Source organism: Comamonas sp. JUb58, assembly GCF_004364775.1.
Taxonomy (GTDB): Bacteria; Pseudomonadota; Gammaproteobacteria; order Burkholderiales; family Burkholderiaceae_C; genus Comamonas.
The window spans coordinates 57672-155973 of sequence record NZ_SOAL01000015.1; the positions used below are offsets into that span (position 1 = coordinate 57672).

Annotated in this window: 76 protein-coding genes and 3 tRNA genes (1 of these 79 running past the window's edge); 31 read left to right on the forward strand and 48 right to left on the reverse strand. The window is 63.7% G+C overall.

The window, feature by feature from the left end:
• Positions 1-162, reverse strand: partial view of a type II secretion system major pseudopilin GspG gene (gene gspG, locus EDF71_RS16770; protein WP_208301071.1) — the 5' end (the start) only. It extends 294 nt beyond the left edge of the window; only the first 162 of its 456 coding nucleotides appear in the window; it begins with the start codon at positions 160-162; the stop codon falls past the left edge of the window.
• A 65-nt stretch (positions 163-227) separates the two neighbouring features.
• Here gspG and EDF71_RS16775 point away from each other — a divergent pair, with 65 nt between their 5' ends.
• On the forward strand, positions 228-809 hold the full coding sequence (locus tag EDF71_RS16775) for a type II secretion system protein N (protein WP_133857704.1): 582 nt from the start codon (positions 228-230) through the stop codon (positions 807-809).
• A gap of 46 nt (positions 810-855) precedes the next feature.
• Here the strand turns inward: EDF71_RS16775 and EDF71_RS16780 are convergent, their stop codons facing one another.
• The 3 genes from EDF71_RS16780 to ilvA are packed head-to-tail and all read right to left on the reverse strand — an operon-like array spanning position 856 to position 3865.
• A complete protein-coding gene (locus EDF71_RS16780) occupies positions 856-1440 on the reverse strand; it encodes a histidine phosphatase family protein (RefSeq protein WP_133857705.1) in 585 nt (194 codons plus the stop codon).
• Complete coding sequence (gene cobS, locus EDF71_RS16785; protein ID WP_133857706.1) at positions 1437-2273, reverse strand: adenosylcobinamide-GDP ribazoletransferase; 837 nt, start codon at positions 2271-2273, stop codon at positions 1437-1439. Before cobS ends, EDF71_RS16780 begins: the two co-directional genes overlap by 4 nt.
• A gap of 23 nt (positions 2274-2296) precedes the next feature.
• Positions 2297-3865 (reverse strand): threonine ammonia-lyase, biosynthetic, encoded by a 1569-nt coding sequence (ilvA, locus tag EDF71_RS16790; protein WP_133857707.1) that lies wholly within the window; start codon positions 3863-3865, stop codon positions 2297-2299.
• Positions 3866-3907: 42 nt separating this feature from the next.
• On the opposite strand from ilvA, the gene EDF71_RS16795 reads away from it, so the two are divergent.
• Positions 3908-4348 (forward strand): hypothetical protein, encoded by a 441-nt coding sequence (locus EDF71_RS16795; protein WP_133857708.1) that lies wholly within the window; start codon positions 3908-3910, stop codon positions 4346-4348.
• Positions 4333-4782 carry an OsmC family protein gene (locus EDF71_RS16800; RefSeq protein ID WP_133857709.1) on the forward strand — a complete coding sequence of 150 codons (450 nt, stop codon included), beginning with the start codon at positions 4333-4335 and terminating at the stop codon, positions 4780-4782. The genes EDF71_RS16795 and EDF71_RS16800 overlap by 16 nt, the downstream gene beginning before the upstream one ends.
• A 98-nt stretch (positions 4783-4880) precedes the next feature.
• On the opposite strand, the gene coq7 is transcribed toward EDF71_RS16800, so the two are convergent.
• Complete coding sequence (gene coq7 / locus EDF71_RS16805) at positions 4881-5501, reverse strand: 2-polyprenyl-3-methyl-6-methoxy-1,4-benzoquinone monooxygenase (protein ID WP_133857710.1); 621 nt, start codon at positions 5499-5501, stop codon at positions 4881-4883.
• A 323-nt stretch (positions 5502-5824) separates the two neighbouring features.
• Here coq7 and EDF71_RS16810 point away from each other — a divergent pair, with 323 nt between their 5' ends.
• From EDF71_RS16810 to EDF71_RS16850, 9 genes are all read left to right on the forward strand, one after another.
• The gene (locus tag EDF71_RS16810; protein WP_133857711.1) at positions 5825-6880 is read left to right on the forward strand and encodes a porin; all 1056 of its coding nucleotides are present in this window, start codon (positions 5825-5827) and stop codon (positions 6878-6880) included.
• A 542-nt stretch (positions 6881-7422) separates the two neighbouring features.
• On the forward strand, positions 7423-9003 hold the full coding sequence (locus EDF71_RS16815) for an ABC transporter substrate-binding protein (protein ID WP_133857712.1): 1581 nt from the start codon (positions 7423-7425) through the stop codon (positions 9001-9003).
• A gap of 225 nt (positions 9004-9228) precedes the next feature.
• Entirely contained in the window at positions 9229-10209 is a 981-nt protein-coding gene (locus EDF71_RS16820; RefSeq protein WP_133857713.1) for an ABC transporter permease, read from the forward strand.
• 1 nt (position 10210) lies between these two features.
• Entirely contained in the window at positions 10211-11428 is a 1218-nt protein-coding gene (locus EDF71_RS16825; RefSeq protein ID WP_133857714.1) for a M20 aminoacylase family protein, read from the forward strand.
• 51 nt (positions 11429-11479) lie between these two features.
• Complete coding sequence (locus tag EDF71_RS16830; protein ID WP_133857715.1) at positions 11480-13054, forward strand: ABC transporter substrate-binding protein; 1575 nt, start codon at positions 11480-11482, stop codon at positions 13052-13054.
• A gap of 53 nt (positions 13055-13107) precedes the next feature.
• Entirely contained in the window at positions 13108-14019 is a 912-nt protein-coding gene (locus tag EDF71_RS16835) for an ABC transporter permease (protein WP_133857716.1), read from the forward strand.
• A gap of 35 nt (positions 14020-14054) precedes the next feature.
• The gene (locus EDF71_RS16840) at positions 14055-15053 is read left to right on the forward strand and encodes an ABC transporter ATP-binding protein (protein ID WP_133857717.1); all 999 of its coding nucleotides are present in this window, start codon (positions 14055-14057) and stop codon (positions 15051-15053) included.
• 5 nt (positions 15054-15058) lie between these two features.
• Entirely contained in the window at positions 15059-16111 is a 1053-nt protein-coding gene (locus EDF71_RS16845) for a dipeptide ABC transporter ATP-binding protein (RefSeq protein ID WP_243854341.1), read from the forward strand.
• Positions 16112-16324: 213 nt separating this feature from the next.
• Entirely contained in the window at positions 16325-18205 is a 1881-nt protein-coding gene (locus EDF71_RS16850) for a 5'-nucleotidase C-terminal domain-containing protein (protein ID WP_243854342.1), read from the forward strand.
• Positions 18206-18276: 71 nt separating this feature from the next.
• Here the strand turns inward: EDF71_RS16850 and EDF71_RS16855 are convergent, their stop codons facing one another.
• Both EDF71_RS16855 and zwf read right to left on the reverse strand, forming a co-directional pair.
• On the reverse strand, positions 18277-19122 hold the full coding sequence (locus EDF71_RS16855; protein WP_133857719.1) for a MurR/RpiR family transcriptional regulator: 846 nt from the start codon (positions 19120-19122) through the stop codon (positions 18277-18279).
• A gap of 43 nt (positions 19123-19165) precedes the next feature.
• Positions 19166-20635 carry a glucose-6-phosphate dehydrogenase gene (zwf, locus tag EDF71_RS16860; protein ID WP_133857720.1) on the reverse strand — a complete coding sequence of 490 codons (1470 nt, stop codon included), beginning with the start codon at positions 20633-20635 and terminating at the stop codon, positions 19166-19168.
• 186 nt (positions 20636-20821) lie between these two features.
• Here zwf and tal point away from each other — a divergent pair, with 186 nt between their 5' ends.
• From tal to EDF71_RS16890, 6 genes are all read left to right on the forward strand, one after another.
• On the forward strand, positions 20822-21769 hold the full coding sequence (tal, locus tag EDF71_RS16865) for a transaldolase (protein WP_133857721.1): 948 nt from the start codon (positions 20822-20824) through the stop codon (positions 21767-21769).
• A gap of 53 nt (positions 21770-21822) precedes the next feature.
• Complete coding sequence (gene pgi, locus EDF71_RS16870) at positions 21823-23430, forward strand: glucose-6-phosphate isomerase (RefSeq protein WP_133857722.1); 1608 nt, start codon at positions 21823-21825, stop codon at positions 23428-23430.
• A 275-nt stretch (positions 23431-23705) separates the two neighbouring features.
• Positions 23706-24596: a transporter substrate-binding domain-containing protein gene (locus EDF71_RS16875; RefSeq protein WP_133857723.1), complete on the forward strand. Its 891-nt coding sequence runs from the start codon at positions 23706-23708 to the stop codon at positions 24594-24596.
• Positions 24597-24887: 291 nt separating this feature from the next.
• Positions 24888-26261 (forward strand): VOC family protein, encoded by a 1374-nt coding sequence (locus tag EDF71_RS16880; protein ID WP_133857724.1) that lies wholly within the window; start codon positions 24888-24890, stop codon positions 26259-26261.
• A 3-nt stretch (positions 26262-26264) separates the two neighbouring features.
• Positions 26265-27704, forward strand: coding sequence for an FAD-binding oxidoreductase (locus EDF71_RS16885; RefSeq protein ID WP_133857725.1), 1440 nt, complete (start codon positions 26265-26267; stop codon positions 27702-27704).
• Between the two features lie 72 nt (positions 27705-27776).
• Entirely contained in the window at positions 27777-28985 is a 1209-nt protein-coding gene (locus EDF71_RS16890; RefSeq protein ID WP_133857726.1) for a PLP-dependent aminotransferase family protein, read from the forward strand.
• 111 nt (positions 28986-29096) lie between these two features.
• On the opposite strand, the gene EDF71_RS16895 is transcribed toward EDF71_RS16890, so the two are convergent.
• The 3 genes from EDF71_RS16895 to EDF71_RS16905 form a co-directional block, all read right to left on the reverse strand.
• Positions 29097-31502 carry a TonB-dependent siderophore receptor gene (locus EDF71_RS16895; protein WP_133857727.1) on the reverse strand — a complete coding sequence of 802 codons (2406 nt, stop codon included), beginning with the start codon at positions 31500-31502 and terminating at the stop codon, positions 29097-29099.
• Positions 31503-31617: 115 nt separating this feature from the next.
• Complete coding sequence (locus tag EDF71_RS16900; RefSeq protein WP_133857728.1) at positions 31618-32730, reverse strand: FecR domain-containing protein; 1113 nt, start codon at positions 32728-32730, stop codon at positions 31618-31620.
• Between the two features lie 41 nt (positions 32731-32771).
• Positions 32772-33329 carry a sigma-70 family RNA polymerase sigma factor gene (locus tag EDF71_RS16905; protein WP_133857729.1) on the reverse strand — a complete coding sequence of 186 codons (558 nt, stop codon included), beginning with the start codon at positions 33327-33329 and terminating at the stop codon, positions 32772-32774.
• A 689-nt stretch (positions 33330-34018) separates the two neighbouring features.
• Between EDF71_RS16905 and EDF71_RS16910 the strand changes: the two genes are divergently transcribed.
• The 5 genes from EDF71_RS16910 to EDF71_RS16930 all read left to right on the forward strand — a co-directional run bounded on the left by EDF71_RS16910 (position 34019) and on the right by EDF71_RS16930 (position 41156).
• The gene (locus EDF71_RS16910) at positions 34019-35380 is read left to right on the forward strand and encodes an NAD(P)-dependent oxidoreductase (RefSeq protein WP_133857730.1); all 1362 of its coding nucleotides are present in this window, start codon (positions 34019-34021) and stop codon (positions 35378-35380) included.
• A 43-nt stretch (positions 35381-35423) separates the two neighbouring features.
• Entirely contained in the window at positions 35424-36746 is a 1323-nt protein-coding gene (preA, locus tag EDF71_RS16915) for an NAD-dependent dihydropyrimidine dehydrogenase subunit PreA (RefSeq protein WP_133857731.1), read from the forward strand.
• Positions 36747-36863: 117 nt separating this feature from the next.
• Positions 36864-38369, forward strand: a complete 1506-nt coding sequence (locus EDF71_RS16920) for an NCS1 family nucleobase:cation symporter-1 (protein WP_133857732.1) — start codon at positions 36864-36866, stop codon at positions 38367-38369.
• Between the two features lie 47 nt (positions 38370-38416).
• On the forward strand, positions 38417-39883 hold the full coding sequence (gene hydA / locus EDF71_RS16925) for a dihydropyrimidinase (RefSeq protein WP_133857733.1): 1467 nt from the start codon (positions 38417-38419) through the stop codon (positions 39881-39883).
• A 16-nt stretch (positions 39884-39899) separates the two neighbouring features.
• Entirely contained in the window at positions 39900-41156 is a 1257-nt protein-coding gene (locus EDF71_RS16930; RefSeq protein ID WP_133857734.1) for a Zn-dependent hydrolase, read from the forward strand.
• Between the two features lie 138 nt (positions 41157-41294).
• Here the strand turns inward: EDF71_RS16930 and groL are convergent, their stop codons facing one another.
• The 13 genes from groL to EDF71_RS16995 form a co-directional block, all read right to left on the reverse strand.
• Positions 41295-42938 carry a chaperonin GroEL gene (gene groL / locus EDF71_RS16935; RefSeq protein ID WP_133857735.1) on the reverse strand — a complete coding sequence of 548 codons (1644 nt, stop codon included), beginning with the start codon at positions 42936-42938 and terminating at the stop codon, positions 41295-41297.
• Between the two features lie 168 nt (positions 42939-43106).
• Entirely contained in the window at positions 43107-43397 is a 291-nt protein-coding gene (locus tag EDF71_RS16940) for a co-chaperone GroES (protein WP_021025779.1), read from the reverse strand.
• A gap of 346 nt (positions 43398-43743) precedes the next feature.
• Complete coding sequence (locus tag EDF71_RS16945) at positions 43744-44424, reverse strand: TetR family transcriptional regulator C-terminal domain-containing protein (protein ID WP_133857736.1); 681 nt, start codon at positions 44422-44424, stop codon at positions 43744-43746.
• Positions 44425-44572: 148 nt separating this feature from the next.
• Positions 44573-45505, reverse strand: a complete 933-nt coding sequence (locus tag EDF71_RS16950; protein WP_133857737.1) for a hypothetical protein — start codon at positions 45503-45505, stop codon at positions 44573-44575.
• Positions 45506-45700: 195 nt separating this feature from the next.
• Positions 45701-46828, reverse strand: coding sequence for a ribonucleotide-diphosphate reductase subunit beta (locus EDF71_RS16955; protein WP_133857738.1), 1128 nt, complete (start codon positions 46826-46828; stop codon positions 45701-45703).
• A gap of 58 nt (positions 46829-46886) precedes the next feature.
• Positions 46887-49790, reverse strand: coding sequence for a ribonucleoside-diphosphate reductase subunit alpha (locus EDF71_RS16960; protein WP_133857739.1), 2904 nt, complete (start codon positions 49788-49790; stop codon positions 46887-46889).
• 408 nt (positions 49791-50198) lie between these two features.
• Positions 50199-50822, reverse strand: coding sequence for a 1,6-anhydro-N-acetylmuramyl-L-alanine amidase AmpD (gene ampD, locus EDF71_RS16965; protein WP_133857740.1), 624 nt, complete (start codon positions 50820-50822; stop codon positions 50199-50201).
• Between the two features lie 11 nt (positions 50823-50833).
• Entirely contained in the window at positions 50834-52354 is a 1521-nt protein-coding gene (locus EDF71_RS16970) for a sigma-54 dependent transcriptional regulator (RefSeq protein WP_133857741.1), read from the reverse strand.
• Positions 52351-54015: a PAS domain-containing sensor histidine kinase gene (locus EDF71_RS16975; protein WP_166656567.1), complete on the reverse strand. Its 1665-nt coding sequence runs from the start codon at positions 54013-54015 to the stop codon at positions 52351-52353. Before EDF71_RS16975 ends, EDF71_RS16970 begins: the two co-directional genes overlap by 4 nt.
• A 35-nt stretch (positions 54016-54050) precedes the next feature.
• On the reverse strand, positions 54051-54287 hold the full coding sequence (locus EDF71_RS16980; protein WP_133857743.1) for a PP0621 family protein: 237 nt from the start codon (positions 54285-54287) through the stop codon (positions 54051-54053).
• A gap of 6 nt (positions 54288-54293) precedes the next feature.
• On the reverse strand, positions 54294-55100 hold the full coding sequence (gene ccsA, locus EDF71_RS16985) for a cytochrome c biogenesis protein CcsA (RefSeq protein ID WP_133857744.1): 807 nt from the start codon (positions 55098-55100) through the stop codon (positions 54294-54296).
• A 116-nt stretch (positions 55101-55216) separates the two neighbouring features.
• Entirely contained in the window at positions 55217-56143 is a 927-nt protein-coding gene (locus EDF71_RS16990; protein ID WP_133857745.1) for a diguanylate cyclase, read from the reverse strand.
• A gap of 42 nt (positions 56144-56185) precedes the next feature.
• Positions 56186-60058 carry a response regulator gene (locus EDF71_RS16995; protein WP_133857746.1) on the reverse strand — a complete coding sequence of 1291 codons (3873 nt, stop codon included), beginning with the start codon at positions 60056-60058 and terminating at the stop codon, positions 56186-56188.
• 409 nt (positions 60059-60467) lie between these two features.
• On the opposite strand from EDF71_RS16995, the gene ffh reads away from it, so the two are divergent.
• Positions 60468-61847, forward strand: a complete 1380-nt coding sequence (ffh, locus tag EDF71_RS17000) for a signal recognition particle protein (protein ID WP_133857747.1) — start codon at positions 60468-60470, stop codon at positions 61845-61847.
• An 82-nt stretch (positions 61848-61929) separates the two neighbouring features.
• Here ffh and EDF71_RS17005 read toward each other — a convergent pair whose 3' ends face one another.
• From EDF71_RS17005 to fdnG, 9 genes are all read right to left on the reverse strand, one after another.
• Positions 61930-63195, reverse strand: a complete 1266-nt coding sequence (locus EDF71_RS17005; protein ID WP_133857748.1) for a cyclopropane-fatty-acyl-phospholipid synthase family protein — start codon at positions 63193-63195, stop codon at positions 61930-61932.
• A 179-nt stretch (positions 63196-63374) separates the two neighbouring features.
• Positions 63375-64442, reverse strand: coding sequence for a selenide, water dikinase SelD (gene selD / locus EDF71_RS17010; protein WP_133857749.1), 1068 nt, complete (start codon positions 64440-64442; stop codon positions 63375-63377).
• A 119-nt stretch (positions 64443-64561) separates the two neighbouring features.
• Positions 64562-64657, reverse strand: a tRNA-Sec gene (locus tag EDF71_RS25080).
• A gap of 89 nt (positions 64658-64746) precedes the next feature.
• The gene (gene selB, locus EDF71_RS17015; protein ID WP_133857750.1) at positions 64747-66672 is read right to left on the reverse strand and encodes a selenocysteine-specific translation elongation factor; all 1926 of its coding nucleotides are present in this window, start codon (positions 66670-66672) and stop codon (positions 64747-64749) included.
• Positions 66669-68096, reverse strand: a complete 1428-nt coding sequence (gene selA, locus EDF71_RS17020) for an L-seryl-tRNA(Sec) selenium transferase (RefSeq protein ID WP_133857751.1) — start codon at positions 68094-68096, stop codon at positions 66669-66671. Before selA ends, selB begins: the two co-directional genes overlap by 4 nt.
• Positions 68097-68205: 109 nt before the next feature.
• Positions 68206-69171: a formate dehydrogenase accessory protein FdhE gene (gene fdhE, locus EDF71_RS17025; RefSeq protein WP_133857752.1), complete on the reverse strand. Its 966-nt coding sequence runs from the start codon at positions 69169-69171 to the stop codon at positions 68206-68208.
• A 116-nt stretch (positions 69172-69287) separates the two neighbouring features.
• Positions 69288-69950: a formate dehydrogenase subunit gamma gene (locus tag EDF71_RS17030; RefSeq protein ID WP_133857753.1), complete on the reverse strand. Its 663-nt coding sequence runs from the start codon at positions 69948-69950 to the stop codon at positions 69288-69290.
• Entirely contained in the window at positions 69947-70888 is a 942-nt protein-coding gene (fdxH, locus tag EDF71_RS17035; protein ID WP_133857754.1) for a formate dehydrogenase subunit beta, read from the reverse strand. Before fdxH ends, EDF71_RS17030 begins: the two co-directional genes overlap by 4 nt.
• Positions 70889-70897: 9 nt before the next feature.
• Complete coding sequence (fdnG, locus tag EDF71_RS17040; protein ID WP_166656568.1) at positions 70898-73960, reverse strand: formate dehydrogenase-N subunit alpha; 3063 nt, start codon at positions 73958-73960, stop codon at positions 70898-70900.
• Positions 73961-74197: 237 nt separating this feature from the next.
• Between fdnG and EDF71_RS17050 the strand changes: the two genes are divergently transcribed.
• Positions 74198-74773 (forward strand): C40 family peptidase, encoded by a 576-nt coding sequence (locus tag EDF71_RS17050; RefSeq protein ID WP_133857756.1) that lies wholly within the window; start codon positions 74198-74200, stop codon positions 74771-74773.
• Between the two features lie 43 nt (positions 74774-74816).
• On the opposite strand, the gene EDF71_RS17055 is transcribed toward EDF71_RS17050, so the two are convergent.
• From EDF71_RS17055 to EDF71_RS17075, 5 genes are all read right to left on the reverse strand, one after another.
• On the reverse strand, positions 74817-75482 hold the full coding sequence (locus EDF71_RS17055) for a DUF1266 domain-containing protein (RefSeq protein WP_133857757.1): 666 nt from the start codon (positions 75480-75482) through the stop codon (positions 74817-74819).
• Complete coding sequence (locus EDF71_RS17060) at positions 75479-76636, reverse strand: hypothetical protein (protein WP_133857758.1); 1158 nt, start codon at positions 76634-76636, stop codon at positions 75479-75481. The genes EDF71_RS17055 and EDF71_RS17060 overlap by 4 nt, the downstream gene beginning before the upstream one ends.
• Positions 76637-76644: 8 nt before the next feature.
• Positions 76645-78945: a hypothetical protein gene (locus EDF71_RS17065; protein ID WP_133857759.1), complete on the reverse strand. Its 2301-nt coding sequence runs from the start codon at positions 78943-78945 to the stop codon at positions 76645-76647.
• Positions 78946-79093: 148 nt separating this feature from the next.
• Positions 79094-80422: a tRNA (N6-isopentenyl adenosine(37)-C2)-methylthiotransferase MiaB gene (gene miaB / locus EDF71_RS17070; RefSeq protein ID WP_133857760.1), complete on the reverse strand. Its 1329-nt coding sequence runs from the start codon at positions 80420-80422 to the stop codon at positions 79094-79096.
• Between the two features lie 171 nt (positions 80423-80593).
• The gene (locus EDF71_RS17075; RefSeq protein ID WP_133857761.1) at positions 80594-81031 is read right to left on the reverse strand and encodes a hypothetical protein; all 438 of its coding nucleotides are present in this window, start codon (positions 81029-81031) and stop codon (positions 80594-80596) included.
• 192 nt (positions 81032-81223) lie between these two features.
• On the opposite strand from EDF71_RS17075, the gene EDF71_RS17080 reads away from it, so the two are divergent.
• Complete coding sequence (locus EDF71_RS17080; protein WP_133857762.1) at positions 81224-82099, forward strand: hypothetical protein; 876 nt, start codon at positions 81224-81226, stop codon at positions 82097-82099.
• A 5-nt stretch (positions 82100-82104) separates the two neighbouring features.
• On the opposite strand, the gene EDF71_RS17085 is transcribed toward EDF71_RS17080, so the two are convergent.
• Both EDF71_RS17085 and EDF71_RS17090 read right to left on the reverse strand, forming a co-directional pair.
• Positions 82105-83070 (reverse strand): bifunctional helix-turn-helix transcriptional regulator/GNAT family N-acetyltransferase, encoded by a 966-nt coding sequence (locus tag EDF71_RS17085; RefSeq protein ID WP_133857763.1) that lies wholly within the window; start codon positions 83068-83070, stop codon positions 82105-82107.
• 94 nt (positions 83071-83164) lie between these two features.
• Complete coding sequence (locus tag EDF71_RS17090) at positions 83165-84019, reverse strand: class III extradiol ring-cleavage dioxygenase (protein ID WP_133857764.1); 855 nt, start codon at positions 84017-84019, stop codon at positions 83165-83167.
• 88 nt (positions 84020-84107) lie between these two features.
• On the opposite strand from EDF71_RS17090, the gene EDF71_RS17095 reads away from it, so the two are divergent.
• Positions 84108-85022 (forward strand): LysR family transcriptional regulator, encoded by a 915-nt coding sequence (locus tag EDF71_RS17095; protein ID WP_133857765.1) that lies wholly within the window; start codon positions 84108-84110, stop codon positions 85020-85022.
• Between the two features lie 9 nt (positions 85023-85031).
• Here the strand turns inward: EDF71_RS17095 and uraD are convergent, their stop codons facing one another.
• Positions 85032-85574: a 2-oxo-4-hydroxy-4-carboxy-5-ureidoimidazoline decarboxylase gene (gene uraD / locus EDF71_RS17100; protein ID WP_133857766.1), complete on the reverse strand. Its 543-nt coding sequence runs from the start codon at positions 85572-85574 to the stop codon at positions 85032-85034.
• A 68-nt stretch (positions 85575-85642) separates the two neighbouring features.
• Entirely contained in the window at positions 85643-86575 is a 933-nt protein-coding gene (locus EDF71_RS17105) for a LysR family transcriptional regulator (RefSeq protein ID WP_133857767.1), read from the reverse strand.
• Positions 86576-86705: 130 nt separating this feature from the next.
• On the opposite strand from EDF71_RS17105, the gene EDF71_RS17110 reads away from it, so the two are divergent.
• A complete protein-coding gene (locus EDF71_RS17110) occupies positions 86706-88061 on the forward strand; it encodes an MFS transporter (protein ID WP_133857768.1) in 1356 nt (451 codons plus the stop codon).
• A gap of 62 nt (positions 88062-88123) precedes the next feature.
• Here the strand turns inward: EDF71_RS17110 and alkB are convergent, their stop codons facing one another.
• On the reverse strand, positions 88124-88789 hold the full coding sequence (gene alkB, locus EDF71_RS17115; protein ID WP_133857769.1) for a DNA oxidative demethylase AlkB: 666 nt from the start codon (positions 88787-88789) through the stop codon (positions 88124-88126).
• A gap of 94 nt (positions 88790-88883) precedes the next feature.
• Between alkB and EDF71_RS17120 the strand changes: the two genes are divergently transcribed.
• Positions 88884-90244 (forward strand): IS3 family transposase gene (locus EDF71_RS17120; protein WP_133857770.1). Its coding sequence is split into 2 segments (ribosomal slippage): positions 88884-89358 and positions 89358-90244, totalling 1362 coding nucleotides; the frame shifts between segments, so codons are not numbered across the junction.
• A gap of 58 nt (positions 90245-90302) precedes the next feature.
• Here the strand turns inward: EDF71_RS17120 and EDF71_RS17125 are convergent.
• The 6 genes from EDF71_RS17125 to EDF71_RS17150 all read right to left on the reverse strand — a co-directional run bounded on the left by EDF71_RS17125 (position 90303) and on the right by EDF71_RS17150 (position 95670).
• A tRNA-Met gene (locus EDF71_RS17125) sits at positions 90303-90379 on the reverse strand.
• A 138-nt stretch (positions 90380-90517) separates the two neighbouring features.
• Positions 90518-90594: transfer RNA gene (locus EDF71_RS17130), tRNA-Met, on the reverse strand.
• A 139-nt stretch (positions 90595-90733) separates the two neighbouring features.
• Entirely contained in the window at positions 90734-91513 is a 780-nt protein-coding gene (locus EDF71_RS17135; RefSeq protein ID WP_021025456.1) for an enoyl-CoA hydratase, read from the reverse strand.
• Between the two features lie 148 nt (positions 91514-91661).
• Positions 91662-93497 carry a M61 family metallopeptidase gene (locus EDF71_RS17140; RefSeq protein ID WP_133857771.1) on the reverse strand — a complete coding sequence of 612 codons (1836 nt, stop codon included), beginning with the start codon at positions 93495-93497 and terminating at the stop codon, positions 91662-91664.
• Between the two features lie 109 nt (positions 93498-93606).
• The gene (locus tag EDF71_RS17145) at positions 93607-94320 is read right to left on the reverse strand and encodes a DsbC family protein (RefSeq protein WP_133857772.1); all 714 of its coding nucleotides are present in this window, start codon (positions 94318-94320) and stop codon (positions 93607-93609) included.
• A gap of 192 nt (positions 94321-94512) precedes the next feature.
• Positions 94513-95670 (reverse strand): FAD-dependent monooxygenase, encoded by a 1158-nt coding sequence (locus EDF71_RS17150; RefSeq protein ID WP_133857773.1) that lies wholly within the window; start codon positions 95668-95670, stop codon positions 94513-94515.
• 247 nt (positions 95671-95917) lie between these two features.
• Between EDF71_RS17150 and EDF71_RS17155 the strand changes: the two genes are divergently transcribed.
• Positions 95918-96799 (forward strand): MOSC N-terminal beta barrel domain-containing protein, encoded by an 882-nt coding sequence (locus EDF71_RS17155; RefSeq protein WP_133857774.1) that lies wholly within the window; start codon positions 95918-95920, stop codon positions 96797-96799.
• A 91-nt stretch (positions 96800-96890) separates the two neighbouring features.
• Positions 96891-97985: a redox-regulated ATPase YchF gene (ychF, locus tag EDF71_RS17160; protein WP_133857775.1), complete on the forward strand. Its 1095-nt coding sequence runs from the start codon at positions 96891-96893 to the stop codon at positions 97983-97985.
• Positions 97986-98302 lie beyond the last annotated feature (317 nt).

Genomic DNA, 98302 nt, shown 5'->3' on the forward strand with positions numbered 1-98302 from the left:
GGTCACGCGTGCTTCGTCGGCAGCGCCAATCACATTGGGCACGATCAGCGCGGCCAGCACGCCGATGATGACCAGCACCACCATCAGCTCGATCAGGGTAAAGCCGCGCTGGATGTTGGCTTGGATGCGGCGTGCAGCCGACTGCGGGCGGAAGGAAAACATCATGCTCTCAGGTCAAAGGGGGTCAAAGTGATGAAACTGACATCTGGGTGCATCATAATCTGCGAATGGTGACACTATCACGCAACCCCTGGTCTCCTCGGCTGGCGGCCGGCCTTTTATGGGCTGGCGCTGCGGCATTGGCGGTGTTCTGGGGGCTCAAGCTGTCGGCGCCGCGCCAGGTGCTGTCGGCCCCCCAGGCCGGTGGCCCAGCCCAGGTGCAGGTTGATGGCGCCGCGATGGCGCGCCTCTTTGGTGTGCAGGATGGCGCGCCTGTTGCCGCTCCTGCTGCCCCCACCCGCTGGCGCCTGCTGGGCGTGATGGTGGGCAAGGACAGTGGCGGTGGCGCTGCCGTCATCGCCGTGGATGACCAGCCGGCCAAGGTGTTCCGCGTGGGCGCTACCGTCGCCGATGGCCTGGTGCTGCAGGCGCTGCGCAGCGATGCACCGCGCGCCGTGAGCCTGGGTGCTGGTGTCGATGGCCCGGCGGCTGTCACCATCAACCTGCCTGCCTTGCGTCCGGTGGATGTGGTGGCTGCACCGATTCCGGCCAATGCCGCGAATGCTGTACCTGCAGCCCCGCAAGCTGCTGCGCCAGTGCCTGCGGCTGCGGCCAATGTGGACCGCAGCACGGGTTCGCTGCGCGACTGATCGCCTAGGCTTTACGTAAAAGTTTGTTGGGCGCTTGCAGTAGCGCTCACAGATCGCCGAACAGCGGCAATCGGAGCCATTCCCCATAAGCGAGTTTGACCGAAGGCCAGTCCTTGGCCAGCGGCAGCCTTTGGCCCCTGGTCAGCAGCCAATGCGCGCATTGCGCGACGCCAGCGTGGCTGATCCAGAGAACGGGCTGGCCGGTTTCCAGCGCCTGCTGGCGTGCGGCATCCAGCGCACGCGTGACGCGCGCCATCATCGTGGCCAGTGATTCACCGCCGCCTGGCGCATAGGCCATAAAGTCAGCTGTCCAGGCCTGCATTTCTTCGCGCGCAATGCCGTCCCAGCGCTGGCCTTCCCAGGCTCCAAAGTCCATTTCTGCGAGATCGTTGCAGGCGCTTAGCTGGAATGCGGGTGCCTGTATCTGCAAGGCGGTGGCCAGTTGTGCGCAGCGCTGCAGCGGGGAGTGCCAGACGGTGCCGGCCGGCAGCGCTTCAGCCGCCCAGGCACTTTGCAGCGCTTGTGCGGCGGTGGCGGTGGCCTTGTCATCAGCGGCCATGTCAGTGCGGCCATAGCAGACGCCCGGCGCTACCAGCGGCTGGGCATGGCGCTGCAGCCACAGCGCCGTCATGCCAGCACCTTGGTCAGCCAACCGCCAGCAGGGCCCAGCGACAGCGCTGCACCCAGGTAGAACGCTATCTCGCTGACCTGCTCGGCAGCGCCCAGGCCATCCCCGGTAAAGCCTTGCAGGCGGCGCTGCAGCCATTGGCGCATCCACAGCGCAGCGGCGGCGCTGAGCACCAGGGCGAGCAGCAGGACCACCCAGCCCTGGGCCAGACCCAGCAGCAGGGCGGCGGGCAAGGACCAGGCCAGGCAGCAAGCCAGGCCTTTGCGGCTGATAAAGGCTGCCAGCGGCTTGCTTTTGGACGAGGCGCTGTCGCCCACATGGGGCAGGCTGCGCACCACAAACATGGGCCAGAGGCGGGCGATGACATGGGCGGCCACCAGGCTCGCCATGGCCAGCGACAGGCTGTGGTTGGCGAGCAGCGCGATCAGGGCGGTCTTGCTGAGCACGGCCAGCACCATGGCCATGGCGCCGTAGGCACCAATGCGCGAGTCCTTCATGATTTCCAGCGCGCGCTCACGCTGGTGGCTGCCGCCCAGGCCATCGACCACATCGCTCAAACCATCCTCATGGAAGCAGCCGGTGAGCAGCACGGTGGCCAAGGTGCTGAGCACGGCAGCGACCAGCGGGCTGTAGCTATTGCCAGATGGCAGCAGCAGGCTGCTGGCGGCCAGCACACCAGCGGCCACCAGGCCCACGATCCAGCCCACGCCGGGGAAGTGGCCAGCGCTGGCGCGCAGCATCTCGGGGCTGTAACCCACCCATTCGCCCAGCTTGCCGGTGACCGGAATGCGGGTGAAAAACTGCACCGCCAACAGAAAATGGCGCAAGGCTTGCATGCTGCGGCTGGGGTGGTTGGGCTTTAGGCCTGCAGGAACAAGCGGTAGGCCGGGTTCTGGGTCTCTTCGATCCAGGGGTAGCCCAGGTTGTTCAAGAACTGCTCAAAGCTCTGCGAGTCTTCCTGGGGCACTTGCATGCCCACGAGGATGCGGCCGTAATCCGCGCCCTGGTTGCGGTAGTGGAAGAGGGAGATGTTCCAGTTCGGGGCCATCAGGCTCAGGAACTTGAACAGCGCGCCGGGCCGCTCGGGGAAGATGAAGCGCAGCAGGCGCTCGTCTTGCGCTAGCTGCGAGCGCCCGCCCACCATGTGGCGCACATGCTCCTTGGCCAGCTCGTCAAAGGTCAGGTCCAGCGCTTCAAAGCCGTTCTTCTGGAAGTTGCGGCAGATCTTTTCCGACTCGCCCTTGCTGTTGGTCGAGATGCCGACAAAGACATGGGCGCGTCGGTCATCGCTGATGCGGTAGTTGAACTCGGTCACGCTGCGTGCGCCACCGGGCAGGTTGCCGATGACTTCGCAGAAACGCTTGAAGCTGCCGCGCTCCTCAGGGATGGTGACGGCAAACAGCGCTTCCTTTTCCTCGCCCACATCGGCCCGCTCGGCGACAAAGCGCAGGCGGTCGAAGTTCATGTTGGCGCCGCTCAGGATGGCGGCATAGGTCTCGCCCTTGGTCTTGTTCTTGGCCACATACTGCTTGATGCCGGCCACGGCCAGGGCGCCTGAGGGCTCGACGATGGAGCGGGTGTCGACAAAGATGTCCTTGATCGCGGCGCAGACGGCATCGGTGTCGACGGTGATGTATTCATCGACCAGGCCATGGGCGACGCGGAAGGTCTCTTCGCCCACCAGCTTGACGGCGGTGCCATCGGCAAACAGGCCCACATCGTTCAGCGCCACGCGCTTGCCTTCGCGGGCGGACTGGATCATTGCGTCCGAGTCGTTCATCTGCACGCCGATGACCTTGATCTCGGGCCGCACCGCCTTGATGTAGTTGGCCACGCCGGCGATCAGGCCGCCGCCGCCAATGGCGACAAAGACCGCATTCAGCGGCGAGGATCCGATTTTCTGCACCTGGCGCATGATCTCCATTGCGATCGTGCCCTGGCCGGCAATGACATCGGGGTCATCAAAGGGGTGGACAAAGGTCAGCCCCTGTTCCTGTTGCAGCTTGAGCGAGTGCTCATAGGCATCGCTGAAGCTTTCGCCGGTCAGTACCACTTCGCCCCCCAGGCCCTTGACCGCATCGACCTTGACCTGCGGCGTGGTGGTGGGCATCACGATCACGGCACGGGTGCCCATGCGGCTGGCCGACAACGCCACGCCCTGGGCGTGGTTGCCTGCCGAGGCACAAATCACGCCGGCCTTGAGCTGCTCGGCCGTCAGGTGGGCCATCTTGTTGTAGGCGCCGCGCAGCTTGAAGCTGAATACCGGCTGCTGGTCTTCACGCTTGAGCAGCACCTTGTTGTGCAGGCGGCGGCTGAGGTTCTTGGCCGAGTCCAGGCTGGATTCAATGGCCACGTCATAGACACGCGCTGTGAGAATTTTCTTCAGGTAATCGGCCGGCGTCAGCGCGGCAGCAGTCTTGGAGGGCATAGGGATGCACGCTAGAGAAAAGAGGCAACGAGAAGGTAGCGCATGCGGATGGCGCGCCTGGTTGATGCGCCAGCCAGCGGGGCATGCGCGGGTGGCGGCATGGGCGGGGGTGGCGAGCATCAGGTGATCGAGAGACCGATGCACTATAACCGCTGGCGTTCACTGGAGCGGACCGGCAGTGGATTTGCGCCGGAGGCGGGCAGAAAAAAAGCCCCTGATGTGAATCAGGGGCTTGAAACCACCATTGAGAGGTGGAGGAGACAACTTGCAAGCTACATCCAGCAGTTTTGGCATCGCCTAGCTGTGGAGCAGCAGATGAGTCCAAGTATAGCGATGTTTCTGTTGCGATGCAGCAAAATAATGCCCGCAACCATTTTTTTCCCCAATGCTGTTGATAGACAGCAACAAATAGCAGGGGTTAGGGCAGATCTGCCACACTTGTGGCGTCTGATTTTTGGAGAGTTGCAATGGAATGCACGGTAACGTGGACGGGTGCGAGCGGCGCCCGCTCGGGAATGGGCTTTGTGGCAGAAACCGGCAGCGGCCATGTGGTGGCCATGGATGGCGCGCCTGACGCAGCCAACCCGGCCAACGGCGGGCAGAACCTGGCCGCCCGCCCGATGGAGCTGCTGTTGGCCGGCACCGGCGGCTGCACCGCCTATGACGTAGTGCTGATCCTCAAGCGCGGCCGCCACGATGTGAAAAACTGCACCGTGGCCCTGAAGGCGGAGCGCGCCGACACCGAACCCAAGGTGTTCACCAAGATCCATATGCAGTTCACCGTCACCGGCAAGGGCATCCCGCCAGCCGCTGTGGAACGCGCCATCGCAATGAGCCACGAGAAGTATTGCTCGGCCAGCATCATGCTGAGCAAGACGGCCGAGATCACCACGGGGTTTGACCTGGTGGAAGCCTAAAAGCGCAGCGCGCAAGCGATGTTGTAGAAAAGCCGCCTTGCAGGGCGGCTTTTTATTGGGCAGCTTGGCCGGCGGTTTCTGTGGCCGGTCGGCTCTCTTTATATATGGTGCGCCGTAACAGTCATCACCTTGGAGGCGATCTTCATCAGCATCCGGGCGGGCAGGGGCACGGGCAGGGCGCCGGCGTCCACCGCTGCGGCGGCATGGCGTTCCTCGTCGGCTTTCATCTGGCTGACGACGGCCCGCGATGGTGCGTCGTGCGCTGGCAACAGCTCCAGGTGGGACTGCAGGTGCAAGGACACCTGGTTTTCCGTTTCCTCGACAAAGCCGAGGCTGGCACGGTCGCTGACCTTGGCTGCCACGGTGCCGATCACAAAAGCGCCGGCAAACCACAGCGGGTTGAGCAGGCTGGGGCGCTCGCCCAGGTCCTGCAGGCGCTGGTGGGTCCAGACCAGGTGGTCCATCTCTTCCTGGGCGGCTTCGAGCAGGTGCTCACGCAGATGCTCATCACGCGTCACCATGGCCTGGGCGGTGTAGAGCGCCTGCGCGCAGACCTCGCCCACATGGTTGACCCGCATATAAGAGGCGGAGAGTTTTTTCTCCTCAGGACTGAGGTCCGCCTCGTCCATGCCGGCAGCGGGCGAGGGGTTGGCCGCACGCGGCGTTGCAAACAGGGTGCGCAGCGCAGTATCTGCTGCGCAAAGGAGTCGTTCTTGCATAGGTTGCCATGCTAACCAGTAGAATACACCCCGCTGCAAACATGGCGAATCTCCTCTGAAACGGCTTGTTTTGCAGCAAATTTTTGTCGAAAAATTGGACGGCGGCTGACATTCGTTAAACGTTGCACTCAAGCAACGATTTACAGCGAATAGGTCCTCAAGTGGGGGAATTTGTTTGCGCAACCGCCTGCGGTCTGTTGAAATAGAGAGAACTTCCACACTAGGAGGTTGGCGCGGGAGCAGGTAGAAGTTGTGCAGAACCGTGAGGCTGACATCAACCCCCCCGTACCAGCGCCGTCTGTTAAACCTTGGAGTAACTCGCAATGAAAAAATCTCTTGTTGCCTTGGCAGTGCTGGCCGCTTCCGGCGCCGCAATGGCTCAATCTTCCGTGACCCTGTTCGGTATCGTTGATGCTGGCGTGACCTACGCTAAGACCAGCGGTGGCGAAAGCAACTACGGTCTGACCAACTCCGGTAACGCCACCAGCCGTCTGGGCTTCCGCGGCGTGGAAGATCTGGGTGGCGGTCTGAAGGCTGGTTTCTGGCTGGAAGGCGCAATCCAGAACGACAGCGGTACCGCTTCCGGCGGCGGCGCTGCAGGTCCTGGCTTCGAGTTCAAGCGTCGTTCCACCGTGTCCCTGATGGGCAACTTCGGTGAAGTGCGTCTGGGTCGTGAACTGACCAGCGCTTACAACGTGGTTTCCGGCTACGACGTGTTCGGCCAAGTTGGTATCGGCCAAAACTTCAGCTTCGGCAACGGCACCTACGGCTTCGGCGACCCAGTTCGCGTGGGCAACATGGTTTCGTACTACACGCCTAACATGTCCGGCTTCACCGCTGGCGTGAACTACGGCTTCGGCGAAACCGCTGGTGACAGCTCCGCTAAGCGTTATGTTGGCGTGACCGCTGCTTACAACAACGGCCCTCTGAGCGCCGGCATTGGTTTCGACCAACAAAACGATCCTACCGCCAGCTTCGAAAAGGCACAAAGCCTGGGTCTGGGCGCTGCTTACAACTTCGGCGCTTTCAAGCTGTCGGGTCTGATCCGTCAAGTGCAAAGCACCCCAGTTGGTGGTGGCAGCAAGGCTAAGTTCCAGTCCGCTGGTCTGGGCGCAACGGCTGCTGTCGGCGCTGCTGGCGAAGCCCGTCTGGCTTACAACTACTACGACAACAAGGAAATCGAAGGCAAGGCTCACCAGCTGTCGCTGGGCTATGTCCACAACCTGTCGAAGCGCACCGCTCTGTACGGCACCTACGCTTTCCTGAAGAACCAGAAGAGCGAAACCATGAGCCTGTCGGCTAACGGCCTGGGCATCGACCCAGCTGGCGCTGGCAAGAACCAAAACGCTATCACCGTTGGTGTGCGTCACGCTTTCTAATGAATGGCTAGGGTGACCTAGCTACTCAAACTGAAAAGCAAAAAGCCCGTCGAAAGACGGGCTTTTTTTATGCCTGTTCGCTGTGCGTTGCTCTGGGGGCTGGAGGTGCTACAGACACTGTTGCGGTAGCATCAAAGCTGGCTCGCGCATTGGAATGCCTGATGCCTGCTGCGGAGGCCAAGCCATAGATCGGCTTCAAACCCCGCCGCCTGCTGTTCCTTTCTGCCAACGCCAAGGGCTGCCGCTGCGCGCCTTGTTGCAGCCTTCCTACAAGCAGCACGCTGTATCGCTGTTGATAGACCTCAAGATGCAGCTGTTCTGCTTTCTTGCGGATAGAGCGAGCGGAGGCCGTCGCGGCCCTGTGATGCAGCCCTTTCCCTATTTGGCAGAAGAAGCCGTGTTTTGCCCGACAAAACACCTGCTTTTGCCCGTCACCTAACAGAAATAAACGGGACTCGGGAATATCCCCGCCTTGGGGGAAGCACCATGCGGAAGATCGATTCCTTGCGGCATAGTGAAGCACTACTATTCTGCGAGGACTTATGAAACAGCCTTCTCTTGCTCTGGTTGCGATAGCGGTAGCCACCGTTTTGTCAGCTGGCGTGGCCCAGGCCAAGCCCTTCAAGTGGGCCAGCCAGGCCGATGTCGCCAGCTGGGATATCCACGCGCAAAACAATGGCCTGCACAACGCCATTCATCCCTACGTCTACGAGACCCTGGTTACCTACAACAGCACGACCTTCGCGGTCGAACCGCTGCTGGCCACCTCTTGGAAAGAGGTGACTCCCAAGCAGATGCGCTTTGCATTGCGCCAGGGCGTGAAGTTCCAGGACGGATCGAGCTTTACCGCCGATGACGCCGTGTTCTCGCTCACGCGCGCGATGGCCAAGACCTCGAACTACGGCCCCTTTGTGCAGGGCATCGAGAAGGTCGTCAAGGTGGACGATGGCACCATCGACATCTTCATGGTCGACCCCAACCCGGTGCTGCTGCGCCAGATGACCGAGCTGCGCATGATGAGCAAGGCCTGGTCGGAGAAGAACAAGTCCACCGAGCCGATGGACATCAAGAAGTCCGACGAGAACTTTGCCCACCGCAATGCGATGGGTACCGGCCCCTTCATCCTCGAGTCCTGGCAGCCCGATGTGCGCATGGTGCTCAAGAAGAACCCCAACTGGTGGGGCCAGATGCCGGGCAACGTGACCTCGATCACCTATACCCCGATCAAGTCGGCGCCGACCCGCATGGCCGCGCTGCTGTCGGGCGAGGTGGACATGCTGCTGGACCCGACGCCTCAGGATCTGAACCGCCTGCGCGCCAGCCCGGATCTGAAGATCCTGGAAGGCCTGGAAAACCGCACGATCTTCTTCGGCATGGACCAGTTCCGCGACGAACTGCCGGGCTCCAACGTCAAGGGCAAGAACCCGCTCAAGGACCAGAAGGTGCGCCAAGCGCTCTACCAGTCCATCGACATCCAGGCCATCACCAAGACCATTCTGCGTGGCCTGGGCAAACCCACCGGCACCCTGGTGGCGCCGCAGGTCAATGGCTGGACTGAGGCAGTGGGCCAGCGCCTGCCCTACAACCAGGATGCGGCCAAGAAGCTGCTGGTCGAAGCCGGTTACCCCGACGGTTTTGAAGTCGACTTTGCCTGCCCCAACAACCGCTACATCAGCGACGAGGCCATCTGCCAGGCGGTGACGGCGATGTGGGCCAAGGTGGGGGTCAAGGCCAAGCTGCGCACCCTGCCGATGGTCACCTATTTCCCGATGATCCAGCGCAACGAAGCCAGCATCTACATGCTGGGCTGGGGCGTACCGACCTTCGATTCGCTCTACAGCCTGCAGTCGCTAGTACGCACCGTCGGCAAGGGCGGGGACGGAAATTACAATGTCGGCCGCTACAGCAATGAGCGCATGGACTACCTGGTGGACCGCGTCAAAACGGAAACCGACCAACCCGTGCGTACCCGCATGCTGACCGAGGGGCTGCAGCTGTCCAACGACACGGTCTCCCACCTGCCGCTGTATGACCAGGTGATCCCCTGGGCGATGAAGAAAAACATCGACCTGGTGCACCGCGCAGACAACCGGGTGGACATCAAACTGGTGACGGTCCGCTGATCGGCGCTGAGCGGTTTGCAGGCCTGCTGCCCGGTGCGGCAGCAGGCCATTTCATAAAAAGCGAAAGAAGAATAGGCAGACAACACGGGTGCTGGGGATGCACTGCAGAACCCTCGCCGTTGGGATGGATGTGGATCGTTTAATACCGCGTTCAGACCAGGGCAGGGCGTTTTGCAGAGGGTTTCTTGGGCACCTTCCCTCTGTTTGTCACGATGAGAGTCAGCCATGTTTGCATTCATATTGCGCCGATTGATACAGGCGGTGATCGTGATGATCGCCGTGGCGTTCATTTCCTTCATGTTGTTCCAGTATGTGGGTGACCCGGTCACCTTCCTGCTGGGCCAGGATGCCACCCCACAGCAGATTGCCGAGTTGCGCAGTGCGCTGGGGCTGGACAAACCCTTCTTTGTGCAGTTCTGGCACTTTCTGGTGAATGCCGCCCAGGGCGAATTCGGCATCAGCCTGCGGCAGGGCGCCAAGGTCTCGTCCTTGATTGCCGAGCGCTTCCCGGCGACCTTCGAGCTGGCCATGGTGGCCGCCTTGCTGGCCCTGGTCATCGGCGTGCCGATGGGCGTGTATGCAGCGCTGCGGCGCGGCAGCTTCATGAGCCAGGTGTTCATGACCCTGTCGCTGCTGGGCGTGTCCTTGCCGACCTTCCTGATCGGTATCTTGCTGATCCTGATCTTCTCGGTGCATCTGGGCTGGTTCCCGAGCTTTGGCCGTGGCACGACGATGCAGCTGGGCTTTTGGAGCACTGGCCTGCTGAGCGCCAAGGGCTGGCACCACATCATCCTGCCGGCCATCACCTTGGCGGTCTTCCAGCTCACCTTGATCATGCGTCTGGTGCGCGCCGAGATGCTGGAAGTGCTGCGCACTGACTACATCAAGTTTGCCAAGGCCCGGGGCCTGAGCAACCGCACCATCTACTTTGGCCATGCCTTGAAGAACACGCTGGTGCCGGTGATGACCATCACCGGTCTGCAGCTGGGCGGCCTGATTGCCTTCGCCATCATCACCGAGACCGTGTTCCAGTGGCCGGGCATGGGCCTGCTGTTCATCCAGGCGGTGACCTTTGCCGATATTCCCGTCATGGCCGCCTACCTGTGCCTGATTGCGCTGATTTTTGTGGTGATCAACCTCGTGGTCGATCTGTTGTATTTTGCTGTTGACCCGCGCCTGCGCGTCGAAAAATCGGGAGGGCACTGAGATGCCACGTCTGCCTTATAACGCGAGCTCGCGCGCCTTTTCTCACCTGGCCCAGATCCATCCGGAGCTGACGGCCTTCCGCCGTGACCTGCATGCCAATCCGGAGCTGGGTTTCGAAGAAAAATACACCGCTGCCCGCGTCAGCGAGGCCTTGCGGCTCTGCGGCGTGGACGAGATCCACCAGGGCATCGGCAAGACCGGCGTGGTCGGCGTGATCCGGGGCCAGAAGCACGGCAGCGGCCGCATGGTCGGCCTGCGCGCCGACATGGATGCGCTGCCGATCACCGAGCAGGGCAATTGCAGCTGGCGTTCGGGCAAGCAGGGGTTGATGCACGCCTGCGGCCATGATGGCCACACCGCCATGCTGGTGGGCGCGGCCCGCTACCTGGCCGAGACCCGCAATTTTGACGGCACCGCCGTGCTGATCTTCCAACCCGGCGAAGAGGGCTATGCCGGTGCGCGCGAGATGATCCAGGACGGCCTGTTCGATCGCTTCCCGGTCGATTCGGTCTATGCGATGCACAACTGGCCTGCGATGCGCCAGGGGATGATCGGCATCAACCCCGGCGCCATGATGGCGGCGGCTGACCGCATCCAGATCAATATCACCGGCAAGGGCGGCCATGGTGCCCATCCCTACCAGACCAATGATGTGGTGCTGGCATCGGCCCATCTGATCACCGCCATCCAGTCCATCGTCTCGCGCAATGTGCGCGCGATCGATGCAGCCGTCATCAGCATCTGCGCGGTGCAATCCGGTGACCTGGCCGCCTTCAGCGTGACGCCTGGCTCATCCACCCTGGTGGGCACGGTGCGCACCTTCAACCCCGATGTGCAGAACATGATCGAGCGCCGCCTGGGCGAGCTGTGCCAGGCGCTGGGCCTGGCCTTTGGTGTGAATGCGCAGCTGCAGTACGAGCGCTCCTACCCGGCGACGATCAACACCTCGGATGAAGCGCTGTTTGCCGGCGATGTGGCGGCCGATCTGGTCGGTGAGCCACTGGTGGTGCGCAACATGGATCCGAGCATGGGTGCGGAGGACTTCTCCTTCATGCTGCAGCAAAAGCCCGGCGCCTATCTGCGCCTGGGCCAGGCTGTGGGTGACGACATCATTCCGCTGCACAACAACCGCTACGACTTCAATGACGATGTGCTGCCGCTGGGTGCGGCGCTGCATGCCGGCATCGTCGAGCGTGGCATGCCACTTGCATTGGGCTAAAGCCTCAGCACCCGGCCCCGGTTGGGCCGGACTTCAGAAAAGGGGAAAACGATGAAACACACGATGAGCAAGACCTTGTTGGTATCGATGTTGGCTGCCGCCTATGTTTCCGCCGGCGCGCAGACCGTGCGCATCGGTTCCCAGGGCGATGCCCTGTCCATGGACCCGCATTCCTTCAATGAGACGGTGCAGTTGAGCGTGACCGGCAACGTCTACGAGCCCCTGGCCGGCCGCAACAAGGATCTGAGCCTGCGCCCGGTGCTGGCCACCAAGTGGGAGCAGATCTCGCCCAACGTCTGGCGCTTCACCCTGCGCAAGGGCGTGCAGTTCCATGATGGCACGCCGTTCACGGCTGATGATGTGGTGTTCTCGATGATGCGCACGCAGCTGGAAGGTTCGGACATGAAGTCCTACACCAACCCCATCAAGGAAACGCGCAAGGTCGACGACTACACGGTCGACATCGAGACCCAGGACCCGGCCCCGATCCTGCCGAGCATGATCTCGCAGGTCTACATCATGAGCAAGGCCTGGTCCGAAGCCAACAATGCTGTCAACCCGGTGGACCGTCGCAAGGGCATCGAGAACACGGCCTCGTTCAAGGCCAATGGCACCGGCCCCTACCGCGTGCGCGAGCGCCAGCCCAATGTGCGCACCGTCTTCAACCGCAGCGCCAACTACTGGGACAAGATCGACGGCAATGTGCAGGAAGTCGTCTACACGCCGGTGGCCAACGATGCCACGCGGGTGGCCGCGTTGCTGTCGGGCCAGGTCGATGTGATCGACCCGGTGCCGGTGCAGGATCTGGACCGCGTGGCCAACACCGGCAGCACCCGCGTGGTGTCCGGACCGGAGCTGCGCGCCATCTTCATGGGCATGGACCAGAAGCGCGATGAGCTGCTGAACTCCAGCGTCAAGGGTAAGAACCCGTTCAAGGACAAGCGCGTGCGCCAAGCCTTTTACCAGGCCATCGATATCGAAGGCCTGCACAAGCAGGTGATGCGCGGCGCATCGGGCAACCTGGCCACCTTGATCGGCAAGGGCGTCAATGGCTATCCCGAGGACATCAAGCGCCTGCCTTACGACCCGGCCGCTGCCAAGAAGCTGCTGACCGAGGCGGGCTACCCCGATGGCTTCTCGCTGACCTTGAACTGCTCGAACGACCGCTACATCAATGACAGCCGCATCTGCCAGGCGGTGTCGGCCAACCTGGCCAAGATCGGCGTCAAGGTGCAGCTCAATGCCGAGACCAAGGGCACGTATTTCCCGCGCATCATGCGCAACGAAACCGCCTTCTACATCCTCGGCTGGACGCCCTCCACCTACGACGCCCACAACCCGCTGCTGGCCTTGATGAACTGCAATGACGGCAAGGGTGCCGGCGCCTTCAACTACGGCAACTACTGCAATCCCAAGGTCGATGCCTTGACCCACCAGGTGCAGTCCGAGACCGACACGACCAAGCGCAACCAGGCGATCCACGAAGCGCTGCAAACCGTGGCCGACGATGTGGGCTACCTGCCGCTGCACCAGCAGTTCATGAACTGGGGTGTCAGCAAGAACGTGGAGCTGGTGCAGATGGCCGATGGCTTCATGCCCTTCAAGTGGATGACGGTGAAGAAGTAAACGCCCCGGGCCGCTGCCTTGCAGCGGCCAGCGATTAGAGAGAGAAGATGACGATGAAAAACAGAATCAGGCGCTGGATGGACAGCGATGTGGGCTACAGCTTTCGCAAGTCGCCCACGGCCATCGTGGCGGCCCTCATTGCGGCGGTATGCGTGTTCTGCGCGCTGTTTGCCGGCTGGGTGGCGCCCCATAACCCCTTTGACCTGACCACCCTGGAGCTGAGCGACGCGCGCATTCCGCCGGTGTGGAGCGACGAGGGCGGCTGGAAGTACATCCTGGGCACCGATGACCAGGGCCGCGACATTCTGTCGGCGCTGATGTATGGCGCCCGCATTTCGCTGATCGTGGGCCTGGCCTCGGTGGCCTTGTCCGTCGTGGTCGGCGTGGGCCTGGGCCTGCTGGCCGGCTTCAAGGGCGGCTGGATCGATTCGGTGCTGATGCGCCTCTGCGATGTGATGCTGTCCTTCCCCGCCATTCTGGTGGCCCTGCTGATCGCAGGTGTGGGCCGCGCGGTGTTCCCCAATGCCAATGAATCGCTGGCCTTTGGCGTGCTGATCATCTCGATCTCGCTGACCGGCTGGGTGCAATACGCACGCACGGTGCGTGGCTCGACGATGGTCGAGCGCAACAAGGAATATGTGCAGGCCGCCCGCGTTACCGGTGTGGCGCCGCTGCGCATCATGGTCAAGCATGTGCTGCCCAATGTGCTGGGCCCCGTCATGGTGCTGGCCACCATCCAGGTGGCGACGGCCATCATCACCGAGGCGACCCTGTCCTTCCTGGGCGTGGGCGCGCCGCCCACCTCTCCATCGCTGGGCACCCTGATCCGCGTGGGCAATGACTACCTGTTCTCCGGCGAATGGTGGATCACCATCTTCCCGGGCCTGATGCTGGTGCTGATCGCGCTGTCGGTCAACCTGCTGGGCGACTGGCTGCGCGATGCGCTCAACCCGCGCCTGCGCTGATGGTGCGGACACAAGACGAATAAGGAACAACCACGATGTCATTGTTGGAAGTTAAAAATCTGGTGGTCGAGTTTCCCAATCGCCATGGTGTGCTGCGGGCGCTGGACAATATCTCGTTCTCCATCGCCCCCGGCGAGATCCTGGGCGTGGTCGGTGAATCGGGCGCAGGCAAGTCGCTGACCGGCGCATCCATCATCGGCCTGCTGGAGCCGCCAGGCCATGTGGCCTCGGGCGAGATCGTGCTCGAAGGCGAGCGCATCGACAACCTGTCCGCGGACAAGATGCGCCATATCCGGGGCCGCCGCATTGGCGCGATCTTCCAGGATCCGCTCACCTCGCTGAACCCGCTCTACACCGTGGGCCGCCAGCTGATCGAGACCATCCAGACCCACCTCAAGCTCTCGGCGACCGAGGCGCGCCAGCGCGCGATCCAGCTGCTCAAGGACACCGGCATTCCGGCGGCCGAAGAGCGGATTGACCATTTTCCGCACCAGTTCTCCGGCGGCATGCGCCAGCGGGTGGTGATTGCGCTGGCGCTGGCCGCCGAGCCCAAGCTGATCGTGGCCGACGAGCCCACCACCGCGCTCGACGTGTCGATCCAGGCGCAGATCATCAGCCTGCTCAAGAACATCTGCCGCACCCGTGGCGCGGCCGTGATGCTGATCACCCATGACATGGGCGTGATCGCCGAGACCTGTGACCGGGTCGCGGTGATGTATGCCGGCCGTATTGCAGAAATCGGCCCGGTGCATGAGGTGATCAACCACCCGGCGCACCCCTATACCCGCGGCCTGATGGCGTCCATCCCCGATATGGAAGCCGACCGCGAACGCCTCAACCAGATCGATGGCGCCATGCCCCGGCTCAATGCCATCCCCAAGGGCTGCGCCTTCAACCCGCGCTGCCCCCAGGTGTTTGACCGCTGCATGGAGCAGCGCCCCGAGCTGATGACGGCTGGCGCCACTCAGGCCGCCTGCTGGCTGCATGCGCCCGATTACCAGCCCCAAGTGGCTGCCACCGAGGACACGGTATGAGCGAGATGGCAACCATGACGAACAAGGACGCAGCAGCGCTGCCAAACGCGGGCGACAAGCAGCCCCTGGTGCAGGCCCGTGACCTGGCCAAGACCTTTGATGTGTCCGCACCCTGGCTCAACCGGGTGCTGGAGCGCAAGCCGCGCAGCCTGCTGCGCGCCGTCGATGGCGTGAGCTTTGACATTGAAAAGGGCAAGACCCTGGCCCTGGTGGGCGAGTCCGGCTGCGGCAAGAGCACGGTGGCGCGCCTGTTGGTGGGCTTGTACGGCCCCACGCGCGGCACCTTCACCTTCGACGGCCAGGATGCGCATGCCGCCTTCCGCGACCCGAACGCGCGTGCCATGCGCCGCCGCGTGCAGATGATCTTCCAGGATCCCTATGCCAGCCTGAACCCGCGCTGGTCGGTCGAGCAGATCATTGGCGAGCCGCTCAAGGAGCATGGCCTGATCACCAATACCGAGCAGCTCAAGGCCCGCGTGGCCGAGCTGCTGGTGCAGGTGGGCCTGGCGCCGATGGACATGCTCAAGTACCCGCACCAGTTTTCGGGCGGGCAGCGCCAGCGCATCTCCATCGCCCGTGCACTGGCGACCGAGCCGGAGTTTCTGGTCTGCGACGAGCCCACCTCGGCGCTCGACGTCTCCGTGCAGGCCCAGGTGCTGAACATCATGAAGGACCTGCAGAAAAAGCGCGGTCTGACCTATCTGTTCATCTCGCACAACCTCGCGGTGGTGCGCCATGTCAGCGACCAGGTGGGTGTCATGTATTTGGGTAGGCTTGTAGAGCTGGCCGATAAGCAAACCCTGTTTGCCAAACCACGCCACCCCTATACGCGCATGCTGCTCGATGCCATTCCGAAGATGCACGACACCGGCAAGGCGCGCACCCCCGTGCAGGGCGAGGTGCCCAATCCGCTGAACCCACCCACCGGTTGCGCCTTCAACCCGCGCTGCCCGCTGGCCAATGAGCGCTGCCGCAGCGAGCGCCCACAGCTGCTGGACGATGGTGGCGTGAAGGTCGCCTGCCATGCGGTGGAAGAAGGGCGCATCCCCGTGCTGTGATGCAGCGGTTGCCGCCTGCGCTTCACGCAGGCAAGCCATCCAACCGGCGTCCTGGACGCCGGTTTTTTCATGGAGCGGGTGCCTTGACAAGCCCCTTTGGTATTACAGAAAGTCACACCTACGTCATCTAGCGGACAAACCATAGAGCTCTTTGTCAAAACGGAGAGAGCAGAAATGGTTGCATTGTCAGTGCGAGAGGGTGCACGTCAGGTGATGGTTTGGACGGTGTGCGGTGTAGCGGCTGCCGTGTTGGTGGCTTGCGGTGGAGGCGGCTCCAGCGACAACGACAGCGAAAAAGACGATGTGCTGACGATCCTGCACATCAACGACCACCACTCCACCTTGGCCAGCAAGACGGCCACCCTGCAATTGCCCGTGGACGGCAAGACCACGGCCGTGACCGTGGACGCCGCAGGTTTCCCCCGCGTGACGGCCGCCATCGAAGCGATCGCTGCCCAGTCGACCAATGTGCTGAAGCTGCACGCCGGCGATGCGGTGACCGGTACCCTGTACTTCAACCGCGCAGGTGCCGATGGTGAGGCCGACATGGCCATGCTCAACACCGTGTGCTTTGATGCCTACACCCTGGGCAACCACGAATTCGACAAGGGCGACTCGGGCCTCAAGGGCATCCTGGACCGCCTCAAGTCCGGTGGCTGCACCACGCCGGTGCTGAGCGCGAACGTGCAGTTCGGCGCCAACTCGGCCCTGAACGCCAGCCGCGCACCGAACATGGTCTCGCCTTCCACCGTGGTGGAACGTGGCGGCCAGAAGATCGGTATCGTCGGTCTGACCATTGCGCAAAAGACCAAGGCCTCGTCCAGCCCGGACCCAGACACCTTGTTCGAAGACGAAGCCGTGGCGGCCCAGCGCGAGATCGACAAGCTGCAGGCCCAAGGCGTCAAGCGCATTGTGCTGCTGAGCCATATTGGCTACGACAACGACCGCACCATCGCCAAAAAGCTGCGCGGTGTGGACGTGATCGTCGGCGGTGACTCGCACACCCTGCTGGGCCCAGACGCGATGAAGACCATCGGTGTGGGCACGCCAGGCGGTGCCTACCCCACCAACACCACCGACCTCGACGGCAAGCCCGTCTGCATCGTGCAGGCCTGGGAATACTCGCAAGTCGTGGGCGAGCTGAAGGTCAAGTTCGACAAGGACGGCGTGGTCAGCCAGTGCGAAGGCACGCCGCACGTGCTGATCGGCGATGATTTCAAGATCGCCGGCACTGCCGCAACCGAAGCCCAGCGCACGTCCATCATCAGCAGCGTAAATGCCGCCGGCTTCCTGCGCATCACCGCGCCTTCGGCCCAGGCCGCCGCCGTGCTCAAGCCTTTCACCGAAAAGGTTGCCAACTTCAACGTGACCAAGGTGGCCTATGCACCGCAAGAGCTGTGCTCGCGCCGTGTACCGGGCGGCGAAGGCAGCTCGGACTACAGCCGCTCCAGCGCGGCCTGCAACACCGAAGGCAGCGTCAGCCTGCGCGGTGGCGACATCCAGCAGCTGGTGGCCCAGTCCTACCTGGAAGTGGCCAACGAACACTACGGCGGTGCCGACATCTCGCTGCAAAGCGGTGGTGGCGTGCGCATTCCTTTGAACGGTGAAGTGACCGCTGCCAATGCGATCCAGGTGCTGCCGTTTGGCAACATGCTGTTCCGCCTGGATGTGACCGGCACCGAAGTCAAGGGCATGCTCGAAGACGGCCTGGAAGCCGTGTACGGTGTTGGTGGCTCGACCGGTCCTTACCCTTACACCGGCGGCATGCGCTTTGACGTGAATGCCAAGGCCGCCTTTGGCAGCCGTGTCACGGGCATCGAAGTGCGCGACACCACCACCGGCCAATGGGCTGCGCTGGACCAGGGCAAGACCTACCGTCTGTTCGTGCTGAGCTTCAACGCCAACGGCGGTGACGGCTACAAGACCCTGGCCTCCGTGCCTACAGCGCGCCGCCTCGACATCGGCGTGCTCGATGCCGATGTGTTCTTCAACTACATCGAATCGCAGCCCAAGGATGCAACGACCGGTCTGCCAGCGCTCAAGCGCCTGTCTACCGACCTGTACAGCACCAAGAGCTTTGTGGACGCGCGTTAATCGCTGACGCCGCATGACGAAGGGGCAGCCTAGGCTGCCCCTTTTTTCGTTCTGGCAAGGTAAAAACGCCGTCAGGTATAGCGCTTGGCGTGCAGGTTGTCCTTCATCTGCTGCAGCACCGGCTGCAGCGGCTCGCCGATGCGCAGCGCCACGCTGGTGGCCAGCACATCCAGGATCAGCAGGTGCAGCAGGCGCGAGACCATGGGGCTGTAGCGGTCGTAGCCCTCGGGGTGGTCGGCCGCCAGGTGGATATTGGCCGCACGTGCCAGCGGTGAGCCACTGGCGGTGATGGCAATCGTTGTGGCGCCATTGCGCTTGGCGATGTCGGTGGCATCCATCAGGTCGCGGGTGCGGCCGGAGTTGGAGATGACGATGGCGCAGTCGCCCGCGCCCAGCATGGTGGCACTCATCACCTGCATATGGCCATCGCTGGTCGCCAGGCTGGTGACGCCCAGGCGAAAGAACTTGTGCTGCCCATCCTGGGCGACGATGCCGGAGTTGCCCACGCCATAGAACTCGATGCGCTTGCCCGCCTGCCAGGTCGCCACGATGGCGCTGGATGCCGCCTCCAGCGCCGTGGTGCTGGCGGCATTGCGGTAGGCCAGAAAGGCCGCGACCGAGTTGTCCACCACCTTGACCAGCACATCGCTGGTCTTGTCATCGGCATCGACGCTGCGGTGGATAAAGGGCACGCCTTCGCTGACGCTGCCGGCCAGCTTGAGCTTGAAATCGGCCAGGCCGTCATAACCCATGCTGCGGCAAAAGCGCACCACGGTGGGCTTGCTGACATGGGCCAGTTCGGCCAGCTCGCGCACCGGGCGCGAGGCAAAGGCACGCGGATCGGCCAGCACCAGGCGCGCCACGCGCTGCTCGGCCGGTGCCAGCGAGGGGAGGGAGGCGGTGATGCGGTCTAGCATGGCGTTACCTTGAAGCGGGTGAAGCGGTGGTGGGCGGCGGCGGTCAAAACTCTTCCATCCAGCTGTGGCCGTCGCGCGCCACCAGCGCGCTGGCGGCGCCCGGGCCCCAATGCCCGGCCACATAGGGGCGCGGGCTTTCGCCACGGGCATTGGCCTGTTGCCAGGCCTCCAGAATCGGCTCCACCCATTGCCAGGCGGCCTCCTGCTCGTCGGCGCGCACAAACAGGTTCAGGCGCCCGGCGATCACATCGAGCAGCAGGCGTTCGTAGGCGCCCACGCGCTCGGTGCCGAAGCGCTGGTCAAAGTCCAGGTCCAGCGCAGCCGGCGACAAGGTCTGCACGCCGCCGGTATCGGCCTGGCTCTGCGCGGCGGCCATCAGCTGCAGGGTCAGGCCATCCTTGGGCTGCAGGTGGATGGTCAGGCGGTTGGCGGCACCCAGCGGCGTGCGGTAGATGGCATGCGGCACCTGGCGGAAATGCACCACGATCGAGGCCTCGCGCCCGGCCAGGCGTTTGCCGGTGCGGATGAAGAAGGGCACGCCGGCCCAGCGCCAGTTGCTGATCTCGGTGCGCAGCGCCACAAAGGTTTCGGTCTGGCTGTTGGGGGAGACGCCTTCTTCCTGGCGGTAGCCCGGCACCGGCTTGCCGGCAATCTGACCGGCCGCGTACTGGCCGCGCACCACGTCGCGGATCACCGTCTCGGGTGTCCAGCGCTTGAGTGATTGCAGCACCTTGAGCTTTTCATTGCGGATGGCATCGGCATCGGCGCTGATGGGCGGCTCCATGCCAATCGCGCAGAGCAGCTGCAGCGCATGGTTTTGCACCATGTCGCGGAGCGCGCCGGTGCTTTCGTAGAACTCGCCGCGCTTTTCCACACCCAGCTGCTCGGCCATCGTGATCTCGATGCTGGCGATGTTCTCGCGCCGCCACAGTGGCTCGAAGATGGCATTGCCAAAACGAAGCGCCAGCAGGTTCTGGACCGAGGGCTTGCCCAGGTAGTGGTCGATGCGGAAGATCTGCGCTTCGGAAAACACCTCGCGCACGGCCGCGTTGATGGCGCGGTTCGATGGCAGGTCATGCCCCAGCGGCTTTTCCAGCACCACGCGGGTGCGCTCGGTGGCCAGGCCCGCAGCGCCCAGCTGCTCGCAGACGGTGGTGAACAGCGAAGGCGCCGTGGCCAGGTACATCACGACGGTGTCGGCATCGCGCGCCTGCAGCAGCTCGCGCAGCGCGGCATAGTCGGCCGGCTGCGACAGGTCCATGCGCAGGTAGTGCAGGTGCTGGGCAAAGCGGGCAAATTCCGCATCGCTGGGCCGCTTGTCGGCCTCGACCTCGGCCAGCCGCTGGGCGATCAGCGCGCGGTACTCGTCGTCGCTCATTGCGCCACGGCCTACGCCGATGATGCGCCCGTCGGCAGGCAGGCTGCCATGGCGGAAAGATTGAAACAGCGCGGGCAGCAATTTGCGCCAGGCCAGATCGCCGGTGCCACCAAACAAAACCAGATCAAAACGCATGAAACTTCCTGAACATCAAGGCAGGGATTAATGTAACTCAGTTTCACGGACATAGGAGAAGCCGTAGAATGCAGACAGCCTCAAACCGCGCATAAGTTCGGTTAAGCTTGAGCGCCCCTCGTGTTGGCCGCCGTGCGCAGGAGGGGAGACAAGCACGTCAGACCGGATATTGACCAAGAGCAGACCATGAACCAACTCGATGCACTCAAAGCGCTGACCACGGTAGTGGCAGATACCGGTGACTTTCACCAGCTGGCGCAGTTCCAGCCGCAAGACGCGACCACCAACCCGTCCCTGATCCTCAAGGCCGTGCAAAAGGCCGATTACGCGCCGCTGCTGACCGAGACCGTGCAAAAGTTCCGCGGCAAGCCGCTGGACGAGGTGATGGACCGCCTGCTGGTGCGCTTTGGCGCCGAGATCCTGTCCATCATTCCGGGCCGCGTGTCGACCGAGGTCGATGCCCGCCTGTCGTTCGACACCGATGCGACGGTGGCCCGGGCCCAGCGCATCATCGCGCTGTACGAGGCTGAGGGCGTACACATCGATCGCGTGCTGATCAAGATCGCATCGACCTGGGAAGGCATCCAGGCCGCCAAGGCCTTGGAAGAGCAAGGCATCCACACCAACCTGACCCTGCTGTTTGCGCAGTGCCAGGCCATTGCCTGCGGCCAGGCCAAGGTGCAGCTGATCTCGCCTTTTGTCGGCCGTATCTATGACTGGTACAAGAAGCAGGCCGGCAGCAACTGGGACGAGGCCGCGATGGCCGGCGCCAACGACCCGGGTGTGAAATCGGTCAAGGCCATTTTTGATTACTACAAGCATTTCGGCATCACCACCGAAGTGATGGGCGCAAGCTTCCGCAATATCGGCCAGGTCACCGCGCTGGCTGGCTGCGATCTGCTGACCATCTCGCCTGAGCTGCTGGCCCAACTGGCCGCTGCCGATGCACCGCTGCAGCCCGCGCTGAACGCCGAAGCGGCCAAGGCGCTGTCGCTGGAGCGCGTGCAGTACGACGAAGCGGGCTTTCGCTTTGCACTGAACGAAGACGCGATGGCCACCGAAAAGCTGGCCGAAGGCATACGCGCCTTTGTGGCCGATGCCATCAAGCTCGACAAGTTGTTGCAATCGGCCTGATCGGGCGGCTGCCAGCCCGCCTGGCAGCCCCGTGCAGCCATTTACACTGTCCTATGAACCGAGAATGTGCGACGCAGCGCAAGCGCTGCGATGAAACCCCCGCGTGGCAAGAACTGCAAAAATACTACGACGCTGAGGGCCGAGGCCTGGACCTGCGTGCGGCCTTTGCCGACGATGCAACCCGGCTGGACCAGTTCAGCCAGCAGGCGCCCCATCTGTTAGCCGACCTGTCCAAGAACCTGATCGACAGCCAAAGCCAGCAGCTTTTGCTGCAGCTGGCCCTCGATTGCGGTCTGGAGCAGGCACGCGATGCGATGTTTGCCGGTGCGCAGGTCAACTGCTCCGAAGGCCGGGCGGCCATGCACTGGTTGCTGCGCCAACCCGCCGAGGGCCTGGAGCGCTGGTTGCCCGATAGCCCCGCCTTTGTGCGTGAGGCCCTGGCCGATGTACACGACAGCCTGGCACAGATGCTGGCGCTGGCCGAGCAGGTGCGTGCCAATCCGCAGATCACCGACATCGTCAACATCGGCATCGGTGGCTCGGACCTGGGCCCGGCCATGGTGGTCAATGCGCTGGAGGACTGGCGCATTGCCGGCAAGCGCTTCCACTTTGTGTCGAACGTGGACGGGCATGAGCTGGGCCATGTGCTGGCGCAGACCCGGCCCGAGAGCACCTTGTTCCTGGTCGCGTCCAAGTCCTTCACCACCCTGGAGACCATGGTCAACGCGCATTCGGCGCGCGACTGGTTCCTGGCGCAAGGCGGCAGCGAGGACCGCAGCGCGGCGCTGTCGATCTCCAAGCATTTCTGGGCGCTGACCACCAATACCGAGGCGGCAGCGGCCTTTGGCATCGACACCACCCTGGGTTTCTGGGACTGGGTCGGCGGCCGCTACTCGCTGTGGTCGGTGATCGGCCTGCCGATTGCGATTGCGGTGGGGGCCGAGTCCTTCCGGGCCATGCTGCAAGGCGCGCATGACATGGATGTGCACTTCAAGACCGCGCCGCTGGCGCAGAACCTGCCGGTGCGCCTGGGCCTGCTCGATGTCTGGTACCGCAATTTCCACGGCTTTGCCACGCGCTGTGTGGCGCCCTACAGCCATGGCCTGCGCCGGCTGTCGGCCTACCTGCAGCAGCTGGAGATGGAAAGCAATGGCAAGGGCCGCGATGTGCAGAACCAGCCGCTGCCCTTTGCCACATCGCCCGTGGTCTGGGGTGAGCCCGGCACCAATGGCCAGCACGCCTTTTTCCAGATGATCCACCAGGGCCGCGATGTGATCCCGGTGGAGTTCATTGCTGCGCGTGAGGGCGGCAAGAACCTGGCCAGCCACCAGAACAACCTGGTGATCAATGCCATTGCGCAGGCCCAGGCGCTGCTGGTGGGCCGCACCGAAGAGCAGGGCCCCAAGTACTGCCCGGGCAACCGGCCCAGCACTTTCTTGTTGATGGACAAGCTCACCCCCACCTCGCTGGGGGCGTTGATCGCGCTGTACGAGCACCGTGTGTTTGTCAGCGGAGCGCTTTGGGGCATCAACAGCTTTGACCAGTGGGGCGTGGAGCTGGGCAAGCAATTGGCCAAGGACCTGTTTGCCCGCCGCGACCAGGGCGACTGGCAGGGCGTGGACCCTTCGACCGTGGCGTTGGTGAGCCGCTTGGCGCCATAAGGCTGATCGCCAGGCACTGCCGTCTGCTGCTAACGCAGATACGGCAGTGCAGCACGGTGTTTCCAAAACAGCAACACATGCTTCGAAATACGCGCTAGGGATTGGCGCGACTCTCTGGAATACTCGGAGGCTGGATGCGCTGGCGCAAAACCTGTGCATCCATTTGGTCTTCAAGCGCGCATGCGCAGCGTGCCAAGCCAGCGCAATCACAAAGCTGGTGGAGCAGCTTCGGGCCCACGCCTGGCTGCCAATTCGTCATTTCCAAGGAGTACATAATGAAATTCAGCATCAAGATGGTTGCTGCAGCCGTGGCTTTTGCTGCCGGCGGCGCGGCGTTTGCGCAAAGCACGTTCGACAAGATCAACAGCACCGGCAAGGTGGTGGTTGGCGTGCGTGAAAGCTCGGCCCCAATGGCCTATGCGATTGGTTCCAACCAGACTTTCGGCGGCTACCATGTCGAGCTCTGCGAGCGCGTGCTCAAGGAAATCGCGCCCAAGGCCAAGATTGAATACATGGCGCTGACGGCCCAGAACACGATGCCACTGGTGCAAAACGGCACCGTGGACATCGGCTGCGGCCCCACCACCAACAACCTGAGCCGCCAAAAGCAAGTGGCCTTTGCGGTGACCACCTATGTGAGCCAGGTGCGCGCAGCGGTGCGAGCTGACTCCAACATCACCAGCGTCAAGCAGCTCGATGGCAAGACCGTGGCGGCCTCGGCCGGTACCACCGCCGTGCAGCTGCTGCGCAAGTTCGCCAAGGACAACAGCATCAACCTGCCCACCACCTTGGGCAAGGACCACTTCGAAAGCTTCATGCTGCTCGAATCGGGCCGTGCCGACGCCTTTGTGCTGGATGACAATCTGCTGGCTGGCGTGATCGCCAACTCGGCCAACCCCGCTGGCTACAAGATTGTCGGCGAGGCGCTGGGATCGGAGCCGATTGCGCTGCTGTTCCGCAAGGACGACCCCGCCTTCAAGAAGGCCGTGGACGACAGCTTGAGCAAGATGATGAAGTCCGGCGAGCTGGCCAAGGTCTATGACAAGTGGTTCATGCAACCCATCCCGCCCAAGGGCCAGGCGCTGAACCTGCCGATGAGCGACACGCTGAAGAAGCTGCTGCAAGAGCCGAACGACAAGCCACTGGAAGCCTACGCCGACCAGTAAGCCAGGCGCTTGCACCCTGCACCCCACCCAGCCCCGGCTGGGTTTTTTTATGCCCGCAGGCCGCGCACCCAGGCCATGGATGGGCGCGCCCCACATCGCATCGCGCATCGCAGACGCAGCCCCTGGCCATGTTGTGCGTAATTGGAATAATTTGCCGCGCTATTGTCGTTTGACCTGGCACAAGGCACTGCCTAGCATGACGCGCAGTGCTGACCTGGTGCGCCCGCTGTCTGTGGCGGCTGGCACCAGGCCCGTTTCCCCGTTTTATTAGCTATTGATCTGGTACCCACGATGACCCAATTTGTGCACCCCGATGAGGTTCGTTCGCGCTTCTCCCGCGCCATGTCCGATATGTACCGCGACGAAGTGCCGCAATACGGCAACTTGATGGAACTGGTGGCCCAGGTCAATGGCGAGGTGCTGAAGGCCCAGCCCGCACTGGCCAATGCGATGGCGCAGGCCGACGAGCTGGACCGCCTGGATGTGGAGCGCCATGGCGCGATCCGCGTGGGCACCAAGGAAGAGCTGTCCACCTTGCGCCGCCTGTTTGCCGTGATGGGCATGGAGGCCGTGGGCTACTACGACCTGTCGGTGGCGGGCGTGCCGGTGCACTCCACCGCCTTCCGCCCGGTCTTGGGCAGCTCGCTCAACCGCAACCCCTTCCGCGTGTTCACCTCGCTGCTGCGCCTGGACCTGCTGGCCGATGAGGCGCTGCGCGCGCAGTCGGCCGCCATCCTGGCGCGCCGCCAGATCTTTACCGAGCGCGCGCTGGCGCTGATCGCCCAGTGCGAAGCCGCCGGTGGCCTGACCGATGCCCAGGCCGACGAGTTTGTGCGCGAAGCGCTGGAGACCTTCCGCTGGCACAGCGAGGCAACCGTGGATGCCGCCACCTACGACAAGCTGCACAAGGCGCACCGCCTGGTGGCCGATGTGGTCTGCTTCAAGGGCCCGCACATCAACCACCTGACGCCGCGCACCCTCGATATCGACGCCGCCCAGCTGGGCATGCCCGCCCATGGCATGGATGCCAAGGATGTGGTCGAAGGCCCACCCCGCCGCGCCTGCCCGATCCTGCTGCGCCAGACCAGCTTCAAGGCGCTGCAGGAGCGCGTGAACTTCCCCGGCAGCGATGACCAGGGCACGCACACCGCCCGTTTTGGCGAGATCGAGCAGCGCGGCGTGGCCCTGACCCGCAAGGGCCGTGCCTTGTACGACAGCCTGCTGGCCAATGTGCGCAGCATGGGCAATGCCGGTAGCGCCAGCGCCAACTACCAGGACCGCCTGGAGTCGTCCTTTGCCGCCTTCCCCGACAGCCACGATGCCATGCGCCAGCAAGGCCTGGCCTTCTACCGCTATGTGCTGCAGCAGCCCGTGGGCGATGCCTCGGCCGATATCGAGACCCTGATTGCCGACGGCGTGGTGCGTGCCGAGCCGATCGTGTACGAGGACTTTCTCCCAGTGAGCGCGGCCGGTATCTTCCAGTCCAACCTGGGTGGCGAAGAGCAAAAGCACTACGAGGCCAACCAGGCGCAGCAGGCTTTCGAAGCCGACCTGGGCGCCCAGGTGCATGACGAGATCGCGCTGTACCAGGCGATGCAGGACGCATCCTTGCAAGCGGTGCGCGAGGCCCTGGCACAAGCCGACGTGGCAGAAAGCGTGGCCTGAGCGATGGCCGCCTCTGATCTGGACAACAGCGAGCTGCTGAGCGCACTGCATGCGATTGTGGGCGAAGTCGGGGTGCTGCAAGGCGCCGACATGGCCGCCTATGAGGAGGGCGCGCGCTACGGCCAGGGCCGTGCACGCCTGGTGGTGCGCCCCGCCGATGTGGCACAGGTGCAGGCCGTGGTGCGGCTCTGCGCCGAGCGCGGCCTGGCGCTGCTGCCCCAAGGCGCCAACACCGGCATGGTGGGCGCCAGCACGCCGGACATGAGCGGCACCCAGCTGGTGCTGAGCCTCTCGCGTCTGCGCAGCCACTGCGAGGTGGATGTGGCCAACCGCAGCGTGGTCGTCGATGCCGGCGTGACCCTGCAGGAGCTCAACGACAAGCTCGAACCGCATGGCCTCTGGTTCCCGATCGATCTGGGGGCTAATCCCTCGATCGGCGGCATGGTGGCCACCAACACCGGTGGCACGCGCCTGATCCGCTACGGCGATGTGCGTTCCAACCTGATGGCGCTGCAAGTGGTGCTGATGGACCCGCCCGGCGAGGTGGTGGAGCTAGGCCGCGCGCTGCGCAAGAACAATACCGGTGTGGACTGGAAGCAGCTGTTTGTCGGCGGCTCCGGTGCCGGCGCCATCGTGACGCAGGCCACCATCCAGGTGCATGCCCGCCCGGCCCAACGCGCCACGGCGCTGGTGGTGCCGGCCTCGGACGAGGCGGTGATGGAACTGCTGCAGGCCTTTGAGCGCGACCTGGGCGATTGGCTGGCCGCATTTGAAGGCATCTCGGGCAATGCGATGCAGGCGGCCATTGACCATGTGCCCAACCTGCGCAACCCCTTTGCGCCGGACGATGCGCCCGAGTTCGCCATCCTGGTCGAGCTGGAAGCCAATGCCGCTGCCAAATACAGCCAGCTGGATCTGCAAGAGGCGCTCAACAGCTTCCTGGAAGACCAGTTCGAGTCGACCATCGTCAACGCGGCCTTGGGCAATGCCACCGAGCTGTGGCACCTGCGCCATAGCATCAGCGAAGGCGCGCGGGCACTGGGCAAGCCGATTGCGTTTGATGTGTCGGTGCCGCGCTCGCGCATCATGGAGTTCTGCCGCAAGGGCCGTGAGCTGGTGGCGCGCGACTACCCCTTCCTCACGGTGGTGGACTTTGGCCATATCGCCGATGGCGGTGTGCACTTCAACGTCATCTGGCGCAAGGATGCGCCCGAGCAGTACGACCCCGCCGTGGTGCAGCGCCTGCGCGATGCCATCTACGGCATGGTGGTGCAGGACTTTGGCGGCAGCTACAGCGCCGAGCATGGCGTGGGCCCGCACAACCTGGCCTATTACCAACGCTTTACGCCGCCGCTGCTGCAGCAATGGGCCGATGGCTGGCGCGACCGGCTGGATCCCCAGCACCTCTGCGGCACCGTGGATTTGGGCACCGCCAAGAACTAAGACCCTGGCCGTGCCTGCGTTGGCAGGCATGGCCAATAACAACTACCAGAGACAACCCAGCGAGACAAGGCCATGTCCTTTTTTCAATTCACTCCCGCATTCGCCAATCCCCAGGGCTCGCCCATCCGCGAGCTGTTTCCCTACCTGAGCCGCCCGGGCATGATCTCGCTGGCGGGTGGCTACCCCTCGCCCAGCCTGTTCGACCAGGAAGGCCTGGCCGCAGCAGCCGCGCAGGCGATGACCACGGGCGCCACGGCGCTGCAGTACGGCGCCACCGAAGGCTCGCCCGCGCTGCGCGAGCAGCTGGCGGCCCAGTGCCAGGCACGCGGCATCCGCTGCAGCGCTGCCGACATGCTGGTCACCACTGGCTCGCAACAGGGCTTTGACCTGCTGCTGCGCGTGCTGATCCAGCCTGGCGACACCGTCTGCGTGGAGACCCCCGCTTACCCTGCCACCCTTGCGGCGCTGCGCCAGGCGGGCGCCAGGATCCTGAGCACGCCGGTGGATGGCGATGGCCTGGATGTGGATGCCCTGGCCGCCATGCTGGCTGCGCTGCCGGTGGCCGAGCGCCCCAAGCTGCTTTACACCGTGCCCAACTTCTCCAACCCCTGCGGCACCTTGCTGGTGCAGCAGCGCCGCGACCGCCTGGTGCAACTGGCGCTGCAGTATGGCTTTGTCGTGGTCGAGGACGATCCCTATGGCGAGCTGGCCTTCACCGATGCCCGCCCCGCACCGGTCTATGCTGCGGCCCATCAGCAGTTGGGCGAGGGCGAGAACCCGGTGGTCTACCTGTCGAGCCTGTCCAAAACCGTGGCCCCTGGCCTGCGCGTGGGCTGGATGGTGGCCGACCCGGCTGTGCTGCGCCGCTGCACCGTGGCCAAGCAGACCAATGACCTCTGCACCTCGCCGCTGGCGCAGGCCGTGGCCGCCAGCTACCTGCAGTCGGGCCGCTATGGCCAGGCTGTGGCCAAGGCCTGTGCCGAATACCAGCGCCGCATGCTGGCCCTCACCGAGGGCCTGAAGGCGCGTCTGGGTGACCTGGTGCAGTTTGTGCAGCCTGCTGGCGGCATGTTTGTCTGGATGACTTTCGATGCCCGCATCGATCCGCAAAAGCTGTTCGATGCCGCCGTGGCGGCCAATGTGATCTTTGTGCCGGGCAAGGCCTTCTATGCCGACAACGCGAACCTGCATTCGATGCGCCTGTCGTTTGCGGCGCCCGATGTCGCCCAGATCGAACAGGCAGTCGATAGGCTGACAGAAGCATTTGAGAAGGCCAAGTAAGCGCTATTGACTCTGTAGCACCCGGGCCCGCTGGCATGAAAGCCAGCGGGCCTTTTTAGTAGGTGATGGGCAAGCCGCGCTCATGTGTGCCGCGATTGCCCGTCATCCGACTCAGAAGTCGTAACGCATGCCCACGTTTACGCTGCGCGGAGCTCCCCAGGTGTAGTACAGGCCGATGGCGCTGAAGTTGTTCACGCCAGCTTTGTAGTGCTTGTCCAGGGCATTGTTGATGTTCATGCTGAACGACAGCTGTTTGTTGACCTGGTAGCGGGCCATGAGGTCCAGCAGCGCGTAGCTGCTTTGCTCCAGGGTGGCGGCGCTGTTGCTGACGGAGGTCTTGTCCTGCCAGCGGGTCGAGGCACCGACCGTCAGACCGCGCAGCGCACCTTGGTCAAAGCGGTAGGTGCTGCCCAGCTTGAACTGGTACTCGGGGTACTGGCTGGTGTTGCTCAGCGAGCTGTTCTGCCGCACCAGGCTGCCCTGGGCCTGCCAGCCGCGTGCCAGCTCGCCTGACAGCTCCAGCTCCCAGCCGTGGCGGGTGGCAGAGGCGACGGAGCGGTAGGCGGTATCGCCACCGGGTGTCAGACCACCGGTTTCCTCGGCGGTGTTCTTGGTCTTGATCCAGTAGTGGCTGATGCTGGCATTCAGGCGCTTGTCAAAGAACTCACCCTTGATACCGACCTCATAGGTGTTGCCCTCTTCGGGCTTGAGGGTGCGGCCTTGCTCGTCCTGCGAGGTCTGCGGCTGAAAAATGCTGGCATAGCTGGCATAGGCCGACATATTGGGGTGGAAGTCATAGACCAGACCGGCATAGGGCGTGTAGACCGCACTCTCGTTCATGTCGTAGTTCCACCAGTACGGGGTGGTGTCCCGTTCTTCGAACTTGGTCACGCGCAAGCCGGCAATCAGCTGCAGCGGATCGCTGAGCTGAAAGCGGCCTGCCGCATAGGCATAGCGCTGCTTTTGGCTGAAACGGTTGTCGCCATAGGTCCAGCTGCTGGTGTCGGGCTCGGGCAGGTAGGCGCCGCCCTGGTCATAGCTGGTGCCCAGGCCATTGAGCGGCAACAAGGTCAGCGCGTTCAAGGGCAGTTTGACGCTGCTTTGGAAGCGCGAGATGCCCAGGCCGGCGAGCAGCTCATGCTGGCGGCCCAGCATGCTGAACGGGCCTTTGATGTCCAGGTTCACCGTCCAGTTGTTGTTGCGCATGTCGGTCCAGCGGCCATAGTTCACGCGGTCCTGGTCGTAGAGGTAGCCGGCAAACATATCGTCCATGCGCACCTGCTGGTGCGAGAACTTGAGGCTGCTGGTCCAGCCATTGCCCAGGCGCTGCTCCAGGCTGCCAAACAGGGTGACCGCGTCCTGGTCGTAACCGCCCCAGGGTGCGCCGGTGTTGAACGAACGTGGCCGGTCGGGCGTCTTGACACCCGCGCGGGTGTAGCCCTGGATGGGTTGGGTCGTGCCGATGCCGTTGGCCGCACGCTGGCGGTAGGTAAAGCCGACATTCAGCAAGGTATCGGGGCTCAGGTCGGCTTCCAAGGTACCGAACAGCATCTTGCTTCGGCTTTCTTCATGGTCGCGAAAGCTGCCGGCATCGGTGGCCGATGCGACCAGGCGGCCGCGCAGGGTGCCGGCCTCGTTGAGCGGGCCGCCGATATCGGCCTGTGCGCGGTAGCTGTCCCAGCTGCCGGCGCTGGCTTGCACGCTGGCCTGGAAGGTCCGCGTGGGGCGCTTGCGCACCATGTTGACGGTGGCACCGTATTCGCCCTTGCCCACCACCAGACCCGAGGAGCCCTTGAGCACATCGATGTGGTCGATCTCGGCCATGTCGTCGAGCGAGAACAGGGTGCTGGTCAGGTAGTACCAGCCGCTGCGCACTTGGGCCATGCCATCGGTCTGCAGGTTGACCGAGGTGCCGCGTGCCTGGAAGTCGGTGGCATTGCCCTGGCGGTAGATGCCGATGCCGGGGGCCTGCTCCATCACATCGGTCAAGGTGTCGAGCTTGAAGTCGTCCATGCGCTGGCGGGTCATCACGCTGACCGACTGCGGGGTCTCGCGCAGGCTCAGGCCCAAGCCCGTGGCCGTCGAGCTGGGGCCGCGCTGGGTGTAGCTGCCGCTGCCTTCGGTGGCACCGTCACGCTGGGCATCGGCCGTCACCGTCACGGTCGCCAGGGTCGCGCCTTCCTCACCCACCGATGCGGCCTTGATGACCACGGCCTGGCCTTCCACCGTGGCCACCAGGCCGGTGCCGGCCAGCAGGCGGTCCAGCGCCTGGTTCGGCGTCAGGGTGCCGACGATGGCCGGTGCCCGCTTGCCGGCGACCAGGCCTTGTTGGGCAATCAGCTGGATGCGCGTTTGCCGCGCCCAGTCATTGAGCGCCTCGGCCAGCGGCTGGGCCTGGATACTGAAGGCCAGCGGCGTGGCTGGCAGCGCGGCGCTTTGCGCATGGGCTGCCACGGAGCCCAAGGCCAGAGCAATGGCCAAAGCCAGCGGAGCGGGGCGCAGAAGGGGGTACGACATCGGGATCCTCAAAGTAGTCAATGCAAATCATTCCTACTGAGGTAGACGCACGAGATGCGGGAAATACGGTAATGACCGCGAAAATTTTTAAGAAAAATGTGCCGATGCCGGGATCTCAGCGCACAGCGCGTATTTCCAGCCCACCCGCCACCTGCTGCAAGCGCACTGGCAGTGCATGGGGCAGGATCTTGCGCAGGGTCTGGGTGTCGCTGGGGTCGAAGGTGCCGCTCAGGCGCAGCGCGGCCACCGCCGGATCGTTGATGGTGAGGCCGGTGTTGCCATAGCGCTCAAACTCCGCCAGCGCCTGCGCGAGCGGCGTGTTGACAAAGCTGATGCGGTGCTCGCGCCAGGCGGCAATGCCTTCGGCGGCGACGGGCTGGATGGGGCGCAGGCTGCCTTGGGCATCGGCCGTGATCTGCTGGCCGGCCACCAAGGTCTGGGCGTCGGCGATCTGCGCCAGCGCGGGGCCGGGTGCCCCATCGCGGCGTATCACGCGCACCTTGCCTTCTTCCACCGCCACACGCACGCCATCGCTGCCTGCCAGCCCGGGCGTGTAGCGCACCGAGAACCGCGTGCCCACCACGGTGATGCCGACCGGGCCACTCAGCACATGGAAGGGGCGCTGCGGACCGGCTTGCACGCTGAACACGGCCTGGCCCTCGTGCAGCAGCACTTCGCGGCGGTCGCGGTAGTAGGTCACTTCCAGGCGGGTGGCGGTGTCCAGGCGCAGCTGGCTGCCATCGGGCAGCTGCACTTCCAGCTGCTGGCCGCGCTGCGAGGCATAGGCCTGCTTGAATACCGGTTGCGCCTGCCAGTGCTGCCAGGCCAGCAGGCCTGTGCCGCTGGTCATCACCACCGCAGCGGCCATGCCCAGCGAGGGCAGCAGCCAGCGGCGGCGCAGGCCTGCGATGGCCGTGGCTGCCGCAGGCGCCATGCCTGCGGTGGCAGGGCGGACGGGAGCCTGTTCTGCAGCGCTCAGCTGCGCCTTGTCATGCGCCAGGTTGCGGCGCAACTGGGCGATGGCATCGGCGGGCAGGGCATCGATGGCGCTCCAGTGCTGCTCCCACTGCGCATAGGCGCTGCCGTTCGTGGCGTCGGCCTGCAACCACTGCTGGAAGGCCTGCTCATCCGCCGCGTCCCAGCCCGCGCGCTGGCGCCGGACAAACCAGTCCAGCACCTGCTGGCGCAGGCCAGCGGCATTGTCTGGTGGCAGGGGCGGTGCGTTCATCTCGTGGTCAATTCTGGATTCTGGGGGACAGGCGGGGCTGCTCATGACAGCGCGCGTTTGCTGCGGGACCGCCGATGCGGGGCTGACGGGGCCACACCATCGAGCCGGTCCTGGCAACGCCAGCAGGCCTCCATCGCGATTTGCAGCTGCATCTCGACGGTGCGCGGAGAGATGCCCATCTGCTCGGCGATCTGGGCATAGCTCAGGCCGTCGAACTTGTAGAGCATAAAGGCTTCGCGGCAGCGCGGCGGCAATTGGTCGATGGTGGCAACCAGGGCCGCCAGCCCTTCGCGGGAGGCGAGGATGGTCTCGGGCTCCCAAGTGCGCGGGCCAGGCAGGTGCTCCAGCGCGGGCTCATCGCCTGCCGATGGCGGCGCCGTCTCCAGCTCGGCGCGAAGGCTGCTGCGCCGGTGCTGGTCGATCACCAGGTTGCGTGCGGTGCGGTAGAGCAGGGCGCGCGGGTCTTGCACGGCCTGCCCGGTCTGCTGGGCCGCCAGCACGCGGGCATAGCTCTCCTGCGCCAGATCGGCAGCCGTATCACGGTCATGCACGGATCGGGACAGAAAGTTCAGCAGTTCGCGGTAGTAGCGCTCAAACACCAGGCGGCCAAAAAGAGAGAAGGGATCTTCGCAACCGGTGGACGCTGTCCTCGCGTTCGGGGACGCAAGCCTGCTATACACGCAAATGGGAATTGTTATCATTATCGCCGATGGCGCCGCAACGTCGGGCAATGCCGTTAACCGCTTGTTGCTGAGCCTCAGCGCCCAGGGCCGCGCATTCTTCAGTGCGATCAGGGCTGCAACCCGCAGAGTCAGCTGCACATGCTCCACCGATGCCGCATATCGTGGCTTTCCAGCGCGCAGCCACCGGTGCTGCAACATCGCTTCAAACCTCCACCGCATGCGGCCTGCGACACCATCGCTGGCTGTGTTTCCTATCCCTTTTGAGGACCCAAAAATCGCATCAGCGCAGCGTGTTGCGTCGCCGTTCCGTGCATGGCGCTACCGAATCACTGATTGTCTTAGCCTAGTGTTTTTACCAGTGCGTAAAATTTTATTCAGGCTTTTAATAGTTCATAAGCGTTGCGAAAACAGCAGCGCAGGATAGATAAACACCCACGATGAGGGCCTGATGAACCCTCCCTGGTTGGTGCAGCTTTGGCGGTGAATGCCTTGCACAGCAATGCCATTTACCGCACCCGGTTGTAGATGCAGTGGCGCGGTCGCAGGCGGCATGCTCAAGGAGCCGTTCGCACTCGCGCTGGTAACCCAGTCGAGGAGGATGAGTCATGATCGGACCCAAGGGATGCGGTGTGCGCGCAGGACGGCTAGGCGCGGACCAATACGCTGAAAATTTCTCGGATGCACATCCGCCGCTGACATGGGCGCAGGCATCGATCGAAGCCGAGCGCTGTTATTACTGCTACGACGCGCCCTGCGCGACGGCCTGCCCCACCAGCATCGATGTCCCCAGCTTCATTGCCCGCATTGCGCAGGACAACATCCGGGGCGCTGCCAAGACCATTCTCGAATCGAACCCGCTGGGCGGCATGTGCGCCCGGGTGTGTCCGACCGAGGTGCTCTGTGAACAGGCCTGCGTGCGCAACACCAATGAGGACAAGCCGGTGGAAATTGGCGCGCTGCAGCGCTATGCCACCGACCGCTTCATGGCCGCCGGCGGCGCGCCGCTGTTCAAGCGCGCCGAGCCAACGGGCAAGAAGGTGGCCGTTGTGGGCGCCGGCCCAGCCGGGTTGGCTTGTGCCCATCTTCTGGCCTTGCAGGGCCATGATGTCAGCCTGCTCGACGCCAAGCCCAAACTGGGCGGCCTGAACGAGTACGGTCTGGCCAGCTACAAGTCCACCGACGATTTCGCGCAGAAGGAAATTGACTGGCTGCTGTCGGTGGGTGGCATTGCCCCGCGAAACAACCAGCGCCTGGGCCGCGACTTCACACTGGACAGCCTGCTGGCCAGCCATGATGCGGTGTTTCTGGGCCTGGGCCTGGCAGGAGTCAATGACCTGGGCATCGCCGAGCCCAGCGCGCAGGGCCTGCGCAATGCGGTCGATTTCATTGCCGATATCCGCCAGGCTTCGGACAAATCCACAGTGCCGGTGGGCCGGCGCGTGGTGGTGATTGGCGGCGGCATGACGGCGGTGGATGCCGCCGTGCAGGCGCGCCTGCTGGGCGCCGAAGAGGTCAGCATTGTGTACCGGCGCGGCCAGGATGCGATGTCGGCTTCTGCCGTGGAGCAGCAATGGGCGCAGACCCATGGCGTGACGATCCGTCTGTGGGAAGCACCGCAGGAGCTGCTGGTGGACAACGGTGCCGTCAGCGGCATCCGCCTGGCCAGCACCCAGCAGGTAGATGGCAAGCTGCAAACCACCGGCGAGACCACGGTGCTGGCGGCCGACATGGTGCTCAAGGCCATCGGCCAGAGCTATATCGCCGAGCCGGCCGGTGCGCGCATTGCCCTCAAGGCAGGACGGATTGCGACGGACGAAGACGGCCAGACCAGCCTGGAGCGGGTGTGGGCGGGCGGGGACTGCCGCTGGGGCGGGCGTGACCTGACGGTGGAAGCCGTGGAGCACGGTAAGCGTGCTGCAGGCGCCATGCACCGCATGTTGATGCGCGAAGTGGGTATCAGCGCCTGACGGCCTGGCCCCCGCCCTCCATTCACCGAACCAAGGAATCGCCATGGCCGATATTCGCAGCAATTTTCTGGGCATCCGCAGCCCCAACCCTTTTTGGCTGGCCTCTGCGCCGCCGACCGACAAGGAGATCAACGTCACCCGCGCCTACGAGGCGGGCTGGGGCGGTGTGGTCTGGAAGACTTTGGGTGAGGACCCGCATGTGGTCAATGTCAATGGACCGCGCTACTCCACCTTGATGTCGCAGGACCGGCGCGTCATGGGCCTGAACAACATCGAGCTGATCACCGACCGCCCTCTGCAGATCAACCTGGAAGAGATGACCCGGGTGAAGCGGGCCTGGCCGGACCGGGCGCTGATTGCCTCGCTGATGGTGCCCTGCGTGGAGGAGAGCTGGAAGCGCATTCTGCCGATGGTGGAAGACACCGGCGCCGATGGCATTGAGCTGAACTTTGGCTGCCCGCACGGCATGAGCGAGCGCGGCATGGGCGCGGCCGTGGGCCAGGTGCCCGAGTACATCCAGATGGTCACCGAATGGTGCAAGCACTACAGCCGGCTGCCGGTGATTGTGAAGCTCACGCCCAACATCACCGATGTGCGCTTTCCGGCGCGTGCGGCCAAGGCCGGCGGCGCCGATGCGGTGTCGCTGATCAACACCATCAACTCGGTGATGGGCGTGAATCTGGACACCCTGGTGATGCATCCCAGCACCGATGGCAAGGGCTCGCACGGCGGCTACTGCGGCCCGGCGGTTAAGCCGATTGCGCAGAACATGGTGGCCGAGATCGCACGCGATCCGCAGACCGCCGGCCTGCCGATTTCGGGCATTGGCGGCATCACCACCTGGCGGGATGCGGCCGAATACATTGCGCTGGGCTGCGGCACGGTGCAGGTCTGCACCGCCGCGATGGTCTATGGCTTCAAGATCGTGCAGGACATGTGCGATGGCCTGTCCCAGTACATGGATGCGCATGGCTTCCAGACCATCGAAGACTTCCAGGGCCGCGCCGTGCCCACCGTCAGGGACTGGAAGGACCTGAACCTCAACCACATCGACAAGGCCGTGATCGACCAGGACAGCTGCATCCAGTGCGGACGCTGCCATGTGGTCTGCGAGGACACCTCGCACCAGGCCATCTTCTACCAGAAAGGCGATGCCGGTGAGCGCCGCTTTGAGGTGAACGAGGCCGAATGCGTGGGCTGCAACCTCTGCGTTTCTATCTGCCCGGTGCCCGACACGATCTCGATGCGCAGCCTGCAGCCCGGCGAGGTGGATGCGCGCACCGGCAAGACCGTCACCGGCGAGTACGCCAACTGGACCACCCACCCCAACAACCCGTCACGGGTGGCCGCGCAGATATCACCCTGAACAAGGCGCGCGCCATCGTCTATGGTGGCGCGCTTTTTGCATGACAAACGGATGGAAACCGAGACCTTGGATTTGGACGCTTAGAGCCTATCGATAACACCTCTCAAGGAGTGAGCAATGTCCCATGACGCGCAAGCAGGAGGTGCCACTGGCAGTGAAGCCGGTGGCCTTTGGAATGACGACCTCGCACCCACGCAAGCATCACAGCGAACGTGGACCTGGTACCACTTCACGGCGCTGTGGATAGGCATGGTGATGTGCATTCCGGCATACACCTTGGCGGCGAGCCTGGTGGAGGGCGGCATGTCGGCGTTCCAGGCGGTGATGACGGTGTTTGTGGCCAACCTGATTGTGCTGGTGCCGATGCTGCTGATAGGGCATGCGGGCGCCAAATACGGCATCCCCTATGCGGTGCTGGCCCGCGCCTCCTTCGGCACCCGGGGCGCCAAGCTGCCTGCGGTGCTGCGCGCGCTGGTGGCCTGCGGCTGGTATGGCATCCAGACCTGGTTTGGCGGCCTGATGATCTACACCTTGCTGGGCGTGATCCTGGGCCATCCGCTGGAGAGCGAGAAGATCTCCTGGCTGGGCATCAATGTGGCGCAGCTGGTCTGCTTCCTGGTGTTCTGGGCCATCCAGTTCTACTTTGTGGTGCATGGCATCGAATCCATCCGCAAGCTCGAGACCTATACCGCACCGGCCAAGATCGTGATCTGCTTTGTGCTGCTGTGGTGGGTGTATGACAAGGCGGGCGGCTTTGGCCCGATCCTGAGCAAGCCGTCGGCCTTTGCGCCGGGCGAAGCCAAGGCGGGCCAGTTCTGGGGCACCTTCTGGCCGTCGCTCACGGCCATGATTGGCTTCTGGGCGACCCTGGCGCTGAACATTCCTGACTTCACCCGCTTTGCCCGCTCGCAGCGGGACCAGGTCGTGGGCCAGGCGATTGGCCTGCCGGTGCCCATGGGCCTGCTGGCCGCCTTGGCGGTGATCGTCACCTCGGCCACGGTCGTCATCTATGGCAAGGCGCTGTGGGATCCGGTGGATGTGGCGGCGCGCATGACGGGTGCTGCGGTGCTGATCGCGCTCATCGTGCTGCTGGTGGATACGGTGAGTGTCAACCTGGCCGCCAACCTGGTGGGGCCTGCCTATGACTTCTCTGCGCTGAACCCCAAGCGCATCAGCTACCGCACGGGCGGCTACATCACCGTGGCGATTGCCATTCTGATGATGCCCTGGAAGATTCTCGAATCCACCCAGGGCTACATCTTCACCTGGCTGATCGGCTACTCGGCGCTGCTGGGCCCGATCGCCGGGATCCTGATGGTCGACTATTTCCTGATCCGCCGCACCCAGCTGGATGTGGAAGAGCTCTACCGCGAGGGCGGCAAGTACAGCTATTCCGGCGGCTGGAACTGGGTGGCCGTGGCCGCGTTTGTTTGCGGCGTAGGGCCCAATATTCCGGGCTTTCTCAATGCCGCTTTTCCTGCCAGCTTCCCCGATGTGGGCGTGATCTTCAAAGACCTGTATGCCTATGCCTGGTTCATTGGCCTGTTCATTGCCGGTGCGGTGTACCGCATCGGCATGGCCAGCCATGTGGCGGCTTCGCAGGCCATGCTGCGGCGCGCATGAGCGCAGCAGCGGCCGATTTTGTGACCTGAACGCAAAGGAGAGACATGATGAGCACAGCCAGCCACCCCCTTCTGATCCGTGGTGGTACCGTCGTGAATGCGGACCGCGAAGAGCGCGCCGATGTGCTGCTGGTGGACGGAAAGATCGTGGCCGTCGGCGAGGGCGCTGCGGCCCAGGCGCCGGCCGGTACCGAGACCCTGGATGCCAGCGGCCAGTATGTGATGCCCGGCGGCATCGATCCGCACACCCACATGCAGCTGCCCTTCATGGGCACGGTCACGGCGGATGACTTCTTCACTGGCACCGCGGCCGGCCTGGCTGGCGGCACCACCAGCATCATCGACTTTGTGATTCCCGCGCCGCAGGAGCCGCTGATGGAGGCCTACCGCAAGTGGCGCGGCTGGGCCGAGAAGTCGGCGGCCGACTACTCCTTCCATGTGGCGGTGACCTGGTGGAGCGACCAGGTGCGCGAGGACATGGGCCGGCTGGTGCGCGACGAGGGCATCAACAGCTTCAAGCACTTCATGGCCTACAAGAACGCCATCATGTGTGACGACGAAACCCTGGTCAACAGCTTCCGGCGCGCGCTGGAGCTGGGCGCCATGCCCACCGTGCATGCCGAGAACGGCGAGCTGGTCTACCTGCTCCAGCAGGAGGTGGCGCGCATGGGCATCACCGGCCCGGAAGGGCATCCGCTGTCACGCCCGCCGATGGTGGAGGCCGAGGCCGCCAACCGCGCCATTGCGATTGCCGATGTGCTGGGCGTGCCCATCTATGTGGTGCATGTGAGCTGTATTGAGGCGGCCGACGCCATTGCACGTGCGCGGGCGAGGGGCCAGCGTGTTTACGGCGAAGTGCTGGCCGGCCATTTGACGATTGACGACAGCGTCTACCGCCATCCCGACTACGCCACCGCTGCCGCCTATGTGATGAGCCCGCCGTTTCGCCCCAAGGAGCACCAGGAGGCGCTGTGGCGCGGCCTGCAGGCCGGGCACCTGCACACCACGGCGACGGACCACTGCACCTTCTGCGCCGAGCAAAAGGCGGTGGGCAAGGACAATTTTGCCAAGACGCCCAATGGCACCGGCGGCGTTGAAGAGCGCATGGCCGTGGTCTGGGATGCCGGGGTGAACACCGGGCGCCTGACGCCCAGCGAGTTTGTCGCCATCACCTCGGCCAACACGGCCAAGCTCTTCAATGTCTACCCGCGCAAGGGCTTTATCGGCGTGGGCGCGGATGCCGATGTGGTGCTCTGGGACCCCAAGGCCACCAAGACCTTGTCGGCCAAGACCCAGCATTCCAAGGGTGACTTCAACATCTTTGAAGGCCGGCAGGTGACGGGCCTGCCCAGCCACACCATCAGCCGAGGCAGGGTGGTGTATGCCAATGGCGAGCTGCGGGCCGAGAAGGGTGCCGGCCAGTATTTCAAGCGGCCGGCTTTTGGCCCCAACTTCCAGGCGGTGCAAAAGCGTGCGCAAGAGACGGCGCCCACGGCCGTGGCACGTGCGCAATGAAACAAGGAGATCGAGCATGGACACGAAAGTGAAGACGGATACCAGCCAGCTGCGCATCAATGGCGACCGGCTCTGGGCATCGCTGATGGAGCTGGCCCAGATTGGTGCCACCCCCAAAGGGGGCGTCTGCCGCCTGGCCTTGACCGACCTGGACCGCCAGGGCCGCGACCTGGTGACACGCTGGGCCAAGGAGGCGGGCATGACGGTCACCATCGACAAGATCGGCAATGGCTTTATGCGCCGCCCGGGCCGCAACAACAGCCTGCCGCCGATCATGACCGGCAGCCATATCGATACGCAGCCGACGGGTGGCAAGTTTGATGGCAACTATGGTGTGCTCGCTGGCATCGAGGTGGTGCGCACGCTCAATGACCATGGCATCGAGACCGAAGCGCCCATCGAGGTGGCCTTCTGGACCAACGAGGAGGGATCGCGCTTTGTGCCGGTGATGATGGGTTCGGGCGTGTTTGCCAAGGCCTTCAGCCTGGAGCATGCCTATGCCGCCAAGGATACCGACGGCAAAAGCGTGAAGGAGGAGCTGGAGCGCATTGGCTATGTCGGCCCGCAGGAGCCGGGCGACCACCCGATTGGCCACTACTTTGAAAGCCATATCGAGCAAGGCCCGGTGCTGGAGGACCACGACAAGACGATTGGCGTGGTGACCGGCGTGCTCGGCATCCGCTGGTATGACTGCACCGTCACCGGCATGGAAGCGCATGCCGGCCCCACGCCGATGGCGCTGCGCAAGGATGCCTTGCAGGTTGCCACCCAGGTCATGCAGGAAGTGGTGGCCTGCGCGCACCGCCATCCGCCGCACGGGCGCGGCACGGTGGGCATGGTGCATGTGCACCCCAACAGCCGCAACGTGATTCCGGGCGAGGTGAAATTCAGCATCGACCTGCGCAATGCCACCGACGCCGATTGCGAATCGATGGACCAGGACATCCGCGCAGTGGCCGCGCGCATCAGCCAGGAGACCGGCCTGCCGATCAAGATCGACCTGGTGTCCAGCTACACCGCCCAGCCCTTCAACCCCGATTGCATCGATGCCGTACGGCGCGGCGCGCAGATGCTGGGTTACTCCCACATGGATGCCGTCTCCGGCGCGGGCCATGATGCCGTCTATATGGCGCGCCTGGCGCCGGCGGGCATGATCTTCATCCCCTGCAAGGATGGCATCTCGCACAACGAGATCGAAGACGCCAAGCCCGAGCACATCACCGCAGGTTGCAATGTGCTGCTGCATGCGATGCTGGAGCGCGCCTGCCGCTGAGTCGGTGCGGATGGACCCGCTGAGCCAGAGACGATAAAAAACCCGGCCACCTTGACGGTGCCGGGTTTTTTGGTGTCTGGCACCAAGCCCGCAAGGATCGCTTGCAGGCTTGATGCTGCGCTATGACAGCCGGGGCAATTACATGCCCATGCCGCCCATACCACCCATGCCGCCCATGTCGGGCATGGCAGGAGCTGCGTCAGCCTTGGGGGCTTCAGCAATCATGCACTCGGTGGTCAGCAGCAGCGAAGCCACGGATGCAGCGTTTTGCAGCGCGGTGCGGGTCACCTTGGTGGGGTCCAGGATACCCATTTCCAGCATGTCGCCGTAAGTGTCGTTGGCAGCGTTGAAGCCGAAGTTGCCATTGCCCTTGAGCACGGCATCTACCACCACCGATGGCTCGCCACCAGCGTTGGCCACGATTTCGCGCAGAGGCGCTTCGATGGCCTTCATCACCAGCTTGATACCAGCGTCTTGCTCGGCATTGCCGGTAGCCAGGGCGCCCACGGATTGCTTGGCGCGCAGCAGAGCCACGCCACCACCGGCCACGATGCCTTCTTCCACAGCAGCGCGGGTAGCGTGCAGGGCGTCTTCCACGCGGGCCTTCTTTTCCTTCATTTCGACTTCGGTGGCAGCGCCCACCTTGATCACGGCAACACCGCCGGCCAGCTTGGCCACGCGCTCTTGCAGCTTTTCACGGTCGTAGTCGGACGTGGCTTCTTCGATCTGAGCGCGGATTTGCTTAACGCGGGCTTCGATTTCAGCAGCTTGGCCAGCACCGTCGATGATGGTGGTGTTTTCCTTGCCGATTTCGACGCGTTGGGCTTGGCCCAGGTCTTCCAGGGTCACCTTTTCCAGCGACAGGCCCACTTCTTCAGCGATCACCTTGCCGCCGGTCAGGATGGCGATGTCTTCCAGCATGGCCTTGCGGCGGTCGCCGAAGCCAGGAGCCTTCACAGCCACAACCTTCAGGATGCCACGGATGGTGTTGACCACCAGGGTAGCGAGCGCTTCGCCTTCGACGTCTTCTGCAATGATCAGCAGAGGACGGCCGGCCTTGGCCACAGCTTCCAGCGTAGGCAGCAGGTCACGGATGTTGCTGATCTTCTTGTCGAACAGCAGCACGAAGGGGTTGTCCAGAATCGCGGCTTGCTTTTCTGGGTTGTTGATGAAGTAGGGCGACAGGTAGCCACGGTCGAACTGCATGCCTTCAACGACATCGAGTTCGTTGTCCAGCGACTTGCCTTCTTCCACGGTGATCACGCCTTCCTTGCCGACCTTGTCCATCGCGTCAGCAATGATCTTGCCCACGGATTCGTCGGAGTTGGCGGAGATCGAACCGACTTGGGCGATTTCCTTGGAGGTGGTGGTGGCCTTGGATTGCTTCTTCAGCTCTTCCACCAGGGCGGCGACAGCCTTGTCGATACCGCGCTTCAGGTCCATGGGGTTCAGGCCAGCGGCCACGTACTTGGAGCCTTCGCGCACGATGGCTTGGGCCAGCACGGTAGCGGTCGTGGTGCCGTCACCAGCGATGTCGTTGGTCTTGGAAGCCACTTCCTTCACGAGCTGGGCGCCCATGTTTTGCAGCTTGTCCTTGAGTTCGATTTCCTTGGCCACGGACACACCGTCCTTGGTCACGGTAGGGGCGCCGAACGAACGCTCGAGCACCACGTTGCGGCCCTTAGGGCCCAGGGTCACCTTGACGGCGTTAGCCAGAATGTTCACGCCTTCAACCATGCGTGCACGTGCTTCACCGCCGAATACTACGTCTTTTGCTGCCATTTTTGGCTCCTAAATACTTGAAAACTTGAAATGAGAATGAATGCTCGGGAGAGAAAGCGTAGCGAGCAGGTGTCAGGCTAGGCGCACGGAGCACAGCAACCGGAACGTACTTGGGTACGTGAGGATTGCGAGCACCGCGCAACAACGCATGACGCCTGCGCAGTAGCTTTATTTCTCGACGACAGCGAAGAGGTCTTCTTCTTTCATTACCAGCAGTTCGTTGCCGTCCACCTTGACCGATTGGCCGGAGTACTTGCCGAACAGCACGCGGTCGCCGACCTTCACGCCCAGGGTGATGGACTCGCCCTTGTCGTTCTTCTTGCCTGGGCCAACGGCCAGCACTTCGCCTTGGTCTGGCTTTTCAGCAGCGTTGTCGGGGATGTAGATGCCCGAAGCGGTCTTGGTTTCGTTTTCCAGACGCTTAACGATCACGCGATCGTGCAGAGGACGCAGGTTCATAACAACTCCTTCAATATCAATACCAGGTTTTGATGAAAGATGGCCCGGCAGATGCCGCGCCAAATACGCAAAAATGTCTGAGAAGCGGTGGTTTTAGCACTCTACCCCTTCGAGTGCTAATAATAAGGTCATTTGATGACAGTTCAAGACTGCGGGGGCTAAAAAATCCTGCGGGCTGTGCTGTCGGATCGTGATACCTCAGTGCGGGATTCGCGCAAGCATTGATGGATGCTTGGTATGTTGCTATTAAATTTGTAGATGTGCAGGCGGGTGCGGCAGGCAGCGCGGGGGACAAGCGCTGCACCATCGGTCACGCTGCGGCGTTCCGGCAGCCACAGCCCCGTGCTCAATCCGGCAGTTCGATCTTGAGCGTGGCCGACAGCATCTGCACCAGCAAGGCCTCGGCCTGGGCGAAGTCGCCAGCGTCCAGCGCGGCCTTGTTCTGCAGCAAGGCAAACTGGGTTTGCTGGTCGACATAGCCTTGGGTGATGGCCCAGATGCTGAACATCAGGTGCTGGAAATTGACCGGGGCGATCAGGCCTTGCCCGGCCCAGTGCGCAAACGCCGCCACATTGGCTGCCAGCAACGGCGCGATGCGCTCGCGCACCGCAGAGGCCGCAAACGGTGCGCCGGCAATCATCTCCTTGGTGAACAACTGGCTGCCATAAGGGCGGGTGCGGGCGAACTCGAACTTCTCGCGGATGTACTGGCGGATCTGCTGCGCCGGGTCACCGTCCTTGGACAGGCCCGTCATATGACCCAGCCAGTCATCGATCACCGAGGCCAGCACGGCCTGGTACAGCGCCTCTTTGCTGGGGTAGTAGTACAGCAGGTTGTGGCGGCTGAAGCCGGCGTCCTGCGCGATCTGCTCCAGCGGTGCACCTTCAAAACCCAGCAATGCGAAATGCCGCTCTGCCGAGCCCAGGATCATGTCAATCTTGCGCAGGCGGGCGGCACTGGGTTTGCGGGCCATCGCGGCAGTGGCTGCATGCGCGCTGGCTGGCGGTGTGGGAAGGGCATCATTCATGAGCCCGTATTGTCTGGCATTTGGGAGGCCTTGTAGCCAGACATGAATAGCGCTGCACGACAGACAAGAAAAAAGGCAACGCATTGCGTTGCCTTGGTGACCAAGAGGCGCCTTGCGGCACCCGGGCATGTTGCCCGGCTTGGTGGTCTTATTGTGGGCGGCTGTTGGTCGGGAAAGGCCATGCAGCATTGGTGCTGAGCACGGTCTTGACAGGCTCTGCAGCAGCAGGCGCAGCAGCAGCTGGAGCCTTGGCAGGAGCGGCAGCCTTCTTGGCAGGTGCTGGAGCCTTGGCAGCAGCAGGTGCCTTGGCAGGAGCAGCGGCCTTCTTGGCGGGTGCTGGAGCCTTGGCAGGAGCAGCAGCCTTCTTGGCTGGAGCAGCGGCCTTCTTGGCAGGAGCTGCAGCCTTCTTGGCAGGAGCTGCAGCCTTCTTGGCTGGAGCAGCGGCCTTCTTGGCAGGAGCGGCAGCCTTCTTAGCTGGAGCAGCGGCCTTCTTGGCAGGAGCGGCAGCCTTCTTAGCTGGAGCAGCTGCTTTCTTGGCAGGAGCGGCAGCCTTCTTGGCTGGAGCAGCGGCCTTCTTAGCTGGAGCAGCGGCCTTCTTGGCAGGAGCAGCAGCCTTCTTGGCTGGAGCAGCGGCCTTCTTGGCAGGAGCGGCAGCCTTCTTAGCTGGAGCAGCGGCCTTCTTCGCAGGAGCTGCAGCCTTCTTAGCTGGAGCAGCGGCCTTTTTGGCTGGAGCGGCGGCCTTCTTCGCTGGAGCTGCAGCCTTCTTGGCTGGAGCGGCGGCCTTCTTCGCAGGAGCCGCAGCCTTCTTGGCTGGAGCGGCGGCCTTCTTCACGGCAGTCTTGGCGGCCGCGGTGGATTTGGCTGCGGGCTTGGCGGCGACCTTCTTGGCGGCGGCTGGCTTGGCAGCTGCCTTTTTGGCGACGGCCTTGGCAGCAGGCTTTGCAGCTGCCTTGGTGGCGGCTGGCTTGGCAGCGGCCTTTGGCTTTGCAGCTGCCTTGGGGGCGGCTGCCTTGGTTGCAACTGCCTTCTTGGCAGTTGCCTTGGTGTCAGCAGTTTTCTTGCTTGCTTTGGACGTTGCCATGCTCTTCTCCTTCGGGTCAATTTAGAAAGCAGACTTCATGCCTGATTGAATTCGACACGAAGTTTTGATAGCAAACTGAATTGTGCATCAGCTGCTAGCAACTGGCATAGTGCAAACCTCAATAAAGACGCCAAATTTCACAGTTTTCTCTCAGGAAAACCACATTTTTACGGGGTTTGCACATCAAGGTTGGCGTCAGTCCCAGGAAAGCGCGCCACCCGACTGGTATTCGATGACCCGTGTCTCGAAGAAATTTCGTTCCTTTTTCAGGTCGATCATCTCGCTCATCCACGGGAAAGGATTGTCCTCGTTGGGGAACAAAGCATCGAGGCCGATCTGCGTTGCGCGGCGGTTCGCGATGTAGCGCAGGTAGCCCTTGAACATCGATGCGTTCATGCCCAGCACACCTCGGGGCATCGTGTCTTCGGCATATTGGTATTCAAGTTCGACTGCTTGAATAAACAAGGCGTTTATCTCGTCCTTGAATGCTGCGGTCCAGAGGTCCGGGTTCTCCAGCTTGAGCTGGTTGATCAGGTCGATGCCGAAGTTGCAGTGCATGGACTCGTCGCGCAGGATGTACTGGTACTGCTCGGCCGCGCCAGTCATCTTGTTCTGGCGGCCCAGCGCCAGGATCTGCGTGAAGCCCACATAGAAGAACAGGCCCTCCATCAGGCAGGCAAAAACGATCAGGCTCTTGAGCAGGGTCTGGTCGGTCTGTGGCGTGCCGGTCTGGAAGTTGGGGTCCATGATCGCCTCGATGAAGGGGATCAGGAAAGCATCCTTGTTGCGGATCGACGGGACCTCGTTGTAGGCGTTGAAGATCTCGGATTCATCGAGGCCCAGCGACTCGACGATGTACTGGTAGGCATGGGTGTGGATGGCTTCTTCAAAGGCCTGGCGCAGCAGGAACTGGCGGCACTCCGGTGCGGTGATGTGGCGGTAGGTGCCCAGCACGATGTTGTTGGCGGCCAGCGAATCGGCGGTGACGAAGAAGCCCAGGTTGCGCTTGACGATGCGGCGCTCGTCCTCGGTCAGGCCATTGGGCGATTTCCACAGCGCGATGTCACGCGTCATGTTTACTTCTTGAGGCATCCAGTGGTTGGCGCAGGTAGCCAGGTATTTCTCCCAGGCCCATTTGTATTTGAAGGGCACCAGCTGGTTGACATCGGTCTTGGCGTTGATGATGCGCTTGTCGGCGGCATTGACGCGCTTGAATGTGGCGGCAGCCTGCGATGCCGAAGGCGCGGCTGCCGTAGTGGCCGTGGTGGCCGCTGAGGCTGGCGTGGCCAGCGCGTCCATGGATTCTTCTTCAAAGCTCAGCATGGATGAATGCTCCTGGTGGTGGCCGCTGTTGCGGCCCGGTTCAGACGGTCAGCGGGGTTTACTGGCAGGCTTCGCAGCCGGGGTCATCGATGGCGCAAAAGCGGATGTCGGTGCCGGGCGCGGCGGCCTGCGATGCAGCGGCGGCGGCGTTGGCGACGGCCTGGGCAACGGGCGAGGCATGGCTGCTGGGCACGGCATTGAGCACGCGGCTTTGGATGGTGGACTTTTCGGCATGCGTCGCGCTGGTGGTGCGCAGGTAGTAGGTGGTCTTGAGGCCGCGCACCCAGGCGAGCTTGTAGGCGTCGTCGAGTTTCTTGCCCGAGGCCCCTGCCATATAGATATTGAGGCTCTGCGCCTGGTCTATCCATTTCTGGCGCCGCGAGGCCGCTTCCACCAGCCAGACCGGATCGACTTCAAAGGCCGTGGCATACAGCGCCTTGAGCGCATGGGGCACGCGGTCGATGGGGCGCAGCGAGCCATCGAAATGCTTGAGGTCCATGACCATCACATCGTCCCAGAGGCCCAGCTTCTTGAGGTCGCGCACCAGGTACTGGTTGATCACGGTGAACTCGCCCGAGAGGTTGGACTTGACCGACAGATTGCCAAACGAGGGCTCGATGGAGGCATCGACACCGACGATGTTGGAGATGGTGGCCGTCGGCGCAATGGCCACGCAGTTGGAGTTGCGCATGCCGTCCTGTGCGATCTTGCGGCGCAAGGCTTCCCAGTCCAGCTGCATGCTGCGGTCCACCTGCACATAGTCGGCCTGGCCGCGCGACTGGGCAAGCAGGTCCAGCGTGTCCAGCGGCAGAATGCCTTGGCTCCACAGCGAGCCGGGGTAGCTGCTGTAGACGCCGCGCTCGCGCGCCAGTTCGGTCGATGCCCAGTAGGCGTAGTAGCAGACGGCCTCCATCGAGCTGTCGGCAAACTGCACAGCCGCATCGCTGGCGTAGGGGATGTGCAATTGGTAGAGGCTGTCCTGGAAGGCCATGATGCCCAGGCCCACCGGGCGGTGGCGCAGGTTCGAGTCGCGTGCCTTGTCGACCGCGTAGTAGTTGATGTCGATGACGTTGTCGAGCATGCGCATGGCCGTGGCGATGCTGCGCTTGAGCTTGTCATGGTCGAGCGTGAGGCCGCCTTGGCCGTCGTCCTTCAGATGGCGTGCCAGGTTGACTGAGCCCAGGTTGCAGACGGCGGTTTCCGTGTCGCTGGTGTTCAGCGTGATCTCGGTGCAGAGGTTGGACGAGTGCACGACGCCGGCATGCTGCTGGGGCGAGCGCAGGTTGCAAGCATCCTTGAAGGTGATCCAGGGGTGGCCGGTCTCGAACAGCATGGACAGCATCTTGCGCCACAGATCGACCGCCGGCAGCGTCTTGCTCAGCGCCAGCTCACCGCTGGCGGCCTTGGCCTCGTAGGCGGTATAGGCCCGCTCAAAGTCCTGGCCGAAGCGGTCATGCAGATCGGGCACATCGGACGGGGAGAACAAGGTCCACATGCCTTTTTCCATGACCCGTTGCATGAACAGATCGGGAATCCAGTTGGCGGTGTTCATGTCATGGGTGCGGCGGCGGTCATCGCCGGTGTTCTTGCGCAGCTCCAGAAACTCCTCAATGTCCAGGTGCCAGGTTTCCAGATAGGCGCAGACGGCGCCCTTGCGCTTGCCGCCCTGGTTGACGGCGACGGCGGTGTCGTTAACCACCTTGAGAAAAGGCACTACGCCTTGTGATTCGCCATTGGTGCCCTTGATGCGGGCGCCCATTGCACGCACAGGGGTCCAGTCATTGCCCAGGCCACCGGCAAACTTGGACAGCAGCGCGTTCTCGCGAATCGCATCGTAGATGCCGCCCAGGTCATCGGCCACCGTGGTCAGGTAGCAGGACGACAGCTGCGAGCGCAAAGTGCCGCTGTTGAACAGGGTGGGGGTGGACGACATGAAGTCGAAGGACGAGAGCAGGTCATAGAACGCGATGGCCCGCGCATTGCGATCGTCCTCTTTCAGTGCCAGGCCCATGGCCACGCGCATGAAGAAGGCCTGGGGCAGCTCGATGCGCTGCTTGCGCACATGCAGAAAGTAGCGGTCATACAGAGTCTGCAGACCCAGGTAGTCAAACTGCAGATCCCGTTCGGGCTGGAGGGCTGCGGCCAGGCGCGGCAGGTCGAAGTCCAGCATCTCGGGCGCGAGCAGTTCATGCTCCACGCACTGTGCGACAAAGCCGGGAAAGTAACTGCGGTAGGCCGCGCCCATGTCGGCACTGCTGACATCCTGGCCGATCACTTCGCGCGTGATGGTGTGCAGCAGCAGGCGCGCGGTGACAAAGCTGTAGTCCGGGTCCTTTTCAATCAGGGTGCGGGCGGCCAGGATGGAGGCCTTGAACACCTCGTCCATGTTGACTCCGTCATAGAGGTTGCGCAGGGTCTCGCTCAGGATGGGCGCGGGGTCGACATCTTGGCCCAGGCCCTGGCAGGCTGCGGCAATGCGGTCATGGAGTTTTTTGACATCGAGCACGACCTGCTGGCCCCGGTCCTGCACATGCAAGCTGGCATGGGCTGGCGTGTGCTGGGCCTGGAGCTGGGCGCGCTCCTGGTTGCGGCGCTCGCGGTACAGCACATAGGCACGTGCCACCTCATGGTTGCCACCCCGCATCAGGCCCAGCTCGACCTGGTCCTGCACATCTTCGATATGGAAGGTGCCGCCGCCCGGGCGGGAGCGCATCAGCGCACGCACCACCGTATGGGTCAGGTTCTCGACCACTTCGCGCACACTGGCCGATGCCGAGCCCTGGCTGCCATGCACGGCCAGAAAGGCTTTCATGATGGCGGTGGTGATCTTGGGGGGCTCGAAAGGGACGACTGCTCCGTTGCGCCGCATGATCTGGTAGTCCGGCAGTACGGTGAATCCATCCAGGGTGCGCGAGCTGGCGGCCGGTGCGGCCCGTTGCTCGGAAAGCGAAGCAGCGCTCATGATGTCCTCTCTGTGGTGTGTGAAAAGCCGGAGAAACAGCGCTGTGCATGCCGGTATCACTGAGCCGCCGGATACCACCTGACGCTACATATAGTGTTTTATAAAGCGCTGGACACTACCTGTAGTGTATGGCGCATTGCGCATTTTGTGTGTAGCGCTGTTGCCCATGCTGCGCAGCAAGACGGCGGCAACTGCGCATGGCGTCGTGGTTTGCAGAGGCAAACCACCGCTCTGTGTGTGTTTCTGCGCTATCCGCGTTGCGAGCCTGCGTAAAACATGGGCATTGCATCTGAAAAAAATTTTTTCAGATGTGGAGATTTGCTGTGTTTTTTGTGGCGTGCATGCCTAGCATTGCATGCGGATGCACGACAAATGCAGGCCGTTTATAGGGCTGGGCAATAGCCCGATTCAGAGCTTGAGTGAAGCGGGAAACATGGCTGCTGGCCAGGCCAGATCCTGCTGCAGCCGGGGCCAGAGAAAGCCCGCGCCCGGGTCGTTCTTGCGGCCCGGCGCAATGTGTTCATGGCCGGCAATATAGGCGATCGCATACTGCGCGCGGATCTGCTGGCACAGCTGCACGAGGCTGTCGTACTGGGCGGGCTCGAAAGTCTCGCCCTCCAGGCCTTCGAGCTCGATGCCGATGGAGTCATCATTGCAGCGGGGCCGGCCGCGCCAGAACGATTGGCCGGCATGCCAGGCGCGCTGGTCGGCACTGACAAACTGCCACACCTCCCCCTGGCGGGTGATGAAGAAATGCGAGGACACCTGCAGGCCCCGGATGCTCTGGAAATAGGGGTGGGCATCCCAGTCGAGCTGGTTGGTGAAGAGGCGCTGCACATCACCCGTGCCGTAGAGGCCGGGCGGCAGGCTGATGGAGTGGACGACCACCAGATCGGTGCATGCGCCCTCGGGCCGGGGCCCGAAATTGGGCGAGGGGCAGTGCCTGGCGCTGCACAGCCAGCCGTCCTGCCAGAGCGCTTGCGCCGGCGCTGGCGGGTTGATATCGGCAGGGGTGCCCGGTGTGGTGGCCATGGTCTCGGGCCCTAGGGCTGCACCCCATCGCTGGGGTCGTGGATCTGCAGCCGCTCCATGCGGTAGCGGATCTGGCGCAGGCTGATGCCCAGGCGGTTGGCGGCGGCGGTGCGGTTGAAGCCAAACTCCTGCAGGGCACGTACCAGGATGTCGCGCTCGATCGCATCGAGCCAGGACTGCAGATCGGAGGGCAGATCCTGCGGCGGCGGAAAGCGCTGCAGGCTGCTGGGCACCGCGGCTGCGGCCTGCGGCTCGGGCGGCACCAGTGGTGCAGCGGGGAGTACATAGGCGGGCGCGCGCTCAGCCACCATGGATGGAGCGGGGGCTGGCGCCGGCACAGGCGCGCTGGCATCAGGGCGGGCCTGCTCCACCTGCAGAAAAGCACCATCACTCAGCGCTACCGAGCGCAGCAAAAGGTTCTCCAGCTCGCGCACATTGCCCGGCAGCGCATGGCCTGCCAAGGTCTGCAGCGCTTCGGCGCTGAGCTGGGGCACGGGCTGGCCGCTCTCGTTGGCAATGCGTTCCAGCAGCACCTGGCACAGCGCGGGCAGGTCCTCGCGGCGCTCGCGCAGCGGCGGGACAAAGATGTCGATGACGTTGAGGCGGTAGTACAAGTCCTGGCGGAAGCGCCCGGTTTGTACATCGGCCGCCAGGTCGCGGTGGGTGGCACTGACGATGCGTACATCGACCGCTTCTTCCTGTTGCGAGCCCAGGGGCCGCACCTTGCGTTCCTGGATCGCACGCAGGAGCTTTGCCTGCATCGACAGCGGCAGCTCGCCGATTTCATCGAGAAAGAGGGTGCCGCCATGGGCGGCCTGGAAAAAGCCTTCGCGGTCCTGGTTGGCGCCTGTGTAGGCGCCTTTGCGCGCGCCAAAGAATTCGGCTTCCAGCAGGTTTTCGGGGATGGCGCCGCAGTTGACGGCCACCATCGGGCCGTGGGCACGTTGGCTGTTGCGGTGCAGGGACTGGGCCACCAGCTCCTTGCCGGTACCCGATTCGCCACGCACCAGAATGGGCGCCATGCTGCCGGCCACCTTGGCAATGCGCTCGCGCACCTGCTGCATTACCAGCGATGGGCCAATCAGTTCGCGCTGGGAAGGCGCATCGGACGGGGGGGCTTGAACAACGGGCTGAGGTTGAGCTTGCGCAGGTGCATCTTGCAGCCCCTGGCTGGCCGAGGCCACCACCTGGCGAAACTGTTTGAGGTCCACCGGCTTGGTCAGGTAGTCAAATGCGCCTTCGCGCAAGGCGGCGACAGCATTGTCGGCCGAGCCATAGGCGGTCATCACAATGGCGCGTTCGCTGCGACCCTGGCTGCGCAGATCCTGCAGCAGCTCCATGCCCAGGCCATCGGGCAGGCGCATGTCGGTGATCAGAATATCGAAGCGGCGCTGCTGCAGTTGGGCACGGGCTTCCTGCACCGAGCCCGCCGTGTAGACGCGGTAGCCTTCGCGCAGCAAGGTCAGCTCATAAAGGGTTCTGAGGTCGGGCTCATCGTCCACGACCAGAACAGTGGTGTTTTCAAAACTCATGCCTGGTGGATCAAATCAGTCTGCTGGGGATGCGCGGGGCTGGCGGCCCTGCGAAACTGCACAATGAAGGCGTTGCCCTGGGTCAGCGCGGGCAGCTCCGTGCTCTGCCTTTCATAGCGGATCATAGCGCCATGGCGGGTGCAGAGTTCGCGGCAGATGTACAGGCCCAGCCCGCTCGATCGGCTCTCGGACGAGAAGAAGGGCTCGAACAAATGCTTTTCAATGGTTGGCTCAATGGGCGCGCCATCGCTCCAGACCACCAAGGTGGTGGTGCCCGTCAGGCTGCTGTGCGTGCTCACGCGCAAGGAGTCGGCGCAGTCGCGGCGGTAGCGCTGGCCGTTGTTGAGCAGGTTGTAGAGCAGCTGGCGCAGGTGGCCGGTATCAAAGGCCACCAGGCTGTCATCGGCTTGCAGCGACAGCGACACCGTGTGGGCGGCAGGCGCCATCGCCATCCAGTCATGGCAGATCTGCAGCACCGTGTCATTGAGGGCAATGGAGTCGCCATCGCCCGGCTGGATCTGGTTGTGTACGCGGGCAATGTCCAGAATGTCTTCTGCAATGCGGCCCAGGCGCAGGGCGTTTTGCTCGACCATATAGGTCAGCCGCTTTTGGCCCGGATCGGTCAGGTCTTCGTCAAGCAAGGCATTGGCCTGGGTGATTGCCGTCAGTGGGTTGCGGATTTCATGGGCCACAGCGGCTGACATGCGGCCCATGGCCGCCATTTTTTCGGTGCGCAGCCGGGCCTCTATCTCCCGCAGGTCATGCAGAAACACCAGGCACAGCGGGTCATTGTCATGGCTGCCGATGCTGCCGAAGGTGGGCAGCGGATGGGTCAGCCAGGTGCGTACATGCAGGCCAATGGGGGCCATCTGTGGCGCGGTGATCGCCAGGTCCTGCGAGACGGGCTTTTGATCGGCAAAGGTCTGGGTGACCTGCTCGACAACACCGCGCCAGGCGGGCAGCTGTGCCAGCGCCAGCGGCAGGTGGGGATGGCCCAGCAAATTCATGGCCGCCGGATTGGCAACGCGCACCTGCAAGTCCTGGTCGGCCACCATCACGCCATCGGGCAGGTTCTGCAGGATCAGCGCATTGATCTGCTCTTGCTGGTTGGCCGCTGCGGCATTGCGCAGGCCCTGCAAGGTCTCGCGCTCCACACGCGAGGCGAGCAGGCGCACCAGAATGCCGACCAGGAAATAGGCCGCGCCGGCCATCCCTGCCTGCACGGTGTTCTGCGTGACATCGGGGTCGAGCACCGAGACGCGAAAACTCAGCGACTCGACAATCAGAAAGATCGTGATGTAGGCGCAGCTGCCCAAGGTCACCAACCAACCGCCCATGGTGCCGGCAAACAGCACCGCCAGGCCAAACATCGGCGTCAGGGTGTAGGTGCCGGTCTTGGTGATTTCCAGCAGCGAGATCAGCAGCAGATCCATGCCCACCGTCGGCAGCCAGGCATAGACACGGCGTTGCGGCGGCGGTTTGTGGCTGAGCGCGGCATAGAGCATGGCCGAGATGCCATAGACGCCCAACAGCGCCAGTTGCGACAGCAGCTGTCCAGACTGCGCCGGCGTGATGGCCATCACGCCAAGTGCCAGCAGCAAGGCCACAAATACGCGGGCCACCAGGTAGCCGCGCCACAGGCGCTTGAAGGGGGTCTCCATTAACTCCTGTGTTGCCATGGTCGCGCTGCCCAAGCTCAGCTTTTGCCAGGCGGCACGGCCTGGGCCAGATGGGCTTGCGAGCAGTAGTGCGCGCCCTGGTAGCGGATGGCATCGGACTGCGGAAGGTGTACGCCGCAGTGGGCGCAGTGCACCATGGGCTCGGGCTTGGCCAGGCCTTTTTTAGGCGCCGGCGGGGGCGTGTTCTTGACCCGTTGGCTGCGCCACATGTGCCAGCCCACGGCCAGCACCAGCAATACCAGCAAATACTTCATGGTGGCTCAGTGTTTCAAGATGACTTCAAGGACAAAGCGCGAGCCCACATAGGCCAGCAGCAGCAAGGTGGCGCCCACATAGAGCATGTTGACGGCGCGCTGCCCGCGCCAGCCAAAGCGCTTGCGGCCCACCAGCAGGATGGCAAAGGTCAGCCAGGCCATCAGCGAGAAGACCGACTTGTGGTTCCAGACCCAGGCCTTGCCGTACAGCGCCTCGCCAAACCACCAGCCCGCCAGCAAGGTGGCGGACAGCAGGATGAAGCCGGCGGTGACGAAGCGGAAGGTCAGGCGCTCCAGCGCCAGCAGCGGCAGACCGCTGTCGTGGCTGCCGTCCTGGCGCATCTGGCGCTCGGCCCGGGTCATCAGCGCAGCATGCACCACGGCGGCGGCGAACAGGCCATACGAGGCAATACCCAAGGCCAGGTGCAGCGGCAGCCAGGGCGATGCATTCACATGCAAGGGGCTGCCGGGGAAGACACCGGCCAGCAGCACGGCAATGCAGCCCATGGCCGACAGCGGCCAGCGCGAGCGCAATTGGGGGTAAAGCTGCTGCTCAACCACATAGACCGTCAGCACCAGCCAGGCGGTGACGGACAGCGCTGGCGCAAAGCCGAAATGGGGCATATCGCCAATCAGGCTCCAGGCAATGGCTGCCAGGTGCAGCGCCCAGGCCGCGCGCAAGCCCAGCCGCGCGCTGGGCTCCTGCAGGCGTCGGGCCGCAAGTGCGGGTATGGCGTAGGCGATGGCTGCAGCAATGGCCAGGGCCCAGCCGATGGGGCTGGTGCTGGCTGCGGCAATGGCGGGAGAGAGCATGCCCGCTATCATAGCTGCGGCGCAGGGCCTGTGTGGCCTGCGCCAGCGCTAGCGCCTGCCAATCGGCTGGCTATTGCCAGCGATAGACCACACAAGCCATCCGCTGCCAGCGTAAATCACAGGCCGACGCTGGTGGCGCAGACGCGGTTGCGGCCGCTGGTCTTGGCCTCGTACAACAGCTCATCGGCACGGCGCAGGCAGTCCTCCATGCCGTCCGTCTGGCCGCAATGGATGGTCAGCACGCCGCAGCTCACCGTCAGCTCGGGTGCGGTGGTGGAGGCGGCATGGGCAATCGCCATGCTTTGCACCTCCAGGCGAAAACGCTCCACCACCTCCACCGCATCGGCGTGGCCTGGCAGGATCAGCGCAAACTCCTCGCCGCCAAAGCGGGCGGCCAGGTCATAAGGGCGGCGGGCATGGCGTGCCAAGGTGCCCGCCACTTGCTTGAGCGCCTCGTCGCCCTGCACATGGCCGTAGTGGTCGTTGTAAAGCTTGAAGTGGTCGATATCGATCAGCGCCAGGCCCAACGGGTCGTTTCTGCGCAGGCACATGCGGTGGCTGCGGCGCAGCATGTCATCAAAATGCCGGCGGTTGGCCAGGCTGGTCAATCCATCGACCTGGGCCAGGCGCTGCAAGGCCTGGCGTTGCAAGGCCAGGTCGATCTGGTTGCGCACCCGCACGCTGACGACCGCCGGGCGGATGGGCTTGGAGACATAGTCGGCCGCGCCCAGGCGCAGGCCATATTCCTCCGCCGCCGCATCGCTTTGGCCGGTGATGAAGATGATGGCGATGCCGGCGGTGGCTTCCTGTTTTTTCAACTGGGTCAGCACTTCGTAGCCATTCATGCCGGGCATGCTGACATCGAGCAGCACCAGCAGCAGGCGGTGCGATTCGCGGGCCGCGATGGTCAGGGCGCTGGGGCCGTCCTTGGCCAGCAGTACGCGGTACTGCTGGCCCAGCAGTTCGGCGAGCATGGAGCGGTTGACGCGCTCGTCATCCACAATCAGGATGGTGGGTTGGTCGTTATCGGGCTCAGCTTGCATGGTGCGATCGTAAGAGGTCTCTAGGGGCGGGCCGCATAGCCGTCAAAGGAGAATGTTTTCAAGCCGATCGATCGCGGCCAGCGCGGCATCGGCGTCCAGGTCTTCCACATGCTGCAGGATTTGCTGCAGCAGCGGTGTCCAGCGCGCAGCGGGGCTGGCCGAGAGCATGTGCTCGAGTTCGCTGACCGCGGCATAGTCCCCATCGGCCACCAAGCGCTTGAGGTGTTTGAGCTCTTGGCGCAGATTGTTGGCCGGGGCTGGGCTGGCGGCTGGCGCTGCTTCCTCGCTTGCATCAGGCTGGGCTGCTGCCAGATTCTGGCGCGAGGCCAAGCCTTGCAGCAGCGTCTGCAGCTGGGCGGCAAACTCGGTGGTCTCGGCATGCAGCTGCTGCTGGGGCTGGGCGGCCGGTGGTGGGGCCTGGGTCCAATCCCGCGCCTGGTTCTCGATGGTTTCAGCCGCCTGCACCAGGGAGGCGGCATCCAGGTAGCCCAGTGCGCCCTTGAGCGAGTGGGCCAGCATGGACAGCGGTTGCCAGTCCGCCTGCTGCACATGCAGCACCAGGGTTTGGGGCGCATCGGCAAAGTCGCGGTAAAAGCCCGCCAACACCCGCTCGACCCGCTCGGCATTGCCGTGAAAGCGCTGCAGCATCTTGGCGTGGTTGATGCCGGGGGTGGCCGCCACGCGGGTCTCGTCGCGCAGAAACTCGGACTCAGGCGCATCCAGGGATTCGTTTTGGCCGCTGGAGCCGACAATCCATTCGCTCAGGGTTTCGTACAGCTTGCGCTCGTCAATGGGCTTGGTCAGGTGGGCATTCATGCCCGCTTCCTCAATGGCGGCACGGTCTTCCACCCGGGCCTGTGCCGTCAGTGCAATCACCGGCAGTTGCTGCAGATGCGGCAGCTGGCGCAGCGCGCGGGTGGCGTCCAGTCCGTCCATCTGCGGCATGTGCACGTCCATCAGCACGGCATCGTAGGGGCGCTGCTCCAGCATGCTGAGCGCTTCGGAACCATTGGTGGCCAGGCTGACCTGCACGCCGACCAAGCTCAAGAAATCGGCTGCCACCTCGCGGTTGAGCGCGTTGTCATCCACCACCAGCACATTTTTGCCCTGCAGGTGGGGGTAGAGCTGGGTGGGATTGCTGTGCAAGAGCTGGGCATGGCCGGACGCATCGGAGAACGCGCGTCGCGATACGCTGCCGCCTTGCGATTGCAAGGCCTCCAAAATGGCATTGAACAGCACCGACTGTGTCACCGGCTTGATCAGCAGGCCTTGCAGGCGCAGCGCCTCGGCCTTGCGCATGACTTCGTCGCGGCCATAGGCGGTCACCATCAGCACCGCTGGCGTGGCAGACAGGTGCTCTTCCTCACGGATGCGGCGCGCCACCTCCAGACCGTCCATGCCCGGCATGCGCCAGTCCATCAACACCAGGCCATAGGGCGTGCCGACGCGGGAGGCCAGTTGCAGATCAGACAGCGCCTGCTCGCCCGAATCCACGGTGTCCGCACGCATGCCAAAGCCGCGCACCATCTCGGCCAGGATGTCGCGAGCGCTAGCGTTGTCGTCAACGATCAGCACCCGGTCCACCGGCGTGCCGTGGTAGCGGGCCGGCTTGGGCGCTTGCTGCAGCTGGGCGGGGTGCAGCTGCACGCTGAAGGAGAAGGTGCTGCCCAGGCCCGGGCTGCTCTCGACCTTGAGCTCACCCCCCATCTGGCCCACCAGACGCTGGCAGATGGCCAGGCCCAGGCCCGAGCCGCCATAGCGCCGGGTGGTCTGGCTGTCGGCCTGCGAGAAGGGGCGGAACAGCTGGCTCATCTGCGCCGCGTTCATGCCGATGCCGGTGTCCTTGACGGTGATCTCCAGCACGATCTTGCCGGGGGTCACCGGGCGGTTGCCGGCCGTCTCGGCGCTGCGGATGCTGATGACCACCTCGCCCAGGTGGGTGAACTTGATGGCATTGCTGACCAGGTTGTTCAGCACCTGGCTCAGGCGCAGCGGATCGCCGCTCAGCTGCCGGGGCACATCGGGCGCGACCGAGTAGACCACTTCGATGCCCTTTTCCTCGGCACGCAAGGTGGTGACGGCCGAGACGGTCTCCAGCACATCGTCCAGCGCAAACTCCACATTCTCCAAGGTGAGCATGCCCGCTTCGATCTTGGAAAAATCCAGAATGTCATTGATCACCGACAGCAGCGCATTGGCCGACAGCTCCACCTTCTCCAGGTAGTTGCGCTGCTTGGGCAACAGCGGGGTCTGCTGGATCAGGCGCGTCATGCCGATGACGGTGTTCATCGGGGTGCGGATCTCATGGCTCATCGTGGCCAGGAACTCGGACTTGGCGCGCTCGGCCGCCTCGGCCATTTCCTTGGCTTTTTGCAGCGCCAGCTCGGCCTCGCGCTCGCGCGTGATGTCGAGCATGATGCCGTCCCAGGCCGTGCCCACCTCCTGGCGGCTGGGCGCCGAGCGGCAGCGCAGCCAGCGCAGGCCGCCGTCGGGCCGGATGATGCGGAAGCTGCAGTCAAACAGGCTCATGCGCTCCAGCGCCTCGCGCTGCTGCTGCCGGTACATGGCCAGATCGGCCGGGTGGATGGTTTTGATATAGGCCGCGTTGTCCGCCATGATCGCCTGCGCGCTGACGCCAATGAGCTTTTCGATACCGGCACTGATATAGCTCATGCGCAGGGGTACGGTTTCGCCTTCGACGCGGTAGATCGCGCCGCTGGGAAGGTTGTCGGCCAGCGCTTCGAGCCGTTGGCGTGCCTGTTCGCGCTCCGACAGATCCTGCAAGGTGCCGCTGAGGCTGACGATGCGGCCACTGCTGTCATAGTCGGCCTGGCCCAGGATGCTGGCCGGGAACTGGCCGCCATCGGGCGTGTAATGCGTCACATCGAGCCGGTAGGGCTGGCCGGTCTGGGCACATTGGGCGATGGCCGCCGCCACCTTGGCATAGTCCTGCGGCGGCATCATGTGGGCGATGTTGTCCTGGGTCAGCTTGGGTCCTTGCGGGTCCAGGCCATTCATCTCGTACATCATCTCCGAGGCTTCGATCTCCCCGCTGGCCAGGTCCAGGGTCCAGCTGCCGATGCGCGAGAGGCGCTCGGCGCGGCGCAGCGAGTCATAGCTCTGGCGCAGCTGGCTTTCCGATTCGCGCATCTGCGTCATGTCGCGCGAGATGCCCAAGAGGCCAATGACCTCGCCATGCTCGTCGCGGTACTGGCTTTTGATGGACTGGAAGCTGAGCCGGCGCCCATCGATCAGCGCATGGGCCTCCGACACCACCGGTGCGGTGGAGCGGAACACGGCGGCATCGTCTTCGGCAAAATTGTTGCGTCCCCCCAGGATCTCGGCATCGGTCTTGCCGATCAGCCCCCCGGGCGGCATCTGCGTGATGGCTTCGGCCGCAGGGTTGGCGAACACATAGCGGCCCTGGCGGTCCTTGACAAAGACGATGTCCGAGGTGCCGCGCATCACCGCATCGAGCAAGTGGGTGGAATGGCGCCACTGCTGGGTGCTTTTCTCGACCTGCTGCTCCAGCGCGGCGTTGAGCAGCTGGATCTCCTGTTCGCGGCGCACCCGCTCGGTGATGTCATGGGCGATGGTGAAAAACTGCTTCTCGCCATGCACCAGTTGGCAGGTGATGTGCACTTCCACCGGAAAGCTGGAGCCATCCCTGCGCCGGTGGGTGTTGGTGGTCACGGCATGCGCGCCGGGCTCCATGCCTTGCCACAGCGCCAGCAGCTCGGGGACCGGGTAATCCAGCGCAAAATCGGCCACGTTCATGGCCTTCAGCTCGGCCAGGCTATAGCCCAGTTCCCGGTAAGCCTGGGTATTGACATCCAGGATGCGGCCTTGCGTATCGGTCACGAAAAAGGCGTCCGAGAAATGGTCTAGCAAGTGGCGATACGGCGTATCTGGCATCGTTGGTCCTGGTCAAAGAAAACGCCACCTCGGGGTGACGGGCTGGGCTGGGGCATTGCAGGTGGCCATGCTGCATACGCACAGGCATGCAGGGGCCGGTGCTGCATTGTCGCGGCTCCAGACAGGCATTTGCGCAGCCCCAAAGCCTAAATTCGTTTGGCGCAGTGCGGGCAAACATTTGCCTATGGTGGGGAGCGGGCCATAGTTTCTTGCGGTGGCAGCAGGCCGGCAGCCCCGGCCCGCCCCGGTTTTGGGGTGAGCGGGTAGAATCAAGGGTTTGCAGGGCTGTGGCTCAGCTGTAGCTCACAGTTCCTTGCGCGCCAGCCCTTTGCGCCCGGGTACCGGGTCTCGGCATCCTTTCGGCGCCCCCCTTTGCCACGTTCGCCACGATTACTCAAGACTCCACCCTATGGCTTCCGCACTGACCGATAAACTCTCGCGCCTCGTCAAGGAAATGCGTGGCCAGGCCCGCATCACCGAATCCAACGTGCAGGACATGCTGCGCGAAGTGCGCATGGCGCTGCTGGAAGCGGACGTGGCCTTGCCCGTGGTGCGCGACTTCATTGCCCGCGTCAAGGAAAAAGCGCTGGGCCAGGAAGTGCTGGGCAGCCTCAAGCCAGGCCAGACCCTGGTGTCCATCGTCAACAAGGAACTGGCCGCCACCATGGGCGAAGGCGTGGCCGACATCAACCTGCAGGCCCAGCCGCCTGCGGTGATCCTGATGGCCGGTCTGCAAGGTGCCGGTAAGACGACTACCACGGCCAAGCTGGCCAAGCACCTGATCGAGCGCCGCAAGAAGAAAGTGCTGACCGTCTCTGGTGACGTGTACCGCCCCGCCGCTATCGAGCAGCTCAAGACCGTGACGCAGCAAGCGGGTGCCGAGTGGTTCCCCAGCACCCCTGACCAAAAGCCCCTGGACATTGCCAACGCAGCGCTGGACTACGCCAAGCGCCACTACTTTGATGTGCTGCTGGTCGATACCGCCGGCCGTCTGGCGATCGACGAAGTGCTGATGACCGAAATCCAGCAATTGCACGTCGCGCTGAAGCCGGTTGAGACTTTGTTCGTCGTCGATGCCATGCAGGGCCAGGATGCGATCAACACTGCCAAGGCTTTCAAGGAAGCCTTGCCACTCACCGGCATTGTGCTGACTAAGCTCGACGGTGACTCGCGCGGCGGTGCGGCACTGTCGGTGCGTCAGATCACCGGTGCACCGATCAAGTTTGCCGGTGTGTCCGAAAAGCTCGACGGCCTGGAAGTGTTCGATGCCGAGCGCCATGCACAGCGCGTGCTGGGCATGGGCGACATCGTCGCGCTGGTCGAGCAGGTCTCCAAGGGCGTGGACCTGCAGGCGGCACAAAAGATGGCCGAGAAGATCAAGTCCGGCGACGGCTTTGACCTGAACGACTTCCTGGGCCAGCTCCAGCAGATGAAGCAGATGGGCGGCCTGTCGACCCTGATGGACAAGCTGCCCTCCGAGCTGGCGGGCAAGGCCGGTCAGGTCGATATGGACAAGGCCGAGCGCGAAGTGCGCCGCAAGGAAGGCATCATCTGCTCGATGACTCCCTATGAACGCGCCAAGCCCGAGTTCATCAAGGCCACGCGCAAGAAGCGCATTGCGGCCGGCGCCGGTGTGCAGGTGCAAGAGGTCAACCGCCTGCTCAACGAGTTTGGCCAGATGCAGCAGATGATGAAGAAGATGAAGGGCGGCGGCCTGATGAAGATGATGAAGAAGATGGGCGGCATGAAGGGCATGATGGGCGGCGGCATGCCCAAGCTGCCGTTCTAAGAACATCCTGCATTCGGGGCGCTCGTAGCATCCCCTCCATCGCCAAGGCGCCCTTGCACGGGGCGCCTTGTCCGTTTCTGCCTTAGCCGTTGAGAGCTGCAGCGCGCAGCAGCTCGCGCTCCGCCAAGGCGGCCTTGCGTGCGCCGATGTAATCACGCGTCAGCGGCACCGCCTCCTGCTTGCGCGCAATCTGCACCTGGAAGATGGCAATGTCTTGGTAGCGGAAAGCGGTCTCGGACATGGACAGGTAGAACTCCCACATCCTGCAAAAGCGCTCGTCATAGAGTTGCATGGCCTGGGCGCGCTTGGCCATGAAGCGCTCGCGCCAGTGCCTGAGGGTGAGGGCATAGTGCAGGCGCAGCACCTCGATATCGGTGACGACCAGGCCGGAGCGCTCCAGTGCGGGCATGAACTCGGACATCGACGGAATATGCCCGCCGGGGAAGATATAGCGCTCAATCCAGGGGTTGTTGAAATCGGGCACATCGCTGTTGCCGATGAAGTGCAGGAGCATGACGCCATCCTCGCGCAGCAGCGAGCGGCACTGCTGGAAGAAGGCATCATGGAACGCGGTGCCGACATGCTCGAACATGCCGACCGACACAATGCGGTCAAACGGCCCCTGGGTGTCGCGGTAGTCCTCCAGGCGGTAGTTCAGCTGGCTGGCGCTGGCAGACGAGGCCGCGCGTTGGCGCGCCACTTCCAGCTGTTCCACCGACAACGTGACGCCGGTGACCTGGCCCGCGCCCGCGACCTCGGCCAGGTAGCGTGAGAGCCCGCCCCAGCCGCAGCCAATATCGAGCACCTGGTGGCCGGGCTCGACAAGCAGCTTGGCGGCGATATGCCGCATCTTGGCAACCTGGGCTACCTCCAGCGGCTCATCGCCTTGCTCAAAGTAGGCGCAGGAGTACTGGCGCTCAGCGTCCAAAAAAAGCTCGTAGAGCCGGTCATCTAGGTCGTAGTGGTGGGCGACATTGGCGCGTGCCTTGCCACGCAGGTTGTTCTGCAGCATGGGCTTGAGGCGCATGCGCCAGGCATCCAGGCTGCGCACCATGGCCGATACCGGCACGTCCTTAGCGTGGCGCAGCAGCAGTTCCAGCACGTCATAGATACTGCCATGCTCCACCAGCAGGCGGCCTTGCATGAACATCTCGCCAAAGTTCAGATCCGGATCCCGCAGAATGGCCCAGATCGCCCGCGTGTCGCTGAAGCGGATGCTTGCCGTGGGCGAACTCCCAGCGCCAAAGAGCTGCCTCTTGCCGGAGGGGAAGACCACCTCCAGCACGCCCGTCACCACAAGGGGCGCTAAATTGCGCGTCAACAGCTGCTCTGCCAGTCTCCCAAACATGGATGCCAGTCCTTTCTTGTCTTTCTGCTGAAGATCTTTGAACCAATCTTGGAGTGTGTGTCGCAGTTATTGCGCGCTTGTCGAGCGATTGTTGCCAAATCATGGAGACGCACCCATGCAGAAGCCGCCAGCAAAAACGCCTGCTTGCAGCAGGCGTTGTGGTGTTGGGATGCAGGTGTTCAGGACACTACTACCTTGGCCTCGCCCGCCTGCATATGGCCGACCACGCAGGCATCGCCAAAGCCCTGGGTTTTGAAGATGTCCAGCACCTGGCCAACAGCCTCCGGTGTGCAGGAGACCAGCAGGCCACCAGAGGTTTGCGGATCGGTCAGCAGGCTGCGCATGGCATCGGGCAGCTGCGCATCCAGTGCCACATCGCCGCCGTAGGATGCCCAGTTGCGGCCTGATGCGCCGGTCACCACGCCTTGCTGGGCCAGGTCCATGACGCCAGGCAGCAGCGGCAGCGTCTGGCTGTCGATCACGGCCGTCAACTGTGCGCCCCGTGCCAGCTCCAGCGTATGGCCCAGCAGGCCAAAGCCGGTCACATCGGTCAGCGCATGCACATCAGCCAACTGCCCCAGCGCCGCACCGGGCCGGTTGAGCTGGGTGGTGGTGCGCACCATGCTGGCGTAGGCGCTGTCGCTGAGCAGGCCTTTTTTCAGCGCGGCCGATTGGATGCCGACGCCGATGGCCTTGCCCAGAATCAGCACATCGCCGGCCTGGGCATCGCGGTTGCGTTTGAGCTGTGCGGGGTTGACGATGCCGATACCGACCAGGCCATAGATGGGCTCGACCGAGTCGATGGAGTGGCCGCCGGCCAGCGGAATGCCGGCATCGCGGCAGACCGATTCGCCGCCTTCCAGAATCTTGGCGATGACATCATGGGGCAGCACATTGATCGGCATGCCGACAATGGCCAGCGCCATCAGCGGCGTGCCGCCCATCGCATAGATATCCGACAGCGCATTGGTTGCGGCAATGCGGCCAAAGTCATAGGGGTCATCGACGATGGGCATGAAGAAGTCGGTGGTCGCGACGATCGCCTGCGTGTCGTTGATCTGGTAGACCGCCGCGTCATCGGCCGTCTCCGTCCCCACCAGCAGTGGCGCGTAGAACTGTTTGGGCACCGCGCTGCGGCTCATCAGATCGGCCAGCACCCCAGGAGCAATCTTGCAACCGCAGCCACCGCCATGCGACAGCGAGGTCAGGCGCGGCGAAGCGGGCAGGGGGGCGGTGGGGGCATTCATACAGACATCCTCATGGGTAACAGACAAGCGAGAAAAGCGGTGCCGCCAATGGCGACCCACCATTATCGGCATTTGGCGGGCGGCGCTGCGCCATGCTGTTTTTTGGGGGATGAGGGGGATGGCGGAAGACAGCTGGAGTCGAACCAACCCAGGAGTGGCTGACACCCCTCACCGGGTTTGAAGCCCGGCCGCGCCACCGGGCACGATTGCCTTCCCTGCAACACGGGCGTGTTGGGCAAGATGGCCGATTGTAGCGGCTCTGCGCGGTGGCTGCGGCTGGCGCTGCCGCAGACCCTTGGGTGGTTTATGAGGTGGTTCCTGCCTGCCAGCGTACCCCGGGGCGCAGCACATGCGTATCGCGCACGCGGCGGGTGTAGCCCACGCGGTCGAAGAACTCCAGGATCTGGATGGCGCGCTTGCGGCCCAGGGCCGTGGCGTCGCGGAAGGCATGGGCCTGCACTTCGCCGCGCTCGGCCTGCTGTGCAAGCTCTGCGGTGAGTGCCGCCAGCGCATCCATGCAGGGCGCGGCATAGAACAAGTCCTTGACCACCTGGAACACCAAACCCTGGCGCGAGAGCTTTTTGAGCAGCTGGCGCACCAGCTCCTCCCCGGCGCCATGGTCGCGTGCCAGATCGCGCACCCAGGGCGGGTCAAAGCGGCCTGCGGTGATGGCCGGCAGCAGCCGCTGGGCCAGGGCTTGTTCGGCCTCGCTCAGTTGCACGGTGTGGCCGGGCAGGTGCAGCCAAGCGCCGCTGCTGGCGATCTGGCCGGCAGCGATCAGCGCATCGAGCAGGCCCTGGTAGAGGGCATCGTGGGGGCCATGCCGCAGCGCGGGTAGGGCCATGCGGCGCAACCGGGCTGCGTTGATGCCGGGCTCGTCGGGAGCCACTTCGTGGAAGCGTTGCAGTGCTTGCAGCAGCTGGTCTTGCAGCGTTTGCCAGGCAGCGCTGTCCACCAGCAGCGCATCGCCGTCGGGCAGTGGCAGGCTTTTGCAGTTATCGGCAATGGCGGGTGTTGCGCTACCGGTTAGCCGCACCAGCTGCGAACGTGCCAGGCCCAGCGGGGCTCCGGCCAGCAGCGGGCCGGTGTCGGCCGTGTCAATCCAGTGCGCCAAGGCAGCCAGGTAGGCCATGCGGCTTTCGCTGCGGCGCTTGCGGGCGGGGGCATAGGGATCGAGCACCATGGCGCCAGCAATGGTGCGGTTGGCCTGGGCATTGCGCACGATGACGCGGTCGCCGGGCAGCACATGTGCCGGAGCGTCCAGCACCAGCTGGGCCAGTGCTTCGGTGCCGGGGGTCAGTTCGCCATCCTGCAGCAAGGCGATATGGCCGGTGCAGCGCATGGTGCCCAGGTGCAGGTGCACGGCCGACCATTGGGCCAGCGGTGGTCCATCGGCAAGCAGGTGCAGGCGCACGTCCATGCGCTGAGTGGTTTGGCGCAGGCGTGCGTCCATGATCCAGTCGCCGCGCGTGATGGCCTCCTTGGCAATGCCTGCCAGGTTCAGCGCGCAGCGCTGGCCGGCCAGGCCCTGCGTGCTGGCCTGGTTCTGCGCATGGATGCTGCGCACGCGTACGGGCGTGCCGCTGGCCGAATGCACGAGGCTGTCGCCCACAGCCACCTGGCCGTTGAAGACCGTGCCCGTCACCACCGTGCCCTGGCCGGGCAGGCTGAAGACCCGGTCCACCGCCAAGCGGAACAGCCCGCCATGGGCGCGCTGGGGCATGGCCTGGGCCTGCTGGTGCAGGTGCTGACGCAGCGCCCAGACGCCAGGGTCATCGGGCAGCGCGGCTGCGGTTTCAAAGATGGGCGCATCGGCCAGGTTGCTGCGGGCCAGAATGGCGGTGATCTCGTCCCTCACCTCATCGATGCGAGCGCGGGGCACGCGGTCCACCTTGGTGAGGGCCACCGTGCCCTGGCGGATGCCCAGCAGCTGCAAAATTTCCAGATGCTCCAGGGTCTGGGGCATCACGCCATCATCGGCGGCCACCACCAGCAAGGCATGGTCAATGCCCACGGCCCCGGCGGCCATGGTGTGCACAAATTTCTCATGGCCGGGCACATCGATGATGCCCAGTACATCGCCATTGGCCAGCGGGGTGTAGGCGTAACCCAGCTCGATCGAGATGCCGCGCGCCTTTTCTTCCTTCAGGCGGTCGGTCTCCACACCAGTGAGCGCACGCACCAGGGTGGTCTTGCCATGGTCGATATGGCCTGCGGTGCCGATGATCATGCCTGGCCGTCCGTAGCGCTGCTGCCCAGGGCCAGCTGCTGCAGGTTGGCGGCAAAGGCGGCCTGGTCGGCCGCTTCCAGGCAGCGCAGGTCCAGCCAGAGCGCATCGTCGCGCAGCCGGCCGATCACCGGGCGCGGCAACTGGCGCAGCGCGGCTTCGAGCTGCTGCAACAGGCGGCCGGCGCGTTTGCGCTCTTGGGGGCGTACCACCAGGCCATGGCTGGGCAGGCTTTCCACGGGCAGCGCGCCACTGCCGATCTGGCTGGTCATCGCGGCATGCTCCACCAGATAGTCCGGCCCCAGCAGGCTTTGCAGCGGTGCCTGCAGCGCGATCGCTTGCTGCTCCATGGCGGCAGCCGGGCGGGTGAAGAGGCGCAAGGTGGTCAGGCGTTCGGCCAGCTTCTCGGGGTGCAGGTAGAGGCGCAACGTAGGTTCAAGCGCGGCCAGGGTGAGCTTGCCCACGCGCAGCGCGCGCTTGAGCGGGTTCTTCTTGATCTGGGCGATCAAGGCCTTGCTGCCGACAATGATGCCGGCCTGCGGGCCGCCCAGCAGCTTGTCGCCGCTGAAAGTGACGATGTCGGCACCGGACTCGATGGTTTCGCGCACGGTCACCTCATAGGGCAGGCCCCAGTCGCGCATGTCGATCAAGGTGCCACTGCCCAGGTCCACGATCAAGGGCAGCTGGCGCGCATGGGCGATGCGGGCCACATCGGCCTCGGCCACTGACTTGGTGAAGCCGCTGATCGCATAGTTGCTGCAATGCACCTTCATCAGCGCAGCGCTGTGCTCGCCTAGCGCGGCTTCGTAGTCTTTCTCATGGGTGCGGTTGGTGGTGCCCACCTCGACAAGGCGGGCGCCCGCGCGGGTCATCACATCGGGGATGCGGAAGGCGCCGCCGATCTCGACCAGCTCGCCGCGCGAGACCACCACTTCCTTGTCGCGCGCCAGGGTGGACAGCACCAGCAGCACGGCCGCCGCATTGTTGTTGACGATGGTGGCCGCTTCGGCGCCGGTCAGGCGGCAGACCAGGTCTTCGACCAGGTCATCGCGGTCACCCCGGCCACCGTCGGCCAGGTCGTATTCCAGATTGCTGGGGGTTGCCAGTGCCTGCACCACGGCATCGATGGCCTCTTGCGGCAACAGCGCCCGGCCCAGGTTGGTGTGCAGCACCGTGCCGGTCAGGTTGTAGACGGCCTTGAGGCGCGGCGCAAACAGCTGTTGGAGCTTTTGTTCGGCAGCGTCCAGCAAGGCATCGGCACTGTCTGCGCTGCTGCCCGCCGCTGCCAGCCAGCGCCTGCGGGCCTCGCCCAGCGCGGCGCGGATGGCCTGGGTGCACTGGGCCTTGCCATAGCTGTCCAACAGCGCAGCGGTGCGCGGGTGCTGCAGCAGCTTGTCAACAGAGGGCAGGTGGGTGGGTGCGTTCATGGGCAAACCAGCTCAAACAGGGGCAGAAATAAAAAAACGATGGGCTGCGGCAGCAGCGCCATCGTCCAGTATGGCATGGTGCCAAAACGTTCAGGTGCTCGGCACGGGCTCAGTGCAGATCGGGCACGCTGCCATCGGCATCGGCCGCCTGCGGCTCGGCCACGGCCACAAACAGCAGCGGGTTGCCGCTGGCGCGCGAGAACGAGGTCTGCTCGCTCATCAGCAGGTCGAGCATCAGGCTGGCCAGGTCATCGGCCAGCGGCTCAGCCAGCGGGTCTTTTTCCTGGTTGACCAGCTTGCGGTAGCTGCCGCATTCGGTACAGGTTTCGGCCAGCACCACATCCTTGCCGCCTTCCAGACCCTGGTAGCGCACGCCCTTGGTCGATTCGCAATGGCTGCATTTGACGCGCACCATATGCCATTCGGTGGCGCAGCAGCCGCAGTGCAGGTAGCGGTGGCCGGCCATCTTGCCGCCAATGCGCACCACGCCGGCGACGGGCTCGGTAGCGCAGACCGGGCAGATGGTGGCCGGGTCGGTAAAGGGAATATCGGCCAGCCTGAGTTGGCTGGCACGGGTGGCAAACACCACTTGCAGTGCGGCCATGACGAAAGGCGCCAGGCCCACATCGCGCGCGGCCAGCTCCTTGGTCAACAGGCGCTTGGCCAGTGCATTGCGGTCGTCGGTGTTGCTGCGTTGCAGCTCGGCAATCAGCGGCTGCAGGGCTGGGGGCAGGCCATCGGCACTGGCCAGCTGCGCCAGCATGCCGTCCAGCACCTGGTGCCAGACGGGGTCCAGGTGGTCGGTGGCGGGCAGCAGTGGTGACGAGAACTGCTGGGCCTGAGCCATGGCCGCTGCATCGGGCGCAGCGACCTGCAGGCCCTGGGCAGCCTTGTGCTGGGCTTCCACCAGCTTGGCGATGAACAGCAGGTAGTCCGCAATCGGGTTGCCGTCGGCCAACTGGCGAATGCGCTGGGCACGGTCAAGGAACAGACTGCTGGTATTGGGCAGCAGCACGCGTGGAAAACTGGTGTGGTCGAGCGACTCGATCTCACCGGGTTGAAGAATGCGTTGCATACGGAGATTTTCTCAAAAATCAACGCCGATAGTCCTGGCGGGGCTATCGGCGTTGGGGAGCAGGGCGGGGCCGAACCGGGGCAGGGCCGCTTGCCGGGGCATGCCCGGCGAGCGCATCAGGCGCCGTGCTTTGGACGGGTCTGCTTGTCCATGTCCGAGCTGTCGCCCGTCATGCGGCGGTACCACAGCGGATGGTGGAAGCGCGCCCAGGCGCGGGTCACCGTGCCACGCGTCATCGCGCGGATCGTGCCCTTGGTCCAGATGGCGGCGTAGATGTGGGCGATGATCAGACCGATCAGGCCGAAGGCCGACAGCGCATGCAGCAGCGCCGCAGCGCGCACCACATTCACCGGCAGGTTCCACCAGGCGCGCCACATCAGCACGCCGGTCACCAAGAGGCCCGCCATGCACAGCACCAGCATCCAGAACAGCACCTTCTGGCCGCCGTTGTACTTGTCCACAGGCGGCATCTTCTCGTGCTCACCGTTGACCAGGGCCGGCACGTTCTTGAGCCACTCCACATCGTTATTGCGAATGATGTTGAGCTGCCAGAAGCGGAAGAACATCAGCACGAAGCCGACGGTCATTACCAGACCGATGTAGGGATGCAGGATGCGGGTCCAGGGTCCGCCACCGAACAGGTTCGTCATGAAGAAGAACGAGGGGTGGAAGAACGCCAGGCCCGACAAGGCCAGCAGCACAAAGCTGATCGCGACCACCCAGTGGTTGACGCGTTCGCCAGCGGTGTAGCGTTGGAGATCACGGGTCTTGCTTTTCATCGTCCAGACTCCTCGTGGTGGTCAGCGCTCTTTTCCGCACGCGCCTTGGCGGCTTCTTCCTCTTCCAGCTCCTCGGGCACTTCGATCGGGCCCTTGGTGATGTAGTGGAAGAAGCTGCCGACAGCGGCCACGCCCAGCGCTGCCAGGGCCAGTGGCTTGGCCACACCCTTCCACAGGCTCACCATCGGGCTGATCGATGGATCATCGGGCAGGCCGTGGTAGAGCGAGGGCTTGTCGTTATGGTGCAGCACATACATCACATGGGTGCCACCCACGCCTTGCGGATCGTAGAGGCCGGCCTTGTCAAAGCCGCGCTCCTTCAGATCGACAATGCGCTCCTCGGCACGCTCTTGCATGGCGGTCTTGGTGCCAAACATGATCGCGCCGGTCGGGCAGGTCTTGACGCAGGCAGGTTCCTGGCCAACGGCCACGCGGTCCGAGCACAAGGTGCACTTGTAGGCCTTGTGGTCCTTCTTGGAGATGCGCGGGATGTTGAATGGGCAGCCGGTCACGCAGTAGCCGCAGCCCACGCAGTTTTCCTCCTGGAAATCCACGATGCCGTTGGTGTACTGCAGGATGGCACCGGGAGACGGGCAGGCCTTGAGGCAGCCCGGGTCTTCGCAGTGCATGCAGCCGTCCTTGCGGATCAGCCATTCCAGGTTGCCGGTGGCTTCGTTTTCGTATTCGGAAAACCGCATCACCGTCCAGGAGTTTTCCGTCAGGTCGGTCGGGTTGTCGTAGACCCCGGCCGCAACCGTGCCCACATCGTCACGCAGATCGTTCCACTCCATGCAGGCGGTCTGGCAGGCCTTGCAGCCGATGCACTTGGAGACATCGATCAGCTTGGCCACCTCGCCGCCATGCGGGCTGCGCGCGCTGGGCGATGGGGTGGTGGTGGCGGAGCGGCGCTTGATATCCAATGATTGAAGAGATGACATCGCTGCTCCTTAGATCTTCTCAACCTTCACGAGGAAGGTCTTGAACTCTGGCGTGTTGCTGTTGCCATCACCCACAAACGGGGTGAGGGTGTTGGCGAGGAAGCCAGGCTTGGTCAGGCCCTTGAAGCCCCAGTGGATAGGAATACCCACGTGGTGCACCGTCTTGCCTTCGATCTGCATGGGCTTGATGCGCTTGGTCACCACCGCAGCGGCCTTGATGTAGCCCCGCTTGGAGCTGACCTTCACCATGGCGCCTGTCGTGATGCCGATCTCCTTGGCCAGCGCCTCGCCGATCTCGACGAACTGCTCGGGCTGGATGATGGAGTTCAGCAGCGCGTGCTTGGTCCAGTAGTGGAAGTGCTCCGTCAAACGGTAGGTCGTGCCCACATGCGGGAATTCGTCCACCTTGCCGAAGGTCTCCCAGATGGCCGGGAAGACGCGGGCTGCCGGGTTGCTGACGGCCTTGTCGTTCTTCGGGTACATCGGGTTGTAGCCCAGCGGGTTGTCGAATGCCTCGTAGTGCGTCGGGAACGGACCTTCGTTCATGCCCTTGCGGGCAAAGAAGCGCGCCACCCCTTCCGGGTTCATGATGAAGGGACCGGTGCCGGTCTCGGGCTTGATGGTCGGGCCGTAATCGGGCACGTCCGCACCACCCCAGACCGAGCCGTTCCACTTGATCAGCGTGCGGTTCGGGTTGAAAGGCTTGCCTTCCAGGTCCGCCGATGCGCGGTTGTACAGCACGCGGCGGTTGGCCGGCCAGGCCCAGGCCCAGTTCAGCGTATTGCCGATACCGGTCGGGTCGCTGTTGTCGCGGCGGCCCATCTGGTTGCCCGCCTCGGTCCAGCTGCCCGCCCAGATCCAGCAGCCACTCATCGTGGAGCCATCGTCACGCAGCTCGCCAAAGCCGGACAGCTGCTGGCCGGCAGGGCGCAAGACCTTGCCGTCGGGAGCTGTCAGGTCGGTCAGCGCGCGGCCGTTGTACTCCTTGGCAATCTCTTCGGACGAAGGATGTGCCGGTTGCGAGTAAGGCCACCACAGGTTCTGGATCGGATCCGGGAACTTGCCGCCGTCCTTCTGGTAGGCCGCTTTCATGCGCAGGTGCAGGGCCGACATGATCGCGATGTCGGTCTTGGCTTCACCCGGTGGCTCGGAGGCCTTCCAGTGCCACTGCAGCACACGCGAGGAGCTCACGACTGCGCCATCTTCTTCTGCGAAGCAGGTGGTGGGCAGGCGGAATACTTCGGTCTGCACCGATGCGGTATCGATGTCGTTGTGCTCGCCGTAGTTCTTCCAGAACTCTGAAGTCTCGGTGGCCAGCGGGTCCATGATTACCAGGAACTTGAGCTTGGCCAGACCGTCGCGCACGCGGCTCTTGTTGGACAGCGCCGCCAGCGGGTTGAAGCCCTGGGCGATGTAGCCGTTGACCTTGCCTTCGTTCATCAGCTCGAAAATCTGCAGCATGTCGTACTGCTTGTCGAGCTTGGGCAGGTAGTCATAGCCCCAGTTGTTGTCCTTGGTGGCAGCCGGGCCCCAGAAAGCCTTCATCAGGCTCACATGGAACTTGGGGTAGTTCTGCCAGTAGCTCATCTGGTTGGCACGTAAAGGCTTTTGCGTGCGCGCGTCGATGTACTTCTGGTAGTCCTGCTCACCTTGGTTGGCCAGGGTCAGGTAGCCGGGCAGCGCGTTGGACAGCAGGCCCAGGTCGGTCAGACCCTGGATGTTGGAGTGACCGCGCAAGGCGTTCATGCCACCACCGGAGACACCGATATTGCCCAGCAGCAGCTGCACCATGGCGCCGGTACGCAGGATCTGCGCGCCGATCGAGTGCTGGGTCCAGCCCAGTGCATACAGGATGGTGGCCGCGCGGCCAGCCTCTGCCGTCGATGCGAGCTTTTCGCAGACGTGCTGGAACTTGGCCTGGGGCGTACCGCAGACGCTCTCGACCTTTTCAGGCGTGTAGCTGGCGTAGTGGCGCTTGAGCCATTGGTAGACGCAACGCGGGTGCTGCAGGCTCGGGTCGGTCTTGACGTAACCGTCCTCGCCCAGCTCGTAGTCCCAACTGGCCTTGTCGTAGGTACGCTTTTCGGGGTTGTAGCCCGAGAAGATGCCTTCGTCGAACGCAAAGTCTTCCCGCACGATGAACGTGAAGTCGGTGTAGTTGCGCACGTACTCGTGGTGGATCTTGTCGTTCGTCAGCAGGTAGTTGATCACACCGCCGAGGAAAACAATGTCCGAACCGGAGCGGATAGGGGCGTAGAAATCCGCCACCGAAGCCGATCGGTTGAAGCGCGGGTCGACCACCATGAAGTGAGCCTTGTTGTGCTCCTTCGCTTCGGTCACCCATTTGAAGCCGCAAGGGTGGGCTTCAGCGGCATTGCCGCCCATGATCAAAATAACGTCCGCGTTCTTGATGTCGACCCAATGGTTCGTCATCGCTCCACGGCCAAACGTCGGGGCAAGACCTGCCACCGTCGGGCCGTGTCAGACACGGGCTTGGTTATCGAACGCCAACATGCCCCAAGAGCGGGCCACTTTGTAGGTGATGTAACCGGCTTCATTGCTGGCAGCCGATGCGGCCAGCATGCCGGTCGAGGTCCAACGGTTCACCGTCAGGCCATCATCGGTCTTCTCCAGGAAGTTCGCGTCGCGATCGTCCTTGAGCAGCTTGGTAATGCGGGTCAGGGCCTCATCCCAGGACAGGCGCTTCCACTCGTTGGAGCCGGGCGCGCGGTATTCGGGGTAGAGCAGGCGGTTGGGGCTGTGGACGATGTCCAGCAGCGATGCGCCCTTGGGGCACAGCGTGCCGCGGTTGACGGGATGGTCGGGATCGCCTTCGACGTGGATCACCGAGAGTTTGGCGTTCTTGCCGCCATCGCCCAGCGAGTACATCAAAATGCCGCAGCCAACAGAGCAATACGTGCAGGTTTGCCGTGTCACTGTGCTGCCGACCAGCTTGTACTGACGGACTCCGGCAAGTGCAGTGGCGGGCGAGAAGCCCATCACCGCCAGGCTGGAACCCGCCAGAGTCGAACCAGTCACTTTCATGAACTGGCGTCTGGAGAATTGCACCATGGGGTGTCCTTTCAATGAAGGATGCTTGTTTTCTATGCTTACGACACAAATTGTAGTCTTCTCCCCCTGAAAGCAGAATAGTTGGGCATTCCGGGTATTCGGCATGTTTGACAAATTGGTAAAAACGCGAGCGAGCAGCGTCATCGCCACAAATACCAATACATTTCACAAACTTGCATGGAATTGTGAATAATATGCTTTATGAATTTCTTGCGGCCTGAATCCAAGGGGGAGACCATGGACCACCAAGACGCGGCTGCGCGCCGTCCCTTTTTGCTCTGGGCACTGTCGGCCTCCGCTTTGCTGGCGGGCTGCAGCTCCGCACCACCGCGCAGTGCGCGGCAAGAGGGCGGCCAGCGCACGGCAGGTGGCACAGGGCCATCGCCCCGGGTCGATACCGGCGTGGTGCCCGTCAACCTGGGCTTGAGTGGCGAGCTGCGCGAGGCGCTCTATGCGCGGGTCATGCTGGTGGTCAACACGCCCTACACCTATGGCGGCAACACCCCCGAAGGCGGATTTGACTGCAGTGGCCTGATCCAGTACGCGATCCAGGGCATCACCACGCGCCGCCTGCCCCGTACCACGGCGCAGTGGGCGGGCGTCAGCGCCGAGATCGACCGGGGCGACTTGCAGCGCGGCGATTTTGTGTTCTTCAACACCATGGGCGCGCGCTACTCGCACATGGGCATCTATGCGGGCAACAACCAGTTTGTGCATGCGCCGTCGAGTGGTGGCGTGGTCAAGACGGTGAGTCTGGCCAATCCGTATTTCTCGCGCCGCTTCACCGAAGCCCGCACGATTTTTGACGCTTAATAATATTCATTGGCCAGATAACTGATGCTGGCGTGGTGAAGGTCTAACGCCAGGCGTAGGAACCCCAGGGGTGCGACGCATCCTGCAGCCAGTGCTGCAACTCCTCCGGGCTGATGCTGCGGCCCAGCGCATCCGAGCGGCCCTTGGCCACCCACTGCGCGCGGCCCTGGATATAGGCCGTACCCAACTCCTGCCAACTGCCAAAACAATCACGCGCCCGCGCGGCATTGAGCTGCAACAGCTGCCACTGCTGCTCGGGGCTGATCCAGCCCAGCATGGCGGCGGTGCGCACAAAAAAGCTGGCGCGCACGCAGGCAAAGGCCATCGCGGCGCGCGCATCGTCACCGGCTTGCAGCCGCTCCACATCCAGGCACCACCAGCGCGTGCGCATGCGCTCGGGCAATTGCGTGCGCACCTGGGCATCGTCCAGATCGGTGCGCAGGCCAAAGGCATGCAAGGCCATGGGCCGCAAGGATGCCGCGAGGCTGCTGGTGGGCGCGGGCATGGCGCTGTCAGCAAAACCATCCTTGAGCGCATGGAAGGCCATCGGGTGGGCCAGCGCGAGTTCCCAGTTCTGCTCGGGCGTGAGCAGGTAGTGGCCCAGCAGGCGCTTGGGCGCAGGCGCCTGGCTGCCCCATTGCCTGCGAAAAGACTGCACGCATTGCCACACCAGCCACAGCCCGATGCCTGCCACCAGGATCTGGATCATCGCTGCGCCTCCGCCGGCGTGCCCGGCGCTGCTTTGGCTGGCGCCTTGCCCGCCTGCTCCAGGCTGTAGGCCAGCGCAGGCGGCAGCGCTTGGCCGGCCAGCAGGCTGCTGTCATGCGCGGCGGCCAGCCATTGCACCAGGGGCGAGGCTTGGGGCACATGGGCCAACAGCCGGGGCTGGCGCTGCCACAGCTGCAAATGCTCGGCCTCGCTGTGCAGGCTCTCCACCGCATGCCAGCCGGGCTGGGCGCCGGTGGTGCGCAGCAGGCGCATGCCCAGCGCATCGTCGGGCGTGTCTTCGCTGGTGTCCAGATGGTTCAAAAAGGCGATGACGTCGGCGCGGTAGCGGTCCACCGGCGGGCGGTTCTGCTTGCCCTTGATCTGGTCGATGCGCAGGCGCCCATCGGGCTGCAGCCAGGCATTGATGGTGATGCGCGGCTGGCCCTGGCCGGTGCGGTAGCTGAAGATGCGCATGCGGCCTTGCTCGCAGCCCTCGGCATAGTGCTCGCCATAGCCGCCGCTGAGCTGGCGGCGGTTGGCAAACTGGCCCAGGCAGTGGCGCATCATCTGGCTCTCGTAGGCCATCTCTTCGCGCAGCACGCCGCTGCCGGGCAGCAGCTCGACAAAGGCCCCCTGGCTGCCTTGCCACAGCATTTGCACCGCATGGGGCTGGTGCTGGCGCCAACCGGCCAGTTGCTGGGCCTCAAAAGCCTGGTGCTCTTGCGCCCAGCGCTCCAGCGCCTGCGGGCAGTTGATGCGCGCGAGCTTGCCTTCCAGCGAGGTGCCCTGGCGCGACTGCAAGAACTCCAGCAGCCGGCGCTCCAGCGCCAGCACGCTCTCATGGGCAGGGCTGATCCACCACAGCGCGGAGTCGGCAGGCGATGCTTCTGGCCCGGTCTTGCGGGCCAGCAAGGCCAGTGCCCAGGCCGGTGCGCCGCCGGCATAGCGCTGCTGCAGCGCTTCGGTCGTGCTGATGGCATGAACCGCCTCGGGCGGCGTGTTGAAGTTGCCCACCAGGTAGCGGTAGAAATGGTTCTGCAGCCAGGCAGCAATCTCGGGCGTGTCGCCACGCTCGCGGCTGCGCGCAATGATGCGCGCCTTGAGCTCGGGCGCATTGACCACATTGCGCGCCAGGTACACCGTGCTTGTGCGCATGGAGGGGCTTACCAGAACTTCCACCAGGGCTTGCCGCCGCCCGCGCTGGGCGCGGCAGTGATCAGCTGAGCGTTGAGTTTGTCGATGGTGGTCTGCAGCTTCTCGCGCTCGGCCGGGTCATCGACCCGTGAACACGCCAGTGCCTGCTGGTAGATCTGCATCGCTTGCTGGTCCGTGCCCGAGGTCTGCATTGCATCGCCTGCGCGGCGCAGCAGGTAGGGATTCTGGCGCTGCTCCAGCTCGGGCAGCAGCGCCTGCAGGCGTGGCAGCACCTCGGCGCCATGGGTGGCCGAGTAGTAGTCCAGCTGGTTCAGCAGGCTGCGCAGATAGTCATAGCGCTCGCTGCGCTGCTCGTCCTCGTCGAGCTGGCTCCACCACTCGTCCAGGCGCTCCAGCCAGATGCTGTTTTCCACATTGCGGTCTTGCTGGTAGAGCGCGTAGGCCACCTTGGGGAAGTAGTCGCAGGGGCTGTGGCGGCTGTAGCCATTGTCCTGGCTGTAGTGCCACAGCTGCTCGGCCGCAGGGATGAGCTGCGCGTAGTTGTCGCTGTCGATATGGGTGGAGACGATGCCGTTGTAGTGCTCGGCAAAGGGGCTGGTCGCGATGCCCTTGGCATGCAGGGCCAGCGCGCCGTCGTAGTTCTCGTCGTTGTAGCGGTACTTGATGCCCAGGTTGTTGCAGAGCATCGAGTAGTCGTGCAGGTTGCCATCCTTGTAGCTGCCCTGGCCGGTGGCAAACCAGTGCTCGAAGCGGGCCTGGCCCGTCTCGTAGTAGTGCTTGATCCAGCGCAGCAGCTCGTCATAAGGCCAGTCGGCGGGCAGCTCCTCGCCCTCGCCGCCGATGGCCTTCATCAGCGCCTCGTCGTCGTCCAACTGCACGCCCATCGCATAGCACCAGCTGCCGCTGTCGCAGCGGATATAGGGCGATTGCAGCGCGCTGGCGAGGCCCGCCACGCGGGCGCGGCAGACAAACAAACGGTAAGCCAGCTCGCCATTGGCGTACTGGGGGCGCTCGGCCAGGGTCTCCAGCAGCGGCAGGGCTTGCGCATAGTCCTGCTGCTCAAACAGATGGTTGCCCTGCAGCAGGCGCCACATCGGGTGGTTGAGCGACTGCTGCTGCACCAGCGCGCTGTAGTGCGCAAAGGCCTGCTCGGCATCCATGTCGGCAGGCAGAAACTCGGCCAGGTCCTCGTCCTTGGCAGCAGCCATCAGGGTCAAAGCCCAGTAGGGCGCGCCATCCGATTCGCCCAGGTGAGCCCGTGCCTGGCGACAGGCGGCTTCGCGCGATCCGGGGCGGCTGTGCAGGGTGCTCTCAAAGCACATATGGGCGGCCTCGGGCAGGCGGGCGGCCTGCACCAGCCAGTCGATCAGCAAGGCGCTGCTGCTGTCATCGCTGTCGCGCACCAGGGCAAAGCGGCCTTCCTGGCCTTTGCTGATCGCGGCATCCAGCGCGCCTTGCTGGTGCAGGCTACCAGCGGCCAGGCGCGCGAGCTGGGCGCGCGCATCGCGCCAGGCGGCGGGCGATGCGTTGCTGGGCAGGCTGGCCAGGGTCAGCTCGCTGTGCTGGGCCAGCGCGTCGGGCGCCAGCGCAATGATGTCCTCGCCCAGCAGCAGCCAGTCATCGGTGTCGATGTCCTGGCCTGCTTCTGCGCGTTGCAGCTTTTGCAGCGCATAGTGGCCCAGGTCGCGGGCCGCCGTGCTGTTGCCCTTGGCCGCTTCGATGCGGCCCAGGCGCGTGGCCAGCATGGCATCGTCCCAGGCGCGCAGCTGGGCGCGGTCGGCTTGCTGGCTTTTGTACTGGTGCTGTTTGCGGTAGATCTGCTCTTGCAGGTCCAGCGCCTGGGCCTGGTGCGCATGGCGTGCCAGGTGGCGCCAGGCGCGGTCGGGGTCGCCCAGCGCGCCGGCCTGGTCCACGGCGGCCATCGCCTGCGCAATCACGTCGCGGTACTGTTCGCGGGGTAGGTCGGGCACATCCTCGGCGGCATCGGCCTGCAGCATGGCCATGGTGACGGCGGCATCGCGCTGGGCGTCGGCTGTCAGCTCCTGCAGCAGGCGGGGCTGGTGCTGCTGCACGGCAGCCAGGGCCTGGGCGGGTTGGCCAGCCATGCTCCACAGCCGGTAGACGCGGCGCAACTGGTCCAGGTCCTCGGGCTCCAGCGTGCGCGATGCCAGCTGCTGGGCGGCGGCAGCCTGGCGGGCAGGCCATTCCTGCGTCTCGTCCTCGGTGTTGAACAGGGTATCAACATGGTCCAGAAAGGCGTCAAGCGCCTCGCTGCGCAGTGCGGTGGACGGGTCGGACACGGATGCCATGGTGATGCTGCCTTTCTAGTTATGGCGCATCCCTCATGCGCCCCCTGCATGCTAACGGGCCCCAAGGCGGGTGTGGCCTTTGGGGGCCACAAAAGCAGGTCAGAGGGCCATTTTCACCGTGTTTGCGGCGGCTGACCAGCGATGGATCTCAATGGGTGATCAGCACTTCACCGCGCAGCGTATAGGTCATCGTCTCGGTGATGCGCACATCCACCATCTGGCCGATCAGGCGCTCCTGGCCGGGGAAGTTGACCACGCGGTTGCACTCGGTGCGGCCCATCAGCTCGCCGTTGTCGCGCTTGGACTTGCCTTCCACCAACAGGCGCTGCAAGGTGCCCAGGCGCTCTTCACTGATGGTCTTGATGTTGCTATTGATGACGGCCTGCAGCTCCTGCAGACGGCGCAGCTTGACCTCGTAAGGCGTGTCGTCGGGCAGGTTGGCGGCGGGGGTGCCTGGGCGGGGGCTGAAGATGAAGCTGAAGGAGTTGTCAAAGCGCACATCGTCGATGAGCTTCATCATCTTCTGGAAGTCTTCTTCCGTCTCGCCAGGGAAGCCGACGATGAAGTCGCTGCTCATCGCCAGATCGGGGCGGATGGCGCGCAGCTTGCGCACCGTGCTCTTGTACTCCATGGCGGTGTAGCCGCGCTTCATCGCCATCAGGATCTTGTCGCTGCCGTGCTGCACAGGCAGGTGCAGGTGCGAGACCAGCTTGGGGATCTTGGCATAGGCCTCGATCAGGCGCGGCGTGAACTCATTGGGGTGGCTGGTGGTGTAGCGGATGCGCTCGATGCCGGGGATCTCGGCCACGTATTCGATCAGCAGCGCGAAGTCGGCGATCTCGGCGGTATCGCCCATCTTGCCCAGGTAGGCATTCACGTTCTGGCCCAGCAGGGTGATTTCCTTGACGCCTTGCGCGGCCAGGCCAGCGACCTCGACCAGCACGTCCTCAAACGGGCGGCTCACCTCTTCACCGCGGGTGTAGGGCACCACGCAGTAGCTGCAGTACTTGGAGCAGCCTTCCATGATCGACACAAAGGCCGATGCGCCTTCGACCCGGGCCGGTGGCAGGTGGTCGAACTTCTCGATCTCGGGGAAGGAGATATCGACCTGCGGCTTGGCCTTGGCCGCGCGGGCATTGAGCAGCTCGGGCAGGCGGTGCAGGGTCTGGGGGCCAAACACCACATCCACATAGGGCGCGCGCTTGATGATCTCGGCGCCTTCCTGGCTGGCCACGCAGCCGCCCACGCCAATCAGCACGCCTTTTTCCTTCAGGTGCTTGATGCGGCCCAGGTCCGAGAACACCTTCTCCTGCGCCTTCTCGCGCACCGAGCAGGTATTGAAGAGGATCAGGTCGGCCTCGTCCATGTCCTGCGTGGGCTCATAGCCCTGGGCGGCGCCCAGCACATCCGCCATCTTGTCCGAGTCGTACTCGTTCATCTGGCAGCCGAAGGTTTTGATAAATACTTTTTTGGACATGGTGCAAATCTCGTGGGGGCCCAGGGGCTGCGCTTGCAGGCCTGAAGGAATACCGAAATACGGCAGAAAGCCAGGCGCCAGGCGGGCGCGCTGCTGCCTAAGGGGGGATGCGCAAGTCGCACCGCCGGGCTGGACCGCTGCGGTCAGCCCATGCGGCGGCGCCAATGCGCTTTATTTAAAGAGTCCGCTCCAGAAGCCGTTGTCGGCGCGGTCGCGTTTGAGGGCGGCTTCGTCGCTGTTCAAGATCCAGGCGGCATGCACGCGGCCGCTGGTTTTCTCGATCACATAGTTCACCGTCAGCCGTTCATTCAGCACGGTGCCGGGGCGTATCGTGGTGTTGCGCGGGTTATAGAGCTTGAATGCGGGAGCGAGGCCCACGGACTGGCCATCGATGGTGGCCTGGCTGGTGCTGGTGACCACCAGGTTGCCGCGCAGCGCCTGGGGTGGAAAGGCGCGGACTTGACCCTGGAACGGGGCAAAGGTGGCGGTCTGGGCCAGGCTGGGGAGAGCGCTGATGCCGCCCAGTGCCAGGGCCAATGCGGCAAGGCTGGCGCGCGTGGCGCGGCGCAGGCGGTGGTGGGGTGTGTGGGGTGTTGTGCAGCGGTTCATGGTGTATATCCAGGGGCTGGAGGCCGCATTCTACAAAGGCCTGGTTGCCGCAGGCGCTTGCTCGGGCATGGGCTGATGTGCTGCTGCAACAGCTTCCAGCGGGCTGCAAGGCCAGACACGTTGGGCGCCCCGCGTCCGCCTCTGCTGTGGCAAGCTTGCGGCCTTCTCCCTCTCGATTCATTCAACATCGCCATGGAAAGAGACACCTCACCACCTCCAGCTGTGCGGCCCATGCCGCTGTACCGTGCGTTGGCCTACAGCGTGCTGGGTTGTGCGGCGCTGGTCGGCGGCTTGTACGCGCTATGGGGCTGGCCCGCAGGCGGCCTCATCGGCATGCTGTTGGGCGCTTTGTGGGTGATTGCGGTGGGGGCATGGCGCTCCGTACAGCAAGATGAATGGGCGCATTACACCAAGCTGCAAGCGCAGATAGTGCAGACCCCTACCGTGGTGCAGCTGGCACTGGGTTTTGCGCAGCCGCTGCGCAGCCTGGCGCTATCCATTCCCATCGGCATGCTGACCCGCAACTACCGCGACCCGGGGCTGTGCTTGCTGGGCCATCTGGCACCAAACAGCCTGCGCAGCGCGCAGCAGTGTGTGGACGACTGGGTGGAGGATGTGCGTCTACAGTTGCAATTGGCTGCGGATGCGCCACTCAGCTTCTTGCAAACCTTGCCTTTGCTGACGCCACCCTTGCTGCCGTTGCCCCTGGCGGGCAGCCCTGAGCCCTACGCAACCGCTGTCTTGCAGACCAGCCACGGCATTCATCTGCTGTTGTGTGCGATGGAAACCGGCGATCTGCCAAGCGAGGTGGGTGAGGCACAACTGAGGCCCTGGGTGGCGGCGTTGCAGCAACGCTTTGGCGGATGGCCTGATTACGGCCAAACCATGCAGCAAGCCCGCTGGCAAATGTTGCGCAAAAACGGCTGGGGCGCTGCTGCGCAGGCGCTGCATTTTCGGGATCTGCTGCGTGCCCCTACCAGCCCCTGGAGGCTGGTGGCATTTGCTACAGTGCTGGACGCGGCGCCGCCGATGTTGCACCCAGGAGCCGATGGCAGCACAACGGTGTAGCCCGCTCAGCCACCTCGCAAGCGGCTGAACTGCTGCTCCACCACAGTCGAGCCCCATTGCTGGCCGGCCTCTTCATGCACCAAGGCAAAGCCCAAGGATTCGTAGAGCTTGCGTGCCGCATCCAGCCCCTGGAAGGTCCATAGCGCGGTGCTGGCAAAGCCGCGCTGGTCGCAAAAGGCGAGGGCCTGCGTCAGCAGCTGGCGGCCTATGCCACCGCCACGGCAGCCATCGTCCAGAATGAACCAGCGCAAATGCGCCTGGTTGTTGCCCAGGTCCTGGCCGTCGATCGCAACGGAGCCGACGATGCGCTCGTTCTGCACCGCCGTCCAGATCTGGTTGCAGGGCTCGCCCAGGCGGCCGCTGAATTCGGCAAGGCCCGAGGCGACCTTGCTTTCAAAGAAGGCGCCAAAGCCCCAGTGCCGCGCATAGAACACGGCATGCATCTCAGCAATGCGGCCAATCAGACCGGGGCGGTAGCCGCTATGAATCTGGATGCTGTTGGTGGCTGAGGTACCTTGGCCTGCCGCACTGCCCAGCCGGTGCGCCTGCAAGGCCTGGGCATAGGCCGTCAAGCCTTGCGCCACGGACTGCTGCAATGAAGGGTTGAGCTGCGCCAGCGCGCTGCGCACCTGTGTTTGGCCGTAGGCATGTATGCCCGCGACCGTGCGTTGGCCCTGCGCTGACAGCTGCAATTGCTTGGCGCGCGCATCGTCTACGCAGGGCTGCTCCTGCAGCTCGCCGTTGGCGATGAGCTTGGCCACCATGCGGCTGACGCTGGATTTGTCCAGCCCCAGAAACTCCGCCAACTGGGCGGCAGTGACCTGGCCATGCGTATCGATTTCCAGCAGCGCATGGACCGCAGAGGCGGAATACGGCGTGGCCGCCAAGGTGTTGGCCATAAAACCCAGCTCCCGCACCATGGTGCGGGAGGCGCTGCGGATGTCGTTGACCAAGGGGGTGTCGGCTGCCATGCGTTGCTCCAGTAGTTGGTTGCACTATACATCCATTTGGTTGTATCGTGCAACCTTTTATGAAGCTGCCTCAGCATTCCGAGTGGAGGCGCTTTCAGGCGGCATCCAGCCGGTAGCTGGACACGGCCAGCCCGCCCATGAAGGCCTCTTCATGGTAGATGCGCACGGCACGATCGCTCTCAGCGGCGCCGACGGCCACCATCAGCGGCAGCAGATGCTCTTCGCGCGGATGGGCAATGCGTGCAGCGGGCGCGTCTTCCCAGTCCAGCAGGCGCTGGCTGCGGCTGGCGCTGTCCAGCTGCAGCATGGTCTCGGCCAGCCAGTCATCAAAGGCTTTGGAGGGCACACGGGCCTGTGGGCCAAAGGCGCGCAGGTTGTGGTACGAGAGGCCGCTGCCGATGATCAGCACATCCTCATCGCGCAAGGCGGCCAGTGCGCGGCCCAGCGCCAGGTGTTCGGCGGGGTCCAGGCCCCGGCGCAGCGACAGCTGCACCACTGGCACATTCGCCTCGGGGTAGATGGCGGCCATGGGCGAGAACATGCCGTGGTCATAGCCACGCTCGGCGTCCTGCTGCACGGCAATGCCAGCCTGGGCCAGCAGGCCCGCCACGCGCTCGGCCAGTTCGGGCGATCCGGGCGAGCGGTAGTGGATCTGGTAGGTGTGGGCCGGAAAGCCGCCGTAGTCATAGATCATGCCGGGCTGCGGCGTGGACTGCACGGTGAAGCTATCGGCCTCCCAGTGGGCTGACACCATCAGGATGGCGCGCGGCGTGCGGCCAATCTGGCGCGGCATATCGGACAGTGAGGCCGCCAGCTGCGCGTAGTAGTCATGCATCTCGGGCATCCAGGGCCAGGGGCCGCCGCCGTGCGAGATGAAGTACACGGGCAGGCGGCTGCCGCTGGTGGTGATGTTGGTGCTGGTGGGGGCGGTGTGGGTCGTCGTGGTCATATGGAAAACTCCTTGTCTCCAATGTAGTAGCTGCCTAAAAGGAAACCAAGTAGCTAAAATGCAGTGGTTGATTTCCTATTGAGAAACTATGGACCAGCTCACCAGCATGCAGGTGTTTCAGGCGGTGGTGGACAACGGCAGCTTTGCCCAGGCCGGCGAGCGCCTGGGCATCTCGGCGCCGATGGTCAGCAAGCATGTGGCCCAGCTGGAGCAGCGCCTGGGTGCGCGCCTGCTCAACCGCAGCAGCCGCCATGTCAGCCTGACCGAGGCGGGCCAGCGCTGGTATGCGCAAAGCAGCCTGGCACTGGAGATGCTCGATGCCGCTGCCCAGGAGATCGGCCAGCACAACCAGGCCCCCAGCGGCCAGCTCAAGATCAGCGCGCCGGTCTGGTGCGCCACCCCGCAGATGGCGCGCATCCTGGCACGCTACCGCGCCCGTTATCCGCAGGTGCTGGTCGACATCCATTTGGACAACCACAAGATTGACCTGGCCACCGCTGGCTACGACATGGCCTTGCGGGCCTCGTCCGACCCCGCGCCGCATCTGATTGCCCGCCCGCTGTGCCAGGTGCCGTTTTACCTAGTGGCCAGCCCCGCCTACCTGCAGCAGGCCGGCCCGCCCCAGCAACCTGCCGACCTGGCCCAGCACCCTGCGGTGCTGCCCAGCTATGTGTCGCTCAGCCCCATGCAGCTGAGCCAGCCCGGTGGCCGCAGCGCGCCGCTGCACCTGCAGCCGGCCCTGCTGTCCGATGACTCCAACCTCAGTCTGCATGCGGTGCGCGCCGGCATGGGCCTGGGCTTTTTGCCATCGTGGTTGGTGGAGGACGATCTGCGCAGCGGCCAGCTGCAGCGGGTGCTGCCGCAGTGGGATGCTTTAACGGTGACCCTGTATGCCATCTACACCAGCCGGCGTTATCTGGCGCCCAAGGTGCGCAGCTTTATTGACTGCCTGTCGCAGGAGCTTGCCGGTAGTGGTGAAAGTGCACCGCCTGAATTGGACTGAGGCTCTGTATCACCAGAGAGTCGTGCGCACCCGCTGCGCCAGACGCAGGCGGCTGATGAAACCGATCTGGCGCAGCGCTTCGGCAAATTCCTGCTCGGTATCGCGCTCGGTGCGAGAGGCTAGCTCAGCAAACAGGCCCGTACGCGTGTAGTGGCGCACGCAGGCGATGAATGGAAATCCGTGGCGTGTGCGGTAGGTCTGGTTGAGTGCGTCCAGTCGCTCGCTTTGCTCTTTTTCCAGATGGCCGAGTCCGGCGCTTTGCTGCTCCTGCTGTGAGTCGCTGGTTAGCGTGCCGGCGCGTACCGCGCTGGCTGACAGCTCCGGGTGGCCGCAGAGAAATTGCACCGCCTGCTCGTAGGGGCTGGTATGCACGGCGGCCAGCATGGCACCGTGCAGTGCGTCGATGCTGGCAAACGGACGCTGACGCGCAGCCGATTGCGCAACCCAGGGTGCATATTCGAACACCTCGCCAAGCGCGGCCACGAAGTCGCCGTGCGCCATGGTGTTGAGCTCGTCGAGCGAGGAGGTAGGCTGGGTTGAGCTGGTGGTCATGGCGCCAGTGTAGGAAGCGGGTTACCCGCCTCCCAGCCCTGGATTGTTATAGCCCGTATAGCATCTGATTACGCCAGTTCCGTCAACGCCTGCGAAGCTTGGCTCAACAAACCGCGTAGCCAGATATGGGAGGCATCGCGGTGCCGCGAAGAATGCCATAGCTGGTAGAAGCACATGCTGCGGTTGCCCACGGGCAGGGGGCGTAAGACCAATGGCAGCCGCTTGGCGTGGTAGGCGGCGAAATGGCGGCTGGTGGTGAGCAGCAGATCGGTGCCCATCAGCAGATCCGGGGCCTGCGAGAAGGCACTGCACTGTACGCGGCCGTCGCGGCTCAGCCGCATCGTGCCCAGGCTTGATTCCACCACGCCGCGCTGGTCTGGCGAGTAGGGCGTGAATACGATGTGCGCCGCCTGCAGGTAGCGCTGCGCCGTGAGCTGCTCGGGCGCAGCCAGCGGGTGGCTGGCATCCATGACGCAGACGACCTCGTCCTCGATCAATGTGGAGATGTGCAGGTGCTCTGGTGGGCTGGGCCAGTTGCCGATGACGATGTCCACCTCGGAATTCTGCAGCGCCTGTTCATAGTCGAAGTTGTGCCCCAGTGGAAGAACGGCCAGCCGCGCGCCCGGCGCCTGGCTGCGCATGTGCTGGACGACGCGGGCCATGAAGGGTGGGGCCAGATAGTCAGGCGCCGCAATGGTGAAGCGTTGCTGCGTGGTCTCGGCATCGAAGGCATGGCTCGATGTGAGCAAGCCGTCGATCAGGACGAGCGCCGCGCGTGCCTGCTCCACCGCCTGCAGTGCACGCGCCGTGGGGACCATGCGGTTCTTGTCCCGCACCAGCAGCGGGTCGTTGAAGATGGCCCGCAGGCGCCGCAGGGCAGCGCTGATGGCTGGCTGCGATTGGTTCAGCCGTATGGCAGCGCGCGAGACACTCTTCTCTTGGATCAGGGTGCTTAGCACACGCAGCAGGTAGGTGTCGAATGGATCTTCACTGCGAGCCATGTGTTTTCCCTATGAATATGCATTTTGCTATTTGGTTTATAGCGGCTGATGAGTTTCGCATATCGCCACGAGCAGCAACCATGCAAGTGTTCGCAAACCCCACTAAAAATGCTCGAGACAAGGACTTGCCATGAACGCTCAAAGCGTGCCACTTCGCGGTGCGATACCTTCTGCCCAGGAGGTCGATGCCACCTATTCCAAGATATCCTGGCGGCTCTTGCCTTTTCTCGGTGTGCTGTGGGTGCTGGCCTGGCTGGACCGCGTCAACATCGGCTTTGCCAAGCTGCAGATGCTCGATGACCTGAAGTTCAGCGAAGCCGTGTACGGTCTGGGCGCGGGCATTTTCTTCATCGGCTACTTCCTGTTCGAAGTCCCTTCCAACATGTTGCTGCAGAAGATAGGCGCCAAGAAAACCGTCATGCGCATTGCCATGGGCTGGGGCATCATCTGCATTCTGCAGGCCTGGGTGACCACGCCCACGCAGTTCTACATTCTTCGCTTTCTGCTGGGCGCCTTCGAGGCGGGCTTCTACCCTGGCGTCATCCTGTACCTGACCTACTGGTACCCATCGCAGCGCCGCGCCAAGGCCTTTGGCACCTTCATGTCGGCGTCGGCCATCGCAGGCGTGCTGGGCGGGCCGCTCGCGGGGGTCATCATGACCTGGATGGCCGGAGTCCAGGGCATGCATGGCTGGCAGTGGCTTTTCATCATCGAGGGCATTCCGTCGGTGCTGGCTGGGGTGCTGGCCTATTTCTACATGACGGACCGGCCAGAGCTGGCCAAGTGGCTGACCGATGCGGACCGCGCCATCGTGCGCCAGCAACTGGAGCTGGATCAGAAGGCGCAGGGCGATCGCCACAGTGACTGGCGCACCCTGTTCAAAAATCCCATGGTGTGGCTGGTGACAGCGGTATTCTTCTGCCTGCTCTGCGCCAATTCCACGCTGACCTTCTGGATGCCGACCGTCATCCACGAAGCGGGCTTTAGCTCTCCGATGCAGGTAGGCTGGATTGCAGGCGCGATCTATTTCTTGGGGGCTGCGGGCATGATTGTCAACGGTCGCCATTCGGACCAGCGCGGCGAAGTGCGCTGGCACTTTGCAGGCTCTGTCCTGCTGGGGGCTGGCGGTATGCTGGTGTTGGCCATCACCATGGGGTTCAGCAGCATTCCAGTGGTGCTGGCGCTCACCGCCATGGCGCTTGCCCTGATTGGCACAATGAGCGCCATCCCCGTGTTCTGGCAGATGCCCAACATGCTGCTGAGCGGCGGCGCTGCAGCCGTGGGTGTGGCGTTGATCAACTCGGTCGCCAACCTGGCCGGCTTCGGCGCGCCTTACCTGATGGGCTTGATCAAGGCGTCCACCGGCAAGGTGGCCCCGGGCCTGTACCTGGTTGCCGTGGTGGAAGTGCTGGCCGCCGTTCTGGCCATCGTATTCATGGCCCGCATTCAGCGCCGCAAGGGCAGCATGGCCAATCCCCCTGCATGAGCAAGGCCGCATTTGCCCCGCCTGCAGCGCAGGCGGGGTGTTCCCTGAGGCTGGTAGCCGGGTCAGCCCGCGCGGCGAAAGGTGAGGTTGATTCTCTGCCCGTCCAGCAGCGGATGGGCCACCGGGCTGGTGCCATCCTTGACCGGCATCACCCCGTGGTAGCGCATGCGGTCCACGCCACCCCAGACCACCACATCGCCATGCTGCAGCGGCAGCTTTTGCGTGGCATCGGCACGCTCGTCACCACCCCACAGCAAGATGGCGGGTAAGCCCAGTGATACCGACACGATGGGGTGGCGGGCATCGCCCTCATCCTGGTGCAGGGTCAGGCGGGTGCCGATGCTGTAGCGGTTGATCAGGCAGGCATTGGGCGCAAACGGCGGCAGCTCGGCGGCCTCTGCCGCCTGCGTGGCCAGTGCTACAAAGGTGGTTGGCATCGGCGGCCAGGGCTGACCGCTCAAGGGATCGGTTGCGGTGTAGCGGTAGCCGTGCTGGTCGCTGTACCAGCCAAATGCGCCGCAGTTGCTCATCGCCACCTGCATAGAGCGCCCGCCTGAGGTGCGCAAATGCCGAAACGGCGCCTGCTGCACGATGGCCTGCACTTGGCGCAGCAAATCCTGCTCCCAGCGCAGCGCAAAGCCGCGCAGCACACAGGCCTGGCGGCCAATGGCAATGCGCTCCCAGGGCGGCTGGCCGTCGTCGGCGTTGGGGCTGAACAGGTCTTGCATGGGGCCATTGTGCCCTGCGGGCATAAAAAAACCGCAGTGCCTTTGAACTGCACCCCAAAAGTTGGACACCAGTCCAACCTTTGGGGTGTTTTTCATGACGAAATACGATGAGAGCTTCAAGCTCAAGATGGTCCAGAAGTATCTGGGAGGAGGGATAAGCAACAGGGCCTTGGCCGAGCAGGCAGGCTTGCATGCTTCACTCCTGCGTCAGTGGACAAATAGCTACCAAGCGCATGGTATTGATGGGCTGCGCAAGAAGTTCAGTCGTTACAGCGTCAAGTTCAAGCTGCACGTGCTCGCGCATGCCAAGCACCAAGAACTCTCCGATAAGCAGACTGCTGTGATCTTTGGGCTTCGAGGTGGAGGTGGCGTTGTAGCCCAGTGGCGACGGCTGTACGATCAGGGCGGTGCGCAAGCACTTCACCCCAAGCCTAGAGGCCGCCCTCCAAAGATGCCAATATCCAAACCTACCCCCAGCGCACCAGGTCAAACGAAAGACTCGCAAACCCTTGAGTCCCTGCGCAAAGAAAACGAAGCGCTGCGTGCGGAGGTGGCCTATCTAAAAAAACTCGAGGCCTTAGTTCAAGCCAGCCGGCAAGCTGCGCCCAAAGGGCGCAAGCCGTCCTCGAGCTAAGGCCTTATCACTCATTGAGCGGACTGCTGTTGGCAGCTGGCCTGTCGCGCAGCACCTTCTACTACCAAGCCAAGGCACTGCAGGCGGGCGATAAATATGCCCAGCTCAAAGCTAGCATCCGCGCCGTGTATGAGCGCCACAAGGGCCTTTACGGCTATCGGCGCATTACGGCGGAGCTGGTGCGCTGTGGCCAGCAGGTCAACCACAAAACCGTGCAGCGCCTTATGAACGATATGGCGCTGAAGTCGCTTGTCCGCCTAAAAAAGTACCGCTCCTATCGGGGTGAGCTGAGCGCAACGCCCAACCTGCTCAACCGCCAGTTCAAGGCCAAACGGCCCAATGAGAAATGGGTGACCGATGTGACAGAGTTCAACGTAAAAGGCGAGAAGCTTTACCTCTCGCCAATCATGGATCTGTTCAATGGAGAGATAGTGGCCTACGAGATGCTCGAGCGCCCGCTCTTCCCGCTGGTAAGCAATATGCTCAAGAAGGCGCTGGCGAGGCTCACTGATAGGCAGGCACCATTGCTGCACTCGGACCAGGGCTGGCACTACCACATGCGACCCTACCGCCAGCAGCTGGCCGAGCGCGGCTTGACCCAAAGCATGTCCCGCAAAGGCAACTGCCTGGACAACGCTGCAATGGAGAGTTTCTTTGGCACACTCAAGTCTGAATTCTTCAAACTGAACAGATTTGAGAGCATCGAGCAGCTGCGCAAAGGGCTGCACGACTACATTCACTACTACAACCACCACCGGCTCAAGCTCAAACTAAAAGGCCTGAGCCCGGTGGAGTACCGAACTCAGGCCTTGAGCCGCTAACATTCAACTGTCCAACTTCTTGGGGTCAGTTCACTTGGGCAGGCACTGCGGTGGAATGTGGTGGTCGTAGTGGGACTTGAACCTACGACATCAGCATTATGAATGCTGCGCTCTAACCAACTGAGCTATACGACCGACGGCCTCCATTGTAGAGGCGGATGGGCGGCGTACCGGATGCTAGCGGTGACTTTTCCGGCAGGACTTGCAGCCATCAAAACAGATGCGCCAAAGAGAAAAGCCGCAGTGATTGTGCAATCACTGCGGCTTGAAACCTGGTGGTCGTAGTGGGACTTGAACCTACGACATCAGCATTATGAATGCTGCGCTCTAACCAACTGAGCTATACGACCGGCAGAACGAAATTATATACCGAAAATTTGGCCTGGCGATCAATGTCGCCAGGTTTTGTCAAAATTGGGTCATTTGGCGTGGTGGGCGCCGGGCGGGCCCAGGCCCATTGGCCTGGCTCCAACGGCGCTGCGACGTCGATCAGCTGTTGCTGAACTGGGCTGGGCGCTTGTTGACGAAGGCGTCCATGCCTTCCTTCTGGTCGTTGGTGGCGAACAGCGCGTGGAACAGGCGGCGCTCGAACATCACGCCGTCGTTGAGGCTGCCCTCAAAGGCGCGGTTCACCGATTCCTTGGCGGCCATCACGGCCAGCTGCGAGAAGCCGCTGATGATGATGGCGGCGCCCAGCGCTTCTTCCATCAGCTTGTCGACGGGGACCACGCGGCTGACCAGGCTGGCACGCTCGGCCTCGTCGGCATTCATCATGCGGCCGGTGAGGGCCAGATCCATGGCCTTGGCCTTGCCCACGGCGCGGGGCAGGCGCTGCGTGCCGCCGGCACCGGGGATGACGCCCAGCTTGATCTCGGGCTGGCCAAAGCGGGCGTTGTCGGCCGCAATGATGAAGTCGCACATCATCGCCAGCTCGCAGCCACCACCCAGCGCGTAGCCGCTGACGGCGGCAATCACCGGCTTGCGGATGCTGCGGATCGCTTCCCAGTTGCGGGTGATGTAGTCGCCGCCATAGGCATCGGCAAAGCTGTACTTGGCCATGGCACCAATGTCGGCGCCTGCGGCAAAGGCTTTTTCGCTGCCGGTGATGATCATGCAGCCAATGTTCTTGTCGGCATCAAAGGCCTTGAGCGCCTCACCCAGCTCGTTCATCAGCTGGTCGTTCAGCGCGTTCAGCGCCTTGGGGCGGTTCAGCGTGATGATGCCCACCTTTTCGGCTTCGACGCGCACTTCGATCATTTCATAGGCCACGGTCTGTCTCCTTGGGTTTGTGGGGCAGCAGCGGCCTGCTGGCGCCCGCATGGTCGACAGGCATCCTACACCAAGCAGGCTGTTGCGGCGCAGCAGTCTGCGCAAGATGGCGCTTTTTGGGTGCAGGTGGGCGGGCCGCTGTCCGCAGTCAGCGCCCGTCCAGCCAAAGGTTGACCAGATTCACATCGGTGACAGCCAAGGTGACGGTATCGCTCTGGCTGGCAGTTTTTGGGGGCTTCTTGCGGCCTTTGCCCGGGGCGTTGGCGGCGCGGGCCGGCAAGGCCAGCGGCAGGCGCAGCAGGCGCTTGTCGCGCGCGACCAGGGCCAGCACCTGCTGGGCATCACCGGCATACAGCGGCAGGTCGTCCAGCTTGTGCAGGCGCCAGCCAATGCTGTCGGTGCTGGCCTGCAGCGGCTCGATGCCAAGCCATTCATCGCCGGCCATCATGCCAGCGGCCTCGGCCGCGCCACCGCGCAGCACCACCTTGATGCTGATGCCTGCAGCGCCCTCGGCCACCCGCAGGCCCAGCTGCTGGGCGATCTGGGGCTTGTCGGGCTGGCAGTCCACGCCATGGGCCTGGAGCAGGGCAGCCACGGGCAAATCGAGCTTGCCATGCACCCAGGCGCTGATGTCGGCGGCCCAGCTGCGGTCGGTCAGCTCATGCAGCACATCGAGCAGGTCCTGCTCGCGCATGGGGCCGGCCTTGCAGCGGCGGTACAGTGCCCGCATCACCACGTCGAGCCCGCTGTGGCCTGCGCGGCGCAGGCTCAGGTCCAGGCACAGCGCCACCAGCGATCCCTTGGTGTAGTAGCTGACGGTGGCGTTCGGCGTGTTCTCGTCCTGGCGGTAGTACTTGACCCAGGCGTCATAGCTAGCCTCGGCCACACTCTGCAGATGGCGGCCCGGCGTCTGCAGCACCTGGTTCAAGGTCTTGTTGAGCAGCTTGAGGTACTGGCTGTTGTCCAGCAGACCGGCGCGGCGCAGGATCAGGTCGTCGTAGTAGCTGGTGAAGCCTTCGAAGAACCACAACAGCTCGGTGTAGTTCTCGCGCTCGTAGTCGTAGCTGGCCAGCTCCATCGGGCGCAGGCGCTTGACGTTCCAGGTATGGAAGTACTCGTGACTGATCAGCCCCAGCAAGGTGATGTAGCCGCTGCTGGCCTGGGCCTCGCCCTTGCGCGGCAGGTCGCGCCGGCTGCAGATCAAGGCGGTGGAGTTCTTGTGCTCCAGGCCGCCATAGTTGTCGTCCATGGCGTTGAGCATGAACACATAGCGCTCAAAGGGAGGTTTGCCCCGGGGGTGCCAGAGGCGGATTTCGGTCTCGCAGATCTTTTGCGTGTCGGCAATCAGGCGCGCGCCATCAAAGCTGGGCGGTGCGCCGGCCACCACAAAGCGGTGCGCCACGCCATGGGCGCTGAACTCGGCGCTCCAGAATGGCCCCATCTCGACCGGGCAGTCCACCAGCTCGTCATAGCTGCTGGCGTGGTAGCGGCCAAAGCCCTGGGGGGTAGTCTGCGCGGCCAAAAGGCCGGTAGCCACCTGCCAGTGGGGCTGCTGGGCCGGCGGCTCGATGTGCAGCACCTGCAGCAAGGCTTCGCTGCCATGCACACGCAGAAACACGCTGGTGCCATTAAAAAAGCCGCGTTGGCTGTCGAGCCAGGCGGTGCGCACCGAGCTGTCATAGGCACAGATCTGGTAGCTCAAGGTCAGCGGCTCTGCTGCGCTGCAGTCCACTGCCCAGGTGTTCTTGTTCTGCTGTTGGATGTCGACCAGCTGCCCGCCTTGGCTGGCGCTCAGGCTTTGCAGCGACTTGGAAAACTCCCGCACCAGGTAGCTGCCGGGGATCCAGACCGGCAACGATACCGTCTGCATCGCCTTGGGCCGGGGGATATTGAGCACCACCTGGTAGAGGTGGGCATGCAGATCGATGGGCGTGATGGTGTACTGGATGGCGTGCGGTGCCAGGGCGGGTGCGCTTTGAGTCATAGCCTGCAAGCGTAGCCCCAATTGCATGGGCGCGTGGCAATCCAGGAATTCAACGGACGCAAAAAAGGCCCCGAAGGGCCTGAGAAAAGGGGGCGGCAGCGCGCCAGGCTTACTTGACAGCTTTCAGGCGCTTTTCCAGGTCGTCCGAGCCGATGGCGCCGGGGACGCGCGAGCCGTCTGCAAAGAAGATCGTCGGCGTGCCGGTGATCTTGTACTTGCGGCCAAATTCCATATTGCGCTGCAGCGCAGTCACGTCGCAGCTCGATGCGGCGGCGGGGGCATCGGTGCCCTTGAGCATGTGGCTGGCCCATTCCTTGGCCGGGTCCTTGGCGCACCAGATGTTGCGCGACTTCTCGACCGAGTCGGGGCTCAGGATCGGGTAGAGGAAGGTGTAGACCGTCACGTCCTTGACGTTTTGCAGGTCTTTCTCGAAGCGCTTGCAGTAACCGCAGTTGGGGTCTTCAAACACGGCAATCTTGCGCGAGCCATTGCCCTTGACGGTCTTGATCGCGTCCTTCAGGTTCAGGCTGTTGAAGTCCACCGCCGTCAGCTTGTTCATGCGGTCTTCGGTCAGATTGCGGTGCGCCTGGGTGTCGATCAGCTCGCCCTGGATCAGGTAGTTGCCCTTGGCATCGCTGTAGAACAGGTCGGTGCCGACGCGCACTTCATACAGGCCCTGCATCGGCGTGGCGCTGACTTCGTCAATCTTTTGCAGCTGGGGGATGCGCTCTGCCAGCGCCTTGCGGATCACGTCTTCTTGCGCACTGGCAGAGAAACTGGCCGCGATGGCAGCACTGGCCAATACGGTAGAGAGAATTCGCATGAGAAACCTTCTTTGATCTTGATAGTAAAAAGCCAGCGCGCTGGATAGGCCCCAACGCAGGGAAAGCCGCTTGGCGGTGCACCGATGTCAGTCTGGGCGGGACGTGTGGCTGAATGCTAAACCCCCGCAACTATTAACATTTTGGTACCGCAAGCGGCTTTTGGCCGAACGACGGTTTGTACCAGATGGGCGCTAAAAGTTCACTCCCATGGCCTGGCGGGTGACCCAGGATTTCAGCGGACCGCTGCTCTCAAAGCCGCGCATGCCCCAGTTTCTCAGGCTCTGCAAAGGTGTCTCGGGCCTGGTAAACAATTGTTGAATGCTGTCCATCGCCAAGCCGATGGGGGCCAGGCGCGCCTTGCGCTCACGCTCATACCGGCGCAGCAGGCGCAGGTCCGACAGGCGGCGCCAGCGTGCATCTTCGCTGGTCAGCAAGCGGGCCAGCGCGGCGATATCGGCCATGCCCAGGTTCAAGCCCTGGCCAGCCAGCGGGTGCACGGCGTGGGCGCTGTCGCCGGCCAGCACCCAGCTTTGGGCCCGGGCGGTATCTTGCAAGGCGCTTCCCGGCATCGGGCCGCACCACTGGCGCGCAACCGATTGCTGCAGCGGCCAGGCGGCGCGCTCGGCGCAAACCGTCAACGGGCCCAGCATGCCCTGGCTGGCCGATTCCAGTGCCATCGCCAAACCTGCATCGTCCAGCGCCTTGACGCCTTCGACCTGGCTGACCGGCAGCGACCAGACCACGGCCACCTCATGGCCGTCCGGGCCGCCCAGCGGCAGAAAGGCCAGAATATCGCCAGCGGCAGAAAACCACTGGCGTGCGGCCTGCCCATGCGGGCGCTCGCAGCGCAGGCGGGTAGCGACCGCTGTCTGGTGGTAGGGGATGGTGGCGAACTCCACGCCAAATTCTTCACGGGTGCGGCTGTGTTTGCCTTCGCAGACCACCGTCAGGCTGGCATCGACGGGGCTGGTGACCGTCTCCACCATCGGCTGGTAGCGCACGGCGGCGGCCAGTTGGGCCTCCAGTGCGGGCACATCCACAATCCAGTTCAGCGCTTCGGTATGCTGCTGCGCCGCATCAAAATGCACCTCGCCGCCCTGGTCGCCATAAACATCCATGCGGGTCACCGGCGTGGCGTACTGCGCCTCGGGCCAGCTGCGAACCGATTGCAGCACCTCCCGCGAGAGCTGGTTGAGGGCATAGGCGCGCACATCGCCATGGCCGCTGTTGCTGGGTGCCGGGGCGGTGTCCACCAGCGCCACGCTCATGCGCTCCCGCGCCAGCAACAATGCCAAGCTGCGGCCCACAATGCCCGCGCCACGGATACAAACGTCGAATTCAGAAGCCATAAGCGATCTATTGTAGTGGGGCACTGTGGCAGCGCAGGGCGCCTGTACGACTTGCTGCAAGGGTCTGGCCACCGTTTGGCGCGCAGTCGGGATCCCTTGCAAAACCCTCGCCACATGGGATGGGCGCGGATCGCCCGACCCGTATTCAGACCAGGCCAGGGAGTTTTGCAGAGGATCCCTGGATGCGCGGTGACCTTTTACTAGGTACAGTGTGGTTTGCCCAGAATCAACCCAGGCGCAGAGCAGCATGGCAAATAGCGATTTTTTTGATGTCACCGGCCATATTGGCCAATTGTGGGTTTTTCCCATCAAATCCTGCGCCGGCATCGCCGTGCAAAGCGCGCGCCTGTTGGCCACGGGCCTGGAGCATGACCGGGCCTTCATGCTGGTCGATGGCAAGGGCGACTTCATCTCGCAGCGCGAAATCGCCCGCATGGTGCTGGTGCAGCCCGCCATTGCCGACGGCGTGATGACGGTGACCGCCCCGGGCATGGAGCCGCTCACGGTCGATATGGCCTTTGCCGGCACCGAGCGCGCGGTGCGCGTCTGGGACGACCGGGTGACGGGCCTGCAGGCGCCCGATGCGGTCAATGCCTGGTTCAGCACGTTCCTGCAGACCGAGTGCTATCTGGTACGCATGGCACCCCAGGTGTTGAGGCTGGCCAGCAAGAAATGGACGCGCGGCGCCGATGCGCCCACGCAGTTTGCCGATGGCTTTCCGGTGCTGGTCGTTAGCCAGGCCTCGGTCAATGAGCTCAATGCGCGCCTGACCCAGGCGGGCGAAGCGCCGGTGGTCGCAGAGCGCTTTCGCGCCAATATCGTGGTCGACGGCTTCCAGTCCCATGACGAGGACCGCATCGAGAGCCTGTCCGTGCAGCAGGGCGGCCCGGGCAGCCAGCAATGGGCAGATCTGCCCCTGGTCAAGCCCTGTGCGCGCTGCCCCATCCCCGATATCGACCCGGCCACTGCTGCCAGCGGCACCAGCGTGACCGACACCTTGCAGACCTACCGCCACGATGACCGCCTGGATGGCGCCGTGACCTTTGGCATGAATGCCTATGTGCCAGCGGGCACGGGCGGGGTGTTGCGGGTGGGTGATGCTGTCGGCGGCGCCTTGCAGTTTGACTGAGGCTTGCCGTTGAAATACGCCTGGATTCGCGATTGCCATGCAGTCGGCTTAAAATGCCGGGTTTGTCCGAAAGAATAGAGAAAGCACTGCCATGAGCCTCAAATGCGGCATCGTCGGTTTGCCCAATGTTGGCAAGTCCACCCTTTTTAATGCGTTGACCAAGGCAGGGATTGCCGCCGAAAACTATCCTTTCTGCACGATCGAACCCAATACCGGCGTCGTCGAAGTGCCTGATCCGCGTTTGGACCAGCTGTCCAAGATTGTGGAGCCCGAGCGCATTGTTCCGGCCATCGTGGAGTTTGTGGACATCGCCGGCCTGGTGGCAGGCGCCTCCAAGGGTGAAGGCCTGGGCAACCAGTTCCTGGCCCACATCCGTGAAACCGACGCCATCGTGAACGTGGTGCGCTGCTTCGAAGACCCCAACGTGATCCACGTGGCCAACAAGGTAGACCCGATCGCCGATATCGAAGTCATCCAGACCGAACTCTGCCTGGCCGACCTGGCCACCGTGGAGAAGGCGCTGAACCGCTACAGCAAGGCCGCGAAGTCGGGCAACGACAAGGATGCTGCCAAGCTGGTCTCGCTGCTGACCCCCATCCAGGCCGTGCTGGACCAGGGCAAGCCTGCCCGCATCGTGCCCGTGTCCAAGGAAGACGCGCCGCTGCTCAAGCAGTTCTGCCTGATCACCGCCAAGCCCGCGATGTTTGTCGGCAACGTCAGCGAAGACGGCTTTGAGAACAACCCGCTGCTCGACAGCCTGAAGGCCTATGCCGAAGCACAGGGCGCACCCGTGGTCGCCATCTGCGCCAAGATCGAGGCAGAAATGTCCGAGATGGGCGACGAAGACCGCGACATGTTCCTGCAGGAAATGGGCCTGGAAGAGCCCGGCCTGAACCGCCTGATCCGCGCTGGTTTCACCTTGCTGGGTCTGCAAACCTACTTCACCGCCGGTGTGAAGGAAGTGCGCGCCTGGACCGTGCCGATTGGCGCCACCGCTCCCCAGGCCGCTGGCGTCATCCACGGCGATTTCGAGCGCGGCTTTATCCGTGCCCAGACCATCGCCTTTGAAGACTACATCCAGTACAAGGGTGAGCAAGGTGCCAAGGAAGCGGGCAAGATGCGCGCCGAAGGCAAGGAATACATCGTCAAGGATGGCGATGTGCTGAACTTCCTGTTCAACGTCTAAGTAAGAAGAGGTGTTCTTCAGGGTTCGCAAGTGTTCAAGGACGCTTGCCTACCCTGGGCACAACATGGCTTGATTGTTCGCTGCTGACCGCCAGTGTTCGGGAGTGTTCGCATCAGCAGGGGGCATAGCTGGGGGCACAGGTTTGGATGCTTGGGGCCACTGACGAATCGATGCCCCCTATACCCTCACAAGCCGCATAAAGACTAGCTTTATTGTAGTTTGTGACCCGTCCGTATTAGCGTTGACACCTTGGACTTACCCAAAGGGATAAGCAAGATGGAGTCTAGGACTAAGCGGACACAGAGCGATTACACGCT

Coding starts and splice junctions, on each gene's coding strand:
- fdhE (WP_133857752.1), bottom strand. CDS start 69,171: ATGCAACGCATTCTTCAACCCGGTGAGATCGAGTCGCTCGACCACACC.
- groL (WP_133857735.1), bottom strand. CDS start 42,938: ATGGCAGCAAAAGACGTAGTATTCGGCGGTGAAGCACGTGCACGCATG.
- selD (WP_133857749.1), bottom strand. CDS start 64,442: ATGAATGCCCCCACCGCCCCCCTGCCCGCTTCGCCGCGCCTGACCTCG.
- EDF71_RS16815 (WP_133857712.1), top strand. CDS start 7,423: ATGAAACAGCCTTCTCTTGCTCTGGTTGCGATAGCGGTAGCCACCGTT.
- EDF71_RS17085 (WP_133857763.1), bottom strand. CDS start 83,070: ATGGCAGCCGACACCCCCTTGGTCAACGACATCCGCAGCGCCTCCCGC.
- EDF71_RS16875 (WP_133857723.1), top strand. CDS start 23,706: ATGAAATTCAGCATCAAGATGGTTGCTGCAGCCGTGGCTTTTGCTGCC.
- EDF71_RS16880 (WP_133857724.1), top strand. CDS start 24,888: ATGACCCAATTTGTGCACCCCGATGAGGTTCGTTCGCGCTTCTCCCGC.
- EDF71_RS17050 (WP_133857756.1), top strand. CDS start 74,198: ATGGACCACCAAGACGCGGCTGCGCGCCGTCCCTTTTTGCTCTGGGCA.
- EDF71_RS16895 (WP_133857727.1), bottom strand. CDS start 31,502: ATGTCGTACCCCCTTCTGCGCCCCGCTCCGCTGGCTTTGGCCATTGCT.
- selB (WP_133857750.1), bottom strand. CDS start 66,672: ATGATCATCGGCACCGCAGGCCATATCGACCATGGCAAGACCACCCTG.
- ccsA (WP_133857744.1), bottom strand. CDS start 55,100: ATGCTCTCTCCCGCCATTGCCGCAGCCAGCACCAGCCCCATCGGCTGG.
- miaB (WP_133857760.1), bottom strand. CDS start 80,422: ATGTCCAAAAAAGTATTTATCAAAACCTTCGGCTGCCAGATGAACGAG.
- preA (WP_133857731.1), top strand. CDS start 35,424: ATGGCCGATATTCGCAGCAATTTTCTGGGCATCCGCAGCCCCAACCCT.
- EDF71_RS16775 (WP_133857704.1), top strand. CDS start 228: ATGGTGACACTATCACGCAACCCCTGGTCTCCTCGGCTGGCGGCCGGC.
- EDF71_RS16855 (WP_133857719.1), bottom strand. CDS start 19,122: ATGCTAGACCGCATCACCGCCTCCCTCCCCTCGCTGGCACCGGCCGAG.
- EDF71_RS16910 (WP_133857730.1), top strand. CDS start 34,019: ATGATCGGACCCAAGGGATGCGGTGTGCGCGCAGGACGGCTAGGCGCG.
- EDF71_RS17065 (WP_133857759.1), bottom strand. CDS start 78,945: ATGGCATCCGTGTCCGACCCGTCCACCGCACTGCGCAGCGAGGCGCTT.
- ychF (WP_133857775.1), top strand. CDS start 96,891: ATGAGCCTCAAATGCGGCATCGTCGGTTTGCCCAATGTTGGCAAGTCC.
- EDF71_RS17055 (WP_133857757.1), bottom strand. CDS start 75,482: ATGATCCAGATCCTGGTGGCAGGCATCGGGCTGTGGCTGGTGTGGCAA.
- EDF71_RS16840 (WP_133857717.1), top strand. CDS start 14,055: ATGTCATTGTTGGAAGTTAAAAATCTGGTGGTCGAGTTTCCCAATCGC.
- EDF71_RS16975 (WP_166656567.1), bottom strand. CDS start 54,015: ATGGAGACCCCCTTCAAGCGCCTGTGGCGCGGCTACCTGGTGGCCCGC.
- zwf (WP_133857720.1), bottom strand. CDS start 20,635: ATGCGTTTTGATCTGGTTTTGTTTGGTGGCACCGGCGATCTGGCCTGG.
- EDF71_RS17105 (WP_133857767.1), bottom strand. CDS start 86,575: ATGGCTCGCAGTGAAGATCCATTCGACACCTACCTGCTGCGTGTGCTA.
- ffh (WP_133857747.1), top strand. CDS start 60,468: ATGGCTTCCGCACTGACCGATAAACTCTCGCGCCTCGTCAAGGAAATG.
- EDF71_RS16800 (WP_133857709.1), top strand. CDS start 4,333: ATGGAATGCACGGTAACGTGGACGGGTGCGAGCGGCGCCCGCTCGGGA.
- EDF71_RS17150 (WP_133857773.1), bottom strand. CDS start 95,670: ATGGCTTCTGAATTCGACGTTTGTATCCGTGGCGCGGGCATTGTGGGC.
- selA (WP_133857751.1), bottom strand. CDS start 68,096: ATGAACGCACCCACCCACCTGCCCTCTGTTGACAAGCTGCTGCAGCAC.
- uraD (WP_133857766.1), bottom strand. CDS start 85,574: ATGACCACCAGCTCAACCCAGCCTACCTCCTCGCTCGACGAGCTCAAC.
- EDF71_RS16900 (WP_133857728.1), bottom strand. CDS start 32,730: ATGAACGCACCGCCCCTGCCACCAGACAATGCCGCTGGCCTGCGCCAG.
- EDF71_RS16920 (WP_133857732.1), top strand. CDS start 36,864: ATGTCCCATGACGCGCAAGCAGGAGGTGCCACTGGCAGTGAAGCCGGT.
- EDF71_RS17075 (WP_133857761.1), bottom strand. CDS start 81,031: ATGAACCGCTGCACAACACCCCACACACCCCACCACCGCCTGCGCCGC.
- EDF71_RS16795 (WP_133857708.1), top strand. CDS start 3,908: ATGCGGATGGCGCGCCTGGTTGATGCGCCAGCCAGCGGGGCATGCGCG.
- EDF71_RS17060 (WP_133857758.1), bottom strand. CDS start 76,636: ATGCGCACAAGCACGGTGTACCTGGCGCGCAATGTGGTCAATGCGCCC.
- cobS (WP_133857706.1), bottom strand. CDS start 2,273: ATGCAAGCCTTGCGCCATTTTCTGTTGGCGGTGCAGTTTTTCACCCGC.
- EDF71_RS16990 (WP_133857745.1), bottom strand. CDS start 56,143: ATGCAAGCTGAGCCCGATAACGACCAACCCACCATCCTGATTGTGGAT.
- pgi (WP_133857722.1), top strand. CDS start 21,823: ATGAACCGAGAATGTGCGACGCAGCGCAAGCGCTGCGATGAAACCCCC.
- EDF71_RS17005 (WP_133857748.1), bottom strand. CDS start 63,195: ATGTTTGGGAGACTGGCAGAGCAGCTGTTGACGCGCAATTTAGCGCCC.
- EDF71_RS17030 (WP_133857753.1), bottom strand. CDS start 69,950: ATGAAAAGCAAGACCCGTGATCTCCAACGCTACACCGCTGGCGAACGC.
- EDF71_RS17145 (WP_133857772.1), bottom strand. CDS start 94,320: ATGCGAATTCTCTCTACCGTATTGGCCAGTGCTGCCATCGCGGCCAGT.
- EDF71_RS16970 (WP_133857741.1), bottom strand. CDS start 52,354: ATGAGTTTTGAAAACACCACTGTTCTGGTCGTGGACGATGAGCCCGAC.
- EDF71_RS16885 (WP_133857725.1), top strand. CDS start 26,265: ATGGCCGCCTCTGATCTGGACAACAGCGAGCTGCTGAGCGCACTGCAT.
- EDF71_RS17090 (WP_133857764.1), bottom strand. CDS start 84,019: ATGACCACGACGACCCACACCGCCCCCACCAGCACCAACATCACCACC.
- alkB (WP_133857769.1), bottom strand. CDS start 88,789: ATGCAAGACCTGTTCAGCCCCAACGCCGACGACGGCCAGCCGCCCTGG.
- EDF71_RS16820 (WP_133857713.1), top strand. CDS start 9,229: ATGTTTGCATTCATATTGCGCCGATTGATACAGGCGGTGATCGTGATG.
- EDF71_RS16995 (WP_133857746.1), bottom strand. CDS start 60,058: ATGCCAGATACGCCGTATCGCCACTTGCTAGACCATTTCTCGGACGCC.
- EDF71_RS16890 (WP_133857726.1), top strand. CDS start 27,777: ATGTCCTTTTTTCAATTCACTCCCGCATTCGCCAATCCCCAGGGCTCG.
- EDF71_RS16945 (WP_133857736.1), bottom strand. CDS start 44,424: ATGAATGATGCCCTTCCCACACCGCCAGCCAGCGCGCATGCAGCCACT.
- hydA (WP_133857733.1), top strand. CDS start 38,417: ATGAGCACAGCCAGCCACCCCCTTCTGATCCGTGGTGGTACCGTCGTG.
- EDF71_RS17155 (WP_133857774.1), top strand. CDS start 95,918: ATGGCAAATAGCGATTTTTTTGATGTCACCGGCCATATTGGCCAATTG.
- ampD (WP_133857740.1), bottom strand. CDS start 50,822: ATGGCCACCACACCGGGCACCCCTGCCGATATCAACCCGCCAGCGCCG.
- EDF71_RS16980 (WP_133857743.1), bottom strand. CDS start 54,287: ATGAAGTATTTGCTGGTATTGCTGGTGCTGGCCGTGGGCTGGCACATG.
- tal (WP_133857721.1), top strand. CDS start 20,822: ATGAACCAACTCGATGCACTCAAAGCGCTGACCACGGTAGTGGCAGAT.
- EDF71_RS16845 (WP_243854341.1), top strand. CDS start 15,059: ATGGCAACCATGACGAACAAGGACGCAGCAGCGCTGCCAAACGCGGGC.
- EDF71_RS16830 (WP_133857715.1), top strand. CDS start 11,480: ATGAAACACACGATGAGCAAGACCTTGTTGGTATCGATGTTGGCTGCC.
- EDF71_RS17110 (WP_133857768.1), top strand. CDS start 86,706: ATGAACGCTCAAAGCGTGCCACTTCGCGGTGCGATACCTTCTGCCCAG.
- EDF71_RS16825 (WP_133857714.1), top strand. CDS start 10,211: ATGCCACGTCTGCCTTATAACGCGAGCTCGCGCGCCTTTTCTCACCTG.
- EDF71_RS16835 (WP_133857716.1), top strand. CDS start 13,108: ATGAAAAACAGAATCAGGCGCTGGATGGACAGCGATGTGGGCTACAGC.
- EDF71_RS16950 (WP_133857737.1), bottom strand. CDS start 45,505: ATGGCAACGTCCAAAGCAAGCAAGAAAACTGCTGACACCAAGGCAACT.
- EDF71_RS16780 (WP_133857705.1), bottom strand. CDS start 1,440: ATGACGGCGCTGTGGCTGCAGCGCCATGCCCAGCCGCTGGTAGCGCCG.
- EDF71_RS17080 (WP_133857762.1), top strand. CDS start 81,224: ATGGAAAGAGACACCTCACCACCTCCAGCTGTGCGGCCCATGCCGCTG.
- EDF71_RS16940 (WP_021025779.1), bottom strand. CDS start 43,397: ATGAACCTGCGTCCTCTGCACGATCGCGTGATCGTTAAGCGTCTGGAA.
- EDF71_RS16810 (WP_133857711.1), top strand. CDS start 5,825: ATGAAAAAATCTCTTGTTGCCTTGGCAGTGCTGGCCGCTTCCGGCGCC.
- ilvA (WP_133857707.1), bottom strand. CDS start 3,865: ATGCCCTCCAAGACTGCTGCCGCGCTGACGCCGGCCGATTACCTGAAG.
- EDF71_RS16955 (WP_133857738.1), bottom strand. CDS start 46,828: ATGCTGAGCTTTGAAGAAGAATCCATGGACGCGCTGGCCACGCCAGCC.
- EDF71_RS17095 (WP_133857765.1), top strand. CDS start 84,108: ATGGACCAGCTCACCAGCATGCAGGTGTTTCAGGCGGTGGTGGACAAC.
- EDF71_RS16930 (WP_133857734.1), top strand. CDS start 39,900: ATGGACACGAAAGTGAAGACGGATACCAGCCAGCTGCGCATCAATGGC.
- EDF71_RS17140 (WP_133857771.1), bottom strand. CDS start 93,497: ATGACTCAAAGCGCACCCGCCCTGGCACCGCACGCCATCCAGTACACC.
- coq7 (WP_133857710.1), bottom strand. CDS start 5,501: ATGCAAGAACGACTCCTTTGCGCAGCAGATACTGCGCTGCGCACCCTG.
- EDF71_RS16850 (WP_243854342.1), top strand. CDS start 16,325: ATGGTTTGGACGGTGTGCGGTGTAGCGGCTGCCGTGTTGGTGGCTTGC.
- EDF71_RS16960 (WP_133857739.1), bottom strand. CDS start 49,790: ATGAGCGCTGCTTCGCTTTCCGAGCAACGGGCCGCACCGGCCGCCAGC.
- fdxH (WP_133857754.1), bottom strand. CDS start 70,888: ATGTCATCTCTTCAATCATTGGATATCAAGCGCCGCTCCGCCACCACC.